The organism is Paenibacillus litoralis (genome assembly GCF_046244365.1).
Lineage (GTDB): Bacteria > Bacillota > Bacilli > Paenibacillales > NBRC-103111 > Paenibacillus_V.
In genome coordinates, this window is record NZ_CP176395.1 from 6,990,451 (window position 1) to 7,105,793 (window position 115,343).

General features: G+C 51.6%; 85 protein-coding genes (2 of these 85 only partly in view). 21 read left to right on the forward strand and 64 right to left on the reverse strand.

Features of this window, described 5'->3' with window-relative positions:
* On the reverse strand, positions 1–752 hold the start of the coding sequence (locus tag ACKGJP_RS29400) for a hypothetical protein (RefSeq protein ID WP_409342323.1). Its footprint begins 976 nt before the window's first position; only the first 752 of its 1,728 coding nucleotides appear in the window; the start codon lies at positions 750–752; its stop codon lies off the left edge, out of view.
* Entirely contained in the window at positions 752–3,931 is a 3,180-nt protein-coding gene (locus ACKGJP_RS29405; protein ID WP_409342324.1) for an AAA domain-containing protein, read from the reverse strand. Before ACKGJP_RS29405 ends, ACKGJP_RS29400 begins: the two co-directional genes overlap by 1 nt.
* Positions 3,932–4,879: 948 nt before the next feature.
* Here ACKGJP_RS29405 and ACKGJP_RS29410 point away from each other — a divergent pair.
* A complete protein-coding gene (locus ACKGJP_RS29410) occupies positions 4,880–5,521 on the forward strand; it encodes a transposase (protein WP_409342325.1) in 642 nt (213 codons plus the stop codon).
* Positions 5,522–5,526: 5 nt separating this feature from the next.
* Here the strand turns inward: ACKGJP_RS29410 and ACKGJP_RS29415 are convergent, their stop codons facing one another.
* From ACKGJP_RS29415 to ACKGJP_RS29440, 6 genes are all read right to left on the reverse strand, one after another.
* The gene (locus ACKGJP_RS29415) at positions 5,527–6,420 is read right to left on the reverse strand and encodes a hypothetical protein (RefSeq protein ID WP_409342326.1); all 894 of its coding nucleotides are present in this window, start codon (positions 6,418–6,420) and stop codon (positions 5,527–5,529) included.
* Between the two features lie 221 nt (positions 6,421–6,641).
* On the reverse strand, positions 6,642–7,220 hold the full coding sequence (locus ACKGJP_RS29420) for a hypothetical protein (protein ID WP_409342327.1): 579 nt from the start codon (positions 7,218–7,220) through the stop codon (positions 6,642–6,644).
* A gap of 139 nt (positions 7,221–7,359) precedes the next feature.
* A complete protein-coding gene (locus tag ACKGJP_RS29425; protein WP_409342328.1) occupies positions 7,360–7,971 on the reverse strand; it encodes a hypothetical protein in 612 nt (203 codons plus the stop codon).
* An 871-nt stretch (positions 7,972–8,842) separates the two neighbouring features.
* A complete protein-coding gene (locus ACKGJP_RS29430; RefSeq protein WP_409342329.1) occupies positions 8,843–9,085 on the reverse strand; it encodes a helix-turn-helix domain-containing protein in 243 nt (80 codons plus the stop codon).
* A gap of 729 nt (positions 9,086–9,814) precedes the next feature.
* Positions 9,815–10,630: a TrmH family RNA methyltransferase gene (locus ACKGJP_RS29435; protein ID WP_409347289.1), complete on the reverse strand. Its 816-nt coding sequence runs from the start codon at positions 10,628–10,630 to the stop codon at positions 9,815–9,817.
* Between the two features lie 27 nt (positions 10,631–10,657).
* Positions 10,658–11,317, reverse strand: coding sequence for a potassium channel family protein (locus tag ACKGJP_RS29440; RefSeq protein WP_409342330.1), 660 nt, complete (start codon positions 11,315–11,317; stop codon positions 10,658–10,660).
* Between the two features lie 241 nt (positions 11,318–11,558).
* Here ACKGJP_RS29440 and ACKGJP_RS29445 point away from each other — a divergent pair, with 241 nt between their 5' ends.
* The gene (locus ACKGJP_RS29445) at positions 11,559–11,765 is read left to right on the forward strand and encodes a small acid-soluble spore protein SspI (protein WP_409342331.1); all 207 of its coding nucleotides are present in this window, start codon (positions 11,559–11,561) and stop codon (positions 11,763–11,765) included.
* 58 nt (positions 11,766–11,823) lie between these two features.
* Here ACKGJP_RS29445 and ACKGJP_RS29450 read toward each other — a convergent pair whose 3' ends face one another.
* The 6 genes from ACKGJP_RS29450 to ACKGJP_RS29475 all read right to left on the reverse strand — a co-directional run bounded on the left by ACKGJP_RS29450 (position 11,824) and on the right by ACKGJP_RS29475 (position 19,660).
* On the reverse strand, positions 11,824–12,543 hold the full coding sequence (locus ACKGJP_RS29450; RefSeq protein WP_409342332.1) for an MtnX-like HAD-IB family phosphatase: 720 nt from the start codon (positions 12,541–12,543) through the stop codon (positions 11,824–11,826).
* Between the two features lie 185 nt (positions 12,544–12,728).
* Positions 12,729–14,084, reverse strand: coding sequence for a dicarboxylate/amino acid:cation symporter (locus tag ACKGJP_RS29455; protein WP_409342333.1), 1,356 nt, complete (start codon positions 14,082–14,084; stop codon positions 12,729–12,731).
* Positions 14,085–14,405: 321 nt separating this feature from the next.
* Positions 14,406–15,515, reverse strand: a complete 1,110-nt coding sequence (locus ACKGJP_RS29460; protein WP_409342334.1) for a Gfo/Idh/MocA family protein — start codon at positions 15,513–15,515, stop codon at positions 14,406–14,408.
* 49 nt (positions 15,516–15,564) lie between these two features.
* Complete coding sequence (locus ACKGJP_RS29465) at positions 15,565–16,725, reverse strand: Gfo/Idh/MocA family protein (protein WP_409342335.1); 1,161 nt, start codon at positions 16,723–16,725, stop codon at positions 15,565–15,567.
* 267 nt (positions 16,726–16,992) lie between these two features.
* Positions 16,993–18,021, reverse strand: coding sequence for a LacI family DNA-binding transcriptional regulator (locus ACKGJP_RS29470; RefSeq protein ID WP_409342336.1), 1,029 nt, complete (start codon positions 18,019–18,021; stop codon positions 16,993–16,995).
* A 760-nt stretch (positions 18,022–18,781) separates the two neighbouring features.
* The gene (locus ACKGJP_RS29475; protein ID WP_409342337.1) at positions 18,782–19,660 is read right to left on the reverse strand and encodes a LysR substrate-binding domain-containing protein; all 879 of its coding nucleotides are present in this window, start codon (positions 19,658–19,660) and stop codon (positions 18,782–18,784) included.
* Between the two features lie 136 nt (positions 19,661–19,796).
* Between ACKGJP_RS29475 and ACKGJP_RS29480 the strand changes: the two genes are divergently transcribed.
* Positions 19,797–20,744: a DMT family transporter gene (locus ACKGJP_RS29480; RefSeq protein WP_409342338.1), complete on the forward strand. Its 948-nt coding sequence runs from the start codon at positions 19,797–19,799 to the stop codon at positions 20,742–20,744.
* 10 nt (positions 20,745–20,754) lie between these two features.
* Here the strand turns inward: ACKGJP_RS29480 and ACKGJP_RS29485 are convergent, their stop codons facing one another.
* Complete coding sequence (locus ACKGJP_RS29485) at positions 20,755–21,852, reverse strand: HD-GYP domain-containing protein (protein ID WP_409342339.1); 1,098 nt, start codon at positions 21,850–21,852, stop codon at positions 20,755–20,757.
* Between the two features lie 173 nt (positions 21,853–22,025).
* On the opposite strand from ACKGJP_RS29485, the gene ACKGJP_RS29490 reads away from it, so the two are divergent.
* Together ACKGJP_RS29490 and ACKGJP_RS29495 are read left to right on the forward strand one after the other, a co-directional pair.
* Positions 22,026–22,607 (forward strand): response regulator, encoded by a 582-nt coding sequence (locus ACKGJP_RS29490; protein ID WP_409342340.1) that lies wholly within the window; start codon positions 22,026–22,028, stop codon positions 22,605–22,607.
* Positions 22,608–22,712: 105 nt separating this feature from the next.
* Positions 22,713–24,302: a sensor histidine kinase gene (locus tag ACKGJP_RS29495; RefSeq protein WP_409342341.1), complete on the forward strand. Its 1,590-nt coding sequence runs from the start codon at positions 22,713–22,715 to the stop codon at positions 24,300–24,302.
* Positions 24,303–24,439: 137 nt separating this feature from the next.
* On the opposite strand, the gene ACKGJP_RS29500 is transcribed toward ACKGJP_RS29495, so the two are convergent.
* From ACKGJP_RS29500 to ACKGJP_RS29510, 3 genes are all read right to left on the reverse strand, one after another.
* Positions 24,440–25,657, reverse strand: coding sequence for an amidohydrolase (locus tag ACKGJP_RS29500; protein WP_409342342.1), 1,218 nt, complete (start codon positions 25,655–25,657; stop codon positions 24,440–24,442).
* A gap of 314 nt (positions 25,658–25,971) precedes the next feature.
* Positions 25,972–26,727, reverse strand: coding sequence for a YheC/YheD family protein (locus ACKGJP_RS29505; RefSeq protein WP_409342343.1), 756 nt, complete (start codon positions 26,725–26,727; stop codon positions 25,972–25,974).
* 228 nt (positions 26,728–26,955) lie between these two features.
* Positions 26,956–27,243 carry a 4a-hydroxytetrahydrobiopterin dehydratase gene (locus ACKGJP_RS29510; protein WP_409342344.1) on the reverse strand — a complete coding sequence of 96 codons (288 nt, stop codon included), beginning with the start codon at positions 27,241–27,243 and terminating at the stop codon, positions 26,956–26,958.
* 293 nt (positions 27,244–27,536) lie between these two features.
* Here ACKGJP_RS29510 and ACKGJP_RS29515 point away from each other — a divergent pair, with 293 nt between their 5' ends.
* Complete coding sequence (locus ACKGJP_RS29515) at positions 27,537–27,965, forward strand: hypothetical protein (protein WP_409342345.1); 429 nt, start codon at positions 27,537–27,539, stop codon at positions 27,963–27,965.
* Positions 27,966–28,278: 313 nt separating this feature from the next.
* Positions 28,279–29,553 carry a serine--tRNA ligase gene (gene serS, locus ACKGJP_RS29520; protein WP_409342346.1) on the forward strand — a complete coding sequence of 425 codons (1,275 nt, stop codon included), beginning with the start codon at positions 28,279–28,281 and terminating at the stop codon, positions 29,551–29,553.
* Between the two features lie 54 nt (positions 29,554–29,607).
* On the opposite strand, the gene ACKGJP_RS29525 is transcribed toward serS, so the two are convergent.
* The 3 genes from ACKGJP_RS29525 to ACKGJP_RS29535 form a co-directional block, all read right to left on the reverse strand.
* Positions 29,608–30,033, reverse strand: a complete 426-nt coding sequence (locus ACKGJP_RS29525) for a DUF4395 domain-containing protein (RefSeq protein WP_409342347.1) — start codon at positions 30,031–30,033, stop codon at positions 29,608–29,610.
* A gap of 144 nt (positions 30,034–30,177) precedes the next feature.
* Positions 30,178–31,350, reverse strand: coding sequence for an ABC transporter permease (locus ACKGJP_RS29530; RefSeq protein ID WP_409342348.1), 1,173 nt, complete (start codon positions 31,348–31,350; stop codon positions 30,178–30,180).
* The gene (locus ACKGJP_RS29535) at positions 31,334–31,966 is read right to left on the reverse strand and encodes an HlyD family efflux transporter periplasmic adaptor subunit (protein WP_409342349.1); all 633 of its coding nucleotides are present in this window, start codon (positions 31,964–31,966) and stop codon (positions 31,334–31,336) included. Before ACKGJP_RS29535 ends, ACKGJP_RS29530 begins: the two co-directional genes overlap by 17 nt.
* A gap of 288 nt (positions 31,967–32,254) precedes the next feature.
* Here ACKGJP_RS29535 and ACKGJP_RS29540 point away from each other — a divergent pair, with 288 nt between their 5' ends.
* Positions 32,255–32,821, forward strand: coding sequence for a TetR/AcrR family transcriptional regulator (locus tag ACKGJP_RS29540; RefSeq protein WP_409342350.1), 567 nt, complete (start codon positions 32,255–32,257; stop codon positions 32,819–32,821).
* A 119-nt stretch (positions 32,822–32,940) separates the two neighbouring features.
* On the opposite strand, the gene ACKGJP_RS29545 is transcribed toward ACKGJP_RS29540, so the two are convergent.
* Positions 32,941–33,447 (reverse strand): DinB family protein, encoded by a 507-nt coding sequence (locus ACKGJP_RS29545; RefSeq protein ID WP_409342351.1) that lies wholly within the window; start codon positions 33,445–33,447, stop codon positions 32,941–32,943.
* Positions 33,448–33,637: 190 nt separating this feature from the next.
* Between ACKGJP_RS29545 and ACKGJP_RS29550 the strand changes: the two genes are divergently transcribed.
* From ACKGJP_RS29550 to ACKGJP_RS29560, 3 genes are all read left to right on the forward strand, one after another.
* Positions 33,638–34,312 (forward strand): response regulator transcription factor, encoded by a 675-nt coding sequence (locus ACKGJP_RS29550; protein ID WP_409342352.1) that lies wholly within the window; start codon positions 33,638–33,640, stop codon positions 34,310–34,312.
* Positions 34,309–35,673 (forward strand): sensor histidine kinase, encoded by a 1,365-nt coding sequence (locus tag ACKGJP_RS29555; protein ID WP_409342353.1) that lies wholly within the window; start codon positions 34,309–34,311, stop codon positions 35,671–35,673. Before ACKGJP_RS29550 ends, ACKGJP_RS29555 begins: the two co-directional genes overlap by 4 nt.
* Positions 35,674–35,893: 220 nt before the next feature.
* Positions 35,894–36,874 (forward strand): alpha/beta fold hydrolase, encoded by a 981-nt coding sequence (locus tag ACKGJP_RS29560; protein ID WP_409342354.1) that lies wholly within the window; start codon positions 35,894–35,896, stop codon positions 36,872–36,874.
* Positions 36,875–37,829: 955 nt separating this feature from the next.
* On the opposite strand, the gene ACKGJP_RS29565 is transcribed toward ACKGJP_RS29560, so the two are convergent.
* From ACKGJP_RS29565 to ACKGJP_RS29595, 7 genes are all read right to left on the reverse strand, one after another.
* Positions 37,830–39,266, reverse strand: coding sequence for a hypothetical protein (locus tag ACKGJP_RS29565; RefSeq protein WP_409342355.1), 1,437 nt, complete (start codon positions 39,264–39,266; stop codon positions 37,830–37,832).
* Positions 39,267–39,455: 189 nt separating this feature from the next.
* Positions 39,456–40,646 (reverse strand): N-acetylglucosamine-6-phosphate deacetylase, encoded by a 1,191-nt coding sequence (gene nagA, locus ACKGJP_RS29570; RefSeq protein ID WP_409342356.1) that lies wholly within the window; start codon positions 40,644–40,646, stop codon positions 39,456–39,458.
* Positions 40,647–41,542: 896 nt separating this feature from the next.
* On the reverse strand, positions 41,543–46,879 hold the full coding sequence (locus ACKGJP_RS29575) for a CehA/McbA family metallohydrolase (RefSeq protein ID WP_409342357.1): 5,337 nt from the start codon (positions 46,877–46,879) through the stop codon (positions 41,543–41,545).
* A 621-nt stretch (positions 46,880–47,500) separates the two neighbouring features.
* Positions 47,501–48,826 carry a GH39 family glycosyl hydrolase gene (locus ACKGJP_RS29580; protein ID WP_409342358.1) on the reverse strand — a complete coding sequence of 442 codons (1,326 nt, stop codon included), beginning with the start codon at positions 48,824–48,826 and terminating at the stop codon, positions 47,501–47,503.
* 25 nt (positions 48,827–48,851) lie between these two features.
* Positions 48,852–50,489 carry a response regulator gene (locus ACKGJP_RS29585; protein WP_409342359.1) on the reverse strand — a complete coding sequence of 546 codons (1,638 nt, stop codon included), beginning with the start codon at positions 50,487–50,489 and terminating at the stop codon, positions 48,852–48,854.
* Complete coding sequence (locus ACKGJP_RS29590; protein WP_409342360.1) at positions 50,464–52,239, reverse strand: sensor histidine kinase; 1,776 nt, start codon at positions 52,237–52,239, stop codon at positions 50,464–50,466. The genes ACKGJP_RS29585 and ACKGJP_RS29590 overlap by 26 nt, the downstream gene beginning before the upstream one ends.
* Positions 52,240–52,384: 145 nt before the next feature.
* Positions 52,385–54,049, reverse strand: a complete 1,665-nt coding sequence (locus tag ACKGJP_RS29595) for a sugar ABC transporter (RefSeq protein WP_409342361.1) — start codon at positions 54,047–54,049, stop codon at positions 52,385–52,387.
* Positions 54,050–54,287: 238 nt separating this feature from the next.
* Between ACKGJP_RS29595 and ACKGJP_RS29600 the strand changes: the two genes are divergently transcribed.
* Positions 54,288–55,238, forward strand: coding sequence for an ABC transporter permease (locus ACKGJP_RS29600; RefSeq protein WP_409342362.1), 951 nt, complete (start codon positions 54,288–54,290; stop codon positions 55,236–55,238).
* Between the two features lie 12 nt (positions 55,239–55,250).
* Positions 55,251–56,129, forward strand: a complete 879-nt coding sequence (locus ACKGJP_RS29605) for a carbohydrate ABC transporter permease (RefSeq protein ID WP_409342363.1) — start codon at positions 55,251–55,253, stop codon at positions 56,127–56,129.
* Positions 56,130–56,339: 210 nt separating this feature from the next.
* Here the strand turns inward: ACKGJP_RS29605 and ACKGJP_RS29610 are convergent, their stop codons facing one another.
* Positions 56,340–57,005, reverse strand: a complete 666-nt coding sequence (locus ACKGJP_RS29610) for an SGNH/GDSL hydrolase family protein (protein ID WP_409342364.1) — start codon at positions 57,003–57,005, stop codon at positions 56,340–56,342.
* A 26-nt stretch (positions 57,006–57,031) separates the two neighbouring features.
* Here ACKGJP_RS29610 and ACKGJP_RS29615 point away from each other — a divergent pair, with 26 nt between their 5' ends.
* Positions 57,032–57,418 (forward strand): helix-turn-helix transcriptional regulator, encoded by a 387-nt coding sequence (locus tag ACKGJP_RS29615; RefSeq protein ID WP_409342365.1) that lies wholly within the window; start codon positions 57,032–57,034, stop codon positions 57,416–57,418.
* Positions 57,419–58,360: 942 nt separating this feature from the next.
* Here the strand turns inward: ACKGJP_RS29615 and ACKGJP_RS29620 are convergent.
* From ACKGJP_RS29620 to ACKGJP_RS29675, 12 genes are all read right to left on the reverse strand, one after another.
* Positions 58,361–58,735, reverse strand: a complete 375-nt coding sequence (locus ACKGJP_RS29620; protein WP_409342366.1) for an aminotransferase class III-fold pyridoxal phosphate-dependent enzyme — start codon at positions 58,733–58,735, stop codon at positions 58,361–58,363.
* A 388-nt stretch (positions 58,736–59,123) separates the two neighbouring features.
* Positions 59,124–60,086: an acetylxylan esterase gene (locus ACKGJP_RS29625; RefSeq protein ID WP_409342367.1), complete on the reverse strand. Its 963-nt coding sequence runs from the start codon at positions 60,084–60,086 to the stop codon at positions 59,124–59,126.
* Between the two features lie 125 nt (positions 60,087–60,211).
* Positions 60,212–61,510 carry a neutral/alkaline non-lysosomal ceramidase N-terminal domain-containing protein gene (locus ACKGJP_RS29630; protein ID WP_409342368.1) on the reverse strand — a complete coding sequence of 433 codons (1,299 nt, stop codon included), beginning with the start codon at positions 61,508–61,510 and terminating at the stop codon, positions 60,212–60,214.
* Positions 61,511–61,721: 211 nt separating this feature from the next.
* Positions 61,722–62,036: a hypothetical protein gene (locus tag ACKGJP_RS29635; RefSeq protein WP_409342369.1), complete on the reverse strand. Its 315-nt coding sequence runs from the start codon at positions 62,034–62,036 to the stop codon at positions 61,722–61,724.
* Positions 62,037–62,092: 56 nt separating this feature from the next.
* Positions 62,093–63,316, reverse strand: coding sequence for a DegT/DnrJ/EryC1/StrS family aminotransferase (locus tag ACKGJP_RS29640; protein WP_409342370.1), 1,224 nt, complete (start codon positions 63,314–63,316; stop codon positions 62,093–62,095).
* 48 nt (positions 63,317–63,364) lie between these two features.
* Positions 63,365–64,357 (reverse strand): Gfo/Idh/MocA family protein, encoded by a 993-nt coding sequence (locus tag ACKGJP_RS29645; protein WP_409342371.1) that lies wholly within the window; start codon positions 64,355–64,357, stop codon positions 63,365–63,367.
* A gap of 4 nt (positions 64,358–64,361) precedes the next feature.
* Positions 64,362–65,354 (reverse strand): Gfo/Idh/MocA family protein, encoded by a 993-nt coding sequence (locus tag ACKGJP_RS29650; RefSeq protein WP_409342372.1) that lies wholly within the window; start codon positions 65,352–65,354, stop codon positions 64,362–64,364.
* A gap of 4 nt (positions 65,355–65,358) precedes the next feature.
* Positions 65,359–67,197: a hypothetical protein gene (locus ACKGJP_RS29655; RefSeq protein ID WP_409342373.1), complete on the reverse strand. Its 1,839-nt coding sequence runs from the start codon at positions 67,195–67,197 to the stop codon at positions 65,359–65,361.
* A gap of 40 nt (positions 67,198–67,237) precedes the next feature.
* The gene (locus ACKGJP_RS29660) at positions 67,238–68,113 is read right to left on the reverse strand and encodes a carbohydrate ABC transporter permease (protein WP_409342374.1); all 876 of its coding nucleotides are present in this window, start codon (positions 68,111–68,113) and stop codon (positions 67,238–67,240) included.
* Positions 68,114–68,127: 14 nt separating this feature from the next.
* Positions 68,128–69,078 (reverse strand): ABC transporter permease, encoded by a 951-nt coding sequence (locus ACKGJP_RS29665; protein ID WP_409342375.1) that lies wholly within the window; start codon positions 69,076–69,078, stop codon positions 68,128–68,130.
* 11 nt (positions 69,079–69,089) lie between these two features.
* Positions 69,090–70,763 (reverse strand): extracellular solute-binding protein, encoded by a 1,674-nt coding sequence (locus ACKGJP_RS29670; RefSeq protein ID WP_409342376.1) that lies wholly within the window; start codon positions 70,761–70,763, stop codon positions 69,090–69,092.
* Between the two features lie 169 nt (positions 70,764–70,932).
* Complete coding sequence (locus ACKGJP_RS29675) at positions 70,933–71,832, reverse strand: AraC family transcriptional regulator (RefSeq protein WP_409342377.1); 900 nt, start codon at positions 71,830–71,832, stop codon at positions 70,933–70,935.
* Positions 71,833–72,132: 300 nt separating this feature from the next.
* Here ACKGJP_RS29675 and ACKGJP_RS29680 point away from each other — a divergent pair, with 300 nt between their 5' ends.
* Positions 72,133–74,604 (forward strand): carbohydrate binding domain-containing protein, encoded by a 2,472-nt coding sequence (locus ACKGJP_RS29680; RefSeq protein ID WP_409342378.1) that lies wholly within the window; start codon positions 72,133–72,135, stop codon positions 74,602–74,604.
* Positions 74,605–74,721: 117 nt separating this feature from the next.
* Here the strand turns inward: ACKGJP_RS29680 and ACKGJP_RS29685 are convergent, their stop codons facing one another.
* The 5 genes from ACKGJP_RS29685 to ACKGJP_RS29705 all read right to left on the reverse strand — a co-directional run bounded on the left by ACKGJP_RS29685 (position 74,722) and on the right by ACKGJP_RS29705 (position 80,927).
* Entirely contained in the window at positions 74,722–75,582 is an 861-nt protein-coding gene (locus ACKGJP_RS29685; protein WP_409342379.1) for a carbohydrate ABC transporter permease, read from the reverse strand.
* Complete coding sequence (locus tag ACKGJP_RS29690) at positions 75,576–76,493, reverse strand: ABC transporter permease (protein WP_409342380.1); 918 nt, start codon at positions 76,491–76,493, stop codon at positions 75,576–75,578. Before ACKGJP_RS29690 ends, ACKGJP_RS29685 begins: the two co-directional genes overlap by 7 nt.
* On the reverse strand, positions 76,490–77,545 hold the full coding sequence (locus tag ACKGJP_RS29695; protein ID WP_409342381.1) for a glycoside hydrolase family 105 protein: 1,056 nt from the start codon (positions 77,543–77,545) through the stop codon (positions 76,490–76,492). The genes ACKGJP_RS29690 and ACKGJP_RS29695 overlap by 4 nt, the downstream gene beginning before the upstream one ends.
* Positions 77,542–79,251: a hypothetical protein gene (locus tag ACKGJP_RS29700; RefSeq protein WP_409342382.1), complete on the reverse strand. Its 1,710-nt coding sequence runs from the start codon at positions 79,249–79,251 to the stop codon at positions 77,542–77,544. The genes ACKGJP_RS29695 and ACKGJP_RS29700 overlap by 4 nt, the downstream gene beginning before the upstream one ends.
* Positions 79,252–79,331: 80 nt before the next feature.
* Positions 79,332–80,927, reverse strand: a complete 1,596-nt coding sequence (locus ACKGJP_RS29705; RefSeq protein WP_409342383.1) for an extracellular solute-binding protein — start codon at positions 80,925–80,927, stop codon at positions 79,332–79,334.
* A 348-nt stretch (positions 80,928–81,275) separates the two neighbouring features.
* Between ACKGJP_RS29705 and ACKGJP_RS29710 the strand changes: the two genes are divergently transcribed.
* Positions 81,276–83,489: a helix-turn-helix domain-containing protein gene (locus tag ACKGJP_RS29710; RefSeq protein WP_409342384.1), complete on the forward strand. Its 2,214-nt coding sequence runs from the start codon at positions 81,276–81,278 to the stop codon at positions 83,487–83,489.
* 103 nt (positions 83,490–83,592) lie between these two features.
* On the opposite strand, the gene ACKGJP_RS29715 is transcribed toward ACKGJP_RS29710, so the two are convergent.
* From ACKGJP_RS29715 to ACKGJP_RS29735, 5 genes are all read right to left on the reverse strand, one after another.
* Positions 83,593–86,547, reverse strand: a complete 2,955-nt coding sequence (locus ACKGJP_RS29715) for an OmpL47-type beta-barrel domain-containing protein (RefSeq protein ID WP_409342385.1) — start codon at positions 86,545–86,547, stop codon at positions 83,593–83,595.
* Between the two features lie 962 nt (positions 86,548–87,509).
* Positions 87,510–89,093, reverse strand: coding sequence for a peptide chain release factor 3 (locus ACKGJP_RS29720; protein ID WP_409342386.1), 1,584 nt, complete (start codon positions 89,091–89,093; stop codon positions 87,510–87,512).
* A 264-nt stretch (positions 89,094–89,357) separates the two neighbouring features.
* Positions 89,358–90,440, reverse strand: coding sequence for a metallophosphoesterase family protein (locus ACKGJP_RS29725; protein ID WP_409342387.1), 1,083 nt, complete (start codon positions 90,438–90,440; stop codon positions 89,358–89,360).
* Positions 90,441–90,733: 293 nt separating this feature from the next.
* The gene (locus ACKGJP_RS29730; protein ID WP_409342388.1) at positions 90,734–91,210 is read right to left on the reverse strand and encodes a polymer-forming cytoskeletal protein; all 477 of its coding nucleotides are present in this window, start codon (positions 91,208–91,210) and stop codon (positions 90,734–90,736) included.
* Positions 91,211–92,200 carry a peptidoglycan DD-metalloendopeptidase family protein gene (locus ACKGJP_RS29735; protein WP_409342389.1) on the reverse strand — a complete coding sequence of 330 codons (990 nt, stop codon included), beginning with the start codon at positions 92,198–92,200 and terminating at the stop codon, positions 91,211–91,213.
* A gap of 208 nt (positions 92,201–92,408) precedes the next feature.
* On the opposite strand from ACKGJP_RS29735, the gene ACKGJP_RS29740 reads away from it, so the two are divergent.
* Entirely contained in the window at positions 92,409–93,509 is a 1,101-nt protein-coding gene (locus tag ACKGJP_RS29740) for a hypothetical protein (RefSeq protein ID WP_409342390.1), read from the forward strand.
* Between the two features lie 281 nt (positions 93,510–93,790).
* Here ACKGJP_RS29740 and ACKGJP_RS29745 read toward each other — a convergent pair whose 3' ends face one another.
* The 10 genes from ACKGJP_RS29745 to ACKGJP_RS29790 all read right to left on the reverse strand — a co-directional run bounded on the left by ACKGJP_RS29745 (position 93,791) and on the right by ACKGJP_RS29790 (position 109,380).
* The gene (locus ACKGJP_RS29745) at positions 93,791–94,738 is read right to left on the reverse strand and encodes an aldo/keto reductase (protein ID WP_409342391.1); all 948 of its coding nucleotides are present in this window, start codon (positions 94,736–94,738) and stop codon (positions 93,791–93,793) included.
* 16 nt (positions 94,739–94,754) lie between these two features.
* On the reverse strand, positions 94,755–95,555 hold the full coding sequence (locus ACKGJP_RS29750; protein ID WP_409342392.1) for an SDR family NAD(P)-dependent oxidoreductase: 801 nt from the start codon (positions 95,553–95,555) through the stop codon (positions 94,755–94,757).
* A gap of 450 nt (positions 95,556–96,005) precedes the next feature.
* Positions 96,006–98,522, reverse strand: a complete 2,517-nt coding sequence (locus ACKGJP_RS29755) for a glycoside hydrolase domain-containing protein (protein ID WP_409342393.1) — start codon at positions 98,520–98,522, stop codon at positions 96,006–96,008.
* A 43-nt stretch (positions 98,523–98,565) separates the two neighbouring features.
* Positions 98,566–100,683 carry an alpha-N-acetylglucosaminidase gene (locus ACKGJP_RS29760; protein ID WP_409342394.1) on the reverse strand — a complete coding sequence of 706 codons (2,118 nt, stop codon included), beginning with the start codon at positions 100,681–100,683 and terminating at the stop codon, positions 98,566–98,568.
* A gap of 201 nt (positions 100,684–100,884) precedes the next feature.
* A complete protein-coding gene (locus ACKGJP_RS29765; RefSeq protein ID WP_409342395.1) occupies positions 100,885–101,952 on the reverse strand; it encodes an LCP family protein in 1,068 nt (355 codons plus the stop codon).
* Between the two features lie 137 nt (positions 101,953–102,089).
* The gene (locus ACKGJP_RS29770; RefSeq protein ID WP_409342396.1) at positions 102,090–102,659 is read right to left on the reverse strand and encodes a hypothetical protein; all 570 of its coding nucleotides are present in this window, start codon (positions 102,657–102,659) and stop codon (positions 102,090–102,092) included.
* Between the two features lie 658 nt (positions 102,660–103,317).
* Positions 103,318–104,196 (reverse strand): carbohydrate ABC transporter permease, encoded by an 879-nt coding sequence (locus ACKGJP_RS29775; RefSeq protein WP_409342397.1) that lies wholly within the window; start codon positions 104,194–104,196, stop codon positions 103,318–103,320.
* Between the two features lie 16 nt (positions 104,197–104,212).
* On the reverse strand, positions 104,213–105,178 hold the full coding sequence (locus ACKGJP_RS29780; protein ID WP_409342398.1) for an ABC transporter permease: 966 nt from the start codon (positions 105,176–105,178) through the stop codon (positions 104,213–104,215).
* A 111-nt stretch (positions 105,179–105,289) separates the two neighbouring features.
* Positions 105,290–106,924, reverse strand: coding sequence for an extracellular solute-binding protein (locus ACKGJP_RS29785; RefSeq protein ID WP_409342399.1), 1,635 nt, complete (start codon positions 106,922–106,924; stop codon positions 105,290–105,292).
* A gap of 143 nt (positions 106,925–107,067) precedes the next feature.
* Positions 107,068–109,380: a helix-turn-helix domain-containing protein gene (locus tag ACKGJP_RS29790; protein WP_409342400.1), complete on the reverse strand. Its 2,313-nt coding sequence runs from the start codon at positions 109,378–109,380 to the stop codon at positions 107,068–107,070.
* A gap of 200 nt (positions 109,381–109,580) precedes the next feature.
* Between ACKGJP_RS29790 and ACKGJP_RS29795 the strand changes: the two genes are divergently transcribed.
* Positions 109,581–110,558: an aldo/keto reductase gene (locus tag ACKGJP_RS29795; protein WP_409342401.1), complete on the forward strand. Its 978-nt coding sequence runs from the start codon at positions 109,581–109,583 to the stop codon at positions 110,556–110,558.
* Positions 110,559–111,297: 739 nt separating this feature from the next.
* On the opposite strand, the gene ACKGJP_RS29800 is transcribed toward ACKGJP_RS29795, so the two are convergent.
* The gene (locus ACKGJP_RS29800; RefSeq protein ID WP_409342402.1) at positions 111,298–112,194 is read right to left on the reverse strand and encodes a LysR family transcriptional regulator; all 897 of its coding nucleotides are present in this window, start codon (positions 112,192–112,194) and stop codon (positions 111,298–111,300) included.
* A 108-nt stretch (positions 112,195–112,302) separates the two neighbouring features.
* Here ACKGJP_RS29800 and aroA point away from each other — a divergent pair, with 108 nt between their 5' ends.
* The 3 genes from aroA (at position 112,303) to ACKGJP_RS29815 (ending at position 114,683) form a co-directional block, all read left to right on the forward strand.
* Positions 112,303–113,667, forward strand: coding sequence for a 3-phosphoshikimate 1-carboxyvinyltransferase (aroA, locus tag ACKGJP_RS29805; protein WP_409342403.1), 1,365 nt, complete (start codon positions 112,303–112,305; stop codon positions 113,665–113,667).
* A gap of 135 nt (positions 113,668–113,802) precedes the next feature.
* A complete protein-coding gene (locus ACKGJP_RS29810) occupies positions 113,803–114,261 on the forward strand; it encodes a helix-turn-helix domain-containing protein (protein ID WP_409342404.1) in 459 nt (152 codons plus the stop codon).
* 50 nt (positions 114,262–114,311) lie between these two features.
* Positions 114,312–114,683 carry a transposase gene (locus ACKGJP_RS29815; RefSeq protein WP_409342405.1) on the forward strand — a complete coding sequence of 124 codons (372 nt, stop codon included), beginning with the start codon at positions 114,312–114,314 and terminating at the stop codon, positions 114,681–114,683.
* A 258-nt stretch (positions 114,684–114,941) separates the two neighbouring features.
* On the opposite strand, the gene ACKGJP_RS29820 is transcribed toward ACKGJP_RS29815, so the two are convergent.
* Positions 114,942–115,343, reverse strand: partial view of a Gfo/Idh/MocA family protein gene (locus ACKGJP_RS29820; RefSeq protein ID WP_409342406.1) — the 3' end only. Its footprint extends 570 nt past the window's final position; 402 of the gene's 972 nt are visible here — the last part of the coding sequence; the start codon falls outside the window, past its right edge; its stop codon occupies positions 114,942–114,944.

Consider the following 115,343-nt stretch of genomic DNA (forward strand, 5'->3'; position numbering starts at 1 on the left):
AAGACTCTATCATTTTGAAAATATTCATCATAACTATTTTTGATTAACTGAAATCCTCTTTCTTCAAGCATGAAAATCGCCTTTTCATAACCATTTAATACATGTTTTCCATCATAAACCATAAATCGTTTATTTATTCCATCTGAATAAATAAGCACACTTAATCTACGGAATTGAGTTTTGCTACCTTCAACATGGTAGATATCAAGTAAATCCCCCTCATATTGATCTTCTTCTTTCGATTTTTTATATACTTGTCTTACCTGCTGTATGTTAATGTTTTGAACAGATGGCTGTTCAATTAATACATTTAATGGTTTTAATCCATTTTCCCTAACTTTTTTGGGTGCCATATAAGCCCGTTCTTTTTGAACCGTTCCTAAAAGCCCATCAATACCAACATGTAATAGCACTTTCTCATACGTATCCATTTTATTTTCTACAATATATTTCTGACCACGCTCCGAGACAAAATGAGTCTTTAACTCAATCAAGTCTTTGTGAACTAAGTTCCACCATGCCTCTGATACTAATGTTTCATCTATTCCAAGGATATTCGCAAGTTCCTCTTTAACAACGCCCAAGTTCGATAACCTTAATACAAACTCCTCAATTACAGGTAGTGGTTTCTTGCTAATTTCAAGGCAATGTAGGGTTCTTTTAAAAACCGGAACACCGATTTCAATATATCCAACTAGTTCTAAACCTGGAAGATCATTTGCGTATGTGTCTGCTAATTTTTCAATATTCATTACAGTTCCTCCACGACAGTACCATCAGTATTACGTCTGATATATTGTAGTATGTCTACAAATGGGTTATTCCCTATTACTTCTGCTCTCTCAACAAATCGTGCATTTCCAACAATAATCAAGCATGTTTTACCACGTGATAATGCAACATTTAATCTCCTAGAGTCAGACAAGAATCCTAATTTATTATCCTGATTATTTCTTACAATACTGTAAATAGCTATATCTGTTTCGGATCCTTGAAAGGCATCAACATTGTTGATAACAATATTAATACTTTTCCATTTATCGATATCATAGGGTTTAACTAAATTATTAAGTAATGATTTCTGTGCATCATATCCTGTAATTACTCCAACGGTAATCTTCTTTCCTACCTCTGAGTATTTTCTTTCTATCTCATCTAAGCATTTTAAAATCATCTGGGCTTCTGCGTTATTTCTTTTTGATGGCTTTACTTCCTGTTCTATATTATTTGGATGATTTTGCGTGTCAAGCCAAACAATTGCTTTAGGCCACCATTTCAATGAATGCTCACGCTCTTCAGGCTTTTTCTTAGTTTTTATGTCCGCCTCTGGGTAGAAAACATCCGAAATTAATTTAGCAATAGTAGGATGCATTCTAAATTGTGATTGAAGTACAATTTTAGATTCATCTGATATCTTTTCAAACAAATCCTCAAACAAGCTTTTTTCCAAGTCTGATTTTCTAAATCCGTGTTCTTGTATTATTTCTTTGTCAATGTTTCCATTAATGACAGGTGGTAGCTGTTTATGATCTCCTACAAGAATTATTTTTTTCCCTTTAACTATTGGAACGAGAAGTTCGGGTGCTGTAGCTCTAGCAGCTTCATCAACAATGACCCAATCAAATGACAAATCACTAAGAGCATGCCTTGAAGCAATACCAAGACAAGTGGCAGCAATAATTGATGCTTTTTGTGCAAAAATTTCATCGAATTCCTCTAATTTGCCGAGTCTAAGGTGCCATTCTTTTGTAACTTTAACCAGTGATTTCATTTGTCTAGCTTCAGAACTTAAGAATGCCATTTCAAGATCAACTTCATCTTTATTAAATTCATTTAATGGTCTATCTAATTGTTCCAGTTCTCTGGAGATATCTTCTTCATTAAGCATTAATGAACGTTGTAAATAATCTTCTAGTGCAGTTTTAGATTTTTGTTTTACATCAGTAACCCAATTATTAAGTTGATTAGCCATCAACAAAGACTCAGACTCGTGTGAAATCTTATCGCTTCTACCTACTCTTATTATTTTTTTGTCTGGTAAAAGTTTTGAAATATTTTTAATAGCGTGATCGACTGCAACATGCGATTGTGAAGTTAGAAGTATTCGTGCATTAGGTTCGGATCTTAATATTTGACAAACTATCTCTGTAATCACCGTGGTCTTACCTGTGCCTGGAGGCCCTTGTATAAGAAATACATCTTTTGTTGCTAGTGCACTCTCAACTGCACTTAAATTAGAGTCATCAAGGTTTTGAAACAATTCCCCTAAAGGTCCGAGATTATTTATGCTTACGATTTGTGGATCATGTAAAATATCTTTTAAATTGGGATTTACGGTATTACCTAGCTTGATTGCCCTTGCTGCCCTTCTTAATCTACGCAAACTTGTTTCCGCTTGTACTACATCAATTCCCAAAACTCCTCTAGGTGCAATACTTTCTAGATCATCCATTATATTTAAACCAATATTAATAATAATTTTATTATTTTCAATACCTTCAAGAGTCCCTACAGTAATTTTTTCATTATTTTTGCTACTCATTTGAATTAAGTCATTCTTTTCAAAAATGTAATCATGATTCTCAACAATAGCCTCTAAAGTGTAATCCGATATATTTACTTCGAATGATTCATAGATACACACACGTTTCTTCTTTTGAATCATTAAGAATTCTTCTTCTAAATACGAATTCCAACGACTTAATAGTTTATTCTCATTTTCTTCCCGATTCATTCTGACTTGCCTTTTCTTTTCTTCTTCATTAACACTTTCCAAAAGTTCTTGGAGCTCGTCACTCATTGGAATTTGCTGATTTTCCTTAACTACTGTCCAATGAGATTCTAATTCAATTCCTCGATTATATTCTTTCTCAAACTCTATGTAATCATCAAGGAAAACAACTTTATTAAGTACTAAATGATATTTGTCTTGGGAAATTTTACATTGATACTTCACTCGACCTGTTTTACCAATTAAATAATAATTATTCTTATGTAAATAAATACTGCTGCTGCTCAAGTCATTAGAGATAAAACGTAATGCATGATCTAATCCAGAGTAATCAATAATACCCAATTCGTATAACTGCCTTGTAGCATAGTTTGGCATCTTGATATAATAGTTTCTTTTTTGAGATACGAGTTGTATATATAATGTTTTTGCTTGTCGAATAACCGTGTGAACGCTTACGGGTCTTTTAGTGTAATCAGATCTAGTCATTTCAATTATCAATGACTTAATTACTTCTTCACAATTCATCTGTTGTACCTGGGAATGAAAAAGTTCCTTATTTGGAACAGGATCTTTATTTGTAATAAGGTAGTACAACACAGCACCTAGAGAGAAAATATCACTTTCTACACGAACATCACTACGTAAAAGTTGCTCCGGAGAAGCGTAAGAAGTTGTCATGTAATCCTTTAATGTCTCATTATGGTCATAGGCCCTACCTAAAATCTTACTAATTCCAAAATCAATTATCTTCACTTCACCATTATTTCCAACGAGAATATTAGATGGTTTTAAGTCACGATGTACAATATTATTTTTATGAGCCTCAGAAATACCATAGAGAATACCCAAAAATACTTTTAATACATCATCAACACTTAGTTGGTTATTTGTAACATAATCCTTTAAATTTTGGCCATCAAAGCGTTCTGTTACTATATATAAAGTCTCATTTTCTATTCCTGATTCAATAAAAGAAATAATATTAGGATGTTTAAGTTTACTTAGTGCGTCTGTCTCTCTTTGAAAAAGTTCTTTTATATCGGTTTTAAGTTCCGTATCAACATTTAAACTCAACTGTTTTAAGGTTACCAATTGGGATTTATTTCTTAAATCCTTGGCTATCCACACTTTACTGCTTCTGGAACCCCTGCCATTATCAAGCCGTGAAATGGGCTCATATCTATTACCAATAATCATTTTGCACCTCAGAATTATAATTTTCACTAAAAAGTACGGCACAATATTGTCTTACGAAACATTTTTAAAATAAAATTCATCAATATAATCCACAAGTCCTATTCTACCAAAAATCTACATATTTTCCCATCATTCGTTATCATTATTTATTTTTTCATTACAATGTGATTTAATTACTCAACTTTCGCAGAGCCAAAATCGGCTTAACAGCACATGAAGCTTGGCTTTGAAGTCAATTGGATAGTCGGATTGACGAAAATAGAAAAACACCTCTTTGTTTGGTAAAGTGAGAGTGTCGAAGTCTACACTACCACACAGAAGAGGTGTCTTCTCTATGATAGAGTAAAAGCAATCCCTTGATCAACTGCCAAAAGAAATCAAACCGGCTTTTCAAGAATTGAACGTCATCAAACATTTGAATGGCGCGGGTTTCAAGAAGAAATTTGGATTTACTTGCGCGTACTTATTTCGACTTGTGTTTGTTCTTTTATTTCGTCAGAAGAACTGGTTTCGCCTACCGGAGAGCAATAAAAGCGAGTCATTCCCGGGAAAGGATTCCCTGTACCGATTCCTGAATCATAGCGAGTACTCATGGCGGAGATTCTTGTTGTCGTTGAGTAGTGAAACCATTCAACGCGTTGAGAAGTTGAACTCCGGCGATCGGGTACGGCGTTCATCTTTGACGACTCGATGTTCGGAACGTAACCGAAGCAAAAAAGTGGAGATGCTGGCCCGCTTTAAGGATCATGCGACGGGCACATTCTACAAGGGGTTTAGCATGCTGACGATGGGCTGGTCGGATGGCCATTCGTTCATCCCGGTAGATTTTAGCTTACTGAGCTCCTTGAAGTCCGGCATCAACGGCAGCTTGAGGGAATCGATAAGAGAACTTCCGGCTACAAGCGTCGCCAAGAAGCGCTTCTCACCGCACCACAGGTTATCGCCGCTATGCTGGACCGCGCGATTGCGGCGGGGATGACGGCTTCTTACACCCTAATGGACAGCTGGTTTACCCATGCGCCTCTAATTCAAGAAGTCGTGAATCGCGGACTCCATGTGATTGGCATGGTTAAAAATGATAACAGGCGCTACATTGTAGACGGACAAAGACTTTGCTTGAAGTCGCTGTATGAAGCAGCACCGCGGGTGGAAGGCAAGAATCGTAACATTCTACGTCTTGTTCGAACCAAGCTTGCTCCTGGCATCCCCGTAACGGTGTTGTTTGTCCGCCATCGTTCCAAGAAAAACGAGTGGCTCGCCATCCTTACGACCGACCTCACCTTAAGAGCAGAGGAAATCTTCCGGATAAACAAGATGCGCTGGGACATTGAAGTTTTCTTCAAATGCGCTAAGTCTCTTTTGCGTCTGCAAAAAGAGTTTCAGGGCCGTTCGTACGACTTGCTGGTAAGTCATACGACGATTGTGTTTTCGCGCTACATTTTGCTTGCTTGGCAGCATCGGCAGAGCACCGATCAACGGTCTTTTGGCGGGCTGTTTTGTTTGCTCTGTGATGAAGTCGGTACGATCGACTGGGTGCTTGTCCTAGAACAACTGGTCGATTTGATCAAAGACAACTGGCATTTGGTCTAAAAACATTAGTCTGTAGTTAATGCCAAAAACATTTTATATACTCGTTCTGCCCGCCGCAAAAGGGAGAGACATTGGACATAATTAATTTTATTCTTATTATGAGCGAAGTCATTTCTAATAAACTTGAAAATAGTATTCAGTTCTTCTTGATATAACTTTATATATGGGGTGGTTAATCCGGAGTTTTTCTGAATGAGTTGCTTCAGATGATAATCCAATAACGATCTACCGTATTTGGTTACTTTATGGTGGCTTTTAATCTCGTCCTCGATAAAGACCAAGACATCTCTTACGGCAGTATCGAAATACTGGATCTCAACAAGTTTGATTACCCATTCTAGGTGTGCATGCCATTTAAATTCTTCCCCTAAATATACTTGCTTTAAGGCTTCAAATCCCTTCTCAGTTACTTTCATTCCAGTATCTAAGATTTGCGCCATTTTGGGATAAGGGCTTTCCTCAATAATATCTGTTACTAATGGTTTAGGGAAAAATATATCACCTGAAGGCGTATGAACGTAAAAACCCGAATCTTTTTCAGTAACCGCATATCCAATAGACAAATTACTTTTTTTAAACGTTTCATAACAAAGTAGACGATACTCTAAATCGTCCTCTTCAAAAACACCCTGGAGAAGCCCTTGTCTTTTAAGAACTATTAAATCTTCATCCCATATTGAAACATAAAATTCCCCAGACATACCCACTTTAAAAAGCTTACAAAAGTCTACCCCATCATCCAAGTGAAATCTCGTATTGTCTGGATAATTACAGAGAACTTCCAAAGCTATCACCCATCCATGACCAGGCGGGTATATTGGCCAGTCGGCGTGTATTGCTTCAAAACCATATTCATAATACATACCATTCGTAATAAAAAAGTTCTCATTTTTACTCATTACAATCTCCCTTTACTCGGTTTAATCTAATAGCTAAAATTGTGAGATCTCCAAACATCCAAAATATACCTATAATGATATTTTTGCAATCGAATTTCTCGAGTGTTTATAACTATCCTACTACCCGATAACGCAGCAAAGCTGCCGCTTGTTCGCTGCGGCAGCCTCGTAGTGTGTTGTATTCAGCACTTGTTACCCGTTACTTTGAGCGCGTTGTCCCCCTATACCAACTTACCTGAGGAAGCCAAAGCTACGTTATTTGCATAATTCAATTGTCTTAACAACAAACAGTTTACCTTTAATATAGTACCAAGAGTCACTTGCTTTCGATTAACATTAACTTCGTAATAAACTCCCAATCCGTATCTACAAACATGTTCTGGGAGAGTAGTGCCATCAAAAGACCAAACGTCATCAAATGTATCTTTAGTCAATGCAATTAAACGATTTTTATCTTTGAGCTTTTCCGATTTCTTATTTGTTGACTTTTTCATTTCAATGGCGATTAAATTATCCTCATTCAAACACCTTCCTCTACTATGTATTATTAGATCGCAATTGATCGCTATTGCTTTGAAATCTTCATTTACAATAGTCTTAACCTTTCCCATATTCCTATTATATTCAACGTCTACATAATAGTTTGAGAAGTCAGTTCCTTTTATCTCTTCATATAAATATAGCATTAATGCCCCACATAATGTCCGCTCAGATACTCCGCTTGTAATAAGATCTGACTGCAAATTAAGAAATTTACTGTTTGCTGTCTCAAAGAGACCTATCCGTTTTTCATGCATCATTTTACCTCTTTTAAGAATCTGTCTAGTTGGTTATTTCATTAGCGAATTAATATTTTTAGCGCTAAACGAGCTAACGTGCAAATTTAGCATATGCTGTTCTTCTTCCAAAACATCGGACATCCACTTTTTCAAAAGCAAGTTATTTTAAATCTATCGTTTTTCTCCCATTAGAACTTTCCCTAATCTTAATTTTGTGTGGATCGAGTATCACCCTATGTAAATGATCGCTGTTAAATGTAGGTAATTTTTCGTACTTTTTCACTATATCACTTGTAAATATATTTGAAAGAGTACCCAAGGGTTTAATTAATATAATGGCATCTCCAAACAATCGGAGCATCCTTCCATACGATAACAAACCGGTTACAAATTCAATTTTCAGGTTTTCTTTTTTACAATACTCAACAACATTGACCATCTTCCGATTGAACTCCAGCAACGTCTTAATATTCTCTGCAATATGAATTTCAAAAGTATTATCAAACCGCCTGTAACCTGCTATTTCGTATTCTTTTCTAACCTTTTTTTGATAACAAAGGATGTAGTAGAAGTACCAAGCGTAATACAAGAGTAATAAATAAAAGGGAACTTGAATTACTGTAAATCCAAAGAGAGTACCTGACAGAATAAGCAGAAGTATAACAACTAGAGCACGCATAATAATTGCAGTATATCTGACCCCAAGAAGCAGTAGTGTTATTGATTTAATTATTCGCATCTTCAGTCCCGACTTATTTATTATTTTTTTCATTATTGACCATTCGACACTTATTGACTATATTCCTTTTAACACACTAGAGCAACGATTTAAGTTTCTCTATCATGTATTTATCAAATGAAAAGGTAAGTAATTTATCAAAATGTGAATGTAAGTAGGCACCGCCACTTCCTAACAAGGAGAAGATTATATTTTGATTAGCATAAACAAGGAGCTATTGTACGGAATTCGGTTCGAAGTCTTGAAACCTTAAGCTATACCGTTACGATTTCAGAAGTCTCCTAATCTACTGCGGATCATCAATATCCTAGACGCTGCACATTTTAAAAGAATGAGCTGCGTCTTCTTCAGTATTGTCTTTTTACCCAGGAATCGAAGTGAATTTTCATGGTAGTTGAATAGCAAAAAGAGACCCACAGCAACGGGCTGAGGGTCTGAGTTTTATATTTAGAAGGAGTTGATTTTTATTATAGACTTAATTCATTAATAGCACATGAAAATAAGATTTAAATCTTGTTACATTTACTCTCTCGTTTTTCGATAGATTAATGTTTTTCTGGCTAACTAAGCCAACCTTGATTATCTGCTTCTAATTACTTAGTTTTTCAAATTGCTGGATTAGTTATTATTGTATAAAGCAATAAAATTGGTTGACAAAAAATTGAATTTGTAATTAGTAGCCCCAATAACCTTCCTTGAAGGAAAGAAAGCAACTTAACGTATATTAATTCTCAGCTTGGGTATCAGACCCATCCTCGATCTTGTACAAGAATGATGAAAAACACTAAATACACGCAATCAAACCGTTATATTAGAACTCAAGATTTGTTGCTCCTAAGTTTAAGTTTTATTATTTCAAAGGCTTCCATTTGATTATTGGTATTCAATTCTCTGAAATCCTAAATTATTCCAAATTTATTAGATCATAAACTATTTTATTTTGACTCTCAGTTCCATTTAATAACCATTCAAGTGGACATCCGAATTTCAAATGAATAGAAACAGCAGTTTCTACTGAAGGCTTACTATTTCCCGATTCTATATCACTTAAACTACCTTGAGAAACTCCTATTAACTTTGCAAATTCAATTTGGTTAAGGTTATGTATTTTTCTGAGTCGTCGTACGTTTCCCCCAATGACATTCAAAAAAACCCCCAAATCGATACGATTTATGACAGCGTTAATTACAGAGATTTTTAAGACGATTTTTCTAAGTAATTTTCATTTGCTTATTAAGCTTTAAAAATTCCTCTCCACGAATGGTTATAAAAAATCCCGATGTGTCAAGGCTTTGAGCCACATCGGGACTGTCTTAGTTGTGACAAATCTACGTTCCAAATCGGTGACAAACTATATTACAAACGGTGACAAAGTGAATTACAACTCACAGATATCAGGTTCATTTAGCTGCGGAACTCCTGTAGAAAGATAAAAATTACTGGCTTCCCCCAACAATTCCTCCCAATCCCCGCAACTCCTTGTCCCACAAGGCATGAGAGGCATTTTAGAATCATAATCGGAACAAAAATTCTTGTCTTTTTCGGAGGCTGAATCGGATAAATATCGGAGCAAAATCGGGCTAATTGTGAACGAAACGAGATAAAAATAATGTCAAAAAGAGCAGAGCAAGTATCAGGGTTGAATGGGATTTCGATTGGATTAAAGATTGAGAAAATACTTGGGTAAAGGCATGCCGAAACCCGCAGACCCTTGATACGCTTGATTTTATGCTTAGTTAAAGAATTCAAGATCAGTCAGAGAAATCCCTGCTTCGTTCGCCGCGGCGGATAAAAAGACTGGAGAAGGATCAAGTAAGTAACCGAACCTGTTCCAGTCTTTAGTCTTGTTTGGACACTAATTTTTATTCATGGACACTTATTTGGGGTCGTGGACAGGAATTATTGTTGTTTGAAACTCCCGTTGGCGCGCCGCCTCGAACAGCAGCACCGTCGTCGCCATCGCGACGTTCAGCGATTCGGCTTTGCCTCGCATCGGGATGATCGTCCGGTGCGTGACATAGCGCTCGACCTGCGGCGATACGCCGCTGCCTTCGTTGCCGACGATCAGCCAAGTCGGCGCCTGCAGATCCAGCTCATAGCAGTTGGCTTCCGCCTGCAGGCTCGTTCCGACGAGCCGGACGCCCTTCGCATTCGCTAACGGCAGCAGCTCGTCCAGATCCGCTTCGGCGATCGGCAAATGAAACAGAGAGCCCATCGTGGCGCGCACCGTCTTCGGGTTGTACAGATCGGCCGTTCCGCGGCCGAGGACAATACCCGTAGCCCCGGCGGCATCGGCGCTGCGTACGATCGTGCCGACGTTGCCGGGATCCTGTACGCCGTCCAGCACGACGACGAGCGGCTGCGGGTGCTCCAGCAGGCTGAGCGGCGCGAGCTCCGGCTTGTCCGCAACCGCTACGACGCCTTGCGGCGTCTGCGTATCGCTGCATTTGGCCAGCACCTCTTCGGACACGCCGATACAAACCGAGCGGTCCGGCAGAAGCGGCGCCAGCTCGGCGGGCAGCCCCTTTTCAAGCGAATAGAGCAGCGCTTCAAGGGCGATGCCCGATTGCAGCGCTTCTTGGACGAGATGCGTGCCCTCCACGAGAAACTTCCCTTGGGTGTCGCGGCCCTTTTTGGTGAGGAGCAAACTCCACTGCCTCACCTTAGGATTTTGTACGGACAAAATTTGCATAGTCATAGGAATGATTCCGATTCCCTTCTATTCCGAGAACGACATTTCAAAATGCCGCAAATCTTCGTTTTTGCCGACAACGACGAGTATGTCGCTCTCGCCGATCAAATCCTCGGCATGCGGAGCGATGTTCATTTTGTTGTCGTTCTTGATCGCCATCACGTTGCAGAAATATTTGGCCCGAATATCAAGCTCCCGCAAATTTTTGCCGAGCATCGAGCCGGAAGCCTTGATCTCCACGATGCTGTAATCTTCCGAAAGCTCGATATAATCGAGGATGTTGGGCGATATTAAATGATGAGCGACGCGCATGCCCATATCCCGTTCCGGGAAAATGACTTTATCCGCGCCGATCTTCTTCAGCACCTTGCCGTGAAGCTCGTTCTGCGCTTTCACGATAATTTTGGAAACGCCGAGATCCTTCAAGATGAGCGTAGTCAAAATGCTCGATTGAATATCTTGACCGATCGCGACGACAACGACGTCGAAGTTGCGGACGCCTAGTGCCCGAAGCGCTTCTTCGTCGGTCGTGTCCGCTTGAATGGCATGCGTTACGATGCCGCTTATTTCCTGTACCCGCGCTTCGCTGGAATCGATGGCCAATACTTCAAAGCCAAGCCCGCTTAACGATTTGGCCACGCTCGAGCCGAAACGGCCCATTCCGATTATGGCAAATTGCTTCTTCATCGGCTGTTCGTCCTCCACTCGTGTTCTTCATCCTTATTATAGCACACAACCGAGAGCCGCTCGACAGCGTCTGCCGATACCCTTGCCCTTCCCGCGGAGCCGAAAGAAAGTCCGCCGAAACTTATTATTCCCAAGCGGCGCTTATCCACGCTCGATGGATGAAGGCGGGCGAATCCGGGCAAAGTAAACCGGAAACGAAGCGTGTTTAGGCAAGATATCATGACAGCGGAGGTCGTTCTTCATGAATTTGGATTTGCGGCAGGCGATCGTACAGCGGGTTCAGGACAAATCGGACTCGGAATTGCGGGAGGTTATCGAAGGCTCGATCGGCGGCGACGATCGTGCGCTGCCCGGACTCGGCGTTCTGTTCGAGATCATTTGGCAGCACAGCGATGCGCCGACTCAGCAAACCTTGGTCGATACGCTAAAAGACCATCTGGTTCATTAAATCGATTGTTTACGAGGATTCATTCACAGGCCATGCGCAATAAGCATGGTCTTTTCCTTTAAGCAAACCGGCAAAACGTATTCTCTATCGAGCGCTTACGGGCGGCGGTTCCCTCCGAGAAAGCCTCGTAATCGCGGGCAAATACATCCAGAATATCGTCAAATGTCTCGAACGGATAATACTGCTCGCCCGAATCCGTCAAAAAACGAGCCAGCGTGTGGCGGGCAAAAATCCAATCCGCAAAACCCGATCCGTACAGATCGCTGACGCCGTCTCCGATGTAAACGACTTTGCTTCCGGTTTCTTTCACCCGCCGAACGGCATCCGCCTTGCAGCAGCCGCACCAGCGGCAGCTTTCATTCGGGTTTTGAAATCCGAGTGAATATCCGCCGTCAGGCAAATAGCGAATCGGGTTAGAGATCACTTCCTGTACTTGAATATCGAATTTGCGCGTTAATTTTTCTATATAATAAGCCATGCCGTCGCTCAGAATGATAACCGGAATTCCCCGTTCGCTGCAAAAGTCGAGAAACCTTAGCGCACCTTGACGCGGAGAAACGTTTTCCAGCAAAGCGTCGACTTCCTTCTGCTTGCCTTCGAGAAAAGAGTAAGCCACCTCGATCCATTTCATCGTGCCGAGCTCTCTGTCGATGAACTTGCGGGTCACCTCCTGCGTTTCCGGACGTTCCATGACGCCAAGCTCCTTCATTAGAATATCCCCAACGTCCTCCTTCATGAGCGTGCCGTCAAAATCCGTGACGATTACCAGGTTGTTCATAGTCCGGTCCCCTCTCGTACTGCATTTCGATGCCATTGTTTTCATATCGTTTTCAAAACCGCGCAAAACAAAATCCTCCCTTCGTGAGAAAGGAGGATTCGCACGTCCTATGACCAGTGTACCCGCTCAGTCAGAGAGCGTCAACCGCCGTAGAGGACTAATAGGCATTGCCAAACGTTCGTTTCTTATGCTAAATTCAGATCCAATTGATCTTCTTCATCTCGGTTGAACGAATCCCTGTCGAACTCGCCTTCCGAGTTGGCCACGAGCAGCGAGGTAACCGTCGTTCCCGTTGCATTGACCGCCGTACGGCCCATATCGACAACGGCGTCGATCGCAAGCACCAGACCAAGACCTTCGAGCGGCAAGCCGAGCGCGGTCAGTACGACCGTGGTCGAAATGGACGCCGGACCCGGTACGCCGGCAACCCCGACGGACGAAATCATGCTGACTAGCACGATCAGGATGTACTCCGAAATGCCCATCGGAATATTGTAAACTTTCGCTACGAAAATGGCTACTACCGCAGGCCACACGCCTCCGCAGCCGTTCATGTTCATCGTTGCTCCGAGCGGCGCTATGAAGCTGGCGATTTTCGGGGAAACGCGCAGCCGCTTCGTAATAACCTCCAGGTTAACCGGCAAGGTAGCATAGCTGCTTCGGGTCGTGAACGCGACCGCGATCGTCGGATACGCTTTTTTGAAAAACTTGAACGGATTCACCTTCGCCACGAAGGTCACCAAGCCGCCGAACGTTACGATGAAGTGAATGATCAATGCGACGTAGGTTGCCAAAATCACTTTTACGAGCGGGGACAGCGTTTCAAGCCCGTACTTCGTCGCCATTGCCGCAATCAAGGCGTAAACCCCGTATGGCGTCAAGCGAATGATGTATTTGATAACCTGGTGCAGTACCGCAGCCAGCGAATCGATAAACTGTTTGACCGGCTGCACGACGTCCGGCTTCTTCGAGCCGACGTGTACGATCGCAATCCCGACGAAGATGGCGAAAATAAGAACCGGTACGACCTTGCCCGCCGCCATTTCGTTAATCGGATTGGACGGAACGAGATCAAGGATAACTTGCGAGAACTTCGGAATATCGCGAGGCTTGAAGTCTTTCGACACCGCTTGCTCGATGCCCGCTCCCGGATCGATCGCAAGGGCGACCAGAAGGCCGATCAGCGCCGCGATACCGGTTGTAATCAGAAACCAGGAAATTGTCTTGATCCCGATCTTGCGCAAGTGTCCCAAACTCGATATCGAAGTAATGCTGCTGATGACCAGTACGACGACCAGCGGGATAACGAGCATTTTGACCAGGTTGACATAAATCGTGCCGATCGTTGTGACGCTGGTAGCGTCCAGCTTGTAGGAATTGAATACGATTCCGCTGACAAGTCCCAGCCCAAGGGCAAGCAGGACCCGGTAACCGAAGCCCACACGCTTCCGCGCAAGGAAATAAAGAAGGCCGATGACAACTACGGAAACAAGCAAGCTTATCCAGTTCGTCTCGATGGCCGTCCACAAGTTGTTTTTCAAGCGACTCATCTCCCATTTTACCTACCTGACTAGTAGGTGTTTCTTAGTTAGTAACGATAATACTTCCGTTTCTTCAAACTGTCAATATGATTTTTACGTTATTTTTCATCTCCCGTCCGTTGCGTATAGGATGCCCGAAACCTTGATTTATTCGTACGGCTCCGCCGCTATGCAGGACGGTTTGGATCAAAAAAAGCAAAAAGACTTCTGCACAATCCGCTGAAGTTTTTTTGCTTTTGCTATAAGGTATGCTAGAAAATGATATGTAGAACGTTATATCTGTAAGCGCTTAACTTGCTCTTTCGTTGCTTCACGATGCCTTTAGAGTCGCCATTCCAGCTTCGTCATGCCTATCGGCAAAGGCTCCGGCGCCGTGCACACGCTCTGCATCGCATAGTGCTTGCCTTCGCGGGACGCGTCATGAAACCCGTGCATGGCTTCCAGCACATGGTACGCCAGTTCGCCGCTGGCGAGATGAGGACGCCCTTTCACGATCGCTGCGACCATGTCGGCCACGCCAATGCCTCTGCTGTTCTCCGAGAAGCCGTGCGTTAACGGAATCTCCGCCCATTCCTTCGTTCCTTTGCGGCGGTATTTGACCGGGCCACCGAACGTGTTCGGATCGGGAACGACAAGCGTGCCAAGGCTTCCATATACCTCAATCCTCGGCAGCGTGGAGCCTCCCGAGATGTCAAAACTCGTCATGAGCGAGCCGACCGCGCCGTTGCGGAAGTCGAATACGCCGGAAACATGCGTCGGCACCTCGACCTCAACCGATTGCCCGTATTTCTCTGCGCTGGTCACAATCCGTTCGGGATACGTGATGCGGGCGGATCCCGTGACTCTTTCAATCGGGCCGAGCATGGCTACCATGGCGGTCAAATAGTAGGGGCCCATGTCGAACATCGGGCCGCCGCCCTTCTTGTAGAAGAACTCCGGCGCAGGATGCCAGGACTCCGGCCCGCCGCTTGCCATAAAGCCGGTTGCGCCCACCGCCTGGCCGATCCAGCCGTCGCGGATCAGCTTGATGCACGTCTGGATGCCGCCGCCAAGAAACGTATCCGGCGCGCAGCCGACACGCAGCCCTTTTTCCGCAGCAAGCTCCAGCAGCTTCCGGCCGTCTTCGCGGGTAACCGACAGCGGCTTCTCCACGTATACGTGTTTGCCTGCGCGCAGCGCCTGCATGCAGACTTCCGCGTGAGCGGCCGGTATCGTCAGGTTGATGACGAGCTCGATTTCCGGATCGGCAAGCAGTTCTTCCACGCTGCAGCCTTTGGCGATGCCTTGCTCTTCCGCCTTTGCTTTTGCCCGCTCGACATCGATATCCGCACAGGCTGCAATCTCGTAATTGCCGAACAGCTCCTTGGCATTTTTGAAATAGATGCCGCTAATATTCCCGCATCCGATTATACCTACTTTGGTCACATTCACGAAAAGCCCTCCCTAAATAAATGGATACTTGCTCAATTGTCGAGCCGATTTATACTTCTTCGAGCCTCACCCAACGCCGCTCCGCGATGGAGCGGTCGACCGCCTCGAGCACTTCCTGGCATTTCACCCCGCAGGCGAAGCTCGGTACCGGCTGGCGGTCCTCTTCAAGCGCTTCCATGAGCTCGACCGCTTCGTGGATAAACGTGTGCTCGTAACCGATCGTATGCCCGGGCGGCCACCACGCTTCGCTATAGGCATGCGCCGGGTCGGTCGCCAGCACGCGCCGAAACCCTTGAACGTCGGCGTCGTCTTCCGCCAAATACACCTGCAGCTCGTTCATCCGCTCGAAGTCGAACTTGACGCTGCCGAGGCTTCCGTTGATTTCAAAAGCGTTCGTGCAGCGGTGGCCGGCCGCGAAGCGCGTCGCCTCGAAGCTGCCGAGCGCCCCGTTCGCGAACCGCGCCAAAAACAACGTGGCATCGTCCACCGTCACCGGACCGCGCGGCGCATCTGCGCTGCCTTTGGCGCTCAGCCCCGTCATGGAGCTGGGGAGCGGACGCTCTTTGACGAACGTTTCGTTCGTCCCGACAACCTCGGTCATATCGCCGATCAAATAATGCGCGAGATCGATCAAATGCGCGCCCAAATCGCCGTGCGAGCCGGAGCCGGCAATATCCTTTTGCAGCCGCCAAACGAGCGGGAATTCCGGATCGATGATCCAATCCTGCAGAAAGACGGCGCGAAAATGATAGATGCGGCCGAGCCGCCCTTCCTCGATCAGCTTGCGGGCAAGTCTGACGGCGGGCGCGAAGCGGTAATTGAAGCCGGTCATGTGCTTCACGCCGGCCGCTTCCGCCGCTTCAAGCATTTCGCGAGCATCGGCCAGGGACAGCGCCAGCGGTTTTTCGCAAAAAATATGCTTGCCGGCCTTCGCCGCCGCCAGCGCGATCTCTTTGTGCGCATCGCTTGGGGCGTTGATGTCGATCAAGTCGATGTCGTCCCGCGCGACAAGCTCGCGCCAGTCCGTCGTCCAGCTGTCCCAGCCGAATTGCTCGGCCGCCTGCTTGACGCCTTCTTGATCCCTGCCGCAGATCGCTTTCATGACCGGCCGGACCGTCTTCGGAAAAAACATATGCAAATCACGGTAAGCGTGGCTATGGGCCTTGCCCATAAACTTGTAGCCGATCATGCCGATATTCACTTGTTTCATCCTCACGCCTCCTCCAAGATTCCCGGCGAATATTATGCCGAGCGGGTAAGCACTGTTGGCAAGCATTTTTGAAAAGATCGGGTTAGCATTGCGTGCTAGAGAGCACTAGCAAGCTTAACGAGAAGTGAAGGCAGTGACGTACACGAGTTAGCGTAACCGAAAGCGAAGGCTGTGCCGTATACGAGTTAGCGTCAAGGTAGTCGTCTGTGATACCGATGCCTATTGCTAGAGCTGGGCAAGCAGCTCCTTCTGCCTAAGTTTCAGCCGTCACTTCTCGCGAAGTCCGCTCGATTTCCGTACGACGAGCCGCGTGCCGAGTATTTCGCGCTGGGCGTTTGCCCCTTCGGAGCCCTCAACCGGCGCGATCAGCCTTTCCGCCGCCCGCTTGCCCATTTCGTAGAACGGCACGTGAACCGACGTTAGAGGCGGATCGGTCACGCGCGCCGCATCGGAATCGTCGTAGCCGACGATCGCCGGTAACGCTTCCGTATTGACGCCGAGCTCGCGCAATCCTTGCATCAGACCAATCGCCATCCGATCGTTCGCTACGAAGATCGCGTCGAGCGCATCGCGCATCGCGTATACGGCAGCGGCCGCTGCATACCCGCTTTTGCGGCTGTAATTGCCTTCGAGCATCAGCGCGGGATCGAGCGGCATCCCTGCTTCCGCGAACGCCGCCCGAACCCCTTCCAGCCGGTCGACGCTGTTCGAGTAGTCGAGCGTACCGTTGAGGAAGGCAATGCGCTTCGCACCCTGCCCGATCAAGTGGCGCACCGCCTCCAGACTGCCCTGCGCATGCTCCGCATCGATTTCCGGAAACGTCTCGCCGATAAAATGCTGGTTAATCAGACAGAAAGGGTGCCCTTCCTCCTGCAGAAGGCGAAGCGCCTCCCTCTCCTCCGGCACGTCGCGCGACCCGAGAATGATAAGCGCATCCACCTTCTGCGACTTGAACAATCCGGCGTAGTCCATCGACTCCAGCGGTGACCGGAACATCAGCAGCAGATCGTAGCCGTTCTCACGCACCGTCCCGCCGATCCCGCTCAATACTTCCGCAAAGTAGTAGGTGGAAAAAACGTTCACCTTCGGCACATACGGCAGCACAACCCCGAGGTTACCGCTCTTGCGGCGTACGAAGCTGCGCGCCAGTGCGCTGGGGTAGTAATTTAACGCCTTCGCTGCCTCCAACACTTTGCGCTTCGTTTCTTCCCGGATCGGCCCCACATTATTTAGTACGCGCGACACGGTCGCTTCAGACACGCCCGCTCGATCCGCGACTTCTTTTCTGGTTGTCATGGGTAATCCTCCGTTATTCCGTCTATCCCATTCCCTATGTACGCACGTACATGTACACGTGTACATTATGCGCCCGATAGCCTCGCTTGTCAATCGTTTTTCCGCCTTTTGTAAGGCATTTCCGTATGCCGCCAAGCACACTAAAGGAGTCTTGAAAATGATATTGATAAACGCCTTTCTAAGACGCCGCAGCCGTACATTTGCCGAGTAGAACAACATCTCTCGAAGTTTATATTGGCTCACATCAAATACTCTCTCCCAAGGGGGAAACGAGTCGTATCTTTCAAGCCGGAAACCTTGCGCGCATCGAAAGGTACCCTTGAAAAGGGTCTATCCGCCGTCATGCAGCGCCGCAACGGGCAGGGGAGAACCGCGTTGTTCCAAACCAAACGCCGGAGACAATCACTCCGGCGTTCCTTGCCCGCGGGCATATGTTGCAAAATATGCAGCATTTTCTATCGTTTTCTTGCATCGGCAGCCCGTTTGTTGTATGGAATACAACATTTCGTAGCATTCACGATCCCTTTTCCCCCATAAGAGGCATTTATGTTGCAAAACGTACAACATTCCCTCTATCGCTGCTCTCTTTCGCGATAAAATGTTGTATAGCGTACAACATTCCCTCCATCGCTGCTCTTTCGCGACAGGATGTTGCACAGCGCAGAACAACAACGCCCCCTCAACCGCGCCCACTTGGCGGACAATCGAAACTACGGCCGGCGGCGTCTCTTCAAAAGGGACCCGCTAGCGTCAAAAGCGCTCAGCTCCCGCTTGCGCCTCGTATGGAACGAACCGTGTCCAGCAGCTTCCGTAAACCGCCTGTCATATAGGCATCGTTCCGCCATATGAGCACCGTCGACACCCGCCCAAGCTCGCCGGGAATCGAAAAACAGCGAATGCTGCCTTGCCGCTCCAGCTGCTCTGCGATCGACCTGGTAACAAGCGAGATGCCGAGGCCCGCCTTGACCACAGCTAGCAGCGTTTCCAGCGTGCCTACGCCGAATTCCATGACTTTTGCCGGCTTGATGCCTTCCGCCTCCAGCCATTGCATCAGCCTTGCGCGGTACCCGCAGCCGTCCCGGAACACGAGCAGCGGCCTTGTCTTGCATTCCTCCAACGTTGCCGGCCCGCCTTCGGCTTTGGCAATAAGAACCAGCTCCTCCTCCATCAGCTGCTCTTGCGCGATATCCGGATGCCGGATCGGCCCGCTGACGAAGGCGCCGTCGAGCCTGTACTGGAGAACCTCTTTCAGCAGTTGCTCGGTCACGCCGGTCATAAGCGACAAATCGATGCGCGGATACCGCCCGTAAAATTCGGACAGCAACCGGGACAAGCTGGACACCGTATCCACCAAACCGATGACCAGAGGGCCGGACGGGTCGTCCGAATCCTGGAACGCCCTTTTGATCTCCTCGATCGACGCGAGCACCTGCTCCGCATAAACGATCAGCCTCTTCCCGTCTGCCGTTAACGCAACGCCTCGGCGATGCCGGTTAAACAGCACCGTCCCGAGCTCCTGCTCGAGCTGCTGGATTCTGGCGGTGACGTTGGATTGCACATAGTTTAACTCCTTCGCCGCCTTGCTGACGCTGCCGTGATCGGCAACCGAACGAAAGATGCGAAAATCGCTTATTTCCATGCCCTGTTCCTTCTCTCCCTCATTGTGACATCAATTTTAATGATGAAATTTATCAATTTCAATCATTTTACATGATGGTAAAGGGAGGATATGATAAGGTTCGCATCAATCATCGAGAGGCAGGCTTCGTACATTCATGAATAACCATCGCATGTTAAAAGGCGCCGCCCTGTGCTTGACGGCAAGCGTCGCATGGGGAGCCATGTTCCCAATCGCGGAGAACGCGTTTGTCCACGTTAGCCCGACTTATTTTTCCGTTATCCGTTACACGCTCGTTTCCATACTTCTGCTCGTTCTGCTGTGGGCGAAAGAAGGCAAATCCGCTTTGCGTCTGGAAGGCCGGGGCAAGGCGCTGTGGTTCTATGGAACGATGGCGTTTACCGTATACAACCTGCTCGTATTCTGGGGGCAAAATCAATTGGGGACGTCCGGGGTCATTCTGGCATCGGTTCTGGAAGCGCAAATGCCGATCATCTCCGTGCTGCTCTTCTGGATTTTCAAGCAGCGCAAGCCGCAGCCTTTGACGATCTGCTGCATGGTGACGGCATTCATCGGCTGCTTCCTGGTGATCACCAAAGGGGATGTCAACGCGTTCCTGCTAAGCGGCGGCGGCGTTTTGCCGGTTCTGCTTATTTTTGCCGGGGTGGCGGGCTGGGTGGTTTATACGATAGGCGGGCATGCCTTCAAGGATTGGTCCGTCCTCCGCTATTCCGCTCTTAGCTGCGCTCTCGGCACGGCCACCTCCCTTGCGATCGTAACCGTCTTGACGGCATTCGGCGCGGTGAGCGTGCCTTCCCTTCAAGCGGTATTCTCAGTCGGCTTCGAGCTGGGCTTCATGGTGCTGATAGCGGGTATTGCGGCGCTCATCTGCTGGAATTCCGGCATTAAAATACTGACGCCGATCAACGGGATTCTGTTTATCAATTTCGTACCCGTGACGACCTTCATCATATCGGCTCTGCAAGGCTACCGGATCACCGTCCATGACGGGATCGGAACGCTGCTGATCGTCGGCGCCTTGATCGCCAACAACTTATATCAGCGCAAAAAAGCGGCCGGTCCGGCGCCGGGCGCAGCCGGCTAAGAGCACACTCCTAGCGGCTTGCGACCAGCGCAAGCTCCAGCATCTCTTCGGCTCGGTAGGCGGACGTTTCCGTCTGGTCGATCGATTCAATCACGAGATGCAGCTCCTGCGACAAATCGATCTCATGCGTACGTCTTAGCGTCTCGCCGCGGGCGTTGCGGATCACCCTGACGACCGGCCTCAGCAAGTGCTTGTCCACATCCGTCACGATAGCGTATTCTCCCGAGCTTAACCGCACGTTCGAGCCTGGCGGAAACAGCTCCAAATGACTGCAAAACCGCCTGACATCCGCCAAATCGAACAAGGAGCCCGCGCAGCTGTAAAGCAGCTCTACGACTTCATGGCGAGGCATCGGGCATTCCCCTCCGCGTCCGTGAACGAGAACGTCGAAATAATCGATAAGCCCGATCCACCTCGCGAACGGATCGATCATTCCCTCCTTCAGGCCGAGCGGGTAGCCGCTCCCGTCGATACGCTCATGGTGCTGCAAAACGGCGATAGCCGTCAAATGCATCAGTCCGAAATGCTTAAGCAGGGTGTAGCCTTCCTGAGGATGCCGGTTCGAATCGCAGGTGAATCTCAAACTGCCGAGATCATGCAGCAGAGCGCCGAGACCGAGCGCGTACAGCTCTCCGCCGACGCATCCCGAGCGCAAGCCGAACGTAATCGTGTTTACGCAAACGTGGAGAGCGTTTTCGATAAAATGGCGTTTGCGCGAATCAAGCGTCATGGCCGCCCACACAAAAGGCTTAAACATCCTCTGCCCGTTCAGCAAGACGTTCGACAGCTTCTCTACCGCATCCCGGCAATTGTCCAGCATTTCGGCAAGTCCGTCCGTGCTCCTGTCGCGGTAAAGCCGGTCGTATACGCCGGCTAGCAGCATCTCCAGCGCGTGCATCGTTTCCTTATAGCGGGCGCTGTCGGTTCGTGCGCTGTCCTGAGCGTTTTCCCTGATGTGAAGAACCTGTATGCCGATACGCGCAAGCTTGTTCAAGCTCGTTTCCGTCAACACCGTGCCTTCTCTGATCAATAAGCTTTTCCCGTTCAAATATACCGATTTCCCTAATATCATGCCTTTGCCGCAATGCTGTATCGGAAGCAATCGCATGCTACATTCCCCTTTCGCTGCACCTATCCTGATATGCAGTATAGAAGAGCCGAAGCAAGCGGAGAAGGATGAACTTTTCTCATCCCGGGGGGTGAAAAAAAATCATCCTACCGGGCATTCCATTGCTCTGTTATACTGTCTTTGAATGTATGGGAACGGATGGTGGCGTGAAGATGAATCGTATTCGCGTGTTGTTGGTAGAGGACGATCCTTTTTGGAAGCAGCAATTGTCCGAGGATCTGCAGCTCGAAAGCGATATCGAGTTCGTAGGCATTGCAGATACGAAGGAGGCGGCCGTTCAAGCTGCGCAGGAACGGGAGATCGACGTTATTCTGATGGACATCAACTTGACCGGCAACAACCTCGACGGCCTGCAAGCAGCCGAAATGGTAAGCCGGCTCAATACGCAAAGCAAGGTCATCATGCTGACCTCCATGACGGAGAAGGAAGTTATTCTGAAGGCCTTTCAGGTCGGAGCGGTCAATTATATTACCAAATCAAGCTATAAGGATATCGTAAAAGCGATCCGGGACGCGCATGCCGAGCGCGCTGCCATTCACTCCGACGCCGCCGATCTGCTGCGGACGGAAATCCAGCTGATGTCGCTGTCCCCGATGGAGCGCGAAGTGTTCGAGCTGCGCAAGGAAGGGCTCAGCAAAACGCAAATTTCGGAGAAATTGAGCAAATCGGTCAATACGATCAAGTCGCAGCTGCGCAGCATGAAAAATAAACTCGTGTTTTTTAAGGAGGACTGACGAGATGTCAGTTTTCACTACCGAGAGCGGTTGCCGTGCGCCCGATTTCTTGATGACCGGGCCCATAACGAACGTTCGCTGCGCGGGCTGGCGGTGTGATCATCCATGATTCAGATTGTCCTCGTACTCCTCATATGTTGGGGGCTCGGCTTGTTCCTGCTTTTTACGAACGGCCGCCATCTCTTCGCGCGTTCGGTCGGGATCGTGCTGCTGGTCGGAGGCTGCGGGAGCGCATCCGTCATCTTACATGACTTTATTCCCATCTGGTGGCCGGACTTGTATCGATCGCTAGGCGATCCGGGGCGGTATGCGGCTTTCGCCGGCAACGCCTATTTGAATATGAACTGGTTTGAAACCTCCTTGTTCTGGCTTACGCTGCTGCTGGCCGGAACGACGCTGTATGCGCTCAGTTATGCGTTCTTGTTGAGTGCGATCCACTTCGACCATACGATCCCCGCCGCTTGGCGCACCCGGCTGTCCGTTGCACTCGGCATTCCGGCTCTCGCTCCCTTCGCTTGGCAGCTCCTCCAAGTCGCGGTTTATCCTGCTTACAATCCGAACGGCGTTCGTATCGGAATCATTTCAGGCGATCCGGCAGTCGTCACGGGTATCGGTTATCTGTTTGCCGGCACCTTCTTGTACGTGCGCGCGTGCATGAAAGAACGGGATCCGGCAGCGCGTCCCCAAAAGCTGAGGGCAGCCGCTATCGTCTCCATCCCGGTCGTGGCGATTTATATGTTCGATTTCATCGCGATCCGCAAGCTGATCGTCATGAACTATTTTAACACCCAATACCGGAAATCGCTGATCCTGTTCAACGACATGAATACGTTTCACACGGTCGTTGTCGCGGCCGTTATCGTGACCTTCTTCATCTTCGTGATGCGTTACGGCTTGCTCGGTCTGAAGCTGCGGCTGGATAAAGACAGGCTGGACACGTCGCTGCGCGCGATGACGGCGGGAACGCGCATGTTCAATCATACGGTCAAGAACGAAGTGAGCAAAATCAATTACATCGGCGAACGGCTAAAGCAGCATATCGAGAACGGCGATAAGGATGCGGCGCTCCGCATGGTTTCCGGCCTCGAGCGGATATCCGCGCACATGCTCGACATGACCGGGCGTATCAAGGAAAAGACGGACGACATCGTGCTGCGCGAGCATGACGGCGAGCTCAATCCGCTGATCGAGTCGACGCTCGCTTCGCTGCTTCCGTTAGCGGAAGAACGCGGCATCTCCTTCGCCTTCATGTCCGGCAGCCGTATCCGGCTTCGCTGTGACAAAACCCATGTCGCCGAAGCGGTCGGCAACCTGTGTCTGAATGCGGTCGAAGCCATCCGCGCAAAGTCGGCTTCAGGCGCGATGGCTGCCGGAGGCGGCAAAGTAACGGTGAGCGTTTCGCGCAGCGGGAACGACGTCATCGTCGCCATCGCGGATAACGGCGTCGGTATTCCGAAGACCCAATGGGGAACGGTTTTCGAGCCCTTCTATACGACTAAAAACAATGCGTCCAACTATGGCATAGGCCTTAGTTACTGCTACGCCGTCATGCAAAAGCACGGCGGCACCGTCTATATCGCGCAAAGCGAGCCCGGCGTCGGAACGACGATCGCGCTCCGCTTTCCGGCCTGGCGCGCGTCGAACGTCGAGATCGCCTTGGAGGAGCGGAAGCAGCCGGTGCCCCATGCGACGTAACAAAAAAGGATCCCGAACGGCTGCGATGCAGCGATCGGGATCCTTTTGCGTAGCTGGGGAGGCGGCGAATGCGAGCAGCCGGCGGCTCCATCTTGCGGGCGCCGGGGCATGCGCACGGCGACCGCCGGGCCAGCCGCTTACAGCGCACCGCTGACGACGCTGCCGCGGTGGAGCACGGCGCGGCGTTTCGCCCGGCGCGCCACCGCTTCGGCGGAGCAGCCCGCCTCGACGAGCACGCCGCTGGCGTCGGCGCCTACCGCCGGCCAAACGCGGCTTCCCGCAGCGTCGAGCGGCGTCACGCCGCCCGTGATATGCGCAAGCGCGCCGGCCAGCTGCCGTTCCCCGCTCCACCCGAACCGTTCCGCAAGGCGGCCGGCTTTCTCCAGATTGTCCCCGTTGCCGAATGGGGACCAGTGATCGTTGATGCTGTCGGTGCCGAGCGACACGGACACGCCTTTGTCGCGGAGCAGCGGCACCGGCGGGATGACCGGTCCCATCGGCACGGACGTCGTGATGCCGATGCCGAGCGACGCCAGCCTCTCCGCCAGCTCTGCCTGCGGAGAGGAGGCGTCGCCTAGCGCGAAGGCGTGACTGATCGTCACGCGGCCTTGCCAGCCGGCTTCCTCCGTCAGCGCCGCCAGACGCTTGATCGTAAAGATCCCAAGAGAGCCGCCGTCGTGCAAATGCAGATCGATGTCGGCGTCCGCCTCGACGGCGAGCTCCATCATCGTATGCAGCGATTTCTCCACGTTGCCGTCTACATTGGCCGGATCTACGCCTCCAACGAGTCCTGCCCCCTGGCGGAGCGCTTCCCTTATGAGCGGCGCCGCATCCGACAGAAGCAAGCCGTGCTGCGGGAAGGCGACGATCTCATGCGTTAGCCGCCCTTCGAACGACGCGAACACCTCTTGGAGCATTTCCACGTGCTTCAGCCCGATGGCCCGGTCTACATTGCAATGCGTACGCACATGGGTGGAGCCGTGCGACAGCAGCAGCTCCAGCATGCGGGCTGCCCGGTCCGCTGCGGTAGGAAGCAGCTTAGGGAGCAGTTCCTTCTCCTCTTCGATGCGCGTGAAAATGCCTTTCGTCGCAGGACGGACGGCTTTCCACGGGCCGCTGTAATACGTCTTGTCGATATGAATGTGCATTTCCTTGAACGGAGGCAGCAGCAGCAATCCCTTGGCGTCCAGCTGTTCGATCCCGCTCTCCGGCGCTTCCGCAGCCGGGGCGATCCGGGATATGACCCCGTTCTCGACAAGCAAATGACAAAGCTCGGTTTGCGTCCCTATCACGCTGCCTCCCTCGAATTCAAAACCGCTTTCCAAACGTACATTCGTAAGCCAATATGTAGACATGCTGCATTCCTCCCAGACGGAATTAGGTAAGTACGACCCTTTTATAGTAGCATGCCTATTACCGGCAAACCACTTCTCGGCGCTCCCTGCTGTACCCTCCATGGATCGGACACACCTGCCGAACAGGTTATAGGCGCGTGCAAAACAAAAATAGCGAAGCCGCCTTCTCTACAGTTGAGGGCAGATTCGCTATATAGGTTCAATCGTTCCTTTATCTACAGGTTCTATCGTTCCTTTGTCTACTCCAGGTAACATTGTCTGCAATTTCTCCATCTAACATTCAACCGCAACCGGCGCCGCTTATTCGGCGTTCCTTACGTCACTCTTCCGTAAACGTTCGCATAGCGGATGATCCGCGCAAAAATGCCTTTGTTGGCCAATCTGCGGAAAATGTACGGATCCGGTCTCGTGTTGACCTCTAAGATCCACGGCTTCAGTTCGCCGTCGAGACCGACGTCGATTCCGATTTCGCGGATGCCCGGGTATCGCTTATGAAGCGCCTCGCCTACTTCGACACCCAACTTTTCCAGCTTATGAAGCACCTTTTGCGCTTTCTCGGAAGTACCTGCCGATGCGCCCAGCAGCGTTTCCGCCGGAACCAGCTTACCCCCGTTATGAAAATTCGTCACGATTTTGCGCGGATGAGCGACACGTCCGATAATTCCCGTCGTTTCCCAGTTCTTTTGCGGATTCAGCTGAACCATCACCCTGAGGTCGAAGCGCCTGTTTTTATAGGTGAGCAGATGAATCCCTTTCTGCGCAAGATAGCTCCTCCTGCCGGCGGATCTGCGGATATTGCGAAACAGCGCCGGGTACGTACGGTACTTACGAACCCGCTCGCCCAGCTGATACCGGTAAAGAGGCTGCTCCCCGCCGGTTATTTCGACCCGCATGACGCCTCCGCCATACGTGCCTTTATCAGGCTTAACATAAACCATCCGCAATTGCTCTAGCATGTCACGCAAATTGCCGGCCGTCATCCTCATCGTCTTTGGAATGAACGGCTTGATTGATTCATACTCAAGAAGCGCTTCCGTTTTGGCCCATTTGCTAACAACGTGACGCTGCATGCTGTCGCCCTCTTTCCGCCATAGTACGCGTTGCGTATCCGTCCGCGGCATTCGAACCGCCGAATGCTTTCGACATTTCTATCGTATGTGTCCGGCGATGCTTCTGGTTGGGCGGTCAGCCGCCGAGTGAAAATACGGGCGCGATAACACTATCGGCGTAGTGTAAAAGGACGGAATAAGGAAAAAGCCGCTCTGCTTGATCAAGCAGAGCGGCTTTCTATGATGGTTTTAAGCGGGGAATCTAGCACGGTCGAATTCAGCGGCAGCCGTAAAATCCAGCTCCGTCAGCCCGCCGGCATGCCAAGAGGTGAGCCGCAGCGTAATCAGCTTATAATCGATGGCAATTAAGGGATGGTGATTCAACCTTTCCGCGGTCTGCGCAACGCGCTGGACAAACGCGACGCCGTCCAAAAACTTTCGAAACCTATACCTTTTGACGATCCACTTCTCGTCCACCAGCTCCCACCCGTTTTCAGCGTTCAGCCTTACGGCGATTTGATCCTCGGACAATATCATGGCGCGACCCCTTTCAGCCTGCAAGAAAACATCACATGTTTTCATATTACGCCTTCTGAAGCGGGATGACCATGTGTAATATTTGTGCATTTTGGTTTTGAAACTTCATGCGGATCCTTCTACTGCGGCTAAGCCAATCGCGGCATAATCGTATACAACGGTTAAGAAAAAACGTACGGTCTCACACGAAAATAGTCACTCTTGACTATACTGCCGATGCAACGATATAATGACAATAAGTTAGTCACGCATGACTATTTAAGGAATTCACATTTCCCAAGGAGGCAGGGACGATGCGTTCTTATACGAAATGGTTCATTCGGGTTGCCGCTGTATATTTGATGATTGGCGTATTCATCGGTTCTGACATGGCCGGCCGCAAGGATTACTCGATCATTCCCGTTCATTCCCACATTTTAGTGCTCGGCTGGCTTTCGATGTTCGCCTTCGGCATCTTTTATTATTTGTTTACTCCGGGCATGCTAAAGCTATCCAAGCTGCAAGCGTGGACATCGCTCCTAGGGGGAACGACCATGCCGATCGGCTTCCTGCTTTACATTAAAGCGGAGAACGCGGCTACGCTCGGCGTTTTTATCGGCACCGCTTCCCTATTGTTAATCGGCGTCGTTCTGTTCGTTCTGATCACCCTATTCGATAAAAAGGTGTTCGGCCCCAAAGAAACCGGCCAGCAGCTGCAGGACCCGAAGACCGCGACTTTCTAAGTCTTGAGCTGAATCTAAAAGACAAGCAGCCGATGCCGCTTGCTTTACGTTCACTTTTGCCCTATAATGTCTCTAATTTCACAAAAAAACTATGCCTATGATGAGCATCCAACTCGGAGGCGTTTATGACCGGAGCGGCAAACGAACCTGCGCTCTCTAAAATAACCGGGCAGCCCGTTACAGCGAAACCAAGCGGATCGGATTAGCGCAAGCGAACCGGTCAAGTTGGGTGGCACCGCGAGCAGAGCGCTCCTCGTCCCAATCGGATGAGGGCGCTTTTTGTGTTTTTTTACTCGCGAAAGGAGAATGCAAGATGCTGGACATTCGTTTTATCCGGGAACATGCCGACCAAGTTCAACAAATTGCCGTACAAAAGGGGATTGCCCTTTCGGTACCGGAGCTGCTGGAAACTGACGAAAAACGCAGAGAGCTGCTTGGCGGAATCGAAGCGCTGCGAAAGGAGAGAAATCGCATCTCTCAAGCGATCCCCCGGCTAATGAAGGAGAAAAAGGACGAGGAGATTGCCCTGGCGAAGCTTCGGGCGGGCGAGGTCAATGCCGAGCTTGGACGGCTCGAAGAACGTCACGAAGAGGTTAACGGCAAGTATGAGCAGCTGATGCTGCTCGTGCCGAACGTCGTTTCGCCGGATACGCCGGTCGGAGCGTCGGATGCTGACAATGTGGAGATAAGACGGTGGGGAACGGTTCCCGAGTTCGATTTTGCGGCCCGCGATCATGTCGCGCTAGGCGAAGCCTTGCATTTGTTCGATATCCCGAGAGGCGTCAAGGTCGGAGGGACGCGCAGCTATTTTCTTAAAGGAGCGGGCGCGCATCTGCATAGGGCCGTTCAGCAGCTCGCGATCGACTTTCTCCACGAACGCGGGTACACGATTATGGACGTGCCGCTGATCGCGCGCGGCGACGCGCTTGCAGGCACCGGCTTTTTCCCGACCGGACGGGAGCAGACGTACCAGATAGACGAGGAGGACAAATGGCTTGTCGGCACGTCGGAGGTACCGCTCATTTCCTACTATGCGGGGGAAATCATCGATGTAAACGAACCGATCCGGCTTGCCGGCGTATCGAATTGCTTCCGCAAAGAAGCCGGCTCTGCCGGACGCGACGTGCGAGGGCTTTATCGGGTGCACCAGTTCGCCAAAGTCGAACAGGTCGTCCTATGCCGGGACGATCACGAGCTAGCCGAACGGCTGCTGCTTGAAATGCTTGATAACGCGGAGCAGCTGCTGCGCTTGCTGGAGCTGCCCTACCGTATCGTCGCCGTCTGCACCGGCGATTTGAGCCAAAAAAACTACAAGCAATACGACATCGAAACGTGGATGCCAAGCCGGGGCCATTACGGCGAGACGCATTCGGCCTCGAATGTGACCGATTTTCAGGCGCGTCGCTCGGGAATCCGCTACCGGGACGAGAACGGACAAACCCGCTGCTGTTTTACGCTGAACAATACGGCCGTCGCCACCCCTCGTATTCTCATTCCGCTGCTCGAAAATCATCAGCGCGAAGACGGCTCGGTTTACGTACCGGCTGCGCTGCGAAAGTACATGCATGGACTCGAGGAATTGAAATGAACGAAGCCCCGCTTCGCGCTGACGGTGCGCTGGCGGGGCTTTTTTTGGTATACGTTATCTGTGCTGCTTTCCGGCTCTATACGTTTTCCACTGGTATTGTATAAAGCACCCGACGCAAAAGCCCAGAATGGCGACAACTGCCGCCAAAGCGACCATCGCCGTAAAGACGTAAGCGGACACCGTCCAATCTAGAAGATAGCTGATCAGCGCGACCACCAGAAAGCCGACGGCCAGCAGTTGATTGAACTGCTGCTGTTCTTTATCCTCCGGCACATATTCGGAAGGATGCTTGCGCAGAAACCTCCTGGCCAGCTGCATAACCGGGTTGAAGTCAAAGCATACGCCGGAAATGCCGGCGATTAACGGAATCGCTAGAATCCAGTAATAACCGGTAATCCATGTCAGGATGACGGAAAGTACGATTACCCATTGGTTCGTTCTGACAAGCGGACGCGGAATCGAAGCTATTGGAGCACTCACAAAAATCCGACCTTTCCACTAGGTTTATCGCCATTATACTGCTATTCAACCGGCTTGTGAATGCTCCCCTGCGAAAATTCCCAAAATAAACGACATATGTGTCGTTTTCATGTATCCTATCTGCAATTCATCGGCTCTTCCTTTTTAATTGCTTACCGATAAAACGCCTGAAGCTGCACGCTGCTCTATAGGGGAATTCGTTTTGCGCGCTTCACGAAGCATCAAAAATCCGATTAACAAGGACGCAACGCCAATAATGACCAACAATGCTCCTATCTCCAAACTGTAAGCTGTCAGCGATCCATGCCGAAATGCCATTCCACGTATGAAACGGTTAAGCCAGTTCATCGGCAACGCCCATGCGATGACCTGAAAAAACATTGGAAATGCAAGCGGGGTCAACTGAATCCCCGTAGCCAAAAAGGACGGATACAAGACAAGACTCGTTCGCGAACCCATTTTGGACGCTTCTTTGGCCGTATAACCAATCAATAACCCCACAAGAGACAAGGCAAAAGAATAAACCAGCAAGGGGATAATAAAAAGATAAAGCTCTGCTTCAAACCGCATATTTCCTGCTTGCTTCAATAGTCCATAGCTTAGGATTAAAGAGAATGTACTCAGAACAGCATAAGGTACGCTGCGAACCCAAAGCTGGACAGGCGATACGCCGTTGGCAAGCAGCTTCCCTTCTTTGCGAAGACGAGGCGCAATCGATCCGGCTGCGCTTGTTGTCAACATAAGCACGATTATATTCACAAATCCAAGAACCATAAAGTCGACATAACTTGTCGTCGGATTAAACAGCATTCGCTGTTGGAGAGATAGCGGAGATATAAGCCCTTTGGCCGTTTCCGCATCCATCCCGCTTTGCCCCAGACGCGTCATGGAAAGAGTCATATTTTCCGTTGCGAGGATCTCTTGAATTGCGGTTCGGATACCCATTAGCCCTGAGGGCATCGTGTTATCCATTAGAATCCCGATATTCGAAGACTTGCCTTGCAACTTACGCAACTCCAGTTGTTCAGGAAGGATAACGACCGCTATAGCCTGCTCGTTTGCCAGCAAGGTTTCGGGGGCCATGCGGTTGGCCAATACATTCGTGACTTTCATATAGGGGGACGCATTCATTTTCGAAATCAATTGTCGCGAATAAGAACTGTGGTCCTCGTCAATAATGACAACCGGCGATTTGCTGATTTGGTTTTTCGAAAACATCAACCCAAAAAACAAAGCGGCAATCAGCGGGCCGATAAAGATTGTAAGAAGGAACTTGCTGCCCGCTACGTACTTCCACTCCTCAATCAGCGATTTCATCAAGGTCCACCTCCGCTGTCATACCCGGAAGAAGATCGGAGTTTGAATTTACGGATATTCTGACAAGAAACATACTTAAATCGGCTTGCCCCCTCTCGCGCGTCATGCGCAAGCTGGCAAATTGAGGGGCGGCCGAGATCGAAGAGACAACGCCGTCGACTTGGGCAGAACGCTTCAGATAGGGAAAACGAACCTGGACGCTTTTATTGACATTTAGCTTCTGAATTTCCCCCTCTTGCACATAAATGTCCGCATAATAGGCGGCCTTTTGCACAACTGCAACCGGCATGCCTTGCGCAAGCTGATCTCCCGGCTTTACCATGCTTCTGCTAATCCATCCATCATCCGGCGAAAGCACGTCCACCTCGGTTCCTTCGGCTGATTTCACCTTGAATAGAAGGTCTCCCTGTTGGATGGAATCGCCTGCAGTTGCGTTGATTTTAACGATTGTCCCCGGACTTTTGTCATACACGATCATTTTTTGCTCCGCCTCAAGCACGCCTTGTTTTCTGCTCTCCGCCTGACTGACTGCATCTTTGCCTTTAGAAGCAAGAAGCGCGCCTCCTGCAATAACCGCGACGGCAATTCCCATATACAGACCTGCTTTAAGTTTCATTGTTCGATCTCTCCCTCTCCCCGAATGCTTCCAAACGTTCTGCTCATTATTTCTAGTCATTCTGATTTTCGAACGGCGTTCTCGGCAGCCTTCATGATCACCTCTCCTAATAAACCGCGCCTCAAAATATGATGATCGCAATATATTATAATCATCATATTTTAATCCGGTCAATAGCCTCGTTTATTCTTGCTCTATTACTAGCGGCTGTCATAAGAAAAATTGACACGTTTTATTATGATGACTATAATATTTTGAGGTAGATTTATAAGCAACGGAGTGATCGCGATGCCTTATCCTGAAGGTCATAAGTTAAAAGTTAGAGGCAAGATCATTGAAAGTGCCGCTAAAGCTTTTCGTACGAACGGGATTCGCGACATAAGCGTCCCTTTCATTATGAAAGGAGCCGGACTGACTCATGGAGGGTTCTATGCGCACTTTGACAACAAAGAGCAGCTGGTCGCCGAAGCCTGCCGCTACGCCATTAGCGATACGATTTCATTTTTACAGGAAGCCGCTGACCGGGAGATTACGGGTCCCAAAATCAATGCCGTCATTGATTACTATTTAAGTCCGCATCACCGTGACCGAACAGAGATGGGCTGCATTCTACCTGCTCTTTCCGGTGAAATTCCCCGGTCCTCAGATGAGGTTCGGCAGGTGTTCACCTGCGAGCTGGAACGAATGATTGACTTTCTTTCCAATGTGGCGAATGTAGACACAGCCAAAGGGAGCGTACTGCTTAGTACTATGGTCGGAACGCTAGTGCTGGCACGATCAGTCAATGACTGTGAACTCAGCGACAGCCTTCTCACGGCAGGCAAGCAGCATGCCAAAGGGCTAATTAAGACCTAAAGCTGCGACCGAGCTGTGAGGCGCACCATCTAAAAAGCAGGGAAAACATTATCCACACAAAAAAACCGCGCAGCGCGCGGATCGATGAACTCTTCTCTTTTTCCTAGCCGCATGCGCCCTTACTTACATCCATCTTTAATTTCAATAATTTGTTTAATATGTCTTTGTTCATGCAAGTACAGTGATGCAACCCATTCAATCAATAACATTTCTTTAAAAACAGGGTGTACAAAATGTCTTCTACTAAGCACTGACGGGTCTTCTACTGTGTTTAATAGTTCATACAACTTCTCTCTTGAATTGTTCAGTTTTTCAATGATTTCTTGATATTCTAATATTCCGTCCGTTGGTTTAGCAATGTCAGGAGCAACTAACTTTTTACTCCTATCAAGTAGAAATTCTAATGGTTTTTTCTCTAGGAATGAATCTTCTTTGTTCTTTAAACCTTTCCTAATTGCTACGACATATAATTCTTCCGTCTTTATTAGGTGTTGACATACCTGACTAATGCTCCAACTGTATGAGTCTTTCTGTTTGTCTAATTGATCTCTGCTCAATCCATTAAGAATGGCTAGTAATTCGTCTCTTGTTTCTTTTAATTTTTGATTGATCTCTTGAAGTTCCACGGAAAACCACCTCATTTTTTCAGATATCCCTTATATTGTATTATACTTGAACTTTACAAAAAAATTCGATCTTCGCGTATTCTAGAAACTACTCCATTCCCCCTGCCCGTTTAAAGGCACCATCACATGTTATAGTATAATGGATTAATGGTTACTACTAATGGGATGGAAACAGGAAAAGAGGGTTAGGATGCCTACTATACTGGTTGCTGACGACGATGCGAACATTCGCGAACTCGTCTGTTTGTTTCTGCGCAACGACGGATACGACACGGCCGAAGCCGCGGACGGCAAGGAAGCGCTCGCCGTTTATGCTTCGACGCAGATCGATCTTGTCGTGCTCGATATTATGATGCCGATTATGGACGGCTGGACGTTATGCAAGGAGCTCCGCAGAAGCAATCCCGATCTTCCGCTGCTTATGCTGACTGCGAGAGGTGAAACATGGGAGAAAGTGAAAGGTTTTCAACTGGGGACGGACGATTATTTGACGAAACCGTTCGATCCGTTGGAGCTGACTGCCCGTGTCGGGGCGCTGCTGAAACGTTACCGGATCGGCTCCACGCAGACGATTCGGTTGGGCAGCGTCGTTCTGGACCGGCAAACCTATAAGGTGACGATAGGTTCCGATTCACTCGCGCTGCCGCTTAAGGAGTTCGAATTGCTTTATAAGCTCGCCGGAACACCCGGACAAATCTATACGCGCGAGCAGTTGATCGATCAAATTTGGGGGATCGATTACACCGGCGACGATCGAACGATAGACGTGCATATTAAACGCCTCCGCGAAAGGTTCGCGACCACCCCCGATTTTCGTATTGAAACGGTGCGCGGGCTTGGCTACCGGCTTGAGGTGAACGAATGATTCGATCTTTATACACACGAGTAGTCCTGACATTTTTAGTCTCTGTGATCGGGGGCACTGCCATTGCTTTCGGTGTGGCAACTTGGGTATTTAAAGATAAATTATACGAAAACTCGCAAATGACCTTACTTAACTTTAGCCAGGACATCGTCCGAATATACGAGACAATTCCCTTACGTGAAGCGGATTTGTTCGTAAGCGGAATGAAGCAGCTCAACTCCTATCATATTCGAATTTATGATGAACATGATCAAATCCAGTCATTCGGATCGCTTTACGGACACACGACTTCCACGGTGACTAAGGAACAAATAAAGAGAGTTCTGGGTGGAGGAGTTGTTGAAGTCACTGCAACTGTAAAGGAACCCACGCTCTTAGGATTGCCGTTGCAAACGGAAAAAGGAACGAAAGCCATGTTTGTCGTGCCGCTTACTCCTTCCTCCTCATTCTTCATTACTTGGGTACTGCACTTTTTGGCGTATTCGCTCATAGCAGGAAGTTTATTGATTCTGATTGCCGCTGTATTCCTGGTAAGTCCGCTCAAGAAGCTGACCGAAGCGACAAAACGGATTGCTGGCGGGGACTTCAACGTCAAGCTGAATATTAAGCAAAAAAGCGAGCTGGGAACGTTAGCCCGCAGCTTTGAGGAAATGATGCGCGACTTGCAGCAGCTTGAACAGATGCGGCGCGACTTTGTCGCCAACGTGTCGCATGAAGTGCAATCGCCGCTCACCTCGATATCCGGGTATGCTATAGCGCTTAAGCAAGCAAACCTCGCAGATACCGAACGAAGCCGATATCTCGATATTATCATCGCTGAGGCGCGGCGCATGTCCAAGATGAGCGATAGCCTGCTGAAGCTGAGCTTGCTTGAATCGCAGTCCCGGCAGTTGCGCCCGGTCCCGCTCCGTCTAGATGAACAGATTAGACGGGTCATCGTCGCGATCCAGCCGCAATGGTCGGCCCGGAACATCCGTTTCGAGCTTGATTTGCCGGCGGTTACCCTCGCGGCTGACCACGATCTGTTAAATCAGGTATGGACGAATTTACTTGGCAACAGCATCAAATTTTCTAACGATGGCGGAGTCATTGACGTAAGCCTCAAGCAGGATACCAAAAACGTGACGGTCCGTGTATCCGACACAGGTATCGGCATTTCACAGGAAGACCAGAAGAAAATATTCGAGCGTTTTTTTAAGGCGGACCGTTCCCACAGCCGCAAGTATGACGGCAGCGGTATGGGGCTCGCCATCGTTAAACAGATCGTATCGCTGCATCAAGGTGACATCCGGGTGGAAAGCGAGCCCGGCCGAGGAACGGCCGTTATTGTCATCTTGCCAAACACAACTTCAACAGATTAGTTGAATCCATAGGGTATCATTCGGATTATTTAGACCGCTTACTCCATGCTGTGGCATGATGTGCGAGTTTCCTTGCATATGACGCCGCAGCATTTTTTTTGGCTTGTTCATATTCCGTTCATATTGTCGTCATTGGGCGTACATCTTCGTCATATAAGCTTTCCTTAACGGTTCGTTTGAGGCAGCCGGAATAAACCGATGGGGACAGGAGAAGATTAGAATGGAACAAATAGAGGCAATGAACAAGAAGCCGAGCACGAGAATGAAAAAAACGATTACCATTATCCTTAAATCAATAGCCGTATTACTCATCGCAATAGTCGTTTTTATGGCCGTTGTTTTTATCGTCGATAAGATCAGCAGCAAATCGGAGGAAGGAAAAATACAATCCTACGGCCAGTTAGTACCTGTAGACGGGAAAAAGATGAATGTCTTGATTCAAGGAAAAGGCGAAGAAACCGTCGTGCTCATTCCCGGTTACGGAACGGCAGCGCCGGCGCTTGATTTTAAGCCGCTGGTGGAAGAGCTGTCTCCCTATTATAAAGTCGTCGCGGTTGAGCCTTTTGGGTATGGATTAAGCGATGAAACCGACAAAGAACGAACCACGGAGAATATAGTAAGTGAAATTCATGAAGCATTGCAGAGTCTGAAAATCGAACGATATATTCTTATGGGTCACTCCATCGCAGGTATATACGGAATCGATTATGTCAACAAATATCCAAACGAAGTGAGCGCGTTTGTCGGGATCGATAGCAGTGTATCGACGCAAGGCGGTATGGATGTTGAATTTCCAATAAATACGTTTAAATTTCTCAAAAAATCAGGTTTAGTCCGATTGGCCTTGAAACTAGGCAGCGATCCCTATGCCGGACTGCCTCATGATGATGAAACAAAAGAACAAATGAGAATGATTACTCTCAAAAACGTGTATAATTCCAGCATAATGAATGAAATGGAAAATATTTATCCTAATTTTGTAAAGGCTCAAAAGTTAACATTCCCTAAAAATCTCCCGCTCCTTTTATTTGTACAGTCAAATAATATGGACAGGCCAGATTGGGTATCTCTGCATGAAGAGCAAGCTAAAGAGTCAATGCATGGAAAAGTAGTGCTATTTGAAGGAGGACATTATTTACACCATACCCGCTCGAAAGAAATCGCTGAGAGCTTCAGGGAATATATGAAAGAAATGAAATGATAAAAGTTGATGAATCTTTAACATCAGATTGTCTAAACTATCTCTGTAACTGTTTAAACGAGAATGGCAGCAATGCGATCGCAAACTTATAAAACATGGGGCTATTACAGAACGCTAGAACGGAATGGGCCATTATAAAAATGCGCCTCCAAAACCACTGCTGAAGTGGGATGGAGGCGTATTTGTTTACTGATTTAGCGCTTTCTACCAACTTCAAGTCTTTCGCGTCAGTTCTGTTCATGTTGATGCCCCGGCGTTGATGGAAAAAATACAGTTAATTTTGCTTAAAAAATGAAAAATCGGCATCTACAGGGAAAAACTACAGTTCTTTTTGTTGATTCCTTCAATAATAGCCGAAACGAGTAATATTACCTGTAGATTTTCCATCTAATTGGTTTAGAAGCCATAAAAGCAGAAAATAGATGTAGTTTTTCCAGTTACATTACAGATGATGGCCGTCTTAAGCCGGCCATTCTGTTTCATCCTCATACGTCTCGGAGGGAGCGGTTTTTTCTTGGAAATTTTTAATCACCTGCGATTCAAAGATCCTTTAAAGCCTATGCGGTTCTCCTCCCGGCCTGCTTTTGCTGTCATTTCGCAATAAAAGGCGATTTCGAAGTGAAATGAGCATAAAGAAGCAATTGTCCTCTATCGGGCCTTCTTGGCCAAATGGAGGAATTTGCTGATTTCAGGGCATGACATCGGGGATGACAACGTCCGGCTTCACCTCTTGAATGTCGCGAAGCACTGCGTTCCCGTCCGCGCATCCCCGTGCGACCTGAAAATCCCCGCTTGAAATTTTGTTCATATCGTATTGCGCACAAGGATAACCGGCTTCACCGTCCTTTTAGGGACAAGCGCGTTTACCGAGATTTAGAGCGACTTCTGATAAATCAAAAAAAAGGACGAATCGCTCTCAGCGATCCATCCCCTTTTGCCATGCTGCAACGCGGCGTTACTGTCCAATCTCCAGAAGCTCGTAATCATACCATGTCCGGAAGCTGTCACGGGTCCAGTCTGTGACCGTATTGTTGCCGTTATTCAGATACACGTTCCGGTTCACGTCCATGTAGAACTCGCCTTGAACGTCCTCGGACAGCCTTTTGGCGTTAAAATGAGTATCCAGCAAATAAAGCCCGGCCGTATCCTGCTTCGTCCATGTCCCGTCGTTTGTCATCCCGTACATGCGGACGTACAGACTGCCGTCTGGCGCCGCAGGATTTTCGAGTCCCGCGTTTCTCAAGCCAAGCGCTTCCACATCCAGCTCCTGCAGCTTCTCGTTCGCCATGACGACTTCGCCCTTCTGATCGATCAGCGCAAGGCGTCCGGTCCCTGGAATATCCATTTTTCGACCCGGCATCCGATTACTGGCGAGCCATACCGTGCCGTCCGCATTCGGAATGACGCGATCGGGAATTTGCGGATACTGCTTCAGCTCGCTTGCCTTGCCGTCCCGAATCAGAATCAGGCGGTTGCTTTGCGGTCCGGGACCGATAACAGCCAACGGCCAATATACATGGACGCCGATCAGCGTATTGCGGTCGTCCGCTTTGAATTCAACCGTTTGAACGACCGGCTTTTCTTGGCCGACTATGGACGTTTCCTCCTTCGTCAGCGTATAAGCAAGGATGTCGCCGTAATACAGGCTGTCGCCTTCCCTGCGCAGCGTAACGGCCTTGCCTGAAAAATTCGGTTTGGCCGCAATCTTCCGCTCCCAAAATTCGTCTGCCTTTGCGGGCGCCATCCATTCTGCGTTTTCAAGCGTTTTGCCGATTTTAAGGACACGTTTGGCAGGATCGGACGGAATCAAGGTCGCCATATACAGAAAATCGCGATCGTCGCCTATGATCCCCGAAAACCCGCTTTGCCCGCCGACAAGCGAGAGCCCCTCGCTTTCGCTCCAGCGAATGTCCAAATGAAGCAAATCGTGAATATACCTCCAGGTCAGCGGCAAATAGGTGATGTCCCGATATTCGAGAAACGGGTACGGTTCTTCCCCGTTGTCGATAGCCGCTTGTTCGATCGTAATAGGGTAGGAGGCGGTTCTCGCCGTCACGCTCTTCTGCAGATCGTTGGCGGCGGTCAAATCCTGCTGCAGCCTTGCCCCGTTAAAAGGCAGCGGATAGCTGTACGGACGCCGGATTTTCAAACCCTCCTCCTGGCTCCACTCGGAGAGTAAGCTGAGCGCCTGCAGGTTATCCCAGGTCATCGGCAAATAGGTGATATCCTTATAGAACAAAAACGGATACTTTGCATGCCGGTTGTCGACTTCCCCTCCGTTGATTTTGATCGTAAAGCCGGGGATCGTCGCCTTCACATTGCCGCTTGCAGCCGAAGCCTGAAGAGGCACGACGCTGGCCAGTAAACACACGATCATCAAAAGATAACTCATTCTTTTGGCCGACATCCGGAATCACTTTCCTTTCGTGTCTTGTGCATACTGCATTAGACGACAGCAGATGCCCAAAAGTTTCTTGCTATGGAATAAAGTTACGTTTTTGTAAGACGTCAAAAAGCAGTCCACCTCATCCTTCTGGCGGGCTGCCTCCGTTCGGTCCGGCAATTGCTGCTTGACTATCGTTTATCGTTCGTACACGTTTCTGCCTCTTACGAAAGTAGCGAACAGCTCAAGCTTGTCGTCGACAACGATAAAATCGGCGTCCTTCCCCGGCTCAAGCGTTCCTTTGCGCGCAAGCGCACCGCATTGCCGTGCGGGCGTTTCGGTAAAGGACGGGAGAATCGTCTCAACCGGATAACCGGTATAGGCCGCCATATTTTGCAGCGCGCGAATGCTCGTAAGCGAGCTTCCGGCTAGCGAAGAGCTGTCCGGCAAGTAAACTTTGCCGTCCTTCATCGTTACATGCTCGTATTCCCCGTCCGGCAAGCCGGCGCAAAACACCGCATCCGTTATCATGCATAAGCCCCGGGCGCCCTTCGTGTCAAAGAGCAGCTTCACCAATGCGGGATGCACATGGATGCCGTCTACAATCAGCTCCGTCGTGAGTTCGGACAGCATCATACCCGCTCCCGCCAGTCCGGGCTCGCGATGATGCAGCGGCCGCATCCCGTTGAAATGATGCGTCGTATGGCTCGCGCCTAAGCGCACGGCCTTCGCCGCTTCTTCGAAGGTAGCGTCCGAATGGCCGATGGATACGGTAATCCCGCGCGCGGCCAGCCATTCGGTCGCTTCCATGCCGCCTTCCATCTCGGGAGCCAGCGTCACGAGCCGGATCAAATTGCCGGAATCGCGAACATACCGCTCCAACTCGGCTAGATCGGGAAGGCGGATCGCGCTTTGATCCTGCGCACCGGCCCGTTTCACGTTCAGAAACGGCCCTTCCAGATGAACTCCCAGCAGCTCCGCACCCGTTACGCCGCCCGCTTGCACCGCCGATGCCGCGCAGCGCAGCGCTTGGCGAATACGCTCTTCCGTGCCCGTCGTCGTCGTCGCCAAGAACGACGTCGTGCCGTTCTGCGCATGAAAACGGCTCATCCCGTCCAAGCTCGCGTAATCGGCATCCATCATGCTGAATCCGCCTCCGCCATGAACGTGCACGTCGATGAGACCCGGCAGCACGCTGCGCCCTTTTAGATCCACGATAGCCAGCTCGTTACTGAGCACCGGCTCAGGCGAGCCGCCCGAACCGATGGCTTCGATGGCTCCCGACGAGTCAACCAGCATCCACCCATTCCTGACAATACCCTCCGGCGTATACATCTCGCCGTTTATGTAAGCCGTCCTTCGTCCGTTTCCCGCTTTCGGTTCGCTCATCAAATTGTTCTCCTCCCCATACTTCTCATTCCGTTAATCTCCCCTAGGACGTTCGGCACCGCGGCCAACTGTTACCGGCCGGCAGCGTTCCCCTGTTCCTGCAGGCTGGAATTCCCTGCGGAAAGCGGCAATATCCCGAACATAGGGCATCTCCGCGACTTTCTCGGCGGTAACCGCAAGCGATTCCCTCTCCCGGACGCGAAAGCTGCCGGCTGCCGGCGCAGTATATGATCAGCGAGCAGGAGCAAATGGCGCCGTTCCCAACCAAGCCTCTATGCTAACAGTATACATGATCCGGGAGCAGAGAAGAGAGACGCTTCTTTCAAACTCACGCTCTATCGATCTTTCGAGCTTCAACCAGGCATGCTAAAAACTTCGATCTCCATTCATTAATGAATGGCATCCGTATTAGAGAGAAAGTCCCCTCTCCTTATTTCATATATCCCCGTTGAATAAGAGTCTTTGGTGTCGTCTAATCTTATGTTTTTTCAGGAATCTTGAAATTTAGAAGTCTCTAGCGTCGTCTAATTGGCTCGAACAAGCCGATTTCTCCGTTTTTGAGCAGGATAGAAGTCCTTGGCGTCGTCTATTCTTCGGTTTTTTGGATAACTGGGAGTTTAAGAGTCTTTTGCGTCGTCTAGTCTTGGCTCGAACAAGCGGGATCATCTGCAGCACATGAACGTTAAAACGCTTGGACTCCACGGATACATACTGTTTGGCAAGAGTGTCGCGACTCCATTTCTGGAGATTAAAAAAACTCATGACCGGCTCGCTCTTTATGACGAGAGCCGATCATGAGTTGCGAGACTAGATCATATACTTTTGCAGCAAACGGATCCTGATCGCCGCTGTTTGTGCTCTTGTTCTATTGCTCTCGGGCTGCAGCCTCAGCTCTGCTACGTCCTGCCACTACCGTTGTCAATTCCTTTGCCATTGCCGTTGCCGTTGCCGTTGCCGTTGCCGTTGCCGTTGCCGTTGCCATTACCATTACCATTACCATTGCCATTGCCATTGCCGTGGCCATTTCCGTTGCCATTACCATTACCATTACCATTACCATTACCATTACCATTGCCATTGCCATTGCCATTGCCATTGCCATTGCCATTGCCGTGGCCATTGTCACCGTCATTGTCGATATAGACTAAATACTCGTAATTCCGGCTCGAACCATCCTCCGCGGTTACGGTAAGCTTCAGGATCCCTGTCGCAGAGGTCCCTCCCGCCAGTTCGGAATATTGCCTCGAAGTTACGGCAGCGCCGCGGCTCACTTCCGCCTTCAGCTTCTCGGGATCGAACGCTTTCGCATAAACGACCAGCTTATCGATGCCGAAGTCTCCGGCAATCTCCAGCCCCTCGTTGCCGCGATAAGAGATTCCGTCGATAGCAGCCGCGTTCGAGCTGCCGGCAGCCGTCTCCACCCAAACCGGATTGGAGAAGGCAAAGCCGGTCCCGGTCAGCGGTCCGATCCCCGAGCTGTTCTCATTGGCCTTCTCGCTAAACACCTCCAAACGGTAAAACTCCTTATCCGCCACCGGCAGGGATATCGTTCGGACGAACGTATTCATTCCTCGACCGGATAAATTCTCATCGAACACGATTTGTCTTTGTGCGTAATCCGCGATATCTCCCGTGATCGGATACTTAATGACGCGTATGCGGGTCAGCTTGGAGTTCGGGTCGTAAGCTTCGATTCGGAATGGCGCCGCTCCGCCGTTTTCCAGCTTCAAGGTCCCGCCCATCTCGATCCCGCCGACGCCGAACCGAATTTCCGGACCGTTGGTCCCATAAAATCCGCCTGTTCTTAGCAGCTCGAGCACATTCGCTTTCGTAAGACTCGGCATCCATCCTTTGCTGTACGTATCGCCGACCTTATCCCGCGTATGCCCGTCGGTATTGGCAATCCCGTAATATTTGGCTTCGCCGCGAATATTGATTTCGTCCCAAAATTTGAACGCCTTCTCGTTCACGCCGTTATCCAGCGCATGCCAAGTTCCGTTCCAAACCTCTACGCCCGTAAACCCTCTCCATTGGTACGGCGTCTGAAACAGGAATGTCTGCTCGAAAGGATGCGCGATATATACAAGTCCGCCCTGTTCCGTAATCTCGTCGATGCTGTCCTGCCAGCTGTAGTCGGAGCCTGAATTGTCAATATCGAATCTCGGCAAGCTGTCTAACCCGTAAACCAAAGCATGGCCTGCCGAAGTGGTCACTTCCGTGCCCGCAAGGCTGAGAAACCGGCCTCCATAGCTCTGCGTAACGGCTTCCGCATCCGGCTTGTGCGAATCTTTGTTATGCTCGGTGCTCCAAACCCAGGACAGCAGCCTTTTGTTGTACACGCGTTCCGAGTTCTCTGCGATCGTATGAACCCCATCCGAATGCTTCGTGTGGGAATGGCTGTCGCCGGCGTAATAGCCTTCGCCTTTCACGTCGAAGCTCGTTTTTCTGGTCAAGCTGAACAAATCGTTGGATACGCGCGTTTGGATGGCCGATCTACCGCCTTCCAGCGCCACTCCCTTTACTTTGATCTCCACTTGCGATTGCGCTTCGATTACGGGGATCACGCCTGTTCCCTCCCCCAGAAGATGCACAAAATACGGAGCTTGAACGTCGACGGCAACTTGATTCAAAGCATCGTCAGTCGCATTGCGCACGGTCACCGTAAATTCGAACGGAGATCCGGCCGTAAGGTCGGACGGCAATACGACCGAGACGTCCGCAACCTTTTCCAGCGTAAAATCCGCTCGAACCCTTCTCTCCGGCCCGATTTCAACAGTTTTGCTTTGAACGAAATAGGCGTCATTGACCGGACTGACCGAATAAACGCCCTTCTCCGCAAAAATCTGGTAGCGTCCGTCTCCCGTCGTCACGGTCCTCGCATACACGTTCCCGCTGCCGTCCTTGCTTACAACCTCCGTAAAGGGAAGCGGCACCCCCGCCTCATCCTTCACCGTACCGGATATGCTGCCGTAATCCTCGGCATTCCCGTGCTCTCTTATAAACTTGGCCCAGTATTCCGCTACCGCATAGGGCTTGTCGGCCGGGCCGGCAATGTGCGGCATATGATAGATGACGAACTGCTTGCTCCCGTTGTTCGGAATCGACGCATCGAACCAAGCCCCGACGAACACGCCCTCATGTATGAGGATACTCGGCTGCTGCTCTTGCGGCCAAATGATGGCGTGCGCGGTTTTTCCCGTAAAAGAGTTGCTAATGCCGCTGAACAGGTAATTGTCCGTCCAGCCGCTTTTGATCGGATTTTTCTCCTGATTGAACACCCAGTTCCGTCCTGGTACGTAGCTATGCTGCTCGCCCGGCTGATCCGGGTCTACGATATAGCCGAAGTTCCCGTTGAAATCGGCGCCCGTTTGGTTGTTCAGCGTAATCTCCATCCGAATCAGAGGCGTGCCTTCGACGATGGAGTAGCGCACCGAGGATTTCATCCGCTCATCGCGATCCCAGTCCCCGTTTGCAACGATACTCCGGCCATCCAAGCTTATATCGGGCAGTTCAAGCTTGGTCAGCGGATGGAACCAAGACCATTCCATATGTTTGCCGTTCGCTTCATCCTCGGGCGTCACGCCTAGGTCGTCGCTCAATACGAACTCGGTAAAATCCATATTTTCCGTGTTATTCAGCTTGGGAACGGCGTCCATCATATGACCAGGCGTCAACGTTCCCCACTTGTTGTTCCCGGAAGCGTCGTTCGTCCAGTTGACGGGATCCATGCCGGCCGTCCTTACCGTCCCGACGGAGAACTTCAGTTCAGGGCTTTCGATGTAATAGTAGTCGTTCTTCGGCCACCAGTCGCGGGATGTGCCTTCGTAAACGAAGCCCGGATCTCCCCTGGTGACTCCGGCCACCGTATCCCTCACTGGGGCCGGCATCGTAAAATCGACTTGCGCATGTTTTCCGGACAACCATTCGGGCTGCGTTAGATCATAGCGATCCGTTCCGTTAGTCGCATGAAGGCCGTATACATTCCCTGTGACCGTATAGACGCTGTACATCCCCCGGCTGTCCGTCGTTGCCGCGGCGTATTTGCCGCCCGTTTGCGTTTGCAAGACGATGTCCACGCCTTGGGAAGGCCTGCCTTCCGCATCGGTAACGGTTCCCGTAATCTTTCCTATGGTCGAGAGATCGGTACCGTTCTTGACCGCATCCGCCCAAAATTCGGCAGCCTTATAAGACTCGTAAGCCGATGCCGGATTATTCGGCAAATGGTAAAGCACAAGCTCCTTCGTTCCGTTCGGAGCGAGCGATACTTCGAACCACGCGCCGGTTATGTACCCTTCGGGAATAAGTGCGCTTGGCTGCTGGCTGTCCGGCCAAATAATCGCATGGGCCGTATTCCCCGTGTATTTGTCCTGGATGCCGTTAAAGATGTAGTTCTTGTTCCAGCCCGTCGTGATATATTCGCTCGTCTGGCCGCCTCTCCAGCCCCAGCCGGGCACGTAGCTCATCTGCTCCAGCCCTTCTTCCGGGTCGATGATATAAGCCAAATTTCCGGAGAAAGGCGCGGTTCCTTCATTGGTGAGCTTGACCTTCATTTTGATCAGCGGAGAGTTCTCGACAATCGAATAGGTGACTTGGGCTTTGATATCATGATTGTTGTCCCAAGCTCCGCTGGAAACGATTGAGTGATCCTTAACCTGGATATCCGGCAAACTGAGCTTCTCGGCCGGGTACCACCACGTTCGGCCGACGTTCGGGCTAAGCACGAATTCCGTGTAATCCAGGTTCTCCCGGTTGTTGAACTTGGGCGCCGCATCCATCATATGGCCGGGCGTCAGCGTTCCCCATTTGTTATTGCCCGAAACGTTGTCGCTATAATCCGTAGGATGCGGGGTAGCTAACGTATCCGTCCCGATGGTCAGCTTAACCTCCTCGTTCTCCAGCAGGTAATAGTCTTTTCCGTCCACCCAGTCTCTCGAAGCGGGGGCATAGGTAAAACCGGGTTCGCCGCGGCCGATTAGGGCTGCAGCGTCGGCCGCATCCGGGAGCTCCGGAGTCATCGTGCCGGGAAGCAAGCTCAGGTTCGTTTCCGCGCGAGCTGCGCTGGCCAGACTCGCACTTTTCGCCGCAGGCCAATAGCCGCTCTTCACGGCTTCGATCGTATAATTGACGCCCTGCATCGCATACAGCTGATAGAAGCCCGCGCTGTCCGTTACAGCCCTGGCAGCGGTGCCGCCTGATGCGTCCTTCGCATAAATCTCGGTATTCGGAATGGCTGCACCCTCGTGATCGGTCACTCTTCCGGTGATCATGCCCGCTTGGGAGGGGTCGCTTCCTTGCCAGATCAGATTCGCCCAGAACTCAGCGGCTTCATAAGGAGCGTCCGCCGGTCCTGCTGCATGCGGAAGGTGGTAGAAGACGAGCGTTTTGCTCTCCCCTACGGCCATATTGGCTTCAAACCATACCCCTTGGATATACCCCTCCGGCACAAGCGCCGACGGCTGGTTCTGCTGCGGCCAGATAACCGCATGGGCCGTTTTGCCGGTGAACTTGTCCTTGACGCCGTTGAACATGTAGTTTTTGTTCCAGCCGGAAGTCAGCCATTCATTGGCTTGCGCCGTCCGCCACCCCCACCCCGGAACATAGCTGTGCTGCTCGCCCGCTTCGTCGGAATCGAAGAAGTAGCCTAAGTACCCGCTGAAGCTGCCGGCGCTTTGATTCGTCAGCGTTAGCTCCATTTTGATCAGGGGCGTGTTATCCACGATGGAGTAGCGGACCGACGATTTAACCGCATCGTTTTTATCCCAATCCCCGCTCGCTTTAATCGCCCCGTTCTCGAAGCCGATCGCGTTCATTTCGAGCTTTTCCGTAGGATACCACCAGGTCCTGTGGGGCTGCTCCCTTAGAACGAATTCCGTATAGTCCAGGTTATCGCGCATGCCGGGCTTAGGAGCCGCATCCATCATGCTCCCTTTTGTCAAAGACCCCCACTTGTCATTGCCTGACGCGTTCGGGCTGAAATCGGTCGTACTCATGGTGCTCAGTCTTACCGTTCCGACCGTAAATTTTACATGATCATTCTCCAGATAATAATAATCTGCCGTTTCCACCCAGTCGCGGGCCGCAGGCCCGTATGTGAAGCCCGGATCCTGTCTCGAAACGCCGTATACGCTGCTCGAAACGGCCTCGGCCTGCCCGGCAGCGAGAGTGCCCAGCAGCAGGATGAACAGCAGGACCGTACCGGCCGTTAATCCCGTCCTCAAAAGTCGTTTTACCATTGATTAACCTCCTTCTTACGAATGGAATGCAGGCGGTTCAAACGCACTTTCCTTCTAGCAAAAGCGGTTGGATGCGAGATTGCAGCACCAGTATAAAGTCCGGCAGGGGGGAATGAAAGAATAGGTTTTTAACCTGTTTATTCTGTTTTTTCAACATCGGGGGCCAACCTTTAGAATGGCGTATGGATAGTTGAAAATGTGTTATCGTTCTGCAAGCGTAAGGCGGCATTGGGATGACTGGGTATTTCTGCGGCAAAAGGGACGCCGGTATGGCGCAAGCTCAGCAAATGGATGGGATAGAGGACTTTCGGGGTCTTATTTGTACCCAAATCTACGAATCTGAAATGTTAACGCCTTTTGGAGCCGTTATTTCACCGCAAAATTGCGTCACAGCGGTTTTTCCAGCGTTTCGCTAAAAATAACACCCTGAAAATCCCCTATTTCTCTAAACGGGTATATTTCACTTCGAATAATGCCCTAAAAATCCGTTAAGACAAAGTAGCCTTAAAACTCGCACTTGCCGGACAATCCAACTCGGTCGCACTACTTGCCCGCTGCTCAAAAAAGCCCGCAGCCAGCGGTCATATCCGCTAACTGCAGGCTTTATTATCATCCAACACGTTACTTCGCCGGCGACCATTCCAGCAGCGTAACGCTGGTGGAGGGAAGAAAACGTTCGAAGGCGGCAGCGCCCTCTACGACCCGCTCCTCACGCAGGTCAAGCCGGTGATCGTCGTCCACCGTGTAGATCTTCATGATGCAGGGTCCTTCAAGGCCCTCCAGCGAAATACTGTGCAGGCGCGCGGTTCCGCCGAAGCTGGTAATCAGCGCCGCCCCTCCCCCTTCGCCGTTCAAACCGGCCAACCCGTACACATTCGGCGCCTTATCGCTCACCACGGTCCGCACGCGGGCGGCATGCTTCGTCATCCGCTGGAACGCCTTGAACGTGTAATACGTTTTTTGCGGTACGCCATGGTAATCGAATAAGCCGCAGAACAGCGCCGTCGGCTGCCCGTCGTAGTAATTGGCCTCATCGACCGGACAATCCTGAAGCAACGTAAGCACCGTGCCGGTGAATGCCGCTCCGAAAGCATTTTTCTGCTTATCGAAATTGCTCTTGCGCACGTATTCGTTGCCGCGGTTCCAAATCTTCGTGAATTCCGTCTCCAAATAGTTCCACTCGTTCAGATGGCTTTCCGTCGCCGTATAGCCATGCCGGTCGAGCTCCGTCCGCACGTGATGTGCATGCTCGACGATTTTGTGCGGATCGCCGGTATACGTATGCCACGTGAAGAAATCGATCGGCAGCTTCCGCTCCTGGCAATACGCCAGAAAGCCGGTCAGGAACGGCAGCTTCGGCCGGGCCGCCGCATAACCGCCTACTTTGAGAGCGGGATTGTACGCTTTGATCGCCTTGACGGTCGCCTCGTATAGCTCATACAATTGCAGCGGGGTCCCGGACCACATGCGTTCGTCCAGATCAGGCTCGTTCCACACTTCCCAATAATCGATTCCGTGATGGAATCCATCCGCCCAGCCTTCGTTATAGTGCCGAATGATGTTGACGCAAATCTCGGTCCATTTCCCATAGTCTCCGGGGGGATGGACATAATATTTCTTCTTCGTGTGCTCGATGCTTTCGCCAAGCCGGTAAACGATTTTGGCGCCGGTATCTAGAATGGTCTGCAAATACTCGTCGGTGCGCGAGAAATCATAGTTCGCCGGATCGGCCGCATCTTTGCTGAAATCGGGAAAAATCGTGTGGATATCCACCTCCCAGGCATGCGGCCAATTCGGATCATGGATGCGGACCAGCGGAATCTCCGCCTCCCGGTAGTAATCCGACACGTCAATGAGCGCGCCGTAGCAGACCGGCCCGTTATTCACGCCATGCAGCGCCTTTATTTTTCCCTGCGGTTCCCTCACATCAATTCGAATATCTGCCATTCCTGTCTTCCTCCCCATTGTCGAATCATTCGCTTTGAAAGCCGTTGAAGGCGATATGCTTGTCGCGGTATTCCTGCGGCGTTAAGCCGAATTCCTTCTTGAACACTTTGATCAGGTAAGGGGTGTTCAAATACCCGACTTCCTTCGTAATTTCATATATTTTCAAGTCGCTGTGCTTAATCAAATGAACGGCCTTCTCCATACGAAGCCGGTGCGAATACTCCTTGATGCCTTCGCCGGTTTCCAGCTTGAATATTTTGGACAAATAAACGGGATGAAGGTTCACCTGGTCGGAGAGCGCATACAGGGACACATTATCCGCCAGATGCGTATGGATGTAGTCTTTCACCTGCTTGACGACCGTCGCTCTGGAGCTCCGAATATCTTCCGTATTCTCCGCAGACAGCTTGCGGCACAGCCTGAACGTCCATTCCCGCATCCGGTTGACCGAAAGCAGCTTCGCTTGATCCGGCAGGCCGTCGAGTTCGCCGATTCGGTCGAACAGCTGACTCAGCGTCTCTCCGTTCGTATGCGCGTAATGGTAACAAGCGAATGCGACCGCGTGATACAGCTCCGCCAGCAGCTCCGGCGAATCGTTCCACACCCGATCGAGCTCGTCAAATACCGCACTCAGCTTACGGCCGACCTCCTCCCACCTTCCCGCCTCGAAGAGATGAATCAGAGAAGGCGGTTCATGCAGCGTTTTTAATATCGGAACCGACTGGTTCTCGATAATATCGTTCACGGTCATCAGCAAACCCACATCTTTGCCTATCCGCCTCCGCATCGTTTGGACTACGGATTGGTACCCGGCAGCCAGACCGTCCGGGAAGACGGCCGGATTGCCGATCACGATCGACACATCCCCGTGCAGGAAGCGAGAGACATGGCTCTGCAATTGGCTGCATAGACGGGAAAGCAAAGCGCCGTCCTCCCCGTCATCGGATGCTTCCTTCGCACCAAGCGTCAGTACGACATAATCATGCCTGTCTCTGCAGGACCATATCTGATAAAAGGAACCCAGCGTTTCCTCCGCCATATTCACAATCGAGTACTCGATCAGCAGCCGGTCTCGCCGATTGTACTGGGCGAACTGGCCTTCGAGCCGAATTAAGACAAGGGTGACCGAGTCGCCGGAGGAGAACGGAATGTCGATCAGCGGCAGCGCGTCTTCTTCCCCGTAGCTGCTTCCCTCGAGCAGATTGACCAGCAGCTCCGACTTCAACGCAGGCTGGTGTTCCCGGAGCAGCTGAGAGGCCCGCTGATGCAAGGCGGCTTCCTCTCCCTCCACCGTCAGCTTCCTCGTTAGCTTGCGGATCGTTTCCGTCAAGCTTGCATCGCTGACCGGCTTAAGCAAATAATCCGCCGCATCCAGCTGGAGCGCCCGCTTCGCATAGGCAAACTCCTCGTACCCGGTTAGCACGATGATTTGCGTACTGGTCGAATACTTGCGAATTTGTTCGATTAGTTGAAGGCCGTCCATACCCGGCATCCGAATATCCGTTATGACGATGTCAATGACATGGCGCTTGATGAGCTCCAGAGCCTGGCGGCCCGAATAGGCGCACAGCACTTCTTCAATGTCCAGCTCCTGCCACGGAAACGTATGGGCAAGCGTATCCACAACCGAAGGCTCGTCATCCACAATCAGCAATTGAAACATGCGGTTCTCCCTCCTCCGGCTGCAGGACGATCGTAACTTTTAATCCGCCATCCGTACCGTGCGCAAACAACAGCCCCGACTCTTTCCCGTACGTAAGCTTGATCCGCTGGTTGACATTCCATAATCCGAAACTCGATCCCCCGCCTACATTCTCGTTTTCGCTGCGATTCACGATTCTCTGCAGCTCTTCCAGCTTCACAGTTCGCATCCCGATGCCGTTATCTTCAATGAACAGCCGGTATACGCCGTCCTCTACGCTGCCTGTGATCGTCACGGTTCCTTTGCCTTCCTTCGGTTCGATTCCGTGCAGGATCGCATTCTCGACCAAGGGCTGCAGCAAAAGCCGCGGGATAACGATCTCCTTCATACGCTCCGGGACGTCGATGACATAGTCGATTCTGCGCATCCGCAAGTTCTGAATTTCCAAATAATTGACGATGACGGAAAGCTCCTCCGCAACGGTAGCCGATTGGTTGCCGAGCCGGGTCGTATAGCGAAAATAATCGCCCAGGTTCAGAGCCATGGCCACTACGGCCTCCTCGTCCCCCATTCGCGCCATGTTTTTAATAAAGAACAAGCAGTTGTACAAAAAATGCGGATTGATTTGGGATTGCAGCTGTTTGAGCACGGCTTCGCGGGAACGAAGCTGTTCCGCGACAACCTTCTCCAGCAAATCCTGAATCTGTTCGGTCATCTCGTTGAAGCGGTCGATCAGGAACACGAACTCCGCTCCCCCTTGCAGCTTCAGCCGCGCCCCGTATTCTCCGCGTTTAATCTTTTGCACGTGCCGGACGATAGCTAATATCGGGACTTGTACAGCGCGGTATAGCGTATACGAGGCGAGCAGGCTAAGCAGCAGTAGAAGCACCGTAGAGCCATAGAACAAATTGCGCGTCTTCGTGACGGGCGACAAAATGTCCTCCATCGGAACGGAATCGACCAAATACCAGCCCAAGCTGCTCAGCCCGATATAGCTCGCGAGATATTCCCTGCCGTTCATTTCGGCCGTGAAATGGATGGAGGATGCTTCCAGCTTCTCGCCGTTCAGCTTCCGGATCAAATCGTCCGAGCTCGACTTGTTTAACGTCCGGTTGGCAATCACGCCGAACTCCGGATGATAGAGGAAAGGATCGCCTTGTCCGTCCGCTTTATACTGATCCAGCATATCCTGCAAATAAGAGGGGGGGAACGATGTTCGGACGATAAGCCTGGCGGCCGACGGACTCGCGAATGCCGTAATCGGATGAACCGAGTACCAGACGAACTCCGGATCGATCGCTTTGTCGTTGGCAACGGTTCTATACTTCCACCCTTTTGCGATCTCCTTCACTAACTGTTCTTCGGTATAATAGACGGAAGAGTTGGACGTGGAAATAATCTCCTTCGTCATACGCGAGAAAACGGTAATATCCGTGTTCCATCCGCTGATGCCGGCATGGAGCGTAATGTTGTCCAAAATCATGCGCAGCAGCTTCTGCCGGTCGAAGGAGGAGCCGTCCTGATGCTGAAACTCCAGCTCCCGTATGGCGGCATCATTGGATATGGTAATGGCGTTGATGGATATTTGGTTTACCTTCTCCTCCATCTGCTGATGGAGAAACTGCAGCTGGCTCAAATTATTCCTTTTCATCTCGCCTTCAATGACGTGAACCGCCGTATGATTCGACAGAGCGAACAGCAGCACGACCGGCAGCAGGATGCCTATAATCATACTGACGATTTTGGTGAATATCGTCGCTTTTCGGTCCAACCGCGCTCACCTCTCCCCTCATATACTCCACTGTCTTCCCTTGTAGCCTTCTGTATGAGGGGGGCGATATCCTGCTGAAGATGACCGGCAACGAAGACGGGAAGGGGACTTCTCGCCTTGGAGAAGCCCCTTGTTCTTCCTTTCGTTACTTTTTCGCCGCGCTCTTATACCAGTCGTTCACTTCTTTGGTGATGGCATCGCCGCCCTGCGACTTCCAGGTTTGAACGAACTTGTCGTAAGCCTCGACCGGCTCGTCGCCGAAGACGATTTTACTGAACGTTTCCATCTCCAGCTTGTTCAAGTAATCGCCCTTATCGGTCATCGTGGCCGTCGCTCCACCCGTGAACTCGTTCATGAGACGATTCTGGCGCTGGTTCCAGACATTGCCGGACGATTGAATTTCGATTGGCGGCGCCAGCTGCGACCAATACCGTTCATACGGCGTTTCCGGTTTCCCGTTCTTCCCAAGGTTAACGAGCGCTTTAATATTTTGCGAAGGGATGCGCGGGCCTTGGTTCAACAAGCTGTAGAAGAAGACGCGGACGCCGCCGCCCGGAATTTTCGTCAGATCGTTCGTGACCTTGCCGTCTACCATATCCCAGTCATAGCCCTTGTGCCAGCCGTTCTCGAACTCGCTGCCCGCTTTCGGATCGGCAAAGTTATCGAATAAATAATTGGCGTACGTGAAGAAAATTTCCGGATTTTTCATTTCCTTGTTGATGAATGTAGCGCCGGCATAAGGATGCGTAGCGAAGTAGGAGCCTTTGCCGTTCGCTCCGACGGGAAGCACAGTCGTGGTCAGCTCGGCCTTCGGATTGTTCTTGGTCAGGTCGCCCATCGGCCAAGCTTCCGACCAGTAAGGTCCGGTGAAGCTGCCCGCTTTGCCGGCCGAAACGAAGGAACCGGCCTTCGCTTCATCCCAGACAGGCGCTTCTTGCGGGATGTAGCCTTTGGCGACCCAGCTTTTCAGCTTGGCCAAGCCTTCCTTGACGCCAGGCTGGACGGAGCCGTATGCAAGCGTTCCGTCCGCCTGCTTGGTCCACATTCCCGGAATCGAGCCATACGAGCCGAACAGCCAGCTGACGCCGAAATGGTTGCCGTACGACTTCTTAAACCCGACGGAAAGGCCGAACGTATTCTTCTGTCCGTCGCCGTCCGGGTCTTGATTCGTAAACGCATCCAGCACCTTCTCGTATTCGTCGATCGTTTTGGGCGCCGTCAAATTCAGCTTCTTCATCCAGTCGCCGCGCAGCCAAAGAACCGGATCGTTGTTGTAATCGTAATCCAGCTGCGGGATGCCGTAGCGCTTGCCGTCCTTGGAAAATTCGTACCAGACGGTCGGATCCTCGCTCATCGCTTTCTTCCAGGTTTCGCTTGCGTATTTGTCGAACAGGGCGCCCGCATCCTGGAAGCGGCCGGACTCAATAAGCAAACGCGCCATTTCCCCCGTTGCATTCACGACATCCGGCATCGGCTCGTTGGCGGAGAGCGCCAGCTTCAGCTTCGTATCGTAGGCATTGTTCGTATTCACGACGGACCACAGGTTTTTGATCTCGATGCCCAGCTTGTCCTTAACCCAACGCGAATGCACGTTATCGTCGATCGTTTCGCCGTTCTTGAAGGTGGCTGCCGCCGGGAGACCTCTAACCGTGGTAATCGTTACGGGAGGATCGAACTTTCCGTTTGCCGTTTGAACCGCCGGCTTCTCCTCGTTCTTGCCTTTGCCGCTGCCCGACGAGCATCCGATCGATGCACCCGCCATGGTGACAGCCAGTGCTGTCAGCATCACTTGTTTCGCTTTTAAACGCACGCGTGCTTCCCCCTGTACTTGTTAGGATTGTGCTTACAACCAAATCGTATAGGAATCGCCCCGGCAGGGAAATAACACATTCTCAATACGGCATATGCTTTTTTAAACATTGCGGAATCCTCTTCATACGGCCTTTACAAAACATAACGGGGAGTTAAGAAAACGGTATATAGCCCAATTCGGGGCTATGCTAGAATGGGGGCGACTGCTCATAAAACCCGCAAAGAGGTGTATCGCGATGAATTCTGGCACTCCTCCGGTAGCTTCGCTTCAACCGGTTCGCAGAACGTTTTTGAGAAACATGCGCAAAACTTGGGTGTTTCATTTTATGCTGCTGCCCGCTGTCGTTTTGGCTCTGCTCTTTCATTATTTGCCCATGCTCGGCGTGGTCATCGCTTTTCAGGAATACAAGCCTTACCTGGGCTTCAGCGGCTCCGATTGGGTCGGCTTGAAGCATTTTCATGCGATCTTCGAACGGGCGGACAGCGTTCAGGTCATTTGGAATACGCTGCTGATCGCCTCGCTTAAGATCGGATTCATGGTCGTCGTTCCGGTTGCATTCGCCCTGCTGCTGAACGAGGTGCGCAAAATGGCGTTCAAGCGCGTCGTGCAGACGCTCGTCTACCTGCCCCATTTTCTCTCTTGGGTTATCCTGTCGGCGATTCTTGTCGATCTTCTTTCGCCCGAAGGGGGGCTTATCAACCGCGTGCTGCACAATTGGTTCGGCCTCGAGCCCATTTTCTTTCTAGGGAAAGGCGATTGGTTCCGCTTCACCCTGGTGACGAGCGAAGTGTGGAAAGAGTTCGGGTTCAGCACGATCATTTATTTGGCGTCCCTCGCCGGCATTAATCCCGAGCTGTATGAAGCCGCGGAGGTCGACGGCGCCTCCAGATGGAAACAAACGATGCATATCACCCTACCGGGACTCGTTCCGATTATGACGGTATGCGCTACCTTATCGCTAAGCAGCATTCTCAGCGCCGGCTTCGACCAAGTGTACAACCTGTACAACCCGCTCGTCTATGACAAGGGAGACATTATCGACACCTACGTGTACCGGGTCGGCATTCTAAGCCAGAAGCTCAGCTTCGCGACCGCGATCGGACTATTCAAATCCGTCGTAAGCTGCATCCTGATCCTGGCTGTTTACCGACTCGCGCTCAAAACCGCCAATTACCGGATTTTCTGAGGAGGGTTTCCTTTGTATCACAAGACGTTGTCCTACCGCTTATTCACCGTGTTCAACTATATATTTTTGGCCCTTATCGCTTTTCTTTGCTTGCTTCCCCTGATCCATACGCTCGCCGTATCCTTCAGCGGACGCGCGCCGGCCAACGCCAATCTGGTCGGGCTGATTCCGATCGATTTCACCTTGGACGCCTATAAGAAAACGCTGAGCAACCCGAATTTCCTCCACTCGTTATGGGTTTCCGTACAGCGTACATTGCTCGGTACCGTCATTTCCATGGCCGTCATCTTTCTTGCCGCCTATCCTTTGTCCAAGGATGTTTTGATTTTCAAAAGCAGGACATGGTATTCCTGGTTTTTCGTCCTTACGCTGCTGTTCAGCGGCGGTCTGGTACCCACCTACATTACGATCCAAAAGCTCGGCCTAATGTACTCGATGTGGGCTTTGATTTTGCCCGGGGCCATTGACGTGTGGCTCCTCGTCCTGCTGCTCAACTTCTTCCGCAGCATCCCGAAGGCGCTCGAAGAAGCCGCCTTGATCGACGGGGCCGGGCAGATGAAGATACTTACTCACATTTATATTCCCTTATCTTTGCCTGCGATTGCAACCCTCTCTTTGTTCAAAATGGTCGGCCACTGGAACGCTTGGTTCGACGGCTTAATCTATTTGAAGAGCATCGGCGACTACCCGCTGGCCACGTTCCTGCAAACGATTCTGATTCAAATCGACTCGACGCAGCTCTCCTCGCTGGGACGCGAGCTGGAGAACATCTCCAACAATACCGTAAAAGCCGCGCAAATCTTCATCGGAGCGCTGCCGATTCTGACGGTCTATCCGTTCCTGCAAAAATATTTCGTCAAAGGCATGGTCGTCGGATCGGTGAAGGAGTAGGAGTAGGAGTAGGAGTAGGAGTCGGCGTTGGAGTTGGAGTTGGAGTTGGAGCTGTGATTCCTTGGGGAGGGGGAGCAACTTTGCTGACGTATATCTGATCATGGCCATTCATGTGATTGTTTAGTTGAATGACAACAACGGCTGACACGAAAAAAGCCGCCCATCGGGCGACTTTATACGGGAGCCGATATGCCGCGGCATGCGGGCCGGCTACGGAATTCGAAGCGCCTGCCGAAGGATCGGCTGAAGTCGATCGGCCATCTGCCGGAAGCCGATGTCGTTCGGATGAAGGCCGTCCACGTAGCCGCCCTCGTCTCCCGGGCCGATCAAGCTGCAACCGTCGACGGTATACACATACCGGTCTCCCTGAGCGACCGCTTCCTCATACGCGCTCCTTATGGTCGTTCTCATTCCTCCGTATTTAGCCTGCGTTTGCTTGTCATACCGTTCGCTGCTGGAATAGAGCGGTGAAACCATAAGGATCGGCGTTTCCGGCCGAAGCGATCGCAGCTGTTGGTAAAAAGGAGCGTACACAGCCTCCAGCTCCGCTGCGGTCGGGAGATTGACATGGAAATCGAGCACGTAGCTAGCCGCATCGATTTCAGCCAGCAGCGAGCAGACGGACGGCTCCCCTTTGCCACTGCCGTTGAAGCCTAGGTTCACCGCATCGACGTTCAATTCCCGTGACAAAACCGGCACGTAGCCGTTGCCCGGCCTGCTTGCGCACCCGCCTTGCGTAATCGAGCTGCCGTAGAAAACAACCGGCTTGTCTAAAGCATACGGCGCCGGCGCTGCGAATGAAGCCTCTTCGTCAAGTCCGATTTCCAACATGTCCAAATCATTGTACGTGGGCAGGTAAAGCGTGAACTCCCTCATTTCTGCCCCGGAGCCTGTTCGCCCAGATGATGATCGACATCATCCGCTCCGCTCCGTCGGCCTCCGCAGCTGCATACGACTTCCCGAAACAAACGCCGGACGATCTGCGGACGAACGTCATCGACGCGTTTTTCGCATCGCACTATAACGGCGATATTAAGGAAGAAGATCTGGCGAGACAGCTCAATTTCAGTACAAGGCAGCTCAACCGCATTTTGAACGAACGGTATCGCGCTTCCTTCCGGCGAAAGCTGCTGGAAACCAGGATGAAGGTCGCCATGGATCTGCTCCAAAATACGGATATGCCGATTTCACATATTGCCGAACACGTCGGCTACCAGACGCCCGGAAGCTTTCAAACCGCCTTCAAAACGAATGTCGGCATCACTCCCCTCGCTTTTAGACAAGGATAAACGCCTACCGGCGTCTTTGACGCCGGCGTTTACCGAGATTTAGAGCCACTTCTACGATATACTTGCTGATCAATCAAGGATAAACGCCTACCGGCGTCTTTGACGCCGGCGTTTACCGAGATAGAGCCACTTCTACGATATGCTTGCTGATCAATCAAGGATAAACGGCTGCGCCGACCTGTAAGGGCAGGCGCATTTACCTTTAAGTTGAACAATCAGCGGAGCATACACTTTCTGAAAAAAATTCAATAAAACCCAAAGGCTTATTCTCCTTTGGGTTTCATTATAGTTAGGGATATGCAGCCGCAACAATGCGCCGACAAGACGTCATCTCTGCAAAAACGGCTTGATCTCAAACGATGCGCCCCCTCCGCTGCTATGACGTGCTCGCCGCTTCCAGCTGGGGGGTATTCGAGCAAGCCCTGCCTACTATAGCTTTACCTCCAGCTTGATTCCGACTATCGGCTTTCCCTCATGATCCGTCTGTACATTGGAGTCAAACGGCTTGAAGCCAAGCTTCGTATAAGAACAACAGGGCGTCCGTATTAGTGCTATGACCGCTGGCGTGAGCTTACAAAAAGAGGCCATCCCTCTGCCATTTTTATGGCTTTCGGGATGGCCTCTTCTATATGGTTTCTTATAGTTCCCCGATAAGCTGGGGTGATGTACAAAAATAAAGATCTTTAATGAGAATGTAGGATTTATAACGGTTTGTGAGAATTTCGAAAACGAAAAATAAAAAATAAGTTCTTTAATCCTTTGTCAGTTATTCCGGATTGGCGTTAATTTGGGAAAAATAAAGTCCTTTAATTGAATACCTGATTTTACCAAAAGGGAAATCCAAGACCGAAAAAGTGGCCTTGGATTCTCAAGATTCAAACAATCTTCTCTAAACTTTCTCCCTCATCGAGGCTGTAAAATTCTTTGTGTAAACTCTCAAACCTAATACAATAGAGTTACTAGGAAGGGTTGGGAGAGAAAACGCGCCTGCTCCGCGCAAGGAATGAGCCGACAGAGCTGCTCCGCGACTTCGCATTCAAGCGGATGCGGATGGCCGAAAACGATGCCTTGAAGCAGCTGCTCCCGGATGGCGTCGTCTACCGCGGGGAATTGATAGCCGAGCGTGATCGGCCCCAATCCGTTACGAAAATCGATATATTCGTTGCCGTCGGCGTCCCATACCCTGCAGCCCTTTCCCTTAATAATAACGCCCGGCTCTTCGGGTGCCGCGACCGGAGCTTTCGAACACGTGCTTGAGCCCCATGGGATGCGGTGTTCAAGTCTTTTCGTCCAAGCGATTGACGCCTCTCTTCTCAATAGGCCGCCCCCTACATTACTCTTGTGAATTAACCGAGCATGAACAAAAGTGAATATTTCAAATTACGAAAACCGCCCGGCGGACAGCGTCGCCGAGGAAATCGCCGCGTCGACTATGCGATCGTGCATTATGTCGTAGTAAATAAGCGGCGGATCAACGGCGAGCTGATAAGTTCCTCCCATGAACGTGGCATACTCGTCTGGGCGATGATACTCGGCAACGGCACGTTTTCCACTGAAGGGTGTCCGGACGCCGGCCCCACTGGCGGTAAGCGACGGCTACGAACGGGGACCTACGGTGGAAAAATGGAGCGGTCCGAAGTTGTATCTGAACTCTTCTGGTAGTCCCACCCAAGGTTCAAACCTGCATTCGCGTACGCACATTTTTTTATAGTCCCAGCATAAATTCGACGACTTTATCACTGTAGCCCGGCAATTGTTCGTGACCGAAATCCGGGTACAGTTCGTACGATTTCGGAGCCAATATTTTATTATAAGCCGCGAACTGGGTGGAGGGCGGGCAAATCGTATCCATTAAACCGACCCCCATCAACACTTTACCGCGAATTCGGTGGGCCAAATATTGCAAATCGATATACCCGAGCCTCTCGAAAATCTTCTCTTCACGCTTATGCTGTGGATCAAAATGGCGGAAAAACGTTTGCAGTTCTGCATACGCGTTCGCTGCCAAATCCATTTCCCACACTCGTTTAAAGTCGCATAGGAACGGGTAAATCGGTGCCACCCGTTTAATTCGCGGCTCCAGGGCGGCGCAGGCAATCGTCAGCGCTCCGCCCTGCGAGTCTCCCATTGCGCCTACCCGCGACGGATCGACCTCGGGCAGGGTCATCACGATACTAGCAAGCTGAGCGGCGTCCAGATAAATATGACGGAACAGCAGATTATCCGGATGATGATCGTCCAGGCCGCGGACAATATGGCCGTGATAAGTCGTCCCCTTCACACCGCCTTTATCCTCGGAATATCCGCCTTGCCCGCGAGCGTCCATCGCAATCACCGAAAAACCGAGCGATGCATAGATAAGCTTGTCGCTCCAATCGCCGCTGTTTTTCGAGTAGCCGTGAAATTGGATAACGGCCGGGTGCGGTTCTTGCACGTTTTTCGGGCGTATGTATTTGGCATGGATGCGAGCGCCGCGGACACCCGTGAAATATAGATCGAAGCAATCGACTGAAGGCACCTGAAAAGCGCTCGGAACCAACTCGACGGCCGAATCGACCGCATGCATTTCGGCAAGCGCGCGCTCCCAGTAAGTGTCAAAGTCGGCCGGACGCGGGTTGAGGCCTTCGTAAGTCAGCAATTGTTCAAGCGGCATATCGACCAATGGCATGTCCCGTTTCATCCTCTCATTGGAAGCGGTTTGTCCGAAGCAAGCTCGAATGGCGACGCTTAACGGTCGGGCTCGCGCCATGCACAGGCCATTCAAATGCGCTTTGCTTAATGGGATGCAAGCCGTCAGTTGTTTTCCGCTTCCAACCCGGCAACCGTCCAGTTTGTCATTTCCGTGCTAATGATTGTTTCGATCTCGGGATCGAACGGTGCCGGCAAGCCGAAGTACAAGGTCGACTCCAGTGCCTCGTAACCGCCTTCTTCCAGCTGCTTGGCAGTAGGAACGTACCCGATCATGCCGTTGCTGTACGGGATCGGCAATATCCGGCTTCCGACATGCTCTTTCAATAACAGCCCATATTCCACGACAACCTCGCTGTTCATGGCCAGGAAAGAAAGTCCGTGTCCGATCGTCAACAGCGTCAGCTCAAACGCTACATGCGGTACAAATTTGTGCGGCGCTTCAAGCAATAATCGGCTCCATTCGCCTTCGACGCCGTCATTTTCCTTCTTATCCTCCAGCTCCTGCAAGGTAGGAAGCTTCTGGAGAGGTAGTGAGACCGCCTTTCTGACAAAACCCAAAGGTGATGGAGGCACAGCGGCCATCGGACGAGCCAGAATGCCCAGAACGGCTTCGGCAAACTTGCTTCCCAATTGTCGCACTTCGGAATCGTCGCCAAAGCAAAATCTACCCTCCATGCCCGGATTGATATCTCCGCAGCAGCCTTGGAGGAAGGCCGCTATGGCGCCTTCTCCCATAGCTTCTTCGAGCTGCTCCATGGCGACTCCCGTGAACTCGCACGAAACAAGATTTTCCCTCGTAACGACAGGATGACATGTATAATGAACCAGTAACGCTCGGGGTTCGCCATGCTCCGTCACGAACCGGATGACATTAACATCAGGATCCGTCGGTCCTTCCAGGTTCGGCGACATTTGTGCGCTTAGACGCCGATTGACCCCGATATCACAACAGCCGATTCCTCTCTCGATGGCGACCGGCTCCAGCCGCGAACCCGCGCGCTCGATGCCTTCCACCATTTTGGACTCCATATCCCGAATATAGTCCGCGTCAAATTCACCGAGCAAAGGCGTGAACAGGCTGCTCGTCTGTGGTCCGGAATGCGTATGTGTCCCATGGAAAATAATCGCATCTTCTTCGATTCCCCATCGTCTCGCGATTTGTTCCTTCAAACCCCGAACACGATCGGTGCCCCACCAAATCAAGTCTGCCGAAATGAGCAGTGCCTTTTGTCCGTTTCTGGCTTCGTCCTCCTGCTGAAACAGAAAGATACGTGCAAACAAAGGATGCGATACTCCCTCACAGGGGCCGAGCTCTTTTCTTGAGGAGAATCCGGCTAACGGAACCGGAAATTTCGGCGTAATATCGATTTTCGCAGTACCGAGCTTCAATAATGGGTGCATGTTGTTCGCCCCTATTCCGCGGTTTGGTGGTTAGTCCAACTTGTAAGGCGTGGCATCGCTAGCGCCCGAATGTCCCAAATTCGTATTCTGTTTCCATTTCCGTTAGCCCTCTCGCTTAATTTCAGTTCAAATCTTGACTCCCCACTCATACGAGAGTGGAATCCGGAACGCATCGGTTTCATTGAAGTCGTAAATGTAGCCCCGGGAAAAATCATGATCGTCCACCCAACGCCGGATAGCCGAACCGGTCGATTCCTTTTTTGCAAATGGGACAGCCTAAGACCTGGTTTACTCCGTAGCTTCGAGGAAGCGCCTGCGTCGTGACGAGATCCCATAGATAATCACAGCCGTATTCCAAGTAAGTATCCGCCATTTCAACCGTCTGCTGGCCGATCTCTTTCGCCCACGCATACCGATTGATGTTTTTGCGTGCATTAGCGATCTTATCCTCTGAATAGAACGTGCGTGCATTTTTATAATAGGCAGGTCCGTTCATCGGCAGTTGTCCTTTCCATGTTCTAATCAACGCACGTAAACACCATTATTGCCAGGGCATCTGACCGATGATCCGGCACAGGGCTATCAAGGGCGGGAGCCCGCGGACGCATGAACAACCTTCCTAATCCCACTTGCGATGTCATGAATATCCTTCTCTTCCGCCAAAAGTGCAGCTTGACCGAGCCAGATCACCTCTCCGCAGACACGCTCGCATACCGGGCAAGCAAAGAGGCGCTCCTCTCCTTCAAATTCCCTCGTCGCGCCGATGATCGCCTTGTTGGCGTTTAGCGGGACATACCCGGCACTGACCGGTATGCCCTCCGCATTCACCTGACGGATAAAGTCGTTTTTGGCGACCCGTTCGATCAACTCGGGAGCAAGCCTGAACATGTATAGGTGGTTGGCATGGCGCGTGATTCTTGCATCCTGATTCATCAGGCGGATGCCGTCGATCCCGCCCAGCAGTTCGTTAAGCAGCCTAGCGTTGATTTCCCTCTTCCGCATCTGCTCATCCAGGCGGGACATTTGCGCCAAAATTAGGGCCGCCTGCAGCTCCGTCATCCTGTAATTTTGACCGACCCGGTCATGCTGGTACCATGCGCCGTTCGGAACTCGCCCTACATTGCAAATCGACCAAGCTCTTTCCCATAATTCCTTATCGTTTGTTACGATCGCGCCGCCCTCGCCCGAATTCAAATTTTTGCTGGATTGAAAGCTGAACGTCCCAAGATCGCCGATCGCGCCGACTCCCGTGCCTTCCCACTTAGCCCCGACCGCCTGGGCGGCATCCTCGATGACCTTCAGCTTATGCTTTGCGGCGATCTCCTTGATTCGGCTCATGTTGGCGGGCGCCCCTGCGATATGGACCGCGATGATTGCCTTCGTTCGGGGCGTAATGGCTTGCTCTACCTTGTCCGGATCGATGAGCAGCGTATCTTCCTCAATATCAGCAAAGACGGGAATAACCCCGTAGGCGAGCGCTGCCGTCGCCGTTGCAATAAACGTATAAGGAGGCACGATGACCTCATCACCCGGCTTGACTCCCGCAGCTTGCAGCGCAACCGTAATGGCCACCGTCCCGTTGACGACGCTTACGGCATACGCGGCATCCTGCAGGCGGGCAATTTGCTTCTCCATTTCCGGAAGCTTCTCCGAGAATGTCTTGGAAATCACGCTTCCCGTTCCTCCCCATTTGCCTGAACGAACGACATCCAGAACCATTTGCTCCTCCAACTCGTCAAAAATAGGCCACGATGGGAACGCTTCCGTTCGAACGGGCTTCCCTCCATTGACTGCCAATCTATCCATGTTGACACCCTTTCCCCATTATTGTCCCTGCAGACAGTAAATTCATAGTCAGCGCCCCCGGATAAAAGGTTCCAGCGAGCAAGGCGCTTGGCTTGCCAGCGATTCGCAGGCGGCCAAAGCAGCCGCTGTCGCGCGAAAGCCGTCCAGCCCTGTAAGAGGCACTGCCTTGTTTTCCAGCAAAGCGCGAACGAAGTCATGAATCAGCATATGCTCGCCGGTATCCCCCCAATAACTCCATACCGTTTTGCTGTTGCAGTCGCTATAGAGCCGGGTGGCTTGGGTGAACGCGTTCAGAGTCAGAGCTCCCTTCGTGCCGATGATTTCCATCGTCATCTCCTTCCGGATCGGATACGACTCGGGCAAACACCAGCTTGTGTCCAGCACAGCCTTCACATCGTTATCGAATGCCACATGCAAAATCGCGGCATCCTCTTGAATAAAAGACCATGCTTCCGCGTATACGTTTACCGGCTCCGCATGCAGTAGCCAGCTCAGCAAATCAAGAGCATGGACGCCTTGGTCCATAACGGCCCCACCGCCGGATACGGACGCGTCCAATAAACAGCCTGCGGGCCGTTGTGCGCGGCTTGCAGCTTTGACGGTCTGAACGGTTCCCAGCCTCCCGCTCTCCAGAACCGCTTTCGCTTCCAAAACGGAAGGCAAGTATCGATAAGGGAACGCTGTCATCAGTTGAACGTTATTCGCAGCGCAAGCCTCCAGCATTTCCCGCATTTCCTCCTGGTTCAGGCCGAGCGGCTCCCCACACAGCACATGCTTTCTCGCACTGGCCGCTGTTTTGACATGCATGGCATGATGCTTCGTTTCCGAACCCACAATCACCGCATCGACATCCGCCGCCAGAAGTTGTTCGCACGCCGAATAAGCTCGGATGCCGTACCGGGATTGCAAGGCGGTCATCCGTTCTTTACACGTGTCATATATCCCGACCACTTCTGCATCGTCCCGCTCAAGAAGCTGCTCCAGGCAGTTGCTCGCCTGCGGGTGGGCCATGCCGATCAGTCCCAGCTTCAATCGGAGCATCCGCTCACCTCCCAATCGGCTCCATGAATTGTACAGGCTTTCCCGTCTCCATGGATTGCAAAGCCAACTGCGCGACGGCAACCGCCTGACAAGCATCCGCAGCCGTCACAATCGGTTGTTTGCGATGCCGAATACAATCGATAAAATGGGCGATTTCCAGCGCGAAAGGATCTTGTCGGGAAGGCGCTTCCGGCAAAATGACCCCCTCCCCAGCTGCGGAACCGGAATCCGTGCAGTACAGGACAAGCGGCCTGCTATCTTGGCTGCTGCATTTCAAGACGCCGTGTGACCCGAAAATTTCCAAATTTGCATGAAAGGAGGCCGGATGCCCCCAAATCGCCTCGATATTCGCGATTGCCCCACTCTCAAATCGCAGGGTGGCGGTCGCATAATCAAACCCCGCCGTACGCTTGCTTTCCGCAAAAACGGATGAAACTTCGCCGAGCAGCCAGCACATATAATCGAGTTCGTGAATCATCAAATCAAAGATCACGCCGCCGCTTTTGCCGCTGTCCGCAAACCAGCTGTCCGCCGGCGGATGAAGGCTTGCCCGCTTGGCGTGGACGACGCCGATTTTCCCGACAGCGCCCTCAGTCGCTTGCTTGCGCATATGGCGATATTCCGGAAAAAAGCGAAGCACATGCCCGACAAACAACCGGACGCCTGCAAGGTCGCATGCGCGCATCATCTCACCCGCTTCTTCCCGGTCAAGCGCAATCGGCTTCTCGCAAATAACATGTTTGCCATACGCCGCCGCACGGATCGTATAGGCTTTGTGGAGAAAGGTAGGGAGCGCGATGACGACAAGCTCCAATTCCTTATCTGCCAATAATTCGTCGTAAGAGGAAAACCATTTGGTGCCAAGGGATTCTGCGAAACCTTTTGCCGAATGGGGCGATTGGTTATAAATACCGGTGAGCTCGACATGCTGCATTTCACTTATAACGCGTGCGAACTTTCGGCCCATCGTGCCGCAACCGGCTACAGCTACTTTCATGCTTTCATTCCTTTCGACTTTCTTCCGCCGCATCGGCTGATGCAGCCGTCAGCGAAGCCAGATCATCCATATCAAGCCTGTAAAGCCTCGTGCCGTATTGATTGAAATAAATGGCGCCGTCCGGGGTAACCGTGGCCGTCGTTACATGGGGCGGGATGTCGCCCAGCCTTGCGGCTTGCATGGAACCGGCATGAATCCGGAATAAAGAGGTTTCGCCAAAAGCCAGTACGCTCGAATGGTTGTACTTGACAAGGCATCCGCAAGCCTCATCCAGTGGTACAAAAGCAGCGAACGCCATCCGGGCCGGATCGAATGCCGCTATTTCATTGCCTGCTCGCATCCATGCGAAGCCGTGGGCGAATAGGACAACGCCGGTTTTACGGCCCGGTTCAAAACGGTGAAGAAACACAACGGAAGCGGAAACCGGATCCCACACCGTGAAGCAGCAGTCTTCCTCTTCCTTGTAGGTCAGACCGTTACCGCCACCATTGGTCGTCAAATACAGGTAGCGCCCATCGCCTGCCAAGCCGCAAACCTGCTGCCCGGGCACAGGGTCGAGCCAGGAGAAAACTTCCTTCGTGACCGGATCGACTCGGGAAATCCCGCCGCCATAAACGCCATATGCGGCAGACCATCCCGTCCAAACGGCGCCATCCGGTCCGATGACGGTTTTGCCTAGTGGACGGATCAGGCCCGGTCCGACTGCTTGCAGTGTCTTCGGATTGATATTGCCGTATTGGTTCCAAGGTTCGTCAGGGCGGTACACCACATGATCGCCCCCGGAATAAGCAGCCATAAACAGCTCCTTGCCCACGAACGCCATCCCGTAAACCTCACCGCCGTTCTCGCAAACCGCCGCCGAATTCCAATAGGAACCGTCCCGCGGATCGTACCGGAAGATCGTTTGCCCGAATCCGCTCGACCCCCACACAACGCCATTGGAATCGGAAGTAAGGGTATGAATTCGCGTAGGCGGCGCCGGTGTCGGAATCGGACGGCATACCGGCTCCTGTCCTTCAGCGTATTGAATAAAGTAATCCTGGCCCTTGACTCCGGCCAATCCCCCGCCCGTAAAGCGCACAGCCTTGATCCGCTTGCCGTCCAATACGGTCATTTCGGCCTGCTTCAGCTTCAACAAGGCCGTTCCCGTTGCAGTGGATGGGGCGATCAGTTCGAGCGTGCGGCTGTTATAGAAGCGCTGCGTTCCTTCGAATTCCGTGCAAATCCGATTCTCATCCGCCTCGATCACCGCTTCGCCGTCCTCGCCCAAGCGGGTATACGAGCCGTCCGCCATCGACCAAACCGAGACGAATCGCTTGTTGAAGCCGACATTGATCAGCATGCGATTTGGAATCGCGAACACGTTGCGGCTGTAATAATTGTCGAGATTATCGGAAACGCGGCCAAGGCTGGTTAACGTATGCGCGGCCGGATCGTAGCGGAGCAGCAGGCAGCCCGGATAAGTCCCCGCGTATACCATGCCGTCCGTGCCGAGCGCAAAGTTCCATATATACGTTTCCGACTCGATCCGGAGCGGCTCGGCCCAACGCCGGGTGATCAAATTAAGGCTATGCAGATAGCCGTAATCCGGACAAGTGCCGACGAGCAGATGATCGCCAACCGCCAGAAGCGCCCATGCGCCGGAATCGCCCGGAAGCGGGATCGATTCGCCCTCGCCGGTAGCTTTATCGATCAACACCAGATTGCCGACGGAACCGGCCGAGAAGTTGGACAAAACGAGCTTCTCCCGATTGTCAACGGGATCGATGAAGGCGGTCGTCCCCAAAATGCAGAAATTGCGGCAAGGCTCCGCCTCAATCGAATACAATGTTTTTGCCGTCATATGCGTTCACACCCTCATCCTTTTCTGCCTTCAGGCTTCCTCAGCCTTTCACCGCACCCACAAATTGCCCATGAATGAAATACTTCTGCACGAACGGATAAACCGCAATGATCGGCAAAATCGTGACCAGGAGCGCAGCCATTTTCAAGTTTTCCGGATGGATGATTTGCTCGCCGACCGGGTTAAGCAGATCGTCCTGCAGCTGGGATGTCGTCAATATTTCGCGAAGCTGAAATTGCAAGGTCCACATCGATTTGTCCTTGATATAGAGAAGTACGTTAAACCACTGATTCCAATACCCGACCGCGCTGAAAATGATAAACGCCATCGTCATCGGCAGAACAAGCGGCAGCACGATGCGGAACAGCAGACGCCATTCCCCGGCTCCGTCCATTTCTGCGGATTCCAGCAGTTCCTTGGGCAGCTGATCGATGACGTTCTTGTACACGATGATATAGAAGGCGCTGACCAAACCCGGAAAAATAAGCGCGCCGTACGAATTGCCAAGCCCAAGCCCCATGACCAGCAGGAAAGTGGGGATCAGACCTCCGTTGAAAAACATCGTGATCAGGATGAACGTAAAAGCGATGTTTCGTCCGACGAACATTTTATGAGACAGCGCATAAGCCGCACAGAGGGATATGGTGACGGAAAGCCCCGTATTAATGACCGTTAAAACAGCCGTATTGGCAACCGACCGCAGGAACGTAACATTCCCGGCAATCTTGATATAGGAATCCAGCTGGAATTCAATCGGCCAAAGCCCGACCTTGCCGGACAAAACGCCATTGTAGCTGCTTAGCGAGATCGCGATGGCATTGATAAACGGCACGAGAATCGAAATGCTGAACAAAATAAAAAACGCATAGTTGAACAGCTGAAACACAAATCTTGACGGCGATACATAACGATGCATGCGTTGTCCACCCCTTAATACAAGCCGAGTCCGGTGAGCTTCTTGGACAACCGGTTGGAAATGACGAGCAGCAGAAAGCCAAGCACGCTCTGCATGAAGCCGATCGCGGTCGTCAGGCTATACTGCGACTGCTCAAGCCCGAGCCGGTATACATAGGTGCTGATGACGTCGGAGACGTCGTACACGAGCGGATTTTGCATCAGGAAGACGCGTTCGAAGCCGACCTCGAATATATGCGCCAGCCGGAGCAGAAACAGCAGCATAATCATCGGCAGCATATGCGGAAGCGTAATGTGAACGACCTGCCGCCACCTGCTGGCCCCGTCGATCCAGGCCGCCTCGTACAAGCTCGAATCGATGCCTGCGATGACGGCAAAATAGAGAATCGCCGACCAGCCGACATTTTTCCAAATATCCGCAAACACAAGCAGCCCCCGAAAGATGCCCGGTTCGGTCATAAAATAGATCGGCTCGATCCCGAACCAGCCGAGAAAATGGTTGAACAGCCCGGTTTGCGGAGACAAGATCGAATAGAAGACACCGGAAACGACGATCCACGACAAAAAATGAGGCAAATAGGAAATCGTTTGCATGACGCGTTTAAACGTCTTTTGGAACAGCTCGTTCGCAAGCAAAGCGAAGACGATCGGCGCGGTGAAGCCAAACAGAAGGTCGTAGAAATTAAGGATCAACGTATTTTTCAGAATGCTCCAGAACTTGTCATCCTTCAGGACATACTTGAAGTGCTCCAGCCCGACCCAATCGCTTGCCATGACCCCTTTGTAAACGGAGTAGTTTTTAAAGGCAATAATGATGCCATACATCGGCATGTAGTTAAACACAATCAGCAGAATTGCCGTCGGAGCAAACAAGGCGTATAGAGAGAGGAGAGTCCGAAACCGGACTTTCCTCCTCCTCACGGGCTTGCTCAGGACGAGCTTCGATACTTCGTGCTCGTTCAACAAGAACGTCCCTCCTACCAACCAGCCATTTTATAGCCCAACTTGATCAGATTGTCTTTGTTCGCATCGATATATTTTTGCAGCGGGTCGTATTTAAACGCGCGGTACTTCTGCTCCCAGGCTTTGACTTCCTTGTCGAACTGCTCCATTGTGATGCGCCCCATGATCGCTTCGACGGTAAATTTATTGATCGCCTGCATAATCTCCGCGTTCTTCTTCAAGACATCTTCCGGTTCCGCGTATCCTGGAGGGCTCCCCAAGCCCACATTCGCGGCATTGTCTGCGACCTGCTTCATGCTGCTCTTGATTTGATTGTAGTAAGTCGAATCCCCGACCTGCTGTTCAAAGAGAGCTGCCTGCGCGTCCTGCCCGTCGGTATAGCCGAAGATGAAGGCAAGCTGTTTCGACCAGGTCCGCTCTTTGGCTCCCAGTTTGTCCGCGATCGGCACCCGCTTGCCGTCCTTCACCGTGTACGTCTCGTTCTCCTTGCCCCAGAAAATCGCTTCGCGAAGTTCATCGGATGCAAACGCTTCAATAACCTTCCAGGCCCGGTCCTTATCCTTGCTGGAAGCCGGAATGTACAGCCCGTGAGCGCTGATCGGCGACCCTTGCGTTGGGAAGGTATACTTCGGATCGACAAGCTCTTTCGGATTCTGTTTGAGCGGCGGCGCGAACATGTACTTATACGTCTTTTGCAGGTCTGTTCCCTTGGCTCTGGAAGACGCGGCGGCCGGAAGCAATTGATCGGCGCCGTTCCATTGGAAAAGCACGTTGTTATTGGCCCACTTGGTCCCCCAGCTGGTGGAATCCGTCGTGGCGAATTCTTTGTCCAGAATACCTTCCTCGTACAGTTGGCGCATCAAGCCGACAGCGGCGCGGAATTCCGGAAGAACGACATTCGGGATAACCTTGCCACCCTGAATCCGGTATTCATACGGATACGCCCCATACATCCGGAAAATAACCGCTCCGCCGTACGGGAATACATTGTCTCCGATCACGCGCGAGGTCATCGGAATCGAATTCGGCTCGGCTTTCTTGATCTTGCGCATAAGCTCGACCCACTCGTCTACGGATTCCGGCCATTTGCCGCCGTTGTACTTCTCGACCAAATCGTAGCGCGTGTAAATGCCCCAGCCTTGCGGACCCTTATCGTAGGCCATCGGGATGCGCCAGTACTTGCCGCTGGTCGGATCTTTGGCCAGCTCCATCATTTGCGGCGTAATGTATTTCTGGATAGCCGGCGATTTGTCATAGTACGGTTTCAAATCGATGAAAGCGCCTTCACGAGCGGCTTTGTAAGCCTGATCCGGCAAATACGTATGCAGGAGATCCGGAAGCTTTCCCGATGCGAGCAGCAGGTTGAATTTGTTCGGAAACTCGGAATATGGCGGCACTTCGATTTTCAGATCGACGTTCGCTTTCTGCTTGACGATGTTGATAAACGGGTTATTGTTCAACTCCGTGTCTGCCGGATAAATCGCCAAGCCTGCATCCGAGTAGAACATGCTAAGCTCAATCTTCTCTTCCTTCTTGGTCGCGGCCGCCGGACTTGCCGATGATCCCGGACTCGCCTGCGATGAGGCGTCCGGCTTGGAGCCCCCGCCCGAGGAACAAGCGGCAAGAGCCGCAGCTAACAGGGATACTGCGGTTGCCGTGGTGACCCTTTGTTTGAATCTTTTGTTCATTGAATTTCGATGCCTCCCTTTTAAATAACTCGGTTCTGCCGCGCCGCTCCCGGCCAAGTCACTCGGCATAGCGGCTGACGAACTCATTATAGGACGCCTCGCGGCATGCCTTAGGTCAATTCGAAGCAAACATCAAGTCACTTTTTCCGGATAAAAAAACAAAAACCCCTTATCCAGGGTTCTTAAAGGAGAAGCTTGACGGATGAGAGGCAATCAGGCGATATTCGGACGGCGTTGAGCCCATCAAAGACTTAAACACCCGAGTAAACGTGCGGTAAGAATCGAAGCCTACTTCCGCCGATATGTCGGTAACGGACATCGTTGTTGTCGAAAGCATTGTCGCTGCCTTGTGAATCCGAATCGAATGAACGTATTCGAGAAAGCTTTTACCGACTTGCGCCTTAAAGATGCGGCTTATTTTGGACATGCTGACGCCCATTTCCTTAGCGATCAAGCCGAGGCTCAATTCGTCGGCGTAATGGAGGTGGACATGATGAATGACATCCCACACCGCATCCGTCTCCTCCGCCTTATTCTCTCCCGTTGCAGGTAGGGAGGATGCAAGCGCAGCGCGTATATACCCGAATAGCGCTTCGATCAATTTGCTCCGGATGATCAAACTTTTTCCCGGCTTCGATGCCTTCCATTCGCCGAACAGCGATCCCATGATCGTCTCCATGCTCTTCGCCTGTTCGGGCGGCAGGTCGACGTAGGACGGCAAATCGACGCCGGCGCGGAACAAATATTTCATGATCTCCGTGTCGAGAGGCGAATCGTAAAACATCTTGAGATCGAACATGCAGCAATAGGTCAGCAATGGCGTTTTGGGGACGATTTCATGAAGATGATGAGGAAGCAAAAAGGTAATGGAACCGGCGCTCAGCCGGTGCACCCGCCCATTCAAAATTTCGGTGCCTTCTCCGTCCGTGATGAACATAAGCTCCGCGAAATCGTGATAATGGTGCGGATACCGGTAGTCAAGCGAGTAATGGAACATGTAGAACGGGATTTCCGGTTGAAACCGCTTAACTTCTTCCATGACATCGACATATTCCGGAATCATTTTCATAAGAAGTCTCCTTATCAACAAAATGTGTCGATTAGACGATTCCCCTACCCATCTTCCGAGTTTATAGCCAGTCTATCACACCCTATGTGCTCCGCCAAGAACCTTAATCTGCAATTCCCATCCACCTGCAAGATTTGGCCTATCGGCTGTATAATAATGTCCCACTCAAGCTCGAAAACCAGCTTATAATACGCTCGAAGCGTATTTGACAGCGCTTCCATCAATAGCGAAAGGAGCGTCGCTCAATCGTTTACATTTCCAGCTAGGCTTGAACCCTATTTTATTGAGGAGGACGTTTTGATGGTCAAAAAGGTTAATAAAGTATTCTGTATGCTTCTTCTGCTCGTCTCCTTTGTGCCGCTCTTTTCGGCGCAGGCGGCCGACATGCTAATTCCCAACTATAGCTTCGAATCCGGCTTGACCTCGTGGACCCAAAACTTCGGTTCCGGCGGCATTTCCGTTTCTTCCGATACGTCTCATAGCGGAACGAACAGCCTCAAAATCGTCGACACCTCCAATACAAGCTCCGTAGGAATTCAAAGCGACTACATGGCGGCAACAGCAGGCAAAACGTATTACGCGTACGCATGGGCCAATATCGCGAGCGGCAGCGCCGACTTGTATATTCGCTTCTACAACAGCTCCAAGACGCTGCTTTCTTCGGCCTTCCTCTCCAAGAGCGGTCCGGTGAACCAGTGGAGCCTGATCAATACGAGCGCAACCGCTCCGACAGGTACCGCTTATGTGGCCGTGCTGCTTTACAGCAATAATGCGAGCACCGGTACGGTTTACTGGGATGACGTGCTGATTACGGCCGAGCTGACCAATCTGGGCAATGTCGTCTATTCAACGGCTATGCGCAGCGCGACCGTGGCGTTGGATGGGAACGGTAAGCCGGCTTTCTACATCGGCGTCAACGGTTCCAGCACCGCGAATGCCACGATGGCCGAAGTGAATCTGAATACAGGGGTGGTGCAGAAGCTGATGCCGCTGCCCAATACGACATACGCGCATTCCGCCGCGACCACCATCGATAACAAGGTCTATATGGGCACCTATCCGAACGGACTGTTGTACCAATACACGCCTGGAACCTCGGCTCCCGTCAATCTGGGCAAGGCGATTTCCGACGCCACTTACATCTATGCGCTCTCCGCAAGCGATCTGGCGGGTAAAGTGTACGGCGGCACGTATCCTTATTCCGGCGTGTTCAAGTACGAGCCCGGCGCCGGATTCTATACGTTCTCCCCGCATCCGTTTTTTGCCAACTCCCATTATACGTATTCGATCGTGCATGATGCTCCTGATAACGTCCTGTACGTAGGAACAGGCGGTACAAAGGCTCAAATTTCCCGATTAGAAAATGTCGGCGGACAGCGCAATGACAATCTGCTCCCCGCTTCGATTGCCGATGCGAATACGGCTGTGGATAAGCTGAGCTACGAGGGGGGCAAAGTATTTGCCCGGGTGATTCCGGAAAATAAAGAAGTCGTATTGGACGTCACGGACAACCCGAATGGAACCGTTACAACCGTAGTGGATGCGGAGTTCCCGATTGGTTCCTATGGAGTCTCGCCCATCATTGACGGCAAAGTATACTACACGTATAACGGGCTGAAGACATACGATGTGAATAGTAAAACGATCGCACCTGTGCTTAATTCGGACGGCTCCCCCGCTCAAATTCCTTTTAACGGCTATGCATGGGGGCTGGCTACACTTGACGATCAAGTCAACTATCCCGGCCAAACGCTTGTTTCCGTAGGTCACACTGGTGGCACCATTATGCTGTTCAAATACAATCCGACTTCCAAGATAAGCAGCAGTATGTTTATAAGCGGACTGCCTGGCGTACCTACCGATATCCGTTCGCTGACGCAAGGGCCGGATCAGAACATTTATGCCGGCGGCTTCCTGTCGGGCAATATGGGCGTCTATTCCCCGATGCGGAGCGATCGGAACACTATGCATTATGGCATCCCCCAAATCGAAGGCATGATCTCTCAAGGCAATACCCTTTATATGGGCGGTTACCCTAACGCCCAAATCTATAAGAACGATATGACGCAGGGGTGGGGCCCGACCAAATTCCTCGACTTGGGCACGACCTATTTGCAGGAACGTCCTTACGGAATGGCCCAAGGCGACAACAAAATTATAATCGGCACCGTGCCTGCCTCGGGACAGCTCGGAGGTGCCTTGACCGTCTACGACAGCTTGACCGCTTCCGCGCAAGTATACCGTAATATCGTGCCGAATCAGAGCATTATTTCCTCCGCCTACCTGAACGGGTATGCCTACGGAGGCTCGTCTATTGCAGGCGGCAAAAATACGACACCGACGGAAACGCAAGCCAAGCTGGTGAAGCTCAATGTCGCGACCGGCGCCTACACGACGTATTCGCTGCCGTTTTCCTCGCCGGCCATTACGGCATTGATCGCCGGCACGGACGGAAAAATTTGGGGATTGGCTAATGGCTACTTGTTTATTTTCAATCCCGCCACGAACACGATCGAATACTACGCGCAAAAATTTACGGACGTCAACTACGGAACCGCTCCAATCGAAAAAGACGGCTCCCTCGTGCTTGGCAGAGCGGGAAGCAACAAAATTTACGGTACGATCAAGACCCATCTGTTCGAAATCGATACGACGACGAGGAACGTTACGATTCTGTATAATGGCGTCAACAATTTCGAGAACGCGACTGCCGATGGCTACGGGAATATTTATTTCAATATGGGCAACCAGCTGTTCCGCTGGGCTTATTGACCGTTACGGGGCAATGGGATATTACTCCTGTAAAAATTGAGAAGAATGAGATGAAGTTCTTGTCATCGCCTAATAACAAGAACTTCGTCCCTTATATTGTAGTATGCCTAGCCATCTTCAGCCCTTTACCGAACCCATTAACACCCCTTTGACAAAATACTTTTGCAGGAACGGATATACGCACAATATGGGCGCAACCGAAATCACGATTGCTGCAGCCTTAATACTCTCGGGCTGGATCAAATTCGTCTCCGAATTATCCAATAAGCTATCCAGCGAAGTGACATGAACCATTTGATATAAGCGCACCATCAGCGGCATTAGATTGGAGCTATTCAAGAAATATAAAGCTTGCGAATATACATTCCACAATCCAACAGCGTAAAATAACGACAATGCAGCAATAATCGGCTTGCTAAGCGGCAGAATGATCTTCCATAAAATCATCGGATCGCTCGCCCCGTCAATCGTTGCCGATTCCTCGATTTCCAAGGGAAGTGACTCGAAAAATGTTTTCATAACGAACAAGTTATATACGCTTATTAACCCCGGCAGCCATATCGCCCAAAAGGAATCCAGAAGGTATAAGTTTTTCAGAAGCAAAAACATCGGGATAAGGCCCCCGCCGAATAACATGGTGAATAAAATCAGCAACAGCACGATACTACGGCCGCGAAGCCGTTTTTTAGACAATGAATATGAGGTCAGCGTTGTAAAAAACATTTGCAGGAACGTCCCGACTACTGTGATGATAATCGTATTTCTCATCGCTATGAACAGCAGACCCGACTCGAAGTGCTTCTGAAAAGCTTTTATGTTGAATTCGACAGGCCATAGAAACACTTCGCCCGACAGAACGGCTCGGCTGCTGCTGAATGATACAGCAAGCACACTGAGCAAGGGGAAGATTGTCGTCAGCGCACAGAAGATCAGAATCAATCCATTCGCTGCTCGCAGTATAGGTTTGGCGTTTACCACATTCCTCCCTCCCCCATCGATTTAATGATTTTATTGACGAGCAGCACGAGAATAAGCCCGACAATTCCTTGGAATAGCCCTACTGCTGTCGCATAGCTGTACTGCGCTCCCAGTAGACCCACGCGATATACATACGTACTAATCACGTCGGCAACGCTAAAGACCGCACTATTCTGCAAATTGAATACTTGCTCGAATCCAACGTCCATCACTTTCCCCATCTGCATGATGAGCAAAATCGCGATTGTCCCCCTGATGCCAGGTATCGTGACATGATAAATTTGCCGAAACTTGCTGGCGCCGTCGATCTTGGCTGCCTCGTAGAGCTGTGAATCGATATTGCCCATTGCTGCAAGATACAGAATCGTTCCCCAACCCGCCGTTTGCCAAATGGAAGAAATCGTAAACACGATCGGCCACCAAAATTTGCTCGCCATGAAATAAATCGGTTCAATGCCGAGTCCTTTTGAAAGGATCATATTAAGAATCCCGGTGCCAGGAGAAAGGATTCCGATCAAGATACCACCAAGCACTACCCAAGACATAAAATGCGGCAAATATAGAGCATTCTGAAGCGTGCGCTTGAACCAAGTTGTGCGAATTTCATTCAATAAAATCGCTAGCAGGATGGGAGCCGGAAATACGAATACGATGTTATAAAGATTCAGCAGCAGCGTATTGCGCAGAATGACCCAGAACTCTTTGTCATGAAGCAGACGGTTAAAATGTTTGAGCCCTACCCAATCGCTTCCCCAAATGCCGTCCATGACCCGAAAATTTTTGAACGCGATCAGTTCACCGTATAAAGGCGCATATTTAAACAAAAGAAAGTACACAAGACCCGGAAGTAAGAACAGATATAAATATTTGTCGCGAATCACATCTTTCATAACCCGGTTCATTGCACTCATCTGTCGGATCCTTTCTGCTGCAGACCCTTGCTTTGCGACATTTCACTGCATAATGCCAGCAAAGCAAGCCCTTGCGTAAACGGGCTGGCACTGTACGGAATGTCGTTATACTCCGCAGCGGTCGGCATTACGCAAGTGCCCCCTGAACCGTGCTGAACCTGCCCTTCCGCGCTGATATTGGCATTCAGAACCTGAATCGCCTTCTTCGCAGGCGTGCGATAAGCGGCTTTCTCCAGCCATCCATGCTCGATGCCGATGTTCAATCCAAAAGCAAATGCAGCAGTAACGGAAGATTCCAAATATGTGGCCGGATCGTCCATCACCGTATGCCATGCACCGGAAAGATGCTGCCTTTCGACCGCGCCTTGCACATGCAGCCGATAATTGCGCAATACTTCTTCATACTCCGGCAACCCCCGCAAGTGAGGGAGCACAACTGCCGAAGCAGCGGTAAACCAACCGTTTCCTCTACCCCAGAGCACCCCCATTCGCTTGCCTTCATTACCGTAATAGCCATGGTAGATCAAGCCAGAACGGTTATCCCCCAAATAGTTATAATGCAGAACGAACTGACGGGCAGCCTCTCTGACGAATTCTTGATTACCTGTGTAAACTCCCCACTCCGCCAAAAAAATGCAACCCATGAACAGGGTATCCGCCCATATTTGACCTGGGTATACGTTCTCCGTACAAGAATGCTCGTAAGCGCCCTCCAGCGTCCGCGGTGCATCAGACATACACCAGCTTGCAAACTGCTCGCATAAGGAACGATACTTTGCGCTGTCCTGCAATTTCATCCAGCTTAGGGCCGCCAGCACCGGAGCCGTCGTATTGATACTTCGCCCAGGCGCATGCTGCCGCAAATGGCCATCCAGCCAGCGTTCCACATAATCAAGCATGCTTGGATCGCCTAATTGCTCATACGTCTTTGTTAAACCATATAGCGCGACGCCTTGCCCCCACTGCCAGGCTTTCATTTGAGAGGACAGCTCGCCTTCTGAATCCATGGAATGGGCAGCTACACGCTCTAATATATGATGAATGGATGTCATTGAACGTTCTCTCCCTTCGTATCTCTGTAGCAATGAATATGCAACTCTGCCGTCATCGGCGTCGTAAAGTTGCTTATCACATTCAGCAATTGCGGATCGATATCGTCGTTTCGCAAACAAACGTAGCGATGCTCGTCAGCCCCGCCTACAATCTCGATCCGATCGTCTCCATAGCGGTAAACGAAACTGCCAGCGGAATGCAGGTATAGATGATCCGCCAGACGAGAGCATCCGTCACTTTCGATGACACCACCCGGAGCGAAGCTGAACACCGTTTGCGCGAATAAATTCGGCATCTGTTCGGCCTTCAGCTTTACCGTCAAGCCATCTGGCCTCAGAGCAATTCCGACACGCATTTCCAATTTGGATATATGCGTCTTCTCTCGTCCTTCAAAGTTGAAATCAAAAGCGGAACGACCTGTCCGACCAATACCCGCTCCTTCTACCGGACCGAAATAGGCACCCTCTACTTGGATCGACATTTCATAGCAGCCTTCGGAGCGCTTCTCAAGCTTCGCCATAGGAACTCCCGCGATGCCGAACCAGCCTAACGACCAGCGAAGACCTACCATTCTCGCCTTTCCAAATTGAATACACAAAAATTCGGGCTGCCCTGATACAAGGGTGACACTTAAATCTTCATGTCTATAACGAACCAGCGGCGAACCTGAATGGAAGGATGTGCGAACATAAGGCATTGAGCCTGATACCGCCGCCTGACTGCCTTCGTTCAGCAGCACATCATAGGACAACGGAAGCGGAGAACGTTCTCCCGCTCCTTTCATCTCATTGGGAAATCGCATCCAATAAAGCAACGGCAATCCAGGATTCGTTGCATATTTTAGCGCTTCGTCCGCGAGTGTTCGAAACATGTTGCTCTTTGTATGCGAGGCCATCAATGTGAAGGCGATATAATATTCATCGCTTAGATAGAATGTCTTGCCACGGTCATGACGGCTGGAATATTCCGTTACGATGGCTCCGTCCGGGTGAAGCATATATTTCATCATCTCTAAGTTGCTTGCAATCGGCGCTATCAAATCTTCATATTGAAATACTCTTGCCGCATGATAGAGGAAATTACAGCAGACGGCATTGTAAACCGCATTGCTTCGTTCCGTCCATTCGCCGGACTTATTGATATCTAGCCCCTCTGCGAAATAAGCGTCGGCACGCTCGCGAAGGCGCTCATCAGGAAAGATCTCAGACAGCAGGGCTAAAGCGCCGCAGATGACCCAGCGATGATTCGGTGTATGGATGCCACCTTTTAACAAGCAGGGAATTGTCCCATATAAAAATTGTTTCAATTTACCGCTTACCGCATGCGCTTCGGGCGCATCTACTGAAGCCAAAGCATGATAGCTCAAACTCGCAATGTGAACCGCGAAGCCTGTATCCGGAGGCGAATCGATATTGCAGTTAATGAGCGATATGCATCCGGAAGGATACTGCGAACGAAGCAAGTAATCGATCTGTTCCTCAATCACTTCTAACAATGCGCCGCTTCGGTACCATTTCGATTCGGGATGACTATATAGCGGTACTGTCATTTGCAAGCCCGTTTCGATCTGTACGTACATCCCTTTATACGCCGAATCGGGGATTTCAAATGCTCCTCTCCAATGGCTGCCGCTTTGCCGAACTTGGTATGATTCGATCTCTTTCCATTTCTTCTCAAGCTCTCTCATTAACCATTTTTCTTCCACTTCGTCCCATCCTTTCAAGCGTCTTGGCAGAAAAAAAGCCGCAGATGCAATAAGCGCACAGCGGCTCCTTCAAAACTCGGCTACTTCAAGCTGCCCTTATTGCTGTCGTACCATTTCTGAACTTTTGCGTTAATCTCTTCCCCGCCCAAATTGCTCCATTCTTTCTTAAGCTCCTGGATGCCCCACTCTGGTGTCTTCGCTTTGCCGCCCATGGTGACCTGCGTAATCAGTTCCTGCCATTTCTTGGTGAATTGTCCGGCAACACTCGAGTACTCGTCTACTGTTGGCGGATAAGGGAAGTCTTTCCGGTACGGAGTGGATTCCGAAATTTTGAACATCTCTCCGCGCAAACGAGCGATCTTCTGCTGAATCGGATCATCTCCGGCCGCCGCCAGCATCGATTCCGCCGTCATTTTCTCTTGATTGACAATCCGATATTCGCTCATGAAGCCAACTTCTTTCTTGAACTTATTCGGATCCGAGATGACCGGCAGACCATTCTTCACAACGTGGTCTTCTCCTTCTTTGCCATAAGTTAACGTTTTCCAGCCATCGTCAATCATCCAGTCTACAAACTTCATGCCCGCCTCAGGATCCTTGGCATTCTTATTCAGAATCGTTAAAAGGTAGTTTGGCTGTTCCTTCTGATAGCCGTTGGTTCCATACTTGGTCGAAAGCACGCCTACCGGCGCTATAACGGCATTGGGCTGATTTTGGAAAAATTCCGGATATAGTCCGTCCGTCATCGTTCCGAACATAAATCCGGCTTTTCCCGTTACCCATAACTGCTTCTGTCTTTCATAGTTTTGGTCCGTAACAAACTCTTTGTCTACCAAGCCTTCGTCGTATACTAACTTCCGGAAGGCAAGCGAATCTTCGTACCTGCCCGTGAAGAAGTTCAACGTCGCCTTTCCATTCTCAAGGAACCACTCTCCGCCGCGTGCCATGAACCAATCGTCAACGATTGCGCCATACGCTCCCGACATCGCAATCGCGGTCGTATCCTTCGCGTTATTGCCGTCAGGATCCTTGTCCCGGAAAGCTTTTGCTACTTCAATCAACTCGTCGACGCTGGTTGGCATCTTCAGACCCAATTTGTCCAGCCAATCTTTACGTACCCAAATTTGCGTTTGCGCCCTCGTCGGTCTCACGCTTGCAATAGCATACATTTTCCCATCAAAAGTAACGTACGGGAGAAGCTCCGGGTGCTTTTCAAGGTAGGCCTTGTATGACGTACTATATTTTTTGACATATTCATCGATAGGTTGCGCGACACCTTGACTGACAAAGCGCGCCAGCATCGCCCGGTCGTAGGACGTAATCAAGTCAGGGGCTTGACCCGATGCGACCAATACATTAAATTTGTCCTGCTCTTCCCAGCGCGGAATGGGAGTCCACGACACGTCTATCCCAGACTGCTTGTTGATCCAATCTGTCCACTTGTTTTTTTCATATGTGCCTTGATCTGCGGCTACCGCACCGCGATCATAGATGGATGCCGACACTTTTCCCGAACTCTTCTTAGGAGTGGACTGGCTTCCTGTTTCCGCCTTTTTTCCGGCATCTGCATTCCCCCCCGTCGCTCCTCCTCCCCCTTTGCTGCTGCAAGCGCTCGCCATGATCGATGCGGCAATCAAAGTGACGACGGTCATCGTCATCCCTTTTTTGTTTTCCATCTGTCTGTGACCTCCTGAACTGTATTTGATTCGGAAAGCAATCCCGCTTCCGTTGCTATCACTATAAGAACATGGGTAGTTCTCTGACTAGCGACAAAATTGCAAGTTCGATTACATTTTATCGTTTATACGATACATCGCAAAAAATGAAAACTCGAGCGGGAAATGTAACTTGCCGCCGTATCGTGCATTGATTTAAGATTAAAAAACATTTGGTTACCAGACTTCATTGGAGGTGGCTTCTTGCTTAAAGGAAGATCCACACGGATTCAATTCGTATATGCTCTTTTTTTAATGTTCATTGTTTTATGTACAGTCATTGTCTCCTATTTAAGCGGTACGCAGCGATTGGAGCAAGAAGTAGTTCAATCCAATCTGAACATGCTCGATCAAATCAACAAACGAATCGAAAGCATGCTAAGCGCCATTGATCGGTCGACCATTCGTTTGCTCCAATCCAATGACGCCCAGTTTTACTACAATACAGCCCGTTCCCAGGAAACGAACTATTTGCTTCAACTCTACAATGTTCAAAAACAGATAGGCCTCTTAAAAAATTCGAACTCCAATATCGCCTCCATCTACATGTACTCCAAACGGAACAATACCGTTCTTTCTGATGAATTTCATCAATCGCTGGAGGATAAGAAAGCGGCGGAGTGGGTTACAGCCTATGCAGAGGATCCTTCTTATTACATATGGGTAACTCGCCCGCTTGAAGATGAGAATCGCTCCTCGCAGCCTAATGTTACTCTGATTCGACATTTCCCTGCGGCGGAGAAACCGGAGAATCGAACCGGCATGATCGCCGTTAACATCCAGGAAGAAAGCTTGTCCCAAATGTTCTCGGACTTGAGGTTCAACGGCAACGGGAACGTCTTTGTGATCGATCGTCAAGGGATCATTCTATCGCATAGCGACAAAACAAAAATCGGTCAACAGTTTGCGTCGGATTTGCGCATGGAGGATATAGGGACGCGTAATGACAGCGGTTCTTTTCATTATACGAACGGCAAACAATCCGAATGGATTTTCTATGTCAATTCGCAATATACAGGCTGGAAGCTTGTCTACATCGTGGATCAGAAACAAGTAAGCGATTTGTTCCTGACGATCCGGAATGTATTAATCGCACTTGCCGCTTGTATGATCATCCTATCTATTGGCTCAGTCGTATTTTTGAATAGAAAGTGGTTTTATCCTGTCGAGCTTTTTATCAATAGCGTTGCGCAGCTGGTGGATAAACAGTCCGGTCACACCAAACGTCCCGGGGACAAACCAATCTCCACTGAACTCGGATCGCTGGAAAACCGCATTCGCAATATGGTTGCCAGCTATTCGGATGCGGAACGGCAGCTTCATGAAAACAAGCCTATGCTCAAGCTGCAAATATTGTTTGATATATTCGTAGGTCATCGTTTGCGTTATGATTTGGCCAAAACTTATTTCGATCATATCGGAATCTCGATCTACCCTAGCAACTTTCTCGTTATGACTGCCGAGCTGGATAATCGAATCACTCATGAGCATGTGAATGACGTTAATTTGTATCTATATGCGATCAGCAACGTGGCCGAAGAGCTGATGAATGTGGAGGATCAGCCTTTATGCGGCGCTGCCGTTCAGATTAACGAATATCAGGTCGCCATACTCGTCAGCTTCAAAGACAATCATCCCGATTCAAATGAACGGCTGGCACGATCCTTCGCCCAATCCTTGCAAGAGGTAGTAACTGCCTATTTCAAACAGACGATCAGTATTGGCATCGGCTCTCACTATGAACAGTTCAGCGATATACGGCTCTCTTATCAAGAATCGCAACAATGGATTCATTATAAAATGGTAGCCGGGCGCAATTCCATCATTACGCGACACGATATCACGGACGATTCAAACAGACTCCTACTTCTTTATGAGCTAGCCGAAGTTTTACTGGAAGCGGTCAAGCAGGTTGATCGCGAGAAAGCGTCTAAGGCCATTGACTCGATGTTCGGCATAATCGCTGACAGCAATATCATTCATCAAGGCATCGTTCAATTTGCCTTACAACTCATCTATCGAGCCGGAAGGGCGTCGGCAGACGAGACCATAGCAGAATATTTGAAAGCAAGCTATGTACGGATCGAACAAAGCCTGGAGCATTGCGAAACGATAGACGATATGAAGCAGCGTCTTGCGGAAATCATGGACAATATTTTCGAAACGATGCTGGAGAAGCGAATAGCGAGAAAACGAACATGGAATGCTGTCGAAGAGATCATTGCGTACCTGGATAAAAATTACGGAAATACCGAGCTCTCGCTCAACTATCTTGCGGAAAAATTTCATTTGAGCCCCGGCTATCTGAGCCGATCCTTTAAGGATTTCACGACGATAAACTTTATGGATTACTTGATCCAAATTCGAATGAGCGCAGCACAAACCTTGCTAAATGAGAGCCAGCTTTCCATTAACCAAATTGCCGAGCAGGTTGGTTACGCAAATGTTACGAGCTTTATGCGCAGCTTTAAAAAAATCCACGGATTAACCCCTTCCGAATATCGGAATGCTTTGAAAAAATAGCATCACATGATCTTGATTGCCGGAATGCAAATTCCGGCTAAAAAAAGTACATGACCCAGCAGGTGCTGCCGGTCATGTACTTTTTTACTAAGAGTTTCAAATGCTATTTTTCACCTGATTGATCGTGGGGTACCCACACAGTCGCCGAAGCATTCGTCATATTTCCCGCGTTGTCGGTAACCGTATAAGTGATCGTATACATCCGCCCTGTTCCATTACCGGCTCTTTCCGCACGGAGCATAAAACCGGTATCGAAGGTACCAAACTCCGCTCCTTGAATATCATTCGGCTGGTCTCCATCCCCCGAGCCGTTATCCGGTTCGTTGCTTGTAATAGAGGTGAGTATGATGGAGTTTATGGAGTTTACTCCCGATAAGCTATCGGTTGCGTTAACCGAAGCCATGATTGGTACAAGTTGATGATTGGGTGGCCAAAGCTTGTTCTTATCCAAAACCACTTTTAATGCCGGTGCCGTTTTATCAATCCGAACTGTGGCGGTATGTTTAGTTTCCACATTGCCTGCCTTGTCCACGCTCCAGTACATAAGCGTATGCGTGCCATCGGCCGTGATCGTAACCTCTGTACCGGGTTGTTGAGCGCCACCATCCAGAGTATAGTAGGTATTTGCTACGCCAGAATCTTTATCGCTTGCTGTTAGCGTGACCGTTATGTCTTTGTTCATCCAATTTTCAGGAGCGTTGTCAATCGTAATCGGCGGTGTATTGTTAGGCGTCACGCTATTCGAAGGGGCCGAAGAATCCGAGTCGCCCACTCCATTCGTGGCGATCACCGAAAACGTGTAAGATGTCCCGTTCGTTAAATTCGCGATCGTAATCGGACTTGTCGTTCCCGATGCGGTCCCGACTGCAGTCGTTCCGTCCCATGCAGTAACGGTGTATCCTGTTATAGGGCTGCCGCCGTAATTCTGCGGGGCTTCAAAGCTAATATCGGCCTCGCCGTTACCCGCCACGGACGATACATTTGTGGGTGCATCCGGCTCTCGCACATCACTATTCGCATTGATTCGAACTTCTCCAATTAACGGACTCCAGCTCTGCGCACCTCCCGCCGTCCAGCCGACACGAACAAAATTAGCTGACTCTATATCGAGCAGGCTGTAGGACACTGCCGCCCAGCCTTGTCCGGGACGAGGTATCATCTTCACCTTGTCGCCTGCAGGAGTCCATTGTATGCCATCGATAGAGGTCCAAAACCTCAACAGCGGCGAAAGTCCAACCGTACGCCGGTCGCTTGGCGCATAGTAATATGCCGTCAGAACGATATCGGTAATTTGATTGGCTCTCCAGGTCATATAAGCGGAGTCCTTATCATTGCGCGCCGCGCGAGACGGATCCGGAATAAGGGGATTCACCCCATTGTCCATGCGCGTATTCGGCGAGCGGTCATAAACTTTACTGAAGTCATTCAGCGGATCGACAATCGTTATGCCCTTCTGCTGCGCCGCCTCTGACCAATCTCCACTAACTTGATTAAGATTGACGCCTTGTACGCGATACCAAGCGCCAGAAGGCGCATTCAAATCCGTCCAAGGCGTTTCATTGTCCGTAGCGCACGAATTGCAAACCATCGTCCATGGTCCGGAGGAACTCGTCGTCGAGCGCTGCACGATGTAAGCGGCCGCTCCGACAGCCCCTTCCCAAGCCACCACATTATCATTGCCCACCCTTTGAATAAGAGAGATTTTCGGTTTTGCAGGGATGCCTAGCGGAGGCTCGTTCACACCTTGCATGGTATAGGCATGGGAGCGCAAACGGGCAACATCGGCGCGCATATTGATGGATACGCTGCGTTCATCAACGAGATCACCGGGATATCGCAGTGCGAATCCATCCGGATGCTGGATATAGCCGTAGTTGTCCGCATGCCCCCACAAGGACCAATAGGTATCGCCCGCAACGACTGGAGAATTCTCAATTAAAGTCAAAAAGTCGCTCAGCGTCGAAGCCGCGGTGCAAGGTCCGCAAAATCCATTAACGAACCCGTTCCTATTCCATCCGTATTCCCCCACAACCAGAACTTTGCCGGCTGTTTCCACCTGATCAATCGCACTTTGAAGCTCCACTGTCTTCATTGGATAAGGGTGAATATTATAGATGTCTACATACGGGAGAGCGAGGTGCGCCGTAACATCGACAGGTACCCGCTGCGCAGGATCGTTCGCCGGGAACGATGTGACCGGATTCACTAACAGATCATCTGTACCATCATAGACTAATTGCTTGGCGCCCGATTGCAGCTTGATATGTCTGGACAACTTGTCGGTCCAGCTCGTCAGTACATCTCCCCACCATGTCCTCAGCTCATTGCCGGTTTCCCACGCAAAAATCGCTGGGTCGTCCTTCCATGCAATGCCGGTGTACCGATTGACATGGTTCAGAAGCTTGTCGACATATTCCTGAAAGAGATTCCATGTCCCCGCATCGGTCCAAAACTTCTGTGCCGGATCCTGGGTATTGGATATGCCTGCCCAGTTGGCAAAAAATTTCCCGCAACCCTGGTAATAGCATTGATCAGGCCGGCCCACCAAGGGGACAATCACTTTCAGATCATGCTCGGCGGCTTGAGCTAGGGCAAAATCCATGCGCTCCAAAGCCTCATTCTGCCACACATCCTTAGCGGGATGCCAGCACAACGCACAGCCGACGGACATGCCGAGCCCCTGCGCCCTGATCACGGTTGCCCCCATATATTTTGCCGTAGCGAGCTGATCTTTAACTTCAAAATCGCTCGGATAGCACAAGCCCGTCCTGTTGTCTATCGGATTCGGTTCCGAAGCGCAGCCCTCTTGCATGATGACCAAACCTAGCAGATTGGCGCCGGAGAACCGAAACGAAGCGCCATTCAGAAGCAATTGGCTGCCCGATCGAGTTACATAATCGCCGGCATAGGTGGCATTGGCGACACTGTTAGTCAAATTCCATGCCAACTCATCGTTTGATCCGCCAAACTTCTGTGCGTTTGTATGTGAATAAAGAAAAATCTCAAAGATAAGCAAAAAAGCGAGGACTAGAGAAATCATTTTTTTGTTTTGAATCATACGCAGCCTCCAAATATTTCGAATAATTTAAGGCAGACCGCCAAAACAAACAACCGCCATCTAATTAAGGTTCATCATAGTTCATAACCTCCCCGTTTAAAATTTACGTTGATGCCTATTACATGCTGCCGGAATGACTATAATCTATTGTAATCGCCACGACCAGTAACAACATTTGCGAACAAATAACATTTCTTGCATTCTGGTTCCAAAGCAAAAAAAGCAAGCAAACGTCAAAGATGCTACTTGTCATCAAACATTGCCAAACGACCGAGCCGTCGTCCAGTCGCAGCCATGATTCGAAGCCGCGCTTTTTACACACGAAAGGACCTCAAATTCCACTACAAAGTGGAGGATGAGGTCCTTTTTCTTGAAGAAATTCGCTTCTAAGTGGGGCTCAATAAATCACAAATTGATTTTGGGTCACTCGCTTCATTGAATTGTTTTATAACCGCATATCCATTCTTGGATGCATTATCGTAGCAGCTTTGTATTTGACAATCATAACTGCAATTGTTAAATTAGCAAGATCAATCGCAGACCCTGTGTCATTTCTAAAATAAACAGTGACCGTATCTGTTGCCGTAACTTCTGCCCACATCCGTATACCGTTTAATGCACGGTTTATGGAGCAAACAACAGTATCACCCATAACCGCACCCGGTAGAGTTAAAGTAGTAGAAATCTGCGTATCTGTTGCAATCGATCTTTCCGCATTACTTCCTGCCTTCCATTTGTCCGATATAATCGTTCATTTCCTTCAGATACGTTTGGCCGAACTTCGAATGCCAGTCCCTGCCCGTTCACTCCTTCAACGATCCTAGCAGCGCCCCTTTGACAAAATATTTTTGCATCAGGTCCACTTTTGGAAAAGTCCATTAAAGGACTCTATTTACCATTAAAGGACTTTATTTTTCATTAAACATCTCTATTTAAGTTCGTCATGGGGGACATTGCAACACTTAAGGAGCCGTCTCCAAAAACTTAACGTCCGGCAGCTTATCCATCGCGGTGCGAAGCGCATACTCGTTCTCGAAGAGGGCGACGAAGTTGCCCTTCTTGTCCTTGACGAGCTGCGAGTTAATGCGGAATTTACTTGCATCGATATTGTCGCCGACAATCCAGCGGGCGAATTGATAGGTCATTCGCTGCAGCTGAATGTCAACGCCGTATTCAGCCTTCATCCGATACTCGAGCACCTCGAACTGGAGCTGGCCGACGACGCCGAGAATCGTATCCTCGAAGCCGATCGTCGTAAACACTTGAATCGTGCCTTCCTCCGTCAGCTGATCGATGCCTTTCTGGTATTGCTTATGCTTAAGCGCATTCTTGACCGTTACCTTGGAGAAAAGCTCGGGCGAGAACGTCGGCAGCTCGTCGAACATGATATCGCCCTTTTGGCTGAGCGAATCGCCGATGCGGAAAATACCCGGATCGAACAAACCGATAATGTCGCCCGGATACGCCGTGTCGACAATGTCGCGGTCCTGTGCGAGAAACTGCTGCGGTTGAGCCAGCTTGATATCCTTGCCGGCCCGCACATGGCGGACGCTCATGCCCCGTTCGAACTTGCCCGATACGATACGCAGGAACGCAATCCGGTCGCGGTGCGCCGGGTTCATGTTCGCCTGAATTTTGAAGACGAAGCCGGAGAAATTCTCTTCCGTCGGCTCGATGCTGCCGGCCGTGCTGTTGCGCGGCTCCGGTATCGGCGCCAACTGCAGGAAGTTGTCGAGGAACGTCTGCACCCCGAAGTTGTTGATCCCGCTGCCGAAAAACACCGGCGTCAGCTCGCCCTGAAGCACCTTCTCCATATCGAAGGGATCGCCCGCCACGTCGAGCAGCTCGAGATCCTCGCAAAGCTTCTGGTGCAAAAACTCGCCGGCGATTTCCTTCACCAGCTCATCTTCCGGTCCGCTCACGTCCCTGACGCTAATATGCGTGTGCTCGTCGCCTTTAAACAGCTCGAGCCGCGTTTTCTGCCGGTCGTATACGCCGCGGAAGTCGCGTCCCGAGCCGATCGGCCAGTTCATCGGATACGAGCGGATGCCAAGCACCTGCTCCAGCTCCTCCAGCAGGTCGTAGGGGCTTTGCCCTTCGCGGTCCATTTTGTTGATGAACGTAAAAATCGGAATGCCGCGCTTCCGGCAAACCTGAAACAGCTTCTTCGTTTGCGTCTCGACGCCCTTCGCGGAATCGATCAGCATGACCGCGCTGTCGGCGGCCGTCAACGTCCGGTACGTGTCCTCGGAGAAGTCTTGGTGACCGGGCGTATCCAAAATGTTGACGCGATGGCCCTCGTAGTCGAACTGCATAACGGACGAGGTAACCGAAATCCCCCGCTGCTTCTCGATTTCCATCCAGTCGGAGGTGGCATGCTTGCTTGCTTTTCTCGCTTTTACCGTACCGGCGAGCCGGATCGCGCCGCCGAACAGCAGCAGCTTCTCCGTCAGCGTCGTTTTCCCCGCATCCGGGTGAGAGATGATTGCAAACGTCCGCCGTTTGGCGACTTCCGTTTGCAGTTCTTTGCTTAGCGTTGTGGTCATTCATCTATTCCTTTCTTATCGGCATGCGAAAAAGGTTCGTTGGCTTGGCGTGTATCAATCGAAGGAGCATCCTGACGAAAGATGGGTGATTGGTCGGAAAGTTTACGGGCCGCCTTTTGAACTCTCGTTCTACCTTAAAATCCGATCCCGGAACGAGAGTTCAATGGAAGGCTGGAGGCCAATCACCCATCTGTAGTCAGTAAAGCTCCTCAAGCCGGTTCTCACCGCCGCAACTCACCATTTTTGCATGCCGTCCCTTTTCGCCTATACTTTAGCAGATTTCAGCTTGACCGTCCAATCCGCTTCCTTGATGTACGTCCGGTCGATAAACTCGCGTCCGCGCAGTACGACTTTGTCGGCATGAACCTGCACGAACAAGCCTTGCGACGTCGCTTTATTTTCCTGCTGGAAGCTCCGGTTCAGCGTACGGCCGACCGACGCGTTCATGAACCAATGGAACGTTTCCTCTACGTAGTGAGGGTTCCCGTTGCGGAAATCCTGATGCTGATGACCGGAGAATACGAATACATTCCGGTAAGGCTTCAAAATCTCGCGGAATTCCTTGGCGCGAATCAAACGGTGAGAGCCTCCGTCCTGGCCGATCGCCGGCAGCGGCTGATGGATCATGACGAAGACCGGCTTGGGATCGTCCTTATGCTTCGCCATTTGCTCCTTGAACCAGTTCATCTGCTCGTCGGAGTACCAGGCGCCTTCCCCTACTTCCGGCTTTTCCTGCACGTACGTCTCTTGCGACAGCATAATGATATGGTAGCCGTTAACGGTAAAATCGTGGTACACCTTGTTCAGGCCGAACTGTTTCATAAACGTTTTGCGCGTCTGGTCGTCGGTTTTGCCGTTCGGCATGGCGTCTTTGTTCCACTGCCCGTCCTTGTCGATCCATACGTTGTAATAGTCGTGGTTTCCCATATTCGCATGAATCGGCGGTAGCTGCTTATATTCTTTCATTACTTTGTTGTATTCGCGGTAGTCCGAATCCGTGCCAGCATCCGTTACGTCCCCGGTGATGAGCAGCGCTTCGATTTTGGGATCATAGCTCTGGACATCGTCCAGCGCTTTGCGCAGCTTGTCGCTCGGCTCGGAAATGCCGCTATTAATATGAAGATCGCTCAAAATCATAAACGAAAGCAGCGGCCCGGTATCCTTCGCCTCGGCCGTCGGTTTGGGCGTAGGAGAAGCGGTTGGCGAAGGCGAGGGCTCTTCGGACGGCGGACCCACCGTTTGCTTTTGCTCGCTCCCCGGTCCGAGCCATTTCCACAACCCGAAGAAAGCCGCCGTCCCCGCGGCAAGCATCGAAAGCAGCATTTTCATAAAAGACCGTCTGGTCATATTCATTGTCCTCCCTATCGAAAACGCCTTCATAATGCGGCAAAAGCCGCTAAGTGCACAAATAGACCCGTACTGTACATTATAGCTTTTTTTCGGAACGGTTGCACGGGAAAAATGACTTCCTATACATAAGTAATCATATGAAAAGCAAGCGCAACAAAAAAAGCGCGAACGAAGGATCGTTTGCAGCCGGACGCTGCCCCTTGTTCCGCTTTTTTTCTCATATAACCCGAACCTTACTTGAGCGACATGCAGCCGACGGCTCGTAAAAGCCGACACTTCTGGCTTCTATTTTACAGGACGACCGTCGTGTTTCCTCCAAAAGGAGCCGCCGCCGGCCCCCGGTTCGCGTTGTCGCTTCCCGGCGAACCCGCCGAATCGCCCGATGGCGCAGCGCTGCCTGTCGATGCCGCGGGATTCTGCATTTTGCTCGTTCCCTGAAATACGCCACCGTCGTCGATCACGAAAGCTGCCGCCTGTACGTTGCCGAAAACCCGCCCCGTCGCCCGGATCGTCAATTTGCCTTTGGCCGTCACGTTGCCGTTTACGCTTCCCGCGATGACGACGTCGCGCGCCGACAGGTTCGATTTGACGCTCCCCTTCTCGCCAACCGTCACGTCTCCCTGGCATTCGACGTCCCCGATCATTTGTCCTTCGATGCGGACGCTCGCTTCCGATTTGATTTTGCCCTCGTATACGGTGCCTTCGCCGATCAGCGTATCCGTCGTATTCGGATTGATACGGGGCTTGTCTTTCTTCTTGAACATCATTTATTCTTCCTTTCGGGTTGAATTTAGATAAGGCCGAGGATCGACCGTTTGACCGTTCACTATCACCTCATAATGCAGATGCGGACCCGTGCTGCGTCCCGTCGAGCCGACGAGGCCGATTTTCTGCCCTTTTTTGACGTTATCGTCTTGGTTGACCAATATTTTGCTTAAGTGCATATACCAGGTTCGTATGCCGCTCGCATGTTCGACCACGACATTGTTTCCGTGCAGGTTATCCGATCCCGTCGACACGACGACGCCGTCCGCCGTCACAAACGCCGGATCGCCCGCATGGGCGGCGAAATCGATTCCGCTATGAAAGCTCAGCTTGAACGTAAACGGATCCTTGCGATAGCCGTAGCCCGACGAAACGGTATGAATATCGGCCGGATAAATGGACGGCGTAATCCGCAGCTGCTCCTGCTTCTCCAGCACCTTCTGCTTGATGACCGTCAGGCTGCTCTGAAGCTCGTTCATGCGCTCGCTGAGCAGGTGATAAGTCTGCTTCGCATCCTTGGAAAGGCGAGCGATCTCCTCATCTTGGACGGGAATCAGCGTACCGCCTATGCCCGTTCCGACCGGCGCGGTTTCGGCTGCCGATACGGCTTTACCCGAACCGGCGTCAATATCCGACAGCGTTCGCAAATCATCCTCGAACTTCTCGATTTCCTGAACCTTTTTGATCATTTGATCGGCGTGCTGGGATAGCTCGACTACCTCATTTTGCAGCTTCTCGATCGCCTCGTCCTTATCCGAAACCGTTTGCTGATAAGTTAGTGCGCGCCCGCTCAATTCGGATTGCAGCTTTGCATTGTGCAGCAAAATGTTGGCGTACTTGCCGTAAATGACGACCGCGAAAAACAGAATGCACAAGATGACGGCGGCGGCAGCCCACACGGCGAACGGCGGCATACGGAAACGGATGACGGAACGATTGGCATCCGGAATGATCATGACGGTAAAGGTGCGTTTTCCCCACTTGACGTTCATAACAGTCTCCGATTCTCGTATTTGGTCTAAACCCGGGAATTTTCCATCCAAATATTACATTTGATCTATTCTACATTTTTCCCGAAAAAACCTTCCGTTCTGACATGATTCACCAAAAAATAGGAAAATAGTAGCAGAGGAGAATGCGTTCCGCGAATCGAAAATAGTAACCCATAATGGGAGAACGACATTTTGTTAGGAGGAAAGTATGAGCAGACTAGCAGGAATCGATATCGGCAATGACAGTATTAAGATCGTACACGACGGATCGGGTACTCCCGTTGTGATCCCGAATATAGTTACGCCAGGCTACGAACGGCTTATTTTGCAGGAAGAAGATGCCGCGCTTAAGGCGCTGGACGTGACGGTTCACAGCCCTTCGCTTGCCCAGAACAACAGACGGTGGTTCGTCGGCACGCTCGCAACGGAGCTTGACGATAATTCCGAGCCGGAAGAAACGGACAACAAGGCGCTGTCGGACCAATCTTTAATTGTCGCGCTTACCGCGCTTGCCTATACGGGAATAGTCAGTCAGACCCAGGCCGGAAGTAGCATTTCCCAAGCCACTGAAGTCGAATATGTAATCGGAACCGGACTTCCGGTGCGTACGTACAGCAAATTTCACGAAAAATTCGAGCAAAGACTCGTCGGCGAGCATGAAGTTACTTTCCTGACCACGCCGAAGCTGCGGAATTGCAAGGTGAAGGTCATCGTTCGCAGGGCGATCGTTTCCATCGAAGGCGCCGCCGCTTTGTTCAATCTGGCGACCTACGATAATTTGCAAGTTAGGGACGAGGAAATTTACAACGGCTGCATCGGCGTGTGCGAGATCGGTTCCCTGACGACGGATCTGCCCGTGGTGAAACGGATGAACATCGACAATCATTTCAGCTATGGCGAGCAGACGGGAATGGCGGTTTATCTCGATGCGATCATTCGCGACGTCGAGGACGAATTCGGGTATTCGTTCCCGAGCCGGGCCAAGCTGGCGCAGCGCGTGAAGACGCGCGACTACGTCATCCAGCGCATCGGGGAAGGCCAGGCAAGCATTCAGCCGATCGTCGACCTGTACTTCAGACGGGCCGCCCAGCGGGTCGTCGAGCTGATCAAGAAGAGATGGAAGAAGTATCCGGACATCCAATGCTTCTATGTCATCGGCGGCGGTGCGGCGGCATTGAAGCCGTATATCATGGAAGCCGCTGGCTCGATCAAGCTTCGTTTCGTTCCCGACAGCGAGCTGCAGAACATGTACGGCTATTTAAAGGTAGCCAAAAGCCGCGTCAGCCAAGCCGCCGTTTACGCGGAATAGCGAGGGCTTATCGGTGGCGGCAGCCAAGGATAAGCGACTTACGGCGTCTGCGGCGTCTTGACGCTTATCGCTTGCCGAGCATGCCGCAATCGATGGCGAATGTCGGTCTAACCTTTCGACACATGCAAAAAGGCCTGCATCCAAGCCGTTTCCCCAGGAAACCGGCTTGGATACAGGCCTTTCGTTTACTTATCGTGCCTTGATTACGACGAGATCAGCTCCTCATGAAGCAAACCTCCGGCACTATGCGGATGCGACTATGCAGGAAAGGCTTCGCCGCCCTACCGCTTCGGCCATCGTACCGGATTGAGAACGGACGCCGGAATGCCGCCGAGCTCCCTCATGATTCCGGCTCGCAGCTCCTCGCCGATCGCCGGGCCGCTCATTAGCTTTATCGTGTCGTTAAGCTGCCCGTCCGTCTCCGCCCCAATGACGAGACTTGCGATTTCCGGCATATCGCGCACGAACGAAATCGCAGCCTCCGCCACCGTGAACCCTTCCCGCTCCGCCAGCGAACGAAGCGTCCGCAGCGGCGCAATGGCTCCAGGCACCCTTTCCGCAACCGTTTCCTCGTCCATCAACAGCAAACCTTGCAAAAAGACGCTCCGCGCAAAGACGATTTTGCCGGCTGCCGCAAACTCGCGGATCGCGCCTTGGCGAATCAAGCGGTGATCAAGCACGTTGAGCGGAATTTGCAGCGCTTCATAAACATCGTCCTTTATGATTCTCCACAACTGCTCGTATTGCTCGTCCGAGTGCCCGTCGATGGAGACGCCGGCCTTTGCGACCAGCCCGTCCCTCTGCAGCTTGCGGAGCCTTCGTGTAATCGTCTCCCCGTGCTGCAGGAGCACGTCGGGATTATGGAGCAGCATGACGGGAAGCTGCCCGATTTGCAAACGGCGAAGCGTCGACTCGGTTTTTTCGTCCATGAGCCTCTCGATTTCCGCTGCGGATAATCCCGTCTCGAGCGGCAGCGTCATTTTGGATACGAGTACCGGTTTATCCGGCCTATTCGCAAAAAATTCGCCCAGCAATACCTCGGCGTCTCCATAGCTGCCTGCGGTATCGAAACCGGTAACGCCGCCTTTCGTTGCCGCCTCCAGGATGCGAAAAGCGTTCGCTTTATCCGGTTTGCCGCTTGTATTCGCGATACCGTAAGGAATGCCGAGCTGAACCGTGCCCAGCGTCAGAGCGGATATAGGCGTCCCGCCGATTTGAAGCGTTGGCATGTCTGTCATCCCCCTTCTACCAGTTCGTCCAGCCGCCGTCCACCAGCAGGTTATGGCCGGTGACGTAACGCGAAGCTTCCGAGGCCAGGAAGACGATCGGTCCTTTAATATCGTCGTCCTCACTGAATCTTCCGAGCGGCGTCAGCTTTTTGTAGTTGGCGGTAAACGTCTCGTTCATGATTTCGTTTTGCGTCCCGACCGGATTGTAGCCGCCCGGGCTGATACAATTGACGCGAATGTTGTAACGCCCGTAGTAATTGGCCAGCCATTTGGTCATGCCGACCATCCCCCACTTCGCGTAGGTGTATTCGATGCCGCTTGTCATGCCGGTATCGCCGTAAACGGGAAAGTGAGGGCCGACCGCTCCCTGAATGGAGCCGATATTAATAATATTGCCTTTGCGCCGGGCGACCATCGGTTTGACGACTTCCCGCGTAATCAGCATGGTGCCCGTTCCGTTGACGTGCTGAGCGGCTTCCCAGCCTTCCTGCGTCGTCTTCTCCAAATCGTTAAGGCCGACACGGGAAACGGAATTGTTGACTAGAATGTCAATTTGCTTAAAACGCTCCGTCACCTCGGCCACGAATCGGCAGATGCCTGCCTCATCGCCTAAGTCAAGCTGCATGCCGAACGCTTGATGGCCGGCTTCCCGGAGCACCGACGCCGCTTTCTCGCAGCTGTCCACGTTACGGGACGCGATAATGACCGTCGCTCCCGCCTCGCAGAGGGCTTGCGAAATATGAGCGCCGTACAGGCCAGATCCGCCGGTTACGATCGCGATTTGCCCGTCTAGATCAAACAACTTCTTCGTATGCATGATGATTTTCCCCACTCTCTTTCAGCATTGGAATTCCGTTTAAGGATTTGATTGGCTTTAATATATAATATGGTATTACCAATATACTATAAACAGACCGGGATTGCACCAATTAAAATCCGCTGGGGGGGTTATTTTAAAGCTTTACAGCGGTGACTCCGGCCATTTGCACCGGCGGGCGGTTTTCGCGGGATCCGCGACGGATAAGAGCCTTTGCCGTCGTCTATTCCGCGCTTTTTCGGATAGTCGGGGTATTTAGAAGACTCCAACGTCGTCTATATGCCCCCGTCAGGCAGTTTTCGCGGAATCTGCGACGGATAAGAGCCCCTACCGTCGTCTATTCCGCGCTTTTCCGGATAGTCGGGGCATTTAAGAGCCTCCAGCGTCGTCTATTTGCCCTCCAACAGAGAGAAAGCCAACCGTTCGTCACGAACCGGTTGGCCTTTTCCATTACTTATATAATCGGAGCAACAAACCTTTGCCCGGCTCCAACCGAAGAGCGCAAATTGTTTCCGCAGCCTGCTCCTCCTGGAAATCCGGAATCGGCGGAATTTCACAACGCACGCTGCCGGCGTCCCAACCGAGCTTCGCCCAATCCACTTCAAGCGAGCACGTAACCGGCTCTCCCGCCCAGCTAGCCAGCGAGATGAGCAATTCATCCTCGCGCTTGTACACCGTGGCGAGCACGTCGTCGCGCCCCGTCCGCACCGGGTTCTCCGGATGCCAATAGCCTAGCATTTCCGCATCCTGAATACGGAAACCATCCCAAAGGCGCCACAAATGCTTAGGCGTTTGGCCATGCCAGCCAAGCCGGTTCGTCATCCCATACGCCATGCCGCGCCACGGATTACCGCCTCCCTGCAGCATTTCGCCCATCAGCCCGAACGGAATGCCGCTGATTTCGATCAGCCAATAGTCCGGGGCCGCCGCGTTATAGTCGAAACCTTCGCCTATCCAGAGGCTGTCCAGATAAGGGAACAGTTCCATGTACAGGTTCGCGTTGCTGCAGAAACCGGCCAGGTCGTTCATATGATTCCACGTATGAAAATCGATCAGACAGCCCGATTTGGCGCGGTCCAGCACTTTGCGCGCGCGGCGGATCGTCGTCCGGTCGTAAGCTACGTCATCGATATAAATGCCGTCGATGTCCGTCTCGCGCAGGAGCCATTGCAGGCCCTCCAGGTAGTAATTCACCATTCGCGAGGTTCCATCCGAAATGATGGCCGCATCGATCGCACCTGCATATTTTCCTTCGGCAAACTCGTGCTTCCAAGCCGGAATGACGTCGTCGCCCAGATGCTCCCGTACCCAAGCTGCGGCATCTCCCTGCCACAAAATGCTGGCCGCCGAGCCGTTCGGCGGAGGGAATATTTCATCGCCCAAGCTGCGCAGCGCCTTCAACTCCGCCATATGATCGGTCATTTCGCGCACCGTGTAGTACAGCTTCGTCTTCAATCCTTTGCCGTGAGCTTCCGCGACGAACGCCTTCACGTTATCCGTTTCGTAGAACGGATAGTTAATGAAAGGATGCGCTTCGGCCCCGTGATGGATATTGATGACGTTGGCCCCGTGCTCAAGCGCCTCCTGCTGCCACGTCTCCATTTTCGTTTTCTCAGGCGGCCGGTGATAGTAGCGGTTGTTCCAGTGTCCGGTCATGTCGATCGGCTTGAGCGGCGTAATCATCAAATCGAAGTTATAATGGAGCTCGCTTCCCGCCTCGATCTCCCGTTCCCCGCTGAATGCGCGAAACTTGACCGCGCCGTCCTCACGCACAAGCGCAGCGCCGCCTTTGCCTCCGTTATCCCAGCTGCCCGGTACGAGCAGGGGGCGATGCCGATAGTAGATGTTGACGAACGGTTTCCGGTAGTTCTCGCCCTTCAGCTGACACCGCAAGCCGGCATTAACGTCTCCGAGCCAGAACGAATCCTGGTTGACCGAAGCATCCCATTTCCATTCCAGCGATTCGGGTAGCCGTCCGCCCTGCTTGCCCATTCCCATGCCGTATCGGGCTACGTCCCCGGCTACCGGGATATCCAGCCGGATATCCCGGACGCGCACCGCTTCTTTGGCTTTCAGCGTAACCTGGAACCAGACATAGCCGTCGTATTCCAGCCCCGCCCGCACGATCATCTCGAAGCGCTCGCTCTCGCTTGCCGCCTGCCACTCCGCTGCGCTGCCTGAAGCGGCGGCGATGCCGCAAGAAAGGCTCCGCCATTCCTCAGCAAGGCTTTCCGCCGTCTCCGCAATAAGCGTAATGGGGGATGCGATAATGTCGCGCCCCTCCCCCTGCAAACCGTCAACCGAAGGCGAGAAATAGCTGACGACCCGCTCCGGAAAGCCGGTATCTCCAAACGTAAGCGTCCTTCCAAGGCAGGAAACGGTCCTCCCCGCCACTTTTACCGCCGTGTACGGGGCGGTCACTTCTTCGTCGGCGGCGATGTCCGAGTTCAGCCAGCGCAGACGGGATAGCCGCCACAGCTCGCCGTCTCCCGCGTCAGGCAGCGGTTCGCCCTCGACACACAGCTTCACGTCCAGCTGCCGTTCCGCCGCTCCTTCGGCCAGCACTTTCCAAACGCCTTCATAGACGCCGGGCGGCGTGCTTTCGGGCACCTCGATGCCGACCCACATCGCTTGCACATTCCCGTGCGGCACGGCAACCTTCTTGCGCATGATGCGGCCTTGATAGTCGTTCCCCGCCGTTTGCAAGCAAGTCATCCCGGATGCCGGGATCGTCCCTCCCTGCTCCGAGCGCAAATCCGCATAATCGACGCGAACATCATACAGCGTCCCCTCCGCCGCGCATACGACAACCTGCAGCGGATAATATTCGCCGGGACGCGCTACCGCTTTGAACGTCTCCCCGGCGCTTGAACCGGCTAATTTCTCCTGCGGCACATCGCGCGCCGTTAGAACCGGACGCTCTCTCGTCTCCAGCCAAGCCCGTACGTTTTGTCGCGTCGTTCCCATCTCGACTCACTCCCATCCGTAATCGGCACTCTACCTGTAACGCTTATTTCGTTTCAACAGCCTCCTGCGCCAGCGAAACCGCAAGCGCCGCATACCGGTCAAACATCCGCCGGGAAACGTCAACCGCATCGCCGGCAGGCTCGACGGCAAAATCGTCCGAGCGGTTCATCCAGCCGATTTCCCATTCGCGAATATTGTCTTCGAAAGCCGCCTCGTCAAAGCCGTCCGAGTTGTCGATGGCCGCCTCCAGCCTTGCGCCAAATTGCTTCCAGCGCTCCAAATAGTAGCCCTTCAGCATGCCCGACCATTGCCGGTGGGAATAATCGTCGAACGTAAGCGGCCTCGGCCACCATGTCGAGATGAGCGTGCGCGCATTGAATTCGTGCAGCGCCTTCTCTTCCGCCGTCTTGCCCCATTTGCGGGCGCTCGCTACCCATGGCCCGACGAGAAAATGCTTGTTCGTCGCCGTAAGTTCATCGAGATCGGCAATTACCGTTTCCAGCAGCATCCGGCTTTCCCCGAATGCGGCGCGATCGCGGTTGCGGAAAGCGTCCACTATCCGCAAATGGAGCGGCCTGATGAGATGCGACAGCACTTCCCTGCCCGTATCAACTAGATCGTATTGATAGCCCGCCGCGCCGCCCAGCTCGCCGCCGCAAGCAAGCAGCGTTTCCCAAGCCCGGACCGTCGTCGCCATATCGTAAAAGGGAACGATCCTGCCATTGCACACCCGCTTGATTTCCAGCTTCGGACGGGCGCATACCGCCGCTTCCTGATTGGCGTTCTTCGCATAAACCGATTCGCGCAGCAGACGCCAGGCTTCTTCCGCGTCCGCCGATTGTTTGCCGTACCGGCGCAGCAAATATCCCGCCGTCCACTTGTCCAAATCGATCGCTTCCGTATGCCATGTCATTTCGGCGAGCAAATCGTACAGCACCGGATTTTCCTCAATCGCTTCCGGTGCGAAGCCGATACCGGCCATGTGTCCCCGGCTCGGATCATGCAGAGCTTCCACGGGACCGTTCGCAACATTCGCCATGCTGCCGTGCATACCGTTCCTGCCTCCGAAATTATGCAGCATGCACCAAATCCACGGCTTCCCGTAAAAGCCTTCCGTCGATTTCCATTTTGGCGAAGTTTCGGCATACAGATCCAGCAGGATCAGATGATCGTCCGGCAGCGCCCGTACGATCGGCTCCGACATCGACCAGCTCTGCATGACCCAAACCGCCTGCGAATCGTTTTCCAGCATCGCCTTGCAAACCGCTTTTGCCGATTCCGTCAAATATTCCACCGAGGAATCGGGGGATTTCCCCTCGTGGAACAAGTCCATCTCATACAGATGGTTCGTCCCGTACAACCGCTCCTGCTCCTCATAGAAATAGCCTGCCGCTTCCGCAAACAGCGGATCGCGCGGATCGAGAAAATGAATGCCCGGCATGCCGAACCACGATTTCAGCTGGGTGATGTTCGCATCGGGACGCTTTTCTTTAAGCGCTTCCGGCACATGGCCGTAGAAGCCCGAAAGCACCGGCGTCATCCCGTACGCCCGCTGGCGTTCGAGTATTTTCAGCTGCAGCTCGCGCTGCCCGTCGATCCAGCTTTGGGGCAGCGGCCCACCCATACCGTCGACATTGCCCATATAATGCCACGCCAAGTAGGCCGGTCCGGTCAAATGCTTCAGCATGTCTTCGCCGGATAACCCGAGCCTGCGTCCCGTCGCCATCCAGACCGCTTCCTGCCCGGTTACAGCCAGCGGCATATTGACGCCGTGAAGCGCCATCCAATCGATTTCCCGCTCCCAGCGCGCCCAGTCCCACCACGTCATGCTGTAGTTGAATGTGCAGAAATTGTACAAATACCGGTGCCGATATGGCGTATTCCGGCGTACCGGCTCCGCGACCGGCGGCAGTTTGTCCGGCAGTTCGAGCTGATCGCCCGACCATGAAACGTGGCAGCCGCACGTATATTTTAAATACCAATGCAGCGCAGAGGCGATGCTTACGCCGTTCGGTCCGCGAAGCACGATGTTCCCGTCCCTGTTGTCGATTTCAAACACGTCCAGCCCGTCAGCCGGCTTCACCGTTTCCAATACGAACTGATCGGCATGCTTGGGGAGCAAACGCTCCAACAGTCCTTTTACAACCTCTTGTCCTGACATCGTTACAGCCTCCTGTTAAGGTAATTCGGAACGGTTCCGCCTTCATTGTATAGGAAGAGCTTCGAATAGGATTTGCACGGCACTAATGGAATTCAAATAAATTTTACTTTATTTGTAAAATAAAAAAATCACCGCTCTTAGGAGGCGGTGATTCCTGTAGTCTTGCAGGTATGAGGTGACCGGGTACCCCGCCCTCCGTTCTCAGGATGCCACATACTGCCGGACCAGCTTCTTGACTTGCTCTTTGTCCGGTACCCAGTACCACAGCGGCATGCCCATCAGCGGGTCGTCCATCATCGCAGAGCGCCCCGGTATTTGCACATACGCAATATCATCGAAGCTGAAGCCTTTGAACAACCAAGCCAGGCTGATGAGATCCGCGTCCGAAAAATTCGTCTCCACGACGTCTTTCTTCACTTTGCCGATCAGGGCCGGAAGCTCGACGAGCTTCTCCGGCTGAAGAAGCTGCCCGAGAACCGCCTTCATCAACAAAATTTGATCCGCTTGCCTGCCGAAGTCGCCGTTCTCGAGCGAATAGCGTTCCCTGACGAAAATAAGAGCCTTCTCGCCATCGAGATGCTGCTTCCCGGCCTGTAAAAAAAGTTGGTTGTCTATCCGCATCTCCCGTTCGATTGCAAGGTCGACGCCGCCGATCATATCGATGAATTCCTTAAAGCCTTTGAAGTTCATTTTGGCAAAATAGTGGATCGGCACACCCAGCATGTTGCTTACCGCTTGGATGGCCGCCTCCGTTCCGCCTTTGCTGCCCGCCTTCGCATGACCGAGCGCGTGAGCATGATTGATCTTCGTTTCACCGATTCCGGCCAGCTTCACCCGCGTATCCCGCGGGATCGAAACGACATTGATCTTCTTGAGCGTAGGCATCACATGAGCCAGAACGATCACATCGGTCCGAGCCGCCTCCTCGTTGTCCGTATCGACGCCAAGGAGAAGCACATTGAACGCTTTTTCATCCTTCTCGACCGGCCAAACGGCAGGATCTTCCGGCTCGGCCGCAGCAGCCGGCTCCGGCGTCGCGCTGGGAACCGCTTCGGCTTCGGATGGTTGCGATTCACTTGCGGAAGACGGAGTGGCGGAAACTTCAGGATCCTCCGCCTCGGGCACGTTATAGGCTTCATGCGGCATCGCCAAGACTGGATACGTTTTGTATCCAAAGTGATGGGCCGGATGAAGCTCCCAAACTAGCCATGCCGCCGCGACAACAGTGAAAACGGCGCCAATTTGCAGCATTTTCTTCCAATATTTCATTCGCGCATCTCCGTTATTATTCTTTTATGATACAAAATGTATCATATTTTCGACGGAGAATCTACTGTTTTTTCGCTTCGGCTGCCGAACCTTGTGCGCATTCGTTCAGCCTCACTGTTAACTACGCGTAAGTAAAATCAAGCCATAAAGACGCGCATCCTGCCGCTGCATAGCGCCAGTCTTGCATAAAATACAACATTCTCCTCGGTTTTCTTCAAATCCCGATTGGTTGTTGTATGAAATACAACATTCTCCTCGGTTTTCTTCAAATCCCGATTGGTTGTTGTATGAAATACAACATTTGGAAGCGGAAATGGTTCTGCCCTCACCTTTTCAATGGGATTTGTTGCAAAATATGCAGCATCTCTCGAATTTCCTCCCCATGAAGAGCCAAAATGCTGTAAAACATACAACATTCCCTCTACCTCCTCCAGCTTTGCCAAGCTCAGAACACCAGATAAGGTAATCCGCTTCATCCCCGTAATCGAGTCGGATAATCGAGGCGGGTTGGTGTAGTGCGGTTGATTTTCAATCAAGAAGGAGTCGCTATGGAGCTTGGGGGTATCCTCTGGAGGAGCGTGAGCGTTCGCCTTTGTGATCGGGAAATGTCCCCATCCGGCGGCTTTGATGAAAATTTCCTGAGCACTAGCGTGATCGCGAGGAGTTAAAAAACCGTGCCCGTGAGAAACCGGGCGCGGCTTAACCAAATTACACGAGTATCCTAGTCGGGACGAGTGCTGCCCTTCTCTTCTCCTTTTCCCAGACGGCGAAGGCGCGTGAGGGAAGCGGGTTGGTGAATTGCGGTTGATTTTTAATTAAGAATGAGTCGCTATGGAGCTTGGGGGTATCCTCTGGAGGAGCGTGAGCGTTCGCCTTTGTGATCGGGAAATGTCCCCATCCGGCAGCTTTGTTGAAAATTTCCTGAGCACTAGAGTGATCGCGAGGAGTTAAAAAAAGCCGTGCCCGCGAGAAGCCGGGCGCGGCTTAACTAAATTACACGAGTATCCTAGTCGGGACGAGTGCTGCCCTTCTATATTCCTTTCCCAGACGGCGAAGGCGAGTGAGGGGAGTGGGTTGGTGAAGTGCGGTTGATTTTCTATTAAGAATGAGTCGCTATGGAGCTTGGGGTATCCTCTGGAGGAGCGTGAGCGTTCGCCTTTGTGATCGGGAAATGACTACGATTCGGCTTTGATGAAAATTTCCTGAGCACAAGAGTGACCGTAAGGGGGTACCCCGGGCTTGATAGCTTGTCATTCTAATATTTTAAATCTTTTGCTTAGAATCTCTTGCCTTTATCTTTCGCCATTTATCCTAGCCCTTCATCCCTCGCCTTCGCCCTCTCCCTCACCGCCAACCGCCGTCACCCTACCCTTTGACGGCGCCAATCATAACGCCCTTCACAAAATACTTCTGAAGGAACGGGTACAAGCACAAAATCGGAATCGTCGCTACGATGATCGTTGCGTATTTGATCGTTTCGCCGATCGGCATTTTGTCGCCGCCGCCGACGCCCGTCATCATCGAGTCCGTACTGTTCGTGATGAGAATTTCCCGCAAAATAAGCTGCAGCGGATACAAATCCCGGGTACGCAGATAGATGAGTGCGTTAAACCAAGCATTCCAATGGCCAACCCCGTAGAACAGGATCATGACGGCCACGACGGGCATCGAGAGCGGAAGCACGATGCGGAACAGAATCGTAAAGTCGTTCGCTCCGTCCAGCTTCGCGGACTCCTCCAGGCTGACCGGGATGCCCTGAAACGCCGTACGCATAATGATAAGGTTGTACGCGCTCATGGCTGTCGGGATGATTAACGCCAGCCTGTTGTCGAGCATGCCGAGACCGTCGACCAGCAGGTAGGTCGGAATAAGTCCGCCGCTGAAAAACATCGTGAACACGATCATGAACATGATCGGATTTTTCCACATGACGTTCTGACGCGACAAGGCGTAGGCGCCAAGGGAGGTCATCAAAATATTCAGCACCGTTCCCGCCACCACATAAAGAATGGTGTTCGCGTAACCGGTCAGGATCGACGGATTGTTGAACACGAGCCGGTACGCCTCGAAGTTCAGCCCTTTGGGGTACCAGATAAGCCCCCGCACCTTCACGATCCAGCTCGGATCGCTGAGCGACGCGAACAGCACATACAGGAATGGATAAATGGTGACGATCGAGAGCACGACCATGAACAAAATATTAAACAAATCGAATGTACGTTCGCCAAAGCTGCGTTTCATCATCGGTTCGCTCCCCCCTTTACCATAGCCGCGTGTCGCTGGTGCGTCTGCTGATCCAGTTCGCCAGCACCAGAAGCGTGAAGTTGATGAGGGAATTGAACAAGCCGACCGCCGAGCTGTAGCTGAAATCGGACTCCAAAATCCCTTTCCGGTAAACGAACGTGCCGATAACGTCAGCCGTTTCGTAGGTCGTGCTGTTGTACAGGAGCAAAATTTTATCCGTACCGACGCTCATGAAATGACCGATCTGCAGGATGAGCAAAATAATGACGGTCGGCATAATGCCCGGCAGCGTAATGTTGAACGTTTGCCGCCAGCGGTTCGCGCCATCCACCTTGGCCGCTTCGTACAGTGAGGGATCGATGCTGGACATCGCCGACAAGTAGATGATCGAGCCCCAGCCTACGCTTTGCCAAATGTTTGATGCGACGTAAATGGTCCGGAACCAGCCGCTTTCCCGCAGGAATGCGATCGGTTCGATGCCGAACATGGCAAGCACGTTGTTGATCAGGCCGTCGCGGGCCAGAAAGTCCACCATCATTCCGGAAATGACGACGATGGAAATAAAGTGAGGCATGTACGTAATCGTCTGCACCGCGCGCTTCACCATGGCGCTGCGAAGCTCGTTCAGGAGCAGAGCGAGGATGATCGACGCCGGAAAGCTGAAAACCAGGTCATAGAGGCTGAGCAGCAGCGTATTGCGGAGCAGCCGCCCGAAATAATAGCTGTTTAAGAAGCTTTCGAAATGCTGAAAACCGACCCACGGACTGTCCCACAGCCCGAGACCCGGGGAAAAATCCTTAAATGCGATCTGCACGCCATACATCGGCACGTAGTAAAAGATAATGTAATAAACGACTACGGGCAAAAGCATCAAATAAATGTACTTATTCATTTTCATATCGCGGAGCGCGCGGTATTTGAAAGCGTTCTTATCAACCTGCGGCTTGGTTTTTGCGGTTTTCTCCTCTATCGCAACGGACATAACGAGCCCTCCTGTCTATCCGAATCTGTCTGGTTGCGCATCCGGCTCCGGTATGGCCGGGGCGCGGGACGGTACTAGCCCCGCGCTTCCGGTCAACCGGTACAGGCGTCGTTATTTCCGGTTGTTATAGCGGTCCAGCGCCGCTTGTCTCGCTTTGATCGCTTCGTCGATTCCCATGGACTTCATCGTGGATACGAATTTGTCGAAGTTCGAGATCGGTTCCGCGCCCATGATGAACTTGCCGATCATTTCGTCGCGGTATGTTTTGACATCGTTCATGATCGAGGCGGTCTTGGAGCTTTCCTCTGCAGTCAGCGTCACAGGAGGCATCACCTTGGAGTGATCCGCGGTCATCCATGCCTTCTGGGCGTCGCGCTGCTCGGGCAGGGTGAAATATTGCTCGATGTAACGTTTATCCTGAACGATAGGGCCGCTCCAGGAAGCGATAAAATATTTGGCCATCGCTTGCGTAATCGGCAGTTTATCCGGGTTGTTCAGAATCTTGTCGGTATATTTCGGATAGCCGTTCTCCAGCTTGTAGCTCTCGTTCTCGATACCGAAGTTGAACAGCATATGTCCTTCTTGACCGTACTTATAATCCAGCCATTTGATGATTTGCTCGGGGTTTTTGGCTGTGGCGGAAATCGCCGCGCCGATGCCCGTGAACGGGAACGTGTATTGGCCGAGCGCTTTCTCGCCTTCCTTCAATACCGGATAAGACGTGCCTACGAGGCTGAATTTCGGATTGCTCGGCTGTACGAGCGTCGTGTACCGGCCGATGCCGCTGCCCGCATAAGCGGAGAATGCGCCTAACTGATCGCCCGTCACTTTGGCGTCCTTCAGCTTGCCGTCGGTCGTTGCGTAATCTTTGTCGATCAGCCCGTCTTTGTACCATTTGGCCATCATCGTCAAATATTCTTTGAATTTCGGATCGAGCGGGCCGTATTTCACTTTGCCGCCTTCTTGATAGAAGTCCTGCGTAATGCCCCAAGCACCGACGAACAAATAGTTGAGATCCATTTCGTTATCCGGCATAACCGTCATCAAATACGGGATTTCGTCCTTCTTGCCGTTGCCGTTCGGATCTTTGTCGCGGAATGCGGTCAGCACGTTCTCCCAGTCTGCGATCGTTTTCGGCACAGGAAGTCCGACTTTGTCCAGCCAGTCCTTGCGAAGCGCCGGGCCGTTAACGCTGGAAAGCTGCGGATCGCCTAGCAGGAACGGCATGACGTAAATATTGCCTTCATCCGTCGTGATCATTTTGCGGAAATCCGGATTATCCTTAAGCACTTTGCTCAGGTTGGGCGCGTTTTTCTCGATCAATTCGTTCAAGCGGAGAATCCGCTTCTCTTTAATAAGGCTGTCCGCCCCTTTCGGTGCGGCTCCCCAGCCGTATTCGATGACATCCGGCAGCTGGCCCGAAGCCATCATCAGATTGAATTGATCCTTCTCCTGGCCTGTAGGCGGATGCTGGAACGTCACTTTCGTTCCCGTCTTCTTTTCCAATTCTTTATAAGCGGCGATTTCTCCGTAGCTTTTCATGGTGGCAGCGGCGTTCGGGTTAAGGGAAACCCAGTAGGTCAGCGATTCGGGATATTTGGTCTCCGCCGGCGCTGCCGAAGAGCTCGGGGAGTTGCTTGCCGTATTCGTTTTCGGGGTTTCCTCTTTCCCGCAGCCTACTGCAAGCGTGGAGAGAAGCGAAGCGGATACTACCGTCGAAGCAAGCACTTTCATCTTTTTAGCCATAAAATGTGGACCCTCCTATACATTTTTGGATGCGGCATGTCGTCCGCAATTTCACTATAAAAGATCGAGTAGAAAGCGCCTACAACCCGTTGCCCGAAACATAAACCGGCCTTCATATCGCGAATAAACCGATTTATTTCGGGCTAACCGTTTTTCTCCTCGCCCGCCTGCAGAGCCATTTCCCGGTACTTTCCGGGGGTGATCCCCTCTTGTTTTTTGAAGACGCGAATGAATCCGATATCGGTCGCATAGCCTACGCTTTGCGCAACTTGAAGAACGGTCAGCTCGGTTTCCGCCAACAGACGCTTCGCTTCCCGAATGCGAACATCGACCAAATAGTCGGTCAAGTTGATGCCGTTCTGCTTTTTGAAAAAGCCGGAGACATACTGCGGCGTCATGCCGAAATGATCGGCGATCGAAGTCAGGCTCAACCCGTTGTCGGCGCAGTTCTGCACGATGTAGACTTTGAGTCTGTCATTCAGCCGTTCGTTTTGCTCGCTTCTCGCATCCCGCACGCTCTCGCAGATGTACGCGCACAGCTCCTTGATTTTGCGCAGCATGCCTTCCGCCGAGCGGCTGCCGAGAATATGCTTGATCGGGTCCGCCGCGCCTTCGAACAGCTGCTTCCCGTCGATTTTGAGCGCGTTCATGACCTTCAGCATCGTGCTCAGCAAGTCGAAGAACAAGCATTTGCCCATTTCCGGCGTCAAACCGCGGGAAACGACGTTTTGCTCATACAGCTCGTCCAGCAGCCTGGCCGCATTTTCATAGTCCCCGCTTTTCACGAGATTCATCAGCTGGACTTCCGTTTCCGTCGGATAATAGTAGAAGGAGCGGTCCATCTCCTTGATTTCCTCGAAATAAATGACTTTGTTGATCCCGTGAATGATCCGGTAATCGAGGGCGTTGATCGCTTCCGCATAACAGCGGCCCGTTTCGGAAAGCCCTTGCCTGATCGAGCTGGAGGCTACCGTAATTTGCAGGCGGAATCGTTCCTCGACGACCTGCTTCAGCTCCGAGATGAACCGGCCCCGCTGCTCTCTGCTCGCCTCCGAATCATCCGGCGGATTCCACAAAATCGCCAAGCGGTTCAGGTCCGTCTCCGCCACGTAGCCCCTTTCGCCGATCAGCTCGCTGCTCAAATTAAACAAAATAAAGCGAATAAGCGCCCAATCCCGCTCGTTGTCCTCAAGCATGAACTGGCTCGTATCGTCCACCTCGATCAGCAGGACGCAGACGGAATCGGACGGAAACCGCACGCCCATAAATTCAAGCGAGCTCCGCTCTAGCGCGGCCGGCTCGGCTTGTCCCTTCAGCATGCGCGTCAGGAAGTGCGTCCTAACGACCGGCATATGCCCCTCGAGCCGCTGCTTCAGCGCCCTGCCTTCCTCCATCGTTTCGGAGATGGACGATTTGATGAATTCGTATTCGTTGGTCGCGGCGGGGACGTTCCCCGTTTTGCCTCCCAAAATCGTCATCATCATGTCGCGGATCGGGCTGTAGCTGCGGTATGCCATCCAGTACGCCGCAATCGCGCCCCCGATGATGCCGAGTACGAGCAGCGTCACCGCCCAGCCTTTGATTTCGTTCACCCGCTTCAGCACGACGTCCTTCGGGACGAGCGACACGTATTTCCAGCCGCTTTCCCCGGTCGTATAGGACAGCATCTCCATTTGCCCGTCCAGCCGATACGATTCGGAGCCGCTGCTCCCGTTAATTTTGTCGCCCAGCCCGGCCGGCAGCTCGTTCCTCTCTGCCGTCGAAACCATAACGTGTCCGGCGTTGTCCAAAATATACATCGACCCGCTGTTGACCCACTCGATCTGCTTGAGCAAATCGAATATTTGCTGCTCGTCGACGAGCACGACCAGCGTCGCCCGCACGTTATCGCTTTCGCCGAACGGCAAAGAAACGGCGCACAGGAGCGCCCTGGTGGAGAACGGGCCGTCCAGTATCGTCGTCACCGGCCAAAAGGATTTGAAATGATAGCTGGAGAACAGATCCTTGCGAAGCTGATCGATCCCTTTTTCCGGGTATTGAAACAGCTTTGTATAATAGGTCGTTGTATCCGTTTTCAAATTGGGAGTGAGGATGATGTCGGGTTCGGCCAGATGAATGTAAAAATCTTCGATAAACCCGCTGCCGCTCTGCACATTTTTCAGCGCTTTAACCGCTTCCGCATACTGCACGTACTTCTCGCCCTCCGAAATGTTCCAGAGCGTCTGCAGCTTAGGATGCGTAGCGATCTGCACGGTCAGCTGATCGATCTCCTCCATTCGGCTGTCCACCACCTGCCGCACCTGCTCCAGCATGGCGATATTCGACCGGTTGGCGTTGCCGACCATAGCGTTCTCCATCCCGGTATACAGAACCGCCGAAATGACGACCGGAATGATCAGAATGACGATATACGATAACCATAGGGTCAAAAACACGCTCTTTTTGCGGCGAATCATGGTACCCCTCCCGAACTTCTGCCTTGCCGTAAAATCGAAACACCTCCGTTGCGCACAACGGAGGCATGGGAAAAGTGTACCATATTCGGTTTGACCGTTCAATCGGCCATCTTTCTCCATAGACGCGGACCGACATGTGCTTCCCCATGTCTTAATGATATAATTACCCTATTCCGCCATACCTAAAGGAGCGTGTTAACATGCACTATCGTCGTCTCGGAAACAGCGGGGTACACGTGTCCGCGCTTGGCCTCGGCACCAATGCCTTTGGAACGCGGGCCGATCAGGATACGTCGATCCGGATTATCCGCCAGTCGCTTGATTATGGAATCAACTTTATCGATACCGCCAATATTTATACCCGCACCGAATCGGAGCGGATTATCGGGCTCGCGCTGGAAGGCAGGCGCCATGAGGCCGTTCTCGCCACCAAAGCCGGTCTGCCGCGCGGCGAAGGTCCGAATGCGCGCGGGTCGTCGCGCTACCACTTGATGCAAGAACTGGAGAGCAGTCTGAAGCGGCTGCGCACGGATTACGTCGATTTGTACCAAATCCATACGTTCGATCCGAATACGCCGCTCGAGGAAACGCTTCGTACGCTGGACGACATGGTCCGTTCCGGCAAAGTTCGCTACATCGGAGCTTCCAACTATGCCGCGTGGGAGCTGATGAAGGCGCTCGGCATTAGCGAGAAGCTGGGGCTGAACCGGTTCGTGTCGACGCAAACGAGCTACTCGCTCGCCGACCGGACGCCGGAGCAAGAGCTCGTGCCGCTTTGCCTCGATCAAGGTGTCGGCATCATCCCCTATTTTCCGCTGGCCGGAGGGATCCTGACCGGCAAATATACGTCGGCCGATTCCGCGCCGGCAGGCTCGCGCGCGGATGCCGATCCGAACTTCAAGCGATTTCTCCGGCCGGACAAGCTGACGCTCGGCGAAGAGGTCGTCAAGCTTGCCGCCGAGCTGAATTGCACGCCCGGAGCGCTGTCGCTCGCTTGGCTGATGCGCAAGCCGGCCGTATCGACCGTCATCGTCGGTGCTACTCGCACGGAGCAGCTGGAGCAAAACATTCAAAGCGTATCGCTGGAGCTGGATGCGTCCGCCATGGAGCAGTTGGATCAGCTTAGCGGCGCTTCCCGTTATGGTGAACCGTTCGCGGTATACCGGCTGTCGAAGTAAGGCGGTGGCAATAGTGCCGGATCGCTTCTTGCGAGCCGTGGACATTTTATCGCAAGCGAGACGATATTTGAGATCATCGGGCGCCAAAGGCGCCCGATTTTCATTATCACCGCATTCCCTTCCCTTGAACATAACCGGATGGCAAGTAGGCCGTTTAAACAAATGTGTGCTTATGCACTTTGTTACTTAAGACTGCCAATCACTCGAATTCTAGCCTAGTTGAGCGGATAATGAACGTTGATTCACTATTACTGAATTAAAGTTCACTATTTACACCCGTTTCACCATCCAACCAAGCAATAGTGAACCTCAAGTAACTATTTTTCCGTCACATTCACTAATAGTGAGCTTTCGTTCACTATTCCAGCCAGAAGACCGTCAAAAGGGCAAAATAGTGAATTTGAGTTCACTAATAATGAACTTACATTCACTATTTCTGCTGGCATCGGATTACTTACACCCGCAGTATATCGACCAGCATAGGGTGACAAGCAACTATCGCCAACGATCAGCGAATGACTAGCGTCAGCGACTTGCGATCAGGTCGGAAAATCTCCGGGTACGAAAATAACATTCGCCATAAGCTGTCTCCCCTTTTTCACTATCTTATGACCAAACATACTAGATTCTTGTACAAGTACCCGGTATCTGCATGCCAATTCGTCACGAAAACGATAACGCCCCCCGTATTTGAACAGCAAAAAGCCGCCGATTGGCGGCTTTTTTCGCGCTCTCGCTCTTACTGTGAAAGCGAATCGAGCAGCATGTGCAAAAATTGCTCCGATGCCAGGGACAACGCCATGTCGCTGCGCTGGACAATGGCGACGCTGCGGGACGGAATGGGCTCGGCGGTTCGAAGCTCATACAAGGTTCCTGCCTTCAGCTCTTCCTCGACGAACGAACGGGTTACGAAAGCCGCACCGTATCCGAGCCTCGCGAATTCGATCAGCAGGTCGACGCTCCCGAGTTCCATGTCCGCCTCCGCTTCAAGCCCCTGCGCCGCAAACCACCGCTCTACAAAACGCCTTGTGCTGCTTCCCGGCGATAATAGCAGGAGCGGTACCCCGGCCAGCTCGGCTGCGGTCAAATTGCGGTCCGCCAGCTCTCGAAACGCCTCTCCGACTACGAAAACATCCTGGATCGCGAACATCGGCCGAACCTGCAGGGGGGCCTGAAGTTCCTGCATCGGCAGATGAATAAAGCCGTAATCGATTCGGCCGTCTCTGACACGATCGGCGATTTCCCCCGATTTGCCGTGTGACAGCCTGATGCGAATGCCGGGAAAACGGGAACGGAAAACGCCGAGATGAGGCAGCAGGACATGCTTGAACAGCGAATCGCTGGCACCGAGCCGAAGCTCCCCGCCGGCAAAGGCTTTTAGGGCATGCAGCTTCTGCTCGCCGGTATCCAGCAAAGCGAAGGATTGCTCCACATAATGATACAGCGCCCGTCCCTCCGCCGTTAACGCCACTCCCCGCGAAAAACGCTGAAACAGCTTCACCCCTAACGCTTCCTCCAGCTGCTTGATCGCATAGCTGACCGAAGGCTGGGTCATATACAGCGCTTGCGCGGCTTTGGTCAAATTACCCGTCTTCGCCGTATGAAGGAAAATCCGGTACCATTCCAGGTTCTCCATTTGCTATAGAACTCCTCTATGACAACTGTTTGTAATTGCGATTTCATCTATTCCTTAAAGCTCATTATAATCAGGTTAAACCATTCGATCAATCCGGAGGGATACGCCATGAAACAAAAACCCATTCATATGCCCGACATGAAAGCAAGATCACCCTGGTCAAAATACGGCAAAGCCGAAGCGGTACGCGTTTGGTCGCAAGGAGTATCCGTAAACGGGGACATTACGGTGCCCGGGAGCAAAAGCATGACGAACCGCGCGCTCATGATCGCCGCGATGGCCGAAGGAACGAGCAGGCTGGAGGGCATCCTGAAAAGCGACGATTCGTACTGGTGCATCGAGGCTTTGCGGCTCCTTGGCGTCCACCTCGAGCTCGAAGGGGAAACGGCCGTCGTTCACGGCTGCGGAGGTAATTGGCCGGTCGACGGTGGCGATCTGTATGTGGGAGCCGCCGGGACGGCCGCGCGCTTTTTGCCGGGTGCGCTGGCGGCGGCGAACGGAATGTGGCGACTGTCCGGTAGCAAACGGATGCATGAACGGCCGATCGCCCCTCTTTTGGACGCTTTGACCGAATTGGGCGCGGAGATCCAGTATGAGGAGGAACCCGGCTGCTTGCCCTTATCGCTTAAAGGGCGAGGGTTGAACGGAGGGAGCGTTGCGATCGACGGTTCCGTATCGAGCCAGTATATCAGCGGTCTTCTGCTTGCCGCTCCCTATGCCCGGGATGCGGTGACGCTCCACGTCGAAGGGGCGGTCGTGCAGCATGATTACGTGACGTTGACGACAGAGATGATTCGCGCCTTCGGCGGAGACATCGCCGTGAATGACGAGGGGCAATCGTTTGCAGTCCGTCCCGGCGCGTACAAGAGTCGGCATCTTACGCTTGAGCCGGACATTTCGACGTGCTGCTACTTTTGGGCGCTTGCCGCGCTGACGAACGGCCGCATTCGCATTAACCGGGTTTCGGCGGCCACTACCCGGCAGCCCGATATGGAAATGCTGCGCGTCTTGGAACAAATGGGCTGCGCGGTGGAACTCGGCCCTACGTTCGTCGAAGTTCGCGGAACGCCCCGGCTTAAAGGCGGCCTGACCGTCGACATGAGCCGCTGGTCCGATCAAACGCTTACGCTTGCGGCTCTCGCCCCATTTGCCGACGGCCCGGTTACGCTTACCGGCGCCGCCCACATCCGGCACCATGAATGCAACCAGATATCCGCCATATGCCAAGAGCTGCGCAAGCTGGGCATTCGGGTGGAGGAGTATCCGGACGGGCTTACCGTACATCCGGGAACCCCGCAGCCGGCGCTGCTTGATCCGCATGACGACCACCGGATGGCGATGGCCCTCTCGCTGATCGGCGTCAAAGCGGCGGGCATCCGGATTGCAGACCCCGGTTGCGTTTCCAAAACATGCCCGGACTATTTCGACAGGCTGTCCGCCCTCGGGCTATCGGTCGAGTTTGCCGGTGTATGAGGGCACCTATGAAAACAGTCCGGCGCGTCGGAGGCACGCCGGACTGTTTTATGTTTACCATCCAAACTAGTACCTTGACCGCATTAAATATTGGTTTTAATCTATACCTACAGGAATTATTTAGGAGGTATAGTTGTGAACAAAAAATACAGAGTGAAACTAAGCGCAGCGGACAAAACCTACATCGAGCAGAAGATGAGGGATAGGAAAACCCCTGCTGGAATCCGAAAACGTTGTATGATCTTGATTATGGCAGATGAGCATGCAGGATTGATCCCTACCCAGGAAGAAATCGCCCATCGCTGTCAGGTCAGTGATGTTACGGTTTTTCAAACGATCAAAGGCTACTGCACATTAGGTATAGAAAACGTTCTACGCTATCAAAAACGCACCGATCCCCCAAAACAACCGATTGTCACTGGTGAAGTCGAAGCGCACATTATTGCATTAGCTTGCTCAACGCCACCAAAAGGCTTCTCCAGATGGACAATTCGTTTGCTGGCAAAGCGTGCCGTTGAACTGGAAATTATCGATTCTATAGGCCGTGAAACGGTCCGAACGACTTTAAAAAAACACAACTTAAACCGCATTTGAAAAAACGGTGGTGTATTCCTTCTGCTTACAATGGCGAGTTTGTCGCGCGAATGGAAGACATTTTGGAAACCTATGCACTGCCTTATGATCCAGAGATACCGCTGATTTGTATGGAACAACCTTATCAACTGTTGGAGGATCTGTTGGAGCCATTACCAATGAAGAGCGGAAAGATCTTGCTGGAAGACTATGAATACGTACGGAAAGGCACATGCAGCATCTTCATGTTCACAGAACCCTTGGCCGGCGTGCGTCATGTCGAGGCATCACCACGCCGAACGAAAGCAGATTGGGCCCGTCAAATTCAAGAACTACTCACCATTCATTACCCCAATGCCAAACGTATTCGTTTGGTGATGGACAATTTAAACACGCACGCGATTTCATCCTTATACGAGACATTCCACCCGCTGAGGCGTTAGCACTTGCCAAACGCCTAGAAATCCATTTCACACCCAAACATGGCAGTTGGCTGAATATCGCCGAAATTGAGCTCAGCGCGCTTACTTTGCAGTGTCTGAGCAGGAGGCTCCCTTCCATCGAATCTCTTCAGGAAGAACTAAAGGCATGGAAGACCCAACGCAATGCTGACAAAAAATTGGTAGAATGGCATTTTACAACCGAGCAGGCCCGCCATAAATTAAAGCATCTCTACCCTAAAATTTAATATGGCCATCCTACTAGTTTAACCGAACGATCGCCCCGGTTTCGGCAGACTCGTTTGCGGCCATCGTGACGGCGTGCGTCTTCGCGGAATCGGCGTAATCGGATAAGATGCCGGACGTATCGCCTGTCCGAACGGCATGGATGAAGGCTTCGTTCTCAAGCAGGAACGGATCCTTCTTATTTTTGTATTCGGTCGTGCGCTCGGTTTCGATCGCCTTCAACCCGGTGGAACGAATTTCCATGACGCCGCGGTCCGTATACAAATCGAGTCCGACGGTATGGCCTACCGGCAGCAAACACGTGTTGGATATGGTCGCCACCATCCCGTTCGCCAGCTTCAGCGTAACCGTTCCTACATCGGCCACCGAGACGTCCTCCACCTTCTCATGCATAGCTCTCTGGGCGAACGCCGCATA

Coding starts and splice junctions, on each gene's coding strand:
- ACKGJP_RS29405 (WP_409342324.1), bottom strand. CDS start 3,931: ATGATTATTGGTAATAGATATGAGCCCATTTCACGGCTTGATAATGGC.
- ACKGJP_RS29410 (WP_409342325.1), top strand. CDS start 4,880: ATGCTGGACCGCGCGATTGCGGCGGGGATGACGGCTTCTTACACCCTA.
- ACKGJP_RS29415 (WP_409342326.1), bottom strand. CDS start 6,420: ATGAGTAAAAATGAGAACTTTTTTATTACGAATGGTATGTATTATGAA.
- ACKGJP_RS29420 (WP_409342327.1), bottom strand. CDS start 7,220: ATGATGCATGAAAAACGGATAGGTCTCTTTGAGACAGCAAACAGTAAA.
- ACKGJP_RS29425 (WP_409342328.1), bottom strand. CDS start 7,971: ATGAAAAAAATAATAAATAAGTCGGGACTGAAGATGCGAATAATTAAA.
- ACKGJP_RS29435 (WP_409347289.1), bottom strand. CDS start 10,630: ATGCAAATTTTGTCCGTACAAAATCCTAAGGTGAGGCAGTGGAGTTTG.
- ACKGJP_RS29440 (WP_409342330.1), bottom strand. CDS start 11,317: ATGAAGAAGCAATTTGCCATAATCGGAATGGGCCGTTTCGGCTCGAGC.
- ACKGJP_RS29445 (WP_409342331.1), top strand. CDS start 11,559: ATGAATTTGGATTTGCGGCAGGCGATCGTACAGCGGGTTCAGGACAAA.
- ACKGJP_RS29450 (WP_409342332.1), bottom strand. CDS start 12,543: ATGAACAACCTGGTAATCGTCACGGATTTTGACGGCACGCTCATGAAG.
- ACKGJP_RS29465 (WP_409342335.1), bottom strand. CDS start 16,725: ATGAAACAAGTGAATATCGGCATGATCGGCTACAAGTTTATGGGCAAG.
- ACKGJP_RS29470 (WP_409342336.1), bottom strand. CDS start 18,021: ATGACAACCAGAAAAGAAGTCGCGGATCGAGCGGGCGTGTCTGAAGCG.
- ACKGJP_RS29475 (WP_409342337.1), bottom strand. CDS start 19,660: ATGGAAATAAGCGATTTTCGCATCTTTCGTTCGGTTGCCGATCACGGC.
- ACKGJP_RS29480 (WP_409342338.1), top strand. CDS start 19,797: ATGAATAACCATCGCATGTTAAAAGGCGCCGCCCTGTGCTTGACGGCA.
- ACKGJP_RS29485 (WP_409342339.1), bottom strand. CDS start 21,852: ATGCGATTGCTTCCGATACAGCATTGCGGCAAAGGCATGATATTAGGG.
- ACKGJP_RS29490 (WP_409342340.1), top strand. CDS start 22,026: ATGAATCGTATTCGCGTGTTGTTGGTAGAGGACGATCCTTTTTGGAAG.
- ACKGJP_RS29495 (WP_409342341.1), top strand. CDS start 22,713: ATGATTCAGATTGTCCTCGTACTCCTCATATGTTGGGGGCTCGGCTTG.
- ACKGJP_RS29500 (WP_409342342.1), bottom strand. CDS start 25,657: ATGTCTACATATTGGCTTACGAATGTACGTTTGGAAAGCGGTTTTGAA.
- ACKGJP_RS29505 (WP_409342343.1), bottom strand. CDS start 26,727: ATGCAGCGTCACGTTGTTAGCAAATGGGCCAAAACGGAAGCGCTTCTT.
- ACKGJP_RS29510 (WP_409342344.1), bottom strand. CDS start 27,243: ATGATATTGTCCGAGGATCAAATCGCCGTAAGGCTGAACGCTGAAAAC.
- ACKGJP_RS29515 (WP_409342345.1), top strand. CDS start 27,537: ATGCGTTCTTATACGAAATGGTTCATTCGGGTTGCCGCTGTATATTTG.
- serS (WP_409342346.1), top strand. CDS start 28,279: ATGCTGGACATTCGTTTTATCCGGGAACATGCCGACCAAGTTCAACAA.
- ACKGJP_RS29530 (WP_409342348.1), bottom strand. CDS start 31,350: ATGAAATCGCTGATTGAGGAGTGGAAGTACGTAGCGGGCAGCAAGTTC.
- ACKGJP_RS29535 (WP_409342349.1), bottom strand. CDS start 31,966: ATGAAACTTAAAGCAGGTCTGTATATGGGAATTGCCGTCGCGGTTATT.
- ACKGJP_RS29540 (WP_409342350.1), top strand. CDS start 32,255: ATGCCTTATCCTGAAGGTCATAAGTTAAAAGTTAGAGGCAAGATCATT.
- ACKGJP_RS29550 (WP_409342352.1), top strand. CDS start 33,638: ATGCCTACTATACTGGTTGCTGACGACGATGCGAACATTCGCGAACTC.
- ACKGJP_RS29555 (WP_409342353.1), top strand. CDS start 34,309: ATGATTCGATCTTTATACACACGAGTAGTCCTGACATTTTTAGTCTCT.
- ACKGJP_RS29560 (WP_409342354.1), top strand. CDS start 35,894: ATGGAACAAATAGAGGCAATGAACAAGAAGCCGAGCACGAGAATGAAA.
- ACKGJP_RS29565 (WP_409342355.1), bottom strand. CDS start 39,266: ATGAGTTATCTTTTGATGATCGTGTGTTTACTGGCCAGCGTCGTGCCT.
- nagA (WP_409342356.1), bottom strand. CDS start 40,646: ATGAGCGAACCGAAAGCGGGAAACGGACGAAGGACGGCTTACATAAAC.
- ACKGJP_RS29575 (WP_409342357.1), bottom strand. CDS start 46,879: ATGGTAAAACGACTTTTGAGGACGGGATTAACGGCCGGTACGGTCCTG.
- ACKGJP_RS29580 (WP_409342358.1), bottom strand. CDS start 48,826: ATGGCAGATATTCGAATTGATGTGAGGGAACCGCAGGGAAAAATAAAG.
- ACKGJP_RS29585 (WP_409342359.1), bottom strand. CDS start 50,489: ATGTTTCAATTGCTGATTGTGGATGACGAGCCTTCGGTTGTGGATACG.
- ACKGJP_RS29600 (WP_409342362.1), top strand. CDS start 54,288: ATGAATTCTGGCACTCCTCCGGTAGCTTCGCTTCAACCGGTTCGCAGA.
- ACKGJP_RS29610 (WP_409342364.1), bottom strand. CDS start 57,005: ATGAGGGAGTTCACGCTTTACCTGCCCACGTACAATGATTTGGACATG.
- ACKGJP_RS29615 (WP_409342365.1), top strand. CDS start 57,032: ATGATGATCGACATCATCCGCTCCGCTCCGTCGGCCTCCGCAGCTGCA.
- ACKGJP_RS29625 (WP_409342367.1), bottom strand. CDS start 60,086: ATGCCATTGGTCGATATGCCGCTTGAACAATTGCTGACTTACGAAGGC.
- ACKGJP_RS29630 (WP_409342368.1), bottom strand. CDS start 61,510: ATGCACCCATTATTGAAGCTCGGTACTGCGAAAATCGATATTACGCCG.
- ACKGJP_RS29640 (WP_409342370.1), bottom strand. CDS start 63,316: ATGGATAGATTGGCAGTCAATGGAGGGAAGCCCGTTCGAACGGAAGCG.
- ACKGJP_RS29645 (WP_409342371.1), bottom strand. CDS start 64,357: ATGCTCCGATTGAAGCTGGGACTGATCGGCATGGCCCACCCGCAGGCG.
- ACKGJP_RS29650 (WP_409342372.1), bottom strand. CDS start 65,354: ATGAAAGTAGCTGTAGCCGGTTGCGGCACGATGGGCCGAAAGTTCGCA.
- ACKGJP_RS29655 (WP_409342373.1), bottom strand. CDS start 67,197: ATGACGGCAAAAACATTGTATTCGATTGAGGCGGAGCCTTGCCGCAAT.
- ACKGJP_RS29660 (WP_409342374.1), bottom strand. CDS start 68,113: ATGCATCGTTATGTATCGCCGTCAAGATTTGTGTTTCAGCTGTTCAAC.
- ACKGJP_RS29670 (WP_409342376.1), bottom strand. CDS start 70,763: ATGAACAAAAGATTCAAACAAAGGGTCACCACGGCAACCGCAGTATCC.
- ACKGJP_RS29675 (WP_409342377.1), bottom strand. CDS start 71,832: ATGAAAATGATTCCGGAATATGTCGATGTCATGGAAGAAGTTAAGCGG.
- ACKGJP_RS29680 (WP_409342378.1), top strand. CDS start 72,133: ATGGTCAAAAAGGTTAATAAAGTATTCTGTATGCTTCTTCTGCTCGTC.
- ACKGJP_RS29690 (WP_409342380.1), bottom strand. CDS start 76,493: ATGAGTGCAATGAACCGGGTTATGAAAGATGTGATTCGCGACAAATAT.
- ACKGJP_RS29695 (WP_409342381.1), bottom strand. CDS start 77,545: ATGACATCCATTCATCATATATTAGAGCGTGTAGCTGCCCATTCCATG.
- ACKGJP_RS29705 (WP_409342383.1), bottom strand. CDS start 80,927: ATGGAAAACAAAAAAGGGATGACGATGACCGTCGTCACTTTGATTGCC.
- ACKGJP_RS29715 (WP_409342385.1), bottom strand. CDS start 86,547: ATGATTCAAAACAAAAAAATGATTTCTCTAGTCCTCGCTTTTTTGCTT.
- ACKGJP_RS29720 (WP_409342386.1), bottom strand. CDS start 89,093: ATGACCACAACGCTAAGCAAAGAACTGCAAACGGAAGTCGCCAAACGG.
- ACKGJP_RS29725 (WP_409342387.1), bottom strand. CDS start 90,440: ATGACCAGACGGTCTTTTATGAAAATGCTGCTTTCGATGCTTGCCGCG.
- ACKGJP_RS29730 (WP_409342388.1), bottom strand. CDS start 91,210: ATGATGTTCAAGAAGAAAGACAAGCCCCGTATCAATCCGAATACGACG.
- ACKGJP_RS29735 (WP_409342389.1), bottom strand. CDS start 92,200: ATGAACGTCAAGTGGGGAAAACGCACCTTTACCGTCATGATCATTCCG.
- ACKGJP_RS29740 (WP_409342390.1), top strand. CDS start 92,409: ATGAGCAGACTAGCAGGAATCGATATCGGCAATGACAGTATTAAGATC.
- ACKGJP_RS29745 (WP_409342391.1), bottom strand. CDS start 94,738: ATGCCAACGCTTCAAATCGGCGGGACGCCTATATCCGCTCTGACGCTG.
- ACKGJP_RS29750 (WP_409342392.1), bottom strand. CDS start 95,555: ATGCATACGAAGAAGTTGTTTGATCTAGACGGGCAAATCGCGATCGTA.
- ACKGJP_RS29755 (WP_409342393.1), bottom strand. CDS start 98,522: ATGGGAACGACGCGACAAAACGTACGGGCTTGGCTGGAGACGAGAGAG.
- ACKGJP_RS29760 (WP_409342394.1), bottom strand. CDS start 100,683: ATGTCAGGACAAGAGGTTGTAAAAGGACTGTTGGAGCGTTTGCTCCCC.
- ACKGJP_RS29765 (WP_409342395.1), bottom strand. CDS start 101,952: ATGAAATATTGGAAGAAAATGCTGCAAATTGGCGCCGTTTTCACTGTT.
- ACKGJP_RS29775 (WP_409342397.1), bottom strand. CDS start 104,196: ATGATGAAACGCAGCTTTGGCGAACGTACATTCGATTTGTTTAATATT.
- ACKGJP_RS29780 (WP_409342398.1), bottom strand. CDS start 105,178: ATGTCCGTTGCGATAGAGGAGAAAACCGCAAAAACCAAGCCGCAGGTT.
- ACKGJP_RS29785 (WP_409342399.1), bottom strand. CDS start 106,924: ATGGCTAAAAAGATGAAAGTGCTTGCTTCGACGGTAGTATCCGCTTCG.
- ACKGJP_RS29790 (WP_409342400.1), bottom strand. CDS start 109,380: ATGATTCGCCGCAAAAAGAGCGTGTTTTTGACCCTATGGTTATCGTAT.
- ACKGJP_RS29795 (WP_409342401.1), top strand. CDS start 109,581: ATGCACTATCGTCGTCTCGGAAACAGCGGGGTACACGTGTCCGCGCTT.
- ACKGJP_RS29800 (WP_409342402.1), bottom strand. CDS start 112,194: ATGGAGAACCTGGAATGGTACCGGATTTTCCTTCATACGGCGAAGACG.
- aroA (WP_409342403.1), top strand. CDS start 112,303: ATGAAACAAAAACCCATTCATATGCCCGACATGAAAGCAAGATCACCC.
- ACKGJP_RS29815 (WP_409342405.1), top strand. CDS start 114,312: ATGGAAGACATTTTGGAAACCTATGCACTGCCTTATGATCCAGAGATA.